Genomic DNA, 84,377 nt, shown 5'->3' on the forward strand with positions numbered 1-84,377 from the left:
GTCCCGCCCGTCCAAAAAGGACGGGCGGGACGCCCATCCCACAATAACAATTAAAATTGTAAGTTATTTAATTCACTCTCATCTAACGCCGATCGCCCACAACCGTTAATCGGAACCGATCGGGCGGCACAAAGGTGATTCCCCGGCGCGCCGGACGAATTGGCCGATCGAGATTCGATACAAACTCACGGGAAGACAGCACCGTTGCTAAAACGAGCTTCATTTCAAACATCGATAACGCCATCCCGATGCAGCTTCGACTTCCGCCTCCAAACGGGAAAAATTCAGAGGCGGAAAACTTGCGATCTAAAAAGCGATCGGGATTGAACCGGGCGGGATTTTCGTAGGTTTCAGGGCGACGGTGGGCCAAATAGACACAGGGGATTAAAATCGTTCCCCGTTGATATGTATAGCCTTCGAGTTCGATCGTGCGTTTCACCTTGCGCGGCTGCGAAATTAAGGCAATTGGATAAACTCGCAGCGCTTCCTTGCAGACTGCTGTTAAGTAGGGCGACTGCGAAAGCGCGATCGGATCGGGATTCTCGCCTAATTCATCCAATTCCTGCCGCAACCTAGCAAGGCATTCGGGAAACTGATGCAGCCAGTAAAACGCCCAAGTCAAGGCCGATCCAGTCGTTTCATGTCCCAATAACAACAGCGTCATCAACTGATCGCGCAATTCTCGATCGCCGATCGATTCGCCGGTGTCGTAGCGGGCCATCATCAACACTGACAGAATATCCGTGCGAGACGAATCGAGAGAATGCGATCGCCTCTCGGCAATTTCCGCATAAATCAGCGAGTCAATCTGGGCCATCTGCTGCAAAAACTGCCCCCACGGACTCCAAGATCCCAAATTTTGCTGCAAGGGTTCAAAGAAAAATTGTATAGAGTACAGTTCAGACGTAATCGCCTCTAAAAGGTTGCTGAGCAATTGTTTCAGGCGTTCGTAGCGCTCTCCCGGCACTAATCCAAAGACGACTTGCAAGATTACTTGCAGCGAAATTTCTGACATTTCTTCGCGGACTGCGATCGCATCTGGGGCTTTCCAGTCGATCGTCTGCTTTTTCGTCAAATCAACAATCAAATGCCCTTGACTCTGCAACTGTTCCCGATGCAGCGCGGGCATTAATAGCTGTCGCTGTCGCAGATGTCGCGGCCCTTCATTCATAATTAGGGATTCATTTCCCACCAGGGGGCGAAATACGTTGGTCACTTTGCCAAACTCAAAGGCATCGGCTAAGGTCGTAAACACCGCCTGAATCGCTTCTGGAGATCCCAGAAACACTACGGGGGGCGAAGCGGGCCCCAACACGCGGGCGGTAAATGTATCGCCGTATTTGGCCCAGGAGCGATCGAAAAATGCGATCGGGTCAGCTACCAGCGAAAGCGTTTGGAACAAAGCAGGAGAACGAGATCCGGTAGGCAGCGTCATTCGATTTTAGATTTTAGATTTTAGATTTTGGATTGACTTGCGCGAGATAAATTCGGGGGCGTGAGGATTTTAGATTTTAGATTTTGGATTGATTTGCGCGAGATAAATCACGTGGCGGGTAGCACCTTTGAAATTCGCTTGTCATTGCAAAACTGGCGATACACAATCTTTCTAGTGTATATCGATCGACCTTGCACCCTGAAATTTATCTGCGAGCGATCGACGGTAGGCTAGAAACCGGGTTTCTGAGCGTAAGTCCTGATTAACTTACCAAAAGGCGATCGAGTCAAAGCTCGATCGAGCGCCCATACCGGATGCCAGCACAAAAACCAACTCCCGCCCTCACCCTCCGCGCAACTGCGTCACCAAGTGAACTAATTCCGGTAAAATTAGCTTTTCGACAGCTAGTTTCACGCCATTGCTAGAGCCAGGAAGAGAAAAGACTAACTTGCCTTGATACACGCCTGCAACTGCGCGAGAGGCGATCGCCCTCGAACCAATTTCTTGATAGCTCAAAAACCGAAATATCTCCCCAAATCCTGGTAAAATCCTGTCTAGCAAACTTTCCATCACATCATAGGTCGTATCTCGGGGAGCGATGCCCGTGCCACCGTTAAAAATGATTGCATCCACATCTTCACGCTGGGAAAAAGCCTGCATTTGCAATACAATTTTGGCCGCATCATCTTTAACAACAGTGTAAGCTACCACAGAGTGACCCGAATCTTTTAGCAGCTTCTTGGTTAACAAGCCACTCTTGTCTGTTTCTGCCGATCGCGTGTCGCTAACAGTAATGATAGCACAATTTACGGTTATTTTAGATAAGTCGGGGTGAGGAATTTGCGTCATATAACAGATATTTAAGGAAAAAGAAAGAAGCAAGAACGAAGAGGAAATCAGGAAAAGGGAAGAGGGAAGAAGTCATCAGTTAGTTGTGATTTGTTCGTTGTTAGTTATTCATTATCAAATAACTAATAACCAATAACCCATGCCCCATGCCCCATGCCCCATGCCCTATTCCCCATCAATTATGCCTTGCTAAATCCTAAACCGTTGGCTTCCGAGTAGCGTTCCATGAAACGCATAAATCGATCCCATTCTGCGGAACTTTTCATTAAATAAAGAGCTTCCAAACCCGCAGGCTGACCGTTGATGAACTTAGCCTTAACCTCACGAGTGAGGAGTTCGCCTTCGTCGTCGATCATGTACATTCCAGTAATGTCTTCGGTACTGGTGCTGCTGAGAGCTTTGGGATTTTCAAAGATAAACGTGGCAGTGCCTTGCTCTCCGCTTTTAGAACGGGTTAGGCGCACTTCGGGCACAGCATCTTCGTCTATACCCCGAGAGAATTGAATTTTAGCCATAATCTGACAGTCGAACCTTAAGGATTGCTTAATTTCTTAATGTTTAATCATAAAACGATTCGGGTACTAGCAAATCAAGACTTGGGAGAGGGGAAGCGGGTGAGAGTGGGTGAGAGTGAGGCAATCGGAGACAAGGGGGAGGGGAGATGGGTTGGTTCTTCTGAGATATTGCACCATTCTCCATAATCATTTCAGGGCGGGATCTCCTGCCCAACCCCTACGCCCCACAATAAAATCTACTCTTTGTGGAACAGGCATCCTGCCTGTTCTTAAGAATGGTGCAAGATGTGAGTTATTTGTACCCCAAGTTCTCCTCTCCCTTGTCTCCCAATTCCCTTAGACGATGTAGGGAGAGTTAATGGCCTCGGCCCGCTTTGTGGCTACCAGAGTTTGGTAGATGAGGGCGGATATCTCGCCGCGGGTGATGTCGTGGGCGGGGGAAAGCTTTTCGCGCGCGGGATAGTTGACCACGATTTTGCGCTCTGTGGCGGTTGCTATCTCGTCGGTGGCAAAACTGGGAATCTGAGCTCGATCGACATAAACGCTCAAAGAATTGGGGTTGCCGCCGCCCAACTGCAAGCCGTTTACCAAAGATACGATCGCCTGAACTCTAGTCAAATTCTGCTCCGGGCGAAACGTGCTGTCTGGATATCCAGCCAAAAAGCCAGCTCGATTAGCTTGGTCGATCGCTCCCTTGGCCCAAAAATCCGCCCCCACATCCTTAAAAACCGTCACATCACGGCGCGGCACCAATTCAAACGCCTTCGCCAACATAGCCGCATACTGAGCTCTAGTTACAATCTCGTAAGGTTGAAAAGTGCCGTTGGGAAACCCGCTAACAATATTCATCTTTGCTAAGCGATCGATAAAATCCTTAGCCCAATGCGTGCTGATGTCGCTAAATTTTAGCCCTCCAGGAGTCGGAGTTGGCGTCACATTGCCCAAATCAAATAAACCTTTCACCCGCGAAGAATTGAGCTGATTTCCCACCGCATAAATCTTAACCCCAGTCGCATTTTGCAAGTCGAATTCGCCGTTATTCTGAAAGATATTGCCGCCCAAATCTTTAGCATTCCCCATATCTGGCAGCGACTTTTCCTCCGCAGTCAAACCGTATTCCGTATTTTTTTCAATGCGATTATTGCGTAAAATCGGCTGAGATTCTCCTGCTAAAACTATACCGGAGCGATTTTCCAAAATTTGGTTATCAGCAATCAAAGGAGCCGACTGAGCTTCCAGAGAAATGCCGAAATCCGTCTTTTGAAAAATATTGCGCCGTATTACTCCCTTAGCAGTTCCCGCCATAATCACCCCAGCCGCAGAGTTTGCCACAAATATGTTGTCGAGAATCGCAGGATTAGCGCTACCCGTGGCAAAAACGCCTCCGCGCTTACAAAGTGTGAAAGTGCAGTTAGCCACAGTCGGAGAAGTTGACTCAATCCAGACTCCCGTGCCGCGACTATCGAGATTCGTAACAGTTACTCCCCGCAATTGGGAATTACTTGCTAGCAGTATGGTGATATTTTGGCCCGCAGCGGTGGGACTGACAAATTTGCCGCTGCCTTGAATTAGAATGCCTCTACCTTTGTTAGTTTCATTGCCAATAACTTTTACTCCCGATGGAATTTCCAAGGGGAATTTTTCACCACTAGCAGCGCTGTAAGTTCCCGGTGCTAACTGAATCGTAGTTCCCGATGCAGCGCGACTGACGATCGCGCGGGCTATAGTTTTGAATGGAGCCGATTGAGTGCCGGCCGCGGAATCGCTGCCTGTTAGCGGGTTGACGTAAAGTGTTGTCATGTTTTTGTTGAAGAGATAATTGGCGATCGAGCTTTTGTGCAATTTTCATTGTCTGTGAACTTGACCCCGAATCTATATTCAGCTTTTATCAGGAAGACACCCACAGGGGATGACAACCATAGGGGAATTGCCCTACAAAGGACTATATTTCTCCTTACCAGAAACAGCAAATATCCGATTTATTAAAGAAGTCAGGTATCAGGATTTTCTATTAAACATCTCCAAAAAAGCAAGCTTTGAACAGGCAAGATGCCTGTTCCACAATAATTATTGGAGATGTCTATTTCATTCGCAGACAGTCGAGATTCCCTGGCCGAAAACCTTAACCGCTTCAGCCAAATCAGTTTCACCCATTAAAATGCAGCGTCTTAGCAAATCGATATCCAGCGTTTCCAATCCTGACAGTTGACTCTGAATTACTTGCTCGTAGCCATCTTCCCGAAGATGATACAGCCGCAGCGTGCCATCTTCCCAAAACCAGATTTCAGGCACGCCCAAAGCTCGATATTTTGGCAACTTGCTCAGTCCACCGCTAGTATAAACCACCTCGATCGACAAATCGGGAATCAACTTAGGTTCTCCCAAACAAAACGATTTGTCTGCTTGAGTAGAAGCTTCTGGCGTCTTCTCCTGCGTCATTGAACCAGAAGGGTAAAACTTAATACCTTGTTGCAGCAGAAAAGTAGTCACCAAGTAACCAATGATTTCCGAAAAATTTTCGTGTTGGAATCCCGGCATCAGAATCTCGATCGCCCCTGCAAAAAAAGACAACTTTATGCCAGGGGAATCTTCCGAAACCTTCTGGATTAACTTGAATTGCTCCCAAGTGCCGTTGAGCACCACTCGCCCATCGAGAGTTTCCCGATCGAGAACTTGTGTCATTGACCCGCACCATTATCTCCTATTGGCATTATAACGCATTGTGCGATCGCTCCTACAGAAGATCCGTGCAGCAATTGTAGCTTCAAAATCCGAACAGTTATCTCTAGTTCCCAGGCTCTTCCTAAGAACACATATCCCAAGGCTCTGCCTCGCCTTAACTCCCAGCCTATTTCACAATACAAGACGCATCCAAAACCACTAGAATTTCATTCTGAAAAACCGCACAACTTGTCATTGCTGAAGCTAATGCGGGAATTTTCCCTTGTTCGAGAGAAAGGCTCGCCTCCGGTATAGAATCAAATTGATTTAGCCAGCCATCATCCTTTATATACTGAAGACTCAAAGCATTGCGATCTATCATCCAAAAATCAACTCCATATTGATTGATAAAATTTTGCAATACAGCTCGATCGGGAGTGTATTGAGCGCGAATTAAATCGTTAAGTCGCTGCAGATATCTGCTGTAGTAGCCTTTCTGATACGGCACTGCATATTCTTTTGCCACCAGAACCGAACGCTGGCTAAAGGTTGGCAAATGATCCGTATCGGTCGCGATCGAAGCAATCAATATATCTTTAGGTTGTTGCTCAAAAAATTTGTACAAAGCTGGCATTTTACCTTCTACATACCCGACAGTGGGGAATTTTTTGACCAAGGCGGGATAAAGGACAACGGCGATAGCGATTGTCGCTGTCGTAATTAGTGCCACTAGATTTTTTAAATGAAATATTGTTGCTGTTTTTGATGCCCAATGACCGACTCCATCGATAATTAAAGTGAGGGCGATCGCAGTTATTAAAACAACAATAAATCGCAAGCTGTAAGCTGTATATCTACCTGGTTGATATAGCTTAAAAATGGTAGCGTGAGCCGCAAAAAACATCGCAGATGATGCTAAAAATAGCTGAAGCAAAAGCCAGATTTTGCTTTGAATCTGATTTGCTAAGGGAAAAGCCGATCGCAAAAACAGCAGCAGCGGAAATAACAGCCCGACACAGTGAGTTACAGGCGTAAACAGCGACTTGGGAAACATCCCGCTACCCCGCCCTGTCAACCAATAATCTTTGGGATTTGGGCGAAAAAAAGCATTTCTGCCGTTGGGGGCAAATTCGGCCATTTGCTTCGCTTCTGCTGCGGTATAAGTTGGGCCAAATTCAGAGTTATCTAAGGCATAGGGCAGCATTACTAAAAAGATTACTCCCAAACCTGTAGTGCAAAATAGGTAATTTGTTCGATCGCCCGACAAGCGCAAACCGCCTTTTTTCCAGCATAGCAGGCGCAAAACTAAAATTCCAGCAGCAACCAAGGCATAAGGAGGATAGAATAGTCCGATCAGCGCGATCGCCCCCAAACAAGGCAGCAACGAACTGCGCGACAAATAATATAAAAAAGCCAGAAATATCGGATAGATAAAAGCTCTTGGCGTTGTGGAAGCCAAATCATCAGTCATCCACATATGCTGATTTAACAGCAAAGATGCAATAAATCCAGTCATCGGCACTGGCAATATTTCTAGGCAAAGGCCAAAACAGTAATAGGTGGAGATTAAGCCGAGAAATAGTGGCAATATTTTGTGAAATAATAGCGGGTGAATGCCAACTGTTGCTGCTAATTTGTAGAGTGTGCTGTATCCTGCGGGGGCGACAGATTGAAAGTAATTAGCAATGAAATCGTTGGGGAATAATTCAGGATCGACAAATCGCATCATCCAGAAAACGTGCTGCCTCGCATCGTCTTGCACGATATACTCACCGCTAAAGGCTTGCTTGAGTCCTAAAATAGCATAGATGGCGGCAAATGTCAGGCTCAGAGTCAACCAAAATATTGTGTGCGATCGCGATGTGCGATCGACTGTAGCAGTCAGAAATTTGTGCAACCGAGCTATTAATACCATTTTAGATTTTAGATTTGAGATTTGAGAATTGGGAATGACTGATTTTGACAAGTAGGATTATATTATGCCAGGTCAATTACCCCTAATAAAAAGTGTTTGCCGTAAGGACTTTAGTCCTCACGACAAACCGCTTTATTTTCAACTTCGCCTTATTTTAGATTATTTTCCAGGCCGCACGCCCGCAATTTTAAGGCGAATCCGATACAGACTTGTACTTCCCGTAATATAAAGCGTTTTGCGATCGCTTTCTCCCCAAGCCAAATTAGTCGCCGTCTCAGGCACAGAAATCTTCCCCAAAAGCTTGCCATCCGGCGAGAAAATCCACACTCCCCCCGGCCCGGTGCTGTAAACATTCCCCTCTACATCAACTTTTAAACCGTCGGGTACTCCGCTTTGACTGGCATCTTTTAACTCCGCAAAAAGCTGCTGGTTAGTAACAGTTCCGTCCGGTTTTACATCGAAAACAGCAATATATCCCGCTTCCGAATTGTTGACATAAAGTTTTTGCTCGTCTGGTGAAAAGGCGATGCCATTCGGCAGCACCAAATCCTTAACCAGCAGAGTTAATTTTCCGTCGGGTGCCAGCCTGTAAACACCGTAAAAACCTAATTCTTCCTGCTCTTTACTAACACCGTAGGACGGATCGGTAAAATAAATACTACCGTCGGATTTAACAACCAAATCGTTCGGGCTGTTGAGCCGCTTGCCCTCGTATCTATCCGCCAAGGTGATAACTTTTCCGTCCTTTTCTGTACGGGAGACGCGGCGATTTTCGTGTTCGCCAGTAAGTAAGCGGTTTTCTTTGTCTAAAGTATTCCCGTTGGCTTTTCCCGAAGGGCGGCGAAATACCTCAACTTGCTGATTTGAGCCAAATTTATAGATAATATTGGCGGGAATATCGCTGAACAGCAAAAAGCCGTCTGGATGCCAAATCGGGCCTTCTATAAATTGGAAATTGCTAGCTAGTTTTTCTAGTTTGGCGCTGTCATCGAGAATACTTTGCATGGTATTTTTTGTGTTCTGGTTTTCCGTTTTAGCGGTCATTTTTGTTAAGTTTCCGCTAAGTATTTCGCTAGGACTGCTGACTGCTAAAGTTAATACCATCAACAACAAACTAATTGTAGCAATTTTGATTGTCATGTTTGCTCATAAATAAATTATTTCCTTCCCGCCATAAGATTAACTATCTCCTTCTTTACTTCTTCCTTTCTTCTTTCTTTTCTCCAAGAGCGCTATCGCGCCCCTTCGCTAACAAATCTAAAGCGGTTCGTAAACTCACTCTTTTGTCCAGCAAAAAAGATGATTGAGAGCGGTATTAAATTTAATAGTACCGTATGGAACAAAAAAATTAAGCTCTAAAATGCGAGCTTAATTATATTTAACTTAAAAGGTTTTACCTGTCAACTGTTAAGCTGGAAATAAAACAAATAGCGCCGCAATACCAAGAACTATCGCACCGATACCCATCACAAAAGACCAGAAGCGGTGATAACTGTTAACCACCGTACCGCTATCGCTTTCAAGCTGAATCAAATCCATCCAAGGTGCAACACCCCGGCGGAACCAACCCAAAGTCCTAACATCCATCCCAATCAAACTTTCAACCCGTTTCATGCCAAACATAAAATTACCAATTGGCCCAAAACGAGAAGCATAGCGCAGATAAATCATTCCCGTTCTGTCTTGCAATTTCAAATCAGAACCAAACGCATAGCCCGCATCGCCGCGACCAATTAATTCGCCTTGTAGTTGCGCCGGTTGACCCCGCAAAGGACTTGCGTAAGGGTCAGACATTAAGGTTAAAACATCCAAATGTTCGGCTTGTTTGTAATTCGGGAACATCACCAGAGTTTTGAGCAAAATTCCCGTCCCCAAACCGATTAAAGGACAAGCAACCATCATCATCGGGTTTACAGCATACAGCGCAATGCCGATCGCAAAACCCACCGCTAAGCCCAGAGTTTCTGCACTGTACAGCAGCAAATCGAACACAAAATTGCCGTACAATCTCCGCTTGCTCAAATCGTTGCCTTCGCCGACAATCCGGCCCATGTCAAACTCAATATCCAAGCCTAATTGTTCGGCATAAGTGCTCAAAGCGCGAACTCGTTTACCAGTCAGCGGGTGAGTAGAGTTCAACTCCATCCACCAACCCCACGGATTAAACATATCCCACAAAAACACTCGCCCAATCTTTTCTGGTTCCGAAGAAATCCTGTAAGCAGTGCCAGTAGATGTGGCAGCTTTGGCATCGTAAATGCCTAAAGCGCGAGTTCCTTCTAATAAGCTGCTGGGTTCTGTTGCTCTTTGTCCTTCTTCCAAAATACCGTAAGCAATTTTTACCAAAGCGCGGGATAAAGCATTGGGATTGCCCGTAGTTTCGGCAGCAAAATGGTCGGCAAAATATTCTCGCGTCCGCGACAAATATAGCAATAAATAAGTGCCGGCGATGTAAAACAAATAAGCAACAGCAGCTACCGTACCGGCCGCATCTTTAGCTTTTTCCCCACCACTTCTACCCATTCTTTGAGTTGTAGTGTAAATTAAATAAGTAATCTGCACCAAAGTCGAAGCTAAAGTCATTACTGCAAAGTCCCAGTGGACGATGTGACCGAGTTCGTGGGCGTAAACAGTGGCAATTTCCTCGTCGTCTAAATAGGTAAAAAGACCTTGACTGACGACTAACCGAGCGCTGTTGGGAAATGAACCGTAAGTAAAAGCAGTAGGGTTTTGGTCGTCGATAATTCCTAAACGCGGACAAGAGAGTTTTTTCTGCTTGCAAACCTTCTGAATAACTTTAGCTGTTTCGGGACTTAGGCTTTCAATTTCTGCTAGGGAAACCCAGCGAGTATGGTATAGCCAATTTTGGCTTAAGTCCATCAAGTAAGGTGATAGGAAAAAAGCAGCGATGTTAAAAATCAGAGTTATGGGAAGTGCGATCGCCAACCCGGCGACTGGATCGGGACTGCTGAGAATCAAAACAGAGGCTAAAGATAGCGCTAACACCATACCAAACAGCAGGCTGATGGTGACGCCGGAAGCTAAAACGAGATTTCCGCCAGTTTTCTGTATCAGTTTAACGCCGGCTTTGGCTGCTCGCCCTGCCTTGCGTAAAGGGGCATGAGATGACATAATAATCTCCAAAGGTTATTGACAAAAGGAAATGACCGTGGGATTTTATCTATACTTCACTGTTTTAACCTGTTAATGCGGATTGCTGTAAGGGGTCTCAACAAAAATATAGAATTTCCTCTAGAATTGTTAAGACTGAAAACCGCCCCCAAATTTATTTTTGCGGATTCAATTCCAAACTCAAAATTCAAAACCGAACAATCAAAACTATTTAAAAGTTACTGCCATGTCTATTATTGAAATTGCCCAAAAAACGCGCGGATCTGCTAGAAAATTGGCAGTTTTGTCCGCTGAGGCCAAAAATCAAGCTATTGAAGCTATTGCGAAAGCTTTAGAAGCTGCTGCGCCGGATATTGTGGGGGCGAATGCTGCTGACTGCAAGGCGGCTGAGGCTGATGGAATTGCGAAACCGCTGTACGATCGCCTAAAGTTGGATGAGAGCAAGTTGAAAAGTGCGATCGCGGGCGTGCGAGACGTTGCGAAACTCCCAGATCCGATCGGTGTCGTGCAAATCCACCGTGAATTGGATACAGGATTAATTCTGAAGCGCATCACCTGTCCTTTGGGCGTTTTAGGCATTATTTTTGAAGCGCGCCCAGAAGCTTTAATTCAGATAGTATCCTTGGCAATCAAATCAGGAAATGGCGTCATTCTCAAAGGTGGCAAAGAAGCAGTCCGTTCCTGCGAAATCTTGACCAAAGTGATACATCAAGCATTAGCAGAAACTGCGGTTAATCCAGAAGTCGTGCAGTTGCTAACCACGCGGGAAGAAACAATCGAACTGCTAAAAATGGATGAATATGTAGATTTGATTATTCCCAGAGGTTCTAATTCCTTCGTGCGGTTCGTGCAGGAAAATACGCGGATTCCCGTGTTAGGACACGCCGACGGAATTTGTCATTTGTACGCAGACAAAGCAGCGGATATTCAGAAAGCCGTAGAGATTTGTGTAGATGCAAAAACCCAGTATCCCGCCGCCTGCAATGCCATTGAAACCTTGTTAGTTCACAGGGCGATCGCCCCCAGATTCCTGCCCGCTATCGCCACAGCTTTGCAGCAGAAAAAAGTGGAATTGCGGGGAGACGAAAAAACTCGCGCCCTCCTCGAAAATATTGCCGAAGCCAATGAAACAGATTGGTCTACAGAATACAGCGATTTGATTTTGTCAATCAAAATAGTAGATTCTGTGGAAGAGGCAATTAATCACATCAATACTTACGGTTCCAGACACACCGATGTCATTGTAACCGAAGACAGCGAAGTCGCCGAAACTTTTTTAAATGGAGTCGATGCGGCCGGAGTTTATCACAATTGTTCGACTAGATTTGCCGACGGTTTCCGCTACGGCTTCGGTGCAGAAGTGGGGATTAGCACGCAGCAAATGCCGCCTCGCGGGCCTGTTGGTTTAGAGGGGTTGATTACCTATAAGTATCGAGTTGTTGGAGATGGCCATGTTGCCGCGAGTTATGTAGGGAAAGATGCTAAGGAATTTACCCATCGGGATTTGTAAATCCTCCATAGCCGATCAAACCCGACAATAAAAAAGCCTGTAGGGGCGGGTTTTACAAACAATATTTGATGTTCACGAACAATTTATATAAACCCGCCCCTAGACAGCCGATAATCCAAATTAACCTGATGTTCGATCGCAGGCGAAAAATGTAGATTTAGATTGGTCGTTGGGTGGGGGCGGGTTTATTATATTTTTGGTTGATAACATAGATGGTTGGTAAAACCCGCCCCTACGATATCCTGTAGATACTGAATCTTAACCAAAGTGTCGCTTCTCCTTCATCCATCCCAAAAAAAGCGATCGCCCTTCCTTCCCTCGCATTCAAACAAACTTAGCTACAATAAGCTATACTGTGCTCGGCGACTCCCCAACTCGAACAATTTGCCGTGGTTTATGTCTAACTCCTCCCTCCTCGCCCCCGGTTCAACTCTCGAAAAACGCTACCGCATCCTCCGCGAATTGGGCCGCGGTGGCTTCGGCCGCACTTACCTCGCCGAAGATATCAACCGCTACAACGAACATTGCGTGCTCAAAGAGTTTTCTCCGGTGGTGCACAGCCCGAAAGCCGCCGAATTGTTCGATCGCGAAGCGAGTATGCTTTACCACCTCCAACACCCGCAAATTCCCCGTTTTCGAGAACTCCTGCGAACCGATTTGGCTGGGAATCCATCTTTATTTTTAGTCCAAGATTATATCAAAGGTCAAACCTACGAAGAAATATTGATATCGCGCCAGCAGCAAGGTAAAAATTTTACCGAAGCTGAAGTTACTCAACTGCTATTTCAGCTTTTACCAGTTTTAGAATACATCCACTCGAAAAATTTAATTCATCGCGATATTTCCCCGGATAATATTATTCAGCATGATGCTGACAAACTACCATTTTTAATTGATTTCGGTTCTGTTAAACAAATCGCAGCCAATGCCGTACTTCAGTTTAACGGACAATCGGATACGGCGATCGGCAAACAGGGTTATTCCCCAGCCGAACAAATGCGACTGGGGAAAGTTTCTGCCGCTAGCGATTTGTATGCTTTAGCCGTGACGGCTTTGGTACTGCTAAGCGGCAAAAAGCCTCAAAAATTGTACGATATCAATAATAAAACTTGGGATTGGCGATCGCACGTCAGTGTCAGCCCAAATTTAGCCACGGTATTGGATCGGATGTTAGCAGAACAACCGGGCGATCGCTACCAATCTGCAAAAGCAGTCCGCGAAGCACTCAAAGATCCAAAACTCTCTCAAATTGGCAGTATAATTTCCCAAATGGTGACAATGAACTTTGTCGGCCGCCCTTTCAAAAACACCACTCAAACTGCTACCAGCAATCATACCCCTGTTCACCAAAATCCTCAACTGGTTAATAACAACCCCACATTCAAGTTAATTCCTTGGAAAACCCTAGGGAGTTTAAGTGTCATTTTGGTGCCGGGAATTTTAGCTTTTAGTGTAGTTAAATCTGGTTTTACGTTGCCAAAGTTGCCGGATTTACCTAAATTTTCTGCGCGCCAGCAACCTCCCGATACATCCTTAGAGGAAGCAGAAATAATTCGTCAAGAAAACATTGGGAAACGACGCAAAAATCTCAATATAAATCAAGATATATTCTATCAAAAAGTTGATGAATTATATTACAATAAATATCCCGAATTCCAAGGTCGTACCTTGACAGAAAAGCCAGAAGATGCTGAAATTAGGCGGAAATGGTATGAAGTTGCTGAGGATTTATTGGACAAGTTGGAGAAAGGAGGACGGTTGTGAAATTTAAGATAGAATAAGAGTGATTGAACCGCAGAGGGCGCAGAGGGCGCAGAGGGAAGAGGAAGAGGGCAAAGGGCAAAAAAAGAGAGGGAAGAGAAAGAGAACTTTATCTGGTTTAATACAAATTGGTATAGAACAACGCACTTTTAGTTTATTGCAAAATGGATTCTATTCAACTTACAGGAATTCGCTGTTACGGATATACGGGCTATCTGCCGGAAGAGCAAGTTTTGGGGCAGTGGTTTGAAGTGGATGTTACTCTCTGGCTGGATTTATCGCAAGCTGGAAAAAGTGATGATATTCAACATACTCTTGATTACCGCAGCGCAATTACTCTGATTCAAAAGCTAGTCAAAGAGTCGAAATTTTTATTAATCGAACGCCTAGCAGATACTATTGCTCAAGCGCTTTTAGAACTACCGTTAGTCGAAAAAGTTAAACTACAACTCTCGAAACCTGCTGCCCCCATCCCTGATTTCGGGGGTAGAATTACTCTAGAAATTACTAGAAGTCATTAGTCCTTAGTCCTTAGTCCTTAGTCCTTAGTCCTTAGTCATCAGTCTTTAATCTGCATTAGTTTGTCGCTAATGACTGATGACTGATGACTGATGACTATTGATTAATTACCACTTCAGCAAGTTAAATTCTTCCATGTCTACGGTATTGCGGTTGCGATAAATCGCCAAAACAATTGCCAAACCCACCGCAGCTTCAGCCGCGGCTACCGTAACTACAAACACGGTAAATACTTGGCCCTTAATTTGTACGGGGTCGAGATAATTGGAGAAACCCATCAAATTGAGATTGACAGCATTCAGCATCAACTCGATCGACATCAACACGCGCACTGCATTTCTGCTGGTAATCAAACCGTAAATGCCAATACAGAAAAGTGCGGCGGCTAATAACAGGAAATACTGGAGTTGCAGTTGCATAAATTTTGCGATTTTGTCTCAATCTAAAGTTACTACAAAACTAACACTATGGTGCGCTCAGCGCACCATAATATTACTTAGATTCTGGCGAAGACACATCTCCGGCCGAAACTAATTCGCGAGGTCTTTCCGGCAAACTAAAAGCTGGTGTTTCAGATAGCTTGTTGGACAATTCATCTGGCAAGAAATCGCGGCGCGCCAAGACAATGGCTCCTACCATTGCCATTAACAAAAATACTGATGCTAACTCGAAAGGCAGCAAAAAGTCGGTGAAGAAATGTTTGGCGATTGTGACGATCGAACTTTCGGCCGGTGCTCCTGTCGTCGCGACAATAGTCCAAGGAGTAGACACCACCATCGTACCCAAAAGCGCAAACAAGCCTACGCAAACTACTGCTGTTGCTACTTGACGCACCCAAGCGTTGGGAATTGTGCGGAAATCTTCGCGCTTGTTCACCAACATAATCGCAAACAAAATCAAGACGTTAACAGCGCCCACATAAATCAATACCTGTGCTGCTGCTACAAAGTCGGCATTCAGCAACAGGTACAAGCCGGCAATGCTGGTAAATACGCCGCACAGCAAAAAGGCTGAGTAAACGATATTTGAGAACAGCACTACTCCTAGTGCTCCTGCAATCATCATTACGGACAATATTCCAAATGAAACAATTTGAACCCCTTCAGCTAGATTCACAATTTTTTATCCTCAATTATTAGTGTTCTATTGTTCGTTTTTACTCATTAGTTAGCAGTCATTAATAATTGGTTATTTCACTAATGACTGATGACTGCTGACTAATGACTAATGACTTACTTTTCGATAATTTCCTCTGGACGCAGACCGGCGCGGCGATCGGTGTAGGAAACTTCATGGGGGTCGATCGCACCTTTCGGCAAATAAGCGAATTCCCGCATCGGTGTCACCATCGGGTCATCTGTAACCTTGTAGGGCAAACGTCCCAGGGCCACGTTGTCATAATTCAATTCGTGACGTTCGTAGGCGGCTAACTCGTATTCTTCTGTCATGGACAAACAATTAGTCGGACAATATTCTACGCAGTTGCCGCAGAAGATACACACTCCGAAATCGATACTGTAGTGCTTGAGTTGCTTCTTCTTAGTTTCTTTGTTAAATTCCCAATCCACTACAGGTAAGTTGATCGGACACACCCGAACGCAAACTTCGCAGGAGATGCACTTGTCAAATTCAAAGTGAATTCTGCCCCGAAAACGTTCGGAAGGAATTAATTTCTCGTAAGGATACTGCACCGTAATCGGGCGGCGTCTCATGTGGTCAAAAGTAACAGATAGCCCTTGACCGATATACTTAGCAGCTTGAAGAGTCTCTTTGGCGTATTCGCCTACTTGATTGAGGAATTTTAGCATCGTGTTCTCTCTCTGTACTTGAGTTTTTGGTAATTGCTAATTGATAATAGGTCATGAGAGTTAACAGCTACTCTAGGTTAGCTATTATCTGTTCTGTTACCTATTACGAATTAACCGCCAAAAGCAAAGGGAAAGGCAAGCTTCAAAGCTGCGGTCAACAGCAAATTAACTAAAGCAACGGGAAGTAAAAACTTCCATCCCAAATTTAGCAATTGGTCGATCCGAACTCGCGGCAGAGTCCAGCGGAGCAGAACAGCCAGAAACAAGAAAAAGTAGGCTTTCAGCATGGTCATTGTAATGCCCAGCAAGCCGGTAATTACCTGCAACCAAGGAGTCGTTTCGCTCAATCCTAGGGCATTTGTCAGGACTCCGACAGGAATCGGGGACTCCCAGCCGCCGAGGTACAAAACTGCTACTAACAGGCAAGAAAGGACGAGGTTAACGTAGGAAGCGATATAGTACAAAGCAAATTTCATGCCTGTGTACTCAGTCTGATATCCTGCTACCAATTCTTCTTCTGCTTCTGGAAGGTCAAAGGGTAAACGTTCGCATTCTGCTAGTGCTGCGATCCAGAAAATCAGGAAACCTGCTGGTTGCCGCCAGATATTCCAGCCGAGAATGCCGTAGCCGGCTTGCTGGTGTACGATGTCGATCGTACTGAGGCTATTGGACATCATTACAACTGCCAATACTGCCAAAGCTAGGGGAATTTCGTAGCTGAGGGATTGAGCGGCGGCTCTGAGTCCTCCGAGGAGGGCGTATTTGTTGTTTGAAGCATAGCCGGACATCAGCAAGCCGATCGGCTGAATGCTAGAAAGAGCAATCCACAGAAATATTGCTGTCCCCATATCGGCGATCAGCATATGCTCTCCGAAGGGCACGATTAAGTAGGAGAGAAAAACTGGAATCACCACAATTACCGGGCCTAGGGTAAATAGCAGCGCGTCAGCTTTTGCCGGTACAATGTCTTCTTTGAAGACCAACTTCAGACCATCAGCAACGGGTGCTAGCACTCCCAGAGGGCCGATAAATTCCGGGCCTATCCGCTGTTGAGCGGCGGCGGAAATTTTCCGTTCCAGCCAGACGCTAGTCAGTACCCCGAAGACGGCAGCGACAATCATCAGCAACATTGGCAGCGGTAGCCAAAGCAGTTGGGCGATGTCCGCCGGTAAGCCCAAATTCATCAGGGCTTCTACAAAACTTCCTTGTAAGTCAATTCCTGGGTTCATTTTTCCAGCTTTTGAGCGCTCAGCATATAATTTTTCACCCGTCCTTTGTAGGAGTAGGCTTAGAAATCGGGGTCTTTGTAAAGATTTTTAATGCTTTACCGCCTAATAGTATATCGCCCGACAGGCTCCAAGAACGCACAGACAGGGTGAAGTTCTAATTATATGAGCCGGCAGCGTAGCTAATGGGTAGGTAACTTATACGATTTGAGATTGTAGGGTGCGTCATTTGTGGATGTAGCACGAAAAACTAAGGTTTTCTCCGATGACGCACCTTATACCATTTATAAAAAAGCTTGCTTAAGACAAAAATATTGGGCGGAGTGAAACGGAGGGTTGCTTCCACGGGCCCTTCAAAAGAACAGGTGCGTCGCTATGAGATTGTCGATCTTTTTTGAGGATTGAAGGCTGGCGACGCACCCTACGGCTACCGCTTATACGATTTTAGGAAGTAGGGTGCGTCAGGGAGAATATTCTTCGTCTGTTGTGAAAAAAATCCGCCCTGACGCACCCTACAATAACTGACTACCCAAATAGCCCAAACAAAAAGGGCAGAGAATTAATTCTCTGCCCTTTTTAGTGCTTTAAAGTGGCTTTCAAATGGCTTAAACCATTGATTTTACGTCACTTCTTTTATGGAACTGGGCAGAATCGAACTGCCGTCCAAAGCGGGTATTTACCTTCCGATCGTTCACAGGTTTATCCCCTCTAATCCTCGGGGCGGGAACCATCTTTATCCCAAATGGGGGGATTTTCTAGTGATTGCTTTCCTAGCTAGCCGACTAGAAACGTTTAGCTAGGGCATCCGTTGGGGGTTGTTATGCTACCTTTAACGGAGTGAGGTGGCATACACTCTAAACCAAGCTCAAGAAGTTTTTAGGCTACAGCTACGGCTTTGCGAGCGAAAGGAACGATGTTGTTCGCATTTACTATTTTTTTTGAGCCGATATTAACGAGAGTAGACTCCCTCTCGACCTGCATCACGGAGCAGCTTTCGCCACCCTGTCGAAACCATTACAGCCCCTCGTGCGTTCTCTAATTATAGACAATATTTCGTGTTGCGTCAACTAGATTTTAGATTTGGGATTTTAGATTTTCGATTTTGGCACAAAGCTGAGTCGGGAATATTTACATCTTGCACCATTTTTTTGAACAGGCAAGATGCCTGTTCCACAAGAGTTGAGTTTTCCTGTGGGGAGTAGGGGTTGGGCATCTTGCCCGCCCAGGTTTATTGACGCAAGATGCCTGTTCCACAAGAGTTGAGTTTTCCTGTGGGGATTAGGGGTTGGGCATCTTGCCCGCCCAGGTTTATTGACAAGGGTGCAGGATGTCAGCGCTGCCAAGTTTAATGCAAGTTCTCGTCCCAGACGCCGATGTAAATCCGATCGCGCTCATTGCGTTCGATCGTCCCTTCCAGCGAACCTTTCCTAAACGTAAAGCGATTACTCCGGCGCTGCTGCACGTCGCGCAAGCCCTGCAAAATCTCTCGGCTGGCGCCGCCCACCATCCCATTTAAGGCGGTTCGCACTACCAAATCGTCCACCGACTGGGCAAAAGAACCCTCTGTTTGTACTAGCTCGCTTGAATCGCGATCGTAAATGTAGCCCAGAGTAATCCGATTTGGCAATATTTCGTAAAGTGCGGTGCGAGTATTTGGCCAATAGCCCCGCGCTTGAGAGTCAGTGGGTTCTCCCAATTCGGCTAAAATCTGACTTTCCGGCGTACCAACCGCATACCCAGGGATTGTGGGAGTCTTCTGATAATTGGTTCCCGGTTGTTCGCTGGGTGCGGGCGATCGATCGGGCGGCAACTCTTTGTCAACAAGTTTTTCCGTTGGTGTGGGTTCGACAGATTCGGGAGAAGGCTCTGGTGTTGGCGTCTGTAGGGGCGGTGCCCCCGTGCCCGCCCCCGCTGGGGTTGGAGTCTCAGCAGCAGGCGGAGTTTCAGCAGCCTGCGGAGTTTCTCTGGGAGTTGGTGGTGGCGTTGGTGTCGGCGCGGGAATTGGTGCGGGGTTTGAGCGCGCGTCTGGATCAGCAGGGGCCGAAGTGCGATCGTCCTGGGCCACAGGTGCGGGTTCCGAAGACGGCCGGTTGAAGAAAACTCTAGCAATACCGACCAAACCTGCCACAATAAGTGCGATCGCCACGAACCCCAAAATCCACCAAACCTTGCGGCTGCCTTGCCCAGAAGACACCACAGCAGGCGCTGTTCTCGAACCCACAGGCGACTGAGGCCCGTGTCCCGGCATCACCGCCACTGTCGGCCCGGTGCTCGGCGACGCTGCACCATGAGGCTGCCCATGCAGCAGCGACAGCCACTCATCCACGCTAGCAGGGCGATTTTGAGCTTCTACCGTCATCCCCCGCATCACCCCAGAACTGACAGCGGCACTTAGCTGAGGCTGCAAGTCGCGGGGTGAAGGCATCGGCTGGCTGGTGCGTAAAATTGCAGCCACCGGCACCTGTGCTGTCAATAAAGTGTAAAGCGTCGCCGCCATACCGTAAACATCTGTTGCGGGCGTATATTTTCCTTGGGCAAAATACTGTTCAGGGGGCGCGTAGCCGTCGGACACCATATTAGTGTGACTTTGGGTTGCACCAGGAGTAAACTCGCGGGCAATGCCAAAGTCAATCAGCACGACTTCCTGAGTACCTTGGCGCAAAAGAATGTTTTGCGGCTTGACATCTCGGTGCAGCAAACCCTTTTGATGAACAACTTTTAAAGCAGCGCCAATTTGAGTTATGTAGAGAATTGCAAGATTTTCTGGCAGCGGATTATTTGAACCGACTACATCGCCCAAATTCTGACCGGCTATGTAGTCCATCACCATGTAAGGCTGCCCGTCTTCCACAAAGAAATCGCTGACGCGCACAATATTGGGATGGACGCAGGAAGCCAACCGCCTCGCTTCGTCTTGAAACTTGCGATCGAACTCAGCAAAATTGGGTTGCTGCCGCAGAGATTCGTTGAGGGTTTTTATGACTACAGGCTGTCCTAAATAGCGGTGATTTGCCCTGAAAGTTATTCCAAAGCCGCCGCGGCCCAATTCTTGTTCGAGGGTGTACTTTCCACCCTGTAAAGTTTTGCCGATTAGCGCATCCATAGGTTCAGGCGATCGCGTACCAGAGAATATGGCTGATTATGGCACGTATGGTGGGCTAAGTTACCAGTCTAAAGGGCGATCGCTCTACCCCTGTATTAGTTAACCTGTTAGAAACACTACTCATAATGCGTCCACATCCGCAAAATTTTTACCGTGTTCTCGGACTCAATCACCTCGTACACCAGACGATGCTGAATGTTGATTCGCCGTGAATATGCACCTTCCAAATCTCCCACCAATTTCTCATAGGGTGGCGGATTCTCAAAGGGATTGGTTTGAAGGATGTTGAGTAACTCTTGCGCTTTGTCTCGTAAATTGCTAGAAGCGAGCTTTTTGGCATCTTTCTGTGCCTGTTTAGTATATACCAGATTCCAATTCACCACTCCAACTCCCTAGCGCACTCCTCGATCGGCGTTGCCAGTCCTTCCCGAATCGATTCCCGCATCCCTGGCACTGAGAGAAGATACAGTGTCTCCTGCACAGATGCTGAGTCAGCTTCAGAAAATAACACTGCATTGCTACTCTGTGCTGCAATAACAAGGGGTGGCTCCGCCATCTTACTCATTGTCATGAATACAAGAACAACAACAGGCATGATGTAGGCTGCTGCTGTACCTATTACTGGGGCGATTGCTGCTGAAACAGAACTCACAAGAGTTTTTTGTAGTACCTGTGACGAAGAAAATAGCTGTTTGTGTTCATCAGCGTATTTTTCATCGCCGCTTAAGAATTTTTCCATTTCATCCCGGACTTTTTCAATAAATAGATTTCTCGCTTGTTCGGCTCCAAATGGGAATGTGTTCTCTGGCATTGCATTCAGCCACTGTTTTGCTGCCTCTTCGTAAGAGTTAGTGGAATCCACTAGCTGCTTGATCCTTATTTGTTGGTATCTAGGCAGCGTTGCGAGCCACTCTTCATTATCAACCTGAAATAAATGTTCTAATTTATTTTCCATATCTACAACATTTCCCTAACGTACTCAACAGAGACCGCATGAGTAGTCTGATGGAGGGTATGCGGATCTACTCCAGCCAATGAAATACCACCTCCACCACCTGGAGCATATGACCCAATGAGGATAGCAACCATGAATGTAGTGTATGCACAGAATATAGGGCTTCCAGATTGACCGGGGCGAGCCTGAGTGTTCAGTACGACTTGCTTGGTTTTGACTATTCCATTTTTAATTAATATTTTTGCGCCGATCTCAGTTCGTTGATGAGTGAGTACCAATCTTCCATGATCTGCGTGAGGATAACCAAAAATATCAACAACACTGCCAAAATTGAGAATATCTGTGCTACCTATCGATATATTAGAGAACGCATCAATATCAGCAGACAAAATACACAAATCTGTGAAAGGGTCAATAGCTTCAATGCGAACCGGAATCATCTGAACTTGAGAATCAGAAGTATCTTGATAGTCATTGATGCTCGAATTATAAGGTTTTACAACCACGACTAGATTCTGCTCATCTTTATTAGTAACATGGGCAGCCGTAACAAACTTTCCGGGACTATTTAGTAGAGTTGCTGTACCAAGCAGCGATACCCCATTTGCTCCGCTTCGTCCGACCGCAAATACCACGTTTGCGAGAGATGAGTATGACATTTGACTTCTTACGATTAAAGTATGAACTTGCCATATAACTATTAATTATACCAGAAGTGCGGTATAATAACACTCTCATTGATAGATCATACCGCACTTTCGCCAAAGTTATGTTTCTAAGTTGAGTAGATCGTACCGGAACTTCAACATTATACTTTAGACGTTCTGGGGAATGACAGTATTCACATAAATAGCTCGCTCTTTCTCGAACCGTCTGTCTCGTCGGCTCACTCATTGACATCTTGAGCCGCCATCCTTGCATTGATATGGGTAAAGATGCGATCTAATTCCCCAATGGCATCGAGTTCGGCTGCCTCTTCTGCCATTAGTCGATCGTCCTTCTTCTTCTCTAACAAATTTTCCATACGCTGTGGCAGCGATTCACTAAATTTGAACAACTTCCACCGATCGACTTTTTCAATGCAAATCTCATGGATTAACGAAGAGAGTTTGTTGAGAATTGAAACCATTGTAGGCTCCGAGCTTCGGGTTTTAGGTAGTGAGTAGATTATAGCTTTTACAGTTCTAGATGCACCATATCCAAATTCCGGGGCAACCACGGGGGGATTGCCCCTACTTTCACACCATATAGGTCGGCTCACACCGCAGTATAATGGACTATCGAAACGCTGTTCTCGGAACCCTGGCGAGTTGGTAAGCCCCCCGACTGTCCAACAATTGATATTGATTTGGCTGCAATCCTAATTCCACAAATTTCTCTGGATATCCCAGCAACAAAATAGAGGGAGAAGTTGGGTTTTTAGACTCCTTAATGTAGTCGATCGCCCTTCTGACAGCTCGGTAGTAAGTCACCGGCTCTTGGGTATAAAAAACCAGACTGGGTTTCCAGAAACCAACCATAATAAACTCTTCTCCGGGCAGTTTTTGTTGAACTGCCACCTGTGCTAACTGTCTCAGAGGTAACTGGCGGTTGATATCAACCAAATTGTAGGCCGGAGTAAGACCAAATATGATAAATGCTACTAACCCGATGAAGTTAGCAACCAAAATCCAGCGCTGTTGCCGCTTCCAGAGTAAAAGTCCGATCGCCACCGCTGTAATTATCCAAATCGTACCGCCTACAATCAGCAATCCCGACTGCTGAATTGCTTGGGGAAAATTGGGCATTGCCGGGTCGTCTCCCAGCCAGTTGTAGCAGTAGAAAGTTGCTCCGGCTATAATTAATAAAAATACGACATTGAAAATGTATGTAGCTAACAGCCCTCGCGGTAAAGAATTCGGTTTTTTTTCTAACTTTATCCGCCTGTTTTCAGGTTCGTTGCCTGCAATAATATCGCTCCACAGCAGCGTTACCAAAATCGCAGCGGCGGGGATTAAAGGCAATACATAACTGGGCAATTTTGTCACGGCGATCGTAAAAAAGCCAAAGATGCAGACGAACCAAAATAGGGCAAATAAACTCAACTGAGCCGATCGCGGTTGACGACGCCAGTAACTGCGCTGCCAAAAACGGGTGCGGGCGATCGCCACCGGCAAATAAATCGACCAAGGTGCAAAACCAACTAGCACTACAAAAAAGTAAAAATACCAAGGCGCGGAGTGCTTGTTGACTACTCCAGTAAAACGCTGGAAATTGTGATAGCCAAAAAAGCTGTCAATATAAGTTTGACCGTTGTCTAAAATAACCAAAATGTACCAAGGCAGGGCGATCGCCAGAATAATTAAAATTCCAGACACCGGACGCATTTCGCGCCAAAGTTGCCGGAAATTTCCCAAATAAAGCCCGAAGCAGCCAACAATCAGCGCTGGCAAGACAATTCCCACAGGCCCCTTAGCCAGAATTGCTAAGGCAATTAGTACGTAAAAAGTCAGATACCACTTATTGGGAAATCGCGAAGCGGGAACAGTGGAAAATTCTGCTTTTGCTCTCTGTTCTTCTAGAGTGTAACCGAGAAAAAATGCGAATAGTGCGGAACACATACAACTAACTAATAGCATATCTGAAACGCCAGTCCGTCCCCAGGCAATAGTTTGGGGATTTAAAGCTATTAGGGCCGCACCAATCCAAGGAGTAGAAAGAAAAATAGGAATACTAGGAGAGGGGGAGAGTGGGGGAGTGGGAGAGTGGGAGAACGAGGGAGGAAAGACAGTTACATTCATCCGTGTATCCATGTCCGAATCCGTGTCGTGCCCTTCTTCCTTCCTCCTGACATCCGTTACATCCGTTACATCCGTTACAGAATCCGTTGCCGAACTTCCTTCTTCCTTCGATTTCGAGAGGGTATAAAATCCGAGGCAAGTCAGACCGATCGCGCACAAAGCCGAGGGAAGACGCACGGCCCATTCGTTAACACCCAGCGTGCGGTAAGCCACAGCCATCAGCCAGTAAATCAACGGCGGCTTGTCAAACCTCGTTTCGCCGTTGAAATAAGGAGTGATCCAATCCCCTGTCAGCGTCATTTGACGGGCGGCTTCGGCAAACAAGGGTTCGGTTTCGTCAACTAAACCGATGTTGCCGAGATTCCACAAGAAACCTACCCAGGCGATCGCGCACAGCCATAACAGCGACAGCAGCTTTGGTGCGATCCTCTTCGAGGGCTTTCCTTCGGATCGCTTCGCTAACGCTAACGGGCGCTTCCTAAACTCTGACAAATTTTTAATAACTTCCTTCACGCAAACTTCCTGCGATTTTAGATTTTAAATTTTAGCTCGCATAGAGAGTCTACCGAAAGATTCGCATTCTCGAAACTCCCAAGTCGATCGAATCTGGTTAAACTCAGATGTTACACCATTCTCAACAAGGCTTTTATGAACAGGCTTTCCGGCCTGTTCCACAATATATAAATTTTCTTGTGGAACAGGCCGGAAAGCCTGTTGCTGACAATGGTGCAAGATATCAGTTAAACAGAGATGTTGCACCATTCTCAACAAGCCTTTCAGGGGCTGGCTCTCCTGCCCAACCCCTACTCCCCACAATAAAATTCACTCTTTGTGGAACAGGCCGGAAAGCCTGTTCTTGAGAATGGTGCCACTATGTGAGGTTAAACTCACATAGCCGCACCATTCTCAACAAGACCGGATCGACCGGCTTTCTCGACCCAAATTTCCGCACCTGCAGCTAAGCGTTCACGGCTGCAAAATTAATTGCCATTCTCCGGCTGTGCTGTTCCAAGCCGGCGAGGGTGTCTCCCCGGCGACGAAAGGCCCCCAGTAGCGACGAGAACCATCCTGAGCAAAAACCACTAAAATGTCTCCCCGTTTGACTTGTAACTTTCCCTCCGGCAGCGATAGCATCAGTCCCTTGCCGCCACCTTCCCCCGGCGCAAAATCCCAGTGCGCCGGTTTGCCGTAGGATTCCTTGGCTTGCCGTTTCGACAGCAGGGCCACTCGCACTGGGTGTTCGCTGCGGTTGCTGACGCGCAAACGGCCGGAGGCTTTAGCATCTACAGGGATTGAGGAAAGCAATTCCTCCTCTGGATCTGGGGGGGTTGGTGTTGAGTCGGGTTTGGGCTCGCTAGCGGTGTCTGCTGAATCTGTCGCAACTGGGGAAATGGGGGGTATGGGGGGGTGTGCGGTGGCTTGTGAGGGCCAATCGCTCGACTGATTTGAACCGTTGGAGATAGTGATTTCAAAACGTCCTAGAAACATTCCTGTAATTAGGACGATCGACACTCCAATTACGAGCTGGTAAATTTTAAGATTCATAAATTTTAGGCTTAAAGGATAGACTGCACCCGCAATGAGTCTTAACTATTTTTAATGTAAAACCAGGGGCTGCTGTGACACAAGATACAGTTACACTTAATGACTTAACCGTTCTCTGCTATAATTCGCCAATCGCTTAATACCATCTTAGATGTTAAATTTTATATTTTAGATGGCGACATACTGACCGCGGTAAGAATTTGGATTTAGCCTGGAGGGGCATTTGTTGACTCATCGGTATAGCTTTTAATAGCAGTTGAAAAAAAAAGTGCTACTCTATGCCCGTACTCCAAAACCCAATATTCATCAGTAATTCCGCATCTCAAATCTCCAATCTCGAATCTCCAATGGTATAACTTTTTTTATGCAGAATACCCGAATTAACAGATTGATTGATGTTCTGGGCGAGCGATTCCGAGGCTGGCTGAGCAATCCTTGGCGGCGGATTTCGCTACTGCTAATTAGCCTGCTGTTCGGCACTTTTTTGGGAACTGCTATTTCGACAATCACCGGACAATCAGCAGATTGGGATATTATCGCGGCCGGGCTGTTGGTGTTGTTGACGGAGTTCGCCAACTGGTTGGTTTACGCCAGCCCGCGGCCTGTAGCCCGTTCTTTTTGGGTGGATATGCTCAATGCTCTGAAAGTTGGCGTGACTTACAATTTATTTGTGGAGGCTTTCAAACTTGGCTCTTAAAAGGAGGGGAAATATTTGTCGGTTGTAGATAGTAATTGTACAAAACCCGCCCCCGCTAGCGAGAGTTTTTAGGATATGGATCGATCGACTGTAACCCCTGTTGAAATTTTACATCGATGGCAAGCCGGCGATCGCCCAAAAGCTCCCGACTTCGAGCACCTGGCTTTTTGGGAACTTGCGGATGATTTGCGATCCTCTTCGAGGGCTTCGCGAACGCGCGCTTTTGGGATTACTCCTGACAGTGTAGCCGATGTTGTCCGCTGCAAAACCGATTTATTCTTTTCTCTTCTTGACGAACTGCATACTTTCCCCCTAAAGTCAACTGTTTTTCTCGAAACTTTGTGGAATCTGTGGCTGCCGCTGGCAATGCAATTATCGACTGCAAAACAAAGTTTAAACCGTCCTTTAATTCAAGGAATTTTAGGAGTGCAAGGAACGGGAAAAACTACTTTATGCCAAGTTTTAAGCCTGATTCTGGGAAAATTGGGATATTCTACTGTCAGCCTTTCTTTAGACGATCTTTACAAGACTTATGCCGATCGCCAACAACTCCAAAAAGCAGACCCGCGTTTAATTTGGCGCGGCCCTCCGGGCACTCACGATATTGACTTGGGAATCGCAGTTTTAGACAAGTTGCGCGGTTCTCTAACTCACAACTTAGCAGCAGTTGACAATCCCAAATGGGATGCCCTCAAACCGGATATAATTAATAAAAATATAGAAATTCCCAGGTTTGACAAATCAGCCTATGGAGGTGCAGGAGATAGAAGTCAACCCGAAATTATTTCCGGTGCCGATATTGTACTTTTTGAAGGTTGGTTTGTCGGCGTGAATCCGGTGGTTGATGCCAAATTAAACGAGTTTTTGGCGGGTGCACCGTTTCCGATTTCCACAGACGGCGACTGTCAGTTTGCGCGCGATATGAATGCGAAGCTGCACGACTATCTGCCGCTGTGGAACCGATTAGATCGGTTGATGGTTTTGTATCCCCAAGATTATCGCATTTCTCAAGTCTGGCGCAATCAGGCGGAACGAGAAATGATGGCGGCGGGGAAGTCGGGAATGTCAGAAGCTGAAATTAATCGGTTTGTTGAATATTTCTGGAAAGCGCTGCATCCAGAGTTATTTATTAAGTCGATGGTTGAGGAGGGCGATCGCGTGGATTTAGTAATTGAAATTTTGGGCGATCGCACTGTCGGCAAAATTTGTCGGGCGATCGACTTAAAATTAAGCGATTAGGGAGAGTTAAAATTAACGCTTTAAGGACACAAAAATGTTGTGTCCCTACCCTATTGCAGCTTTTAAGGACACAACCTTGTTCCGTCCCTACTGTATTGCAGCTTATCGTACAGTCACTTGCAGGACTTATATAAAAAGTGGTTTGACGCGCGAATTATAGGGGGAAGGCGCGTCATAAGCACCCTACAATACAGAGGTTGTCCGTCGAGGATGGAGAATTTCTAAATTAACTGCCGGGAGTACCAAGATCGATCGCTTTCTGCATCAAATCGTCGGTAACTTCGCCCGGTGTACCTGTGGGCTTAATTTCCTGAGCCATCGAACGAAAATCAGCGGGATTGCCGCTTTTATCTGCAGGCTTTGCGATATCTTTAGCAGCGGGAATAGGAAATTTAGGTGCAGTTGCAGCGGCGGCAGCTTGAGCGCCGGCACCCGTGCGATCGATGTCACTAACGCTGAATTCTTTTGAAGCTTCGTAGTCTGCTGATACATCAACGGTCGGCAACTTTTGTTCTCCAGCTTCCGCGCTTTCAGTGATTTGCTGAGCGTCAAAGCTCTCAATGTTATTTTGTTCTGTATTTATTTCCGACATAGCCGACTCCTTGCTAGTTTTATTTAACAATTCACTTTCTCAATCCTTACTTAAATCCCAGGCTTTTTCATCTACCCGCAGATGTATCGTTGGCTTCTATCTTAAGGATGATTTCTTCTAGGGTGGTGCCTTAAAATTACACCACTTTCCGAAAAGAATGCAGCTTTAGGCAATATCCAAACCCATACATACTAAGCCATTCCCCATTGTTTAATCTAAAATCTAAAATGTAAAATCTAAAATCGTATTACCTCTCGGGGATGGTGACGGGCACTTACAAATGTTGATATTTATATATTCTGGAAGCATTTTTAAGGAATTTGATTTATGAACTCACCCGCCGCCACCAATCCTCACTCTCTCTCCAACGACACTCAAAACATCGTTCAGACAATCAACGGGTTGGGTACAGATGAAAAGCTGGCGCTGCTCTACTTTGTTTATGAAAAAATGGGAGATTCAATTACACCAGCCGCTCCCGCCGCCGCCGAACCAGAATTAGCTCCCATGCTGCTGGATGATTTTTACAAGCTTTCGGCCGATCAACAACTGAATATCATGCGAGGTATTGTCAACCGCGACGACACGCCTTATTCTCACGCTTACGGAGCTTTAACTGCTAACAATCAGTTGGTAGTTTGGTATGCTTGGGCGATTGGTATGGGTGAAACAATTGTCGATATCCCCGACGGATATGAGGCAACTGAGGCTGTCAATGGCGTGTTGGGTCAAATTGAAGGTCTTGATTTTGAACAGCAAATTTCGGTGCTGCGCGACGTAGCCAATAATATGGGCTACACCGATGTTAAACCAATTTCTACTCAGGCAGAAGTAGGGAAAACTTCTAGTCTTTAGATAAGAGTCTGCTGTTGCAACCTATCCTACACAAACTCTCCTCCTAGCAGAGAGGGACTCAAGAATAAAGGAATTACCCAAAACCTCTATATGTAGGGTGCGTCTCGGCGCACCCTACCGCTATAATTAGTAGGTAACACCTTTTTTTGCTCTTAGGAATGAGAATTAAATAACTTCCACTCTTGAAAGTGGGACGGGCGGGACGCCCATCCCACAATAACAATTAAAATTGTAAGTTATTTAATTCGCGATCCTTAGTCAGGAAGTAAGTTTTTTAGGATAAACTTTTCGCGGGAATTCCATCCGAAAAGTCGAACCTTTTTTGGGTTGACTTTCGGCCATAATTGTACCGTCGATCATCTTGACTAAAGAGGCACAAATAGCTAGTCCTAAACCAGTGCCTGGATATTGGCGAGTTGTGGTTTGGTCGCCTTGGTGGAACTTGTCGAAAATGTGGGGAAGATCGGTTTCACAGATGCCGATTCCTGTATCCCGAACGGTGATAATTAGCCGATCGCAATTTAATTCCCGCACCTCAATATAGATGCTGCCCTCATGTGTGAATTTAACCGCGTTGGAAACGAGATTAGCCAAAATTTGCCGCAGGCGCAACTTGTCATTAACTATAAACTGATGCTGCAAGCACACGCTGACGGACAATGCCACATTCTTATCGGTGGCTTGATTTCCGAATTCCAAGGCGACATCCATTACTAAATGCGCTAAATCAAATTTTTCAATTTTTAATTCTGTGCGGCCACTCTCGATTTTGGAGAGGTCGAGGATATCGTTAATCAGCAGTAGTAGATTTTTGCCGTTATGTAAAATGCGCCCCACCATTTCTGTTTGCTGGGCGGTCAGCATTTGTTTGTGCTGGCGCAGCAGCAATTGGGAAAAGCCGATAATCGAATTCATGGGAGTTCGCAATTCGTGGGACATGATGCCCAAAAATTGCGATTTTAACTTGGCTGCTTCTAGCAGTTTCAATTTTTGCTGTTGAATGCGTCGCCCCTGATTTTCCAGTTCTTCCTGCTGGCGAATTAGCAGCTCGTTTTGCAAGTCTAAAAGCTGTTCTTGCTTTTTTAATTTTTCGAGCGCCAGTGCGTTGTTAATTGCCATCGCCGCTTGTTTTCCCATCACCGCCAGCAGTTGCTGAGTATGCCCGTCAATCGCCATGCTGTCTTTCCCGTTGCCGATGGCGAGCACACCCAAACGCCCGCTTTGCGCCGACTCGATCGCCGCTGCACAAGCCGCCGCCGGCAGCAAGCCTTTGCGGCACTCCGACCGCCACAGTACAGACTCTCCCGTCGCAAATGCTTTCCACAGCAACTTGTTTTGCACGTGCGGGGTTTTGCCCCCACCAAAGTTTTCCGTGCCCCCGACAGCGCTGAGTTTGAGGCCGCTGCAATCGGACTCCAGGAGAGCAACTAGGCAAAATTCCGCTCCTGCGATCGCCTCTACAGTCGCATCCGCAATGCCTTGCAACAACTGGCACAAGCTACCCGCCCGCTGGCTCAATATATTTGTAAACTGCTCTATCACCTGTAACTCCTGCCCAGCCTTTATTACCGTCCGGGCTTCGCACAATTTTTCTACTTGGAAATTAGCTTCCGATCGCGCTTGATGCCGCCAAAACTCTGGTTCTGCTTCGGGATCGGGTTGAGTTTGTTCGATCGGCTCCATATCTGTGTAGGTTCCCACCCACTCCAAAACTTCCTGACTGTCGGGGTTAGCAGGCTCTCCTTTTGCCACGTTCCAGCGGTAAGTGCCCTCTCGCGTCTGCAGACGAAATATAATTTCGTAGCTTGGCGGCGGGAACTTAGAACTGTGCGATCTCGCCAATAGACGAGGGCGGTCTTCTGGGTGGACGCGCGCCAGATAGCCGAAACCCAAAGCTGCTGCTGCTGGTAGCCCGGTGTACTCCTCCCAGCGCTGACTGAAATAAGTCGCCCAGCCGTCAGCATTTGTTTTCCAAACTATGTGAGGAATTGCCGACCACAGGCGATCGTCCTGAGTTTCGCTGTCGCCAACTTGCGGTTGGGGGGATGTTATTTCAGATACTTTGTCTAAGATTTCCGAGTCGGAAAACTCCGAGGGAAAAGACTTATTGCCGTGATACTGAGTCATAACAGGTTATATAAATAATAAGCATTGGACTAGAGCCCTAACACCGGCTAAAGACTCGTGCTGCTAGCTTTATTGATTTTGAGAACCCAAGTGCATCAAAATTTTTTATACTTTAAATCTATCGGGGTAGTGGTATCTTTACCTCTATCAACGGGCGGACAATCAGATAATTCAGTTAAAATGTTGAAACATTGAGAGCTTACCTGTCCCGATGAAGGCTCGTGCAGGCATCGCCGCAAAATAACTTAAAAATTAACTTGCATTCTTGGCGACTCCATGAGTATGCTTAAAAATGATGTGCGACCTGTAAAACCCTAAATCAGGACACATTCTCAAATTTACTCAGTTTAGCTGAGTCAGTTGACGATATTTTAAAACTTTAGCGGACTATTGGAAGAAAGATGAGTAAAATTCGCGTTGCTTTGGTAGAAGACCATGACCTGACAAGAGTTGGCATCCGCACAGCTTTACAACAGCGGGACACGATAGAAGTTGTCGGCGATGCAGCTAACGCTACAGAGGGATTGAAACTGCTTCAGTCTTCAAAACCTGACGTGGCAATTGTAGACATTGGGTTGCCGGATTTTGATGGTATTGAACTTACACAAAAGTTCAAGAAATCGGTAGCGGAGTCCGATCCTGATACAAAAATTTTGATTCTGACTTTTCAGGACAATGAAGAAGAAGTTCTGGCAGCTTTTGCCGCCGGAGCTGACTCTTACTGCATGAAAGATATTAGCTTCGATCAGTTATTAGATGTAGTAAAAGTAACTCACGAAGGTAACTCTTGGATCGATCCGGCGATCGCCCGTATCGTCCTCAAACAAGCTCGCACTCAGGAACCAGCGCCGGAAGAACCGAAGGCTGAGGGCAAAAGAGTCACCATTAAGGCTGCCGAACCAGAGTTTAGTCACATCATTGAGACTTACCCTTTAACCGAGCGGGAATTAGAGGTTTTGGAACTGATCGTACAGGGTTACAGCAATGCTGCAATCGCCGAAAAGCTTTATATTACCGTCGGTACAGTCAAGACTCACGTCCGCAATATTTTGAACAAGTTGTGCGCTGATGACCGCACTCAGGCAGCCGTTCTCGCCCTGCGTTCTGGCTTGGTTGGATGAAGCCCGATCGTCAGGCAAAATCAAGTTAAAAGTAGGGTGCGCTGGGCGCACCTTACGGCCAATCGATTTGAGATTTTAGATTTTAGATTAAAGAATTGAAGCATTGACTTGCGCGAGATAAATTCGGGGGTTCCTTTATCGGATACACGTTTTTTATTTCTGGGTCCTGAGTCTGCTTTTGGAATGAATCACGGGGCGGGTATCCTGGAGGCTTTCGGTCACTGATTAAGGGTGTGCAGTGCACACCGAATGACTAATTGTTATCAAAAAATTAGGGCAGGCAGTGTGTACCAGCCGAGCAATTGTTTCTTGTTAAAAAAAAGATCGAGTTTAAATCCGCATCTATCCCAGTACAGATATTTTTTTCAAAATTTTAAAAAGTAAATATACCTTAAGATAGATGCTAAAAAACTATGATATTACTAATACTTATTGTTGAGCGATCGCCAGTGAGATAAATTTCGATCGCACTGCCAATACTGCGCGATTTCACTTCATAAAAGGCAGAGACAGAGACTAGATTACGATACTTTTAGGAAGAGTTAAGCCTTAAATAAATTATATCCGTAGAGTGATGCTGAGTTCGCTTAAATTTGTAAAATTAAAAGTATCAACTGCTACTGAAAAATTTTAGAAAGAGGTATTATGGCTGCCCCAATTGAATTCAAGTTATTTGCTCCCTACAACAAAGGAGCTGCCGTGATTGGCTCTTTTTCTAATTGGGAAGATATTCCGATGGAAAAGGACGAAGAAGGTTTTTTTCGCACGCGAGTTGAGTTGGAGGATGGCGTTTATCAATACAAATTCCGCGTTCAGTCGAAAAGCTGGTTTCTGGAACCCGATCAGTGGGTAGATGTGGTCGATCCCTACGCGACTGATATCGACGATCCTACTCAAAACGGCATTGTTCGGATCAAAGATGGCTCGCGCATTGTCGATACCTACGTCTGGAAACACGATGACAAACCGCTACCAGCCGATCGGGAATTAGTGATTTACGAAATGCACGTTGCCGACTTTTCCGGTGGCGAAGACGATCCCCTAGCCCGCGGCAAGTACAAGCACGTCGTCGAAAAACTCGATTACCTAGTCGAACTCGGCGTCAACGCGATCGAACTCATGCCCCTCAAAGAATACCCAGGCGACTACAGTTGGGGCTACAACCCTCGCTACTTCTTCGCTACCGAGTCCAGCTACGGAACCACAGAAGAACTCAAAAACCTGATAGACGAGTGTCACGGGCGGGGGATTCGCGTCATCATCGACGGTATTTACAACCACTCGGAATCATCGAGCCCCCTCACTCAAATCGATCACGATTATTGGTATCACCACGAACCCCGCGATCCAGATAACAATTGGGGCCCGGAATTTAACTACGAATTTTACGACGAAAATTTAGGAACTTTCCCGGCGCGCAGATTTGCTGGCGATACAGTCCGCTATTGGGTTCAAGAATATCATCTCGACGGCATTCGTTTCGACGCGGCGCGACAAATAGCTAACTACGATTTCATGCACTGGGTAGTTCAAGAAGCCAAAAATGTCGCCGGCCCCAAACCGTTTTATACCGTTGCCGAATACATTCCCGACGATCCCAGCATCACTAATCTAGAGGGGCCGATGGACGGCTGCTGGCACGACAGTTTCTATCACTCGATAATTCCACAACTGTGCGGGGACAATTTTGATTTAGAACGCCTCAAAGAGGTAATCGACTGCAAGCGGCAAGGTTACTTGGGTGCTACGAATGTAGTCAATTATTTGAGTAATCACGATCACGATCGCATTTTTGCCGAATTTGGCGATCGGGGAATTTTGGATGAAGCCGCCTTCAAGCGGGCAAAGTTGGGAACCGTGCTGTTAATGACAGCAGTTGGCGTGCCGCTGATTTGGATGGGCGAAGAATTTGGCGAATACAAAGGCAAAACTATTGAGCAATCTAAAATTGACTGGACGCTGCTAGGAAATGACCTGAATAAAGGTTTGTGGGAATACTACAAAGGCTTGATTCACCTGCGTAAAAATAACCAAGCACTTTACACAGAAAACATCGAGTTTTTCCACGAAGATCCCGACTCGAAAGTTTTTGCTTACACTCGCTGGAACGATGAAGGTTCGAGAGTTGTAGTAGTGGCGAATATGTCGGAAAATTATCTAGCAGGTTACAGCGTTCCCCACTTTCCGGCAAACGGAACTTGGCACGAATGGACTGGGAATTATGATGTTGAATCTGGCGATGACAATATTATGATTGACTTGCCGGAATACGAAGCAAAAGTGTTTGTTTGGCAGTAAGGCAACGGAGGACAAAGGCTTTCGCCGTTTCCCTAGCCCAAAATAATCATTATGTAGGAAAGGGCACTGCCTTTCGTCGTGTCAACTTAATCTATCAGTCCGCCAGTCCTCCCACCCGGCAGTCCGCCAGGGACTGAAGTCCCTGTCTAATAGCTGAAGTCCTCGCTATGAGGACTAATGAGTTTTTCAGTCCTCTTCAGAGGACTTCGGCTTTGAGGCAGGGGTTTCAACCCCTGCCGGACTGCCGGAGTGCGGGTTTAACGCTAAGTTGACACCTATGGGCATGGCGCCGTGTCCTACTCCCCGCGCCGGAAACGGCGAAAGCGTTTGTCCCTATCAGATATCGCTCAAAAGAGAAGCTTTTGTTTGTTCCCCGATTGATTTTCTAAGCACAATTGGGTGATGGCCGCCGCCGGTATTGGTTTGCTAAAGAAGTAACCCTGACCCATATCGCACTTATGCGATCGCAAAAACGCCAACTGTTCTGCTGTTTCCACTCCCTCAGCAATCACCTGTAAATTCAGGCCCTGTCCCAAGGCGATCGCCAGTTTCACAATAGTAGCACCGCTGCTGCCAGTCACCAAATCGGCCACGAAAGATTTGTCTATTTTTAAATTATTGAGGGGAAAGTTTTTCAGAGACCACAGCGAAGAATAACCGGTGCCAAAATCGTCCAGAGAAATGTTAATTCCCATGTCCTGCAACTGCTGCAATACCGACACCGTAAAGCTCACATCTGTCATGGCAATGCTCTCGGTAATTTCTATTTCTAAATATTCGGGATTTAACTTGGTTTCTGATAAAATTTCAGCGATGGTTTGTACCGTGTGAGGTTGCAGAAACTGGCGGGCTGATAAATTCACTGCTATCCGCATCGGCGGCAATCCCAGTAACTGCCACGCTCGATTTTGCAAGCAAGCAGTCCGCATCACCCATTCGTCAATTTGGCAGATTAATCCTGTTTCCTCAGCTAAGGGAATAAATCGATCGGGAGGAATCAAACCGCGTTCGGGATGCTGCCAGCGAATCAGAGCTTCCATGCCCACTATTTTGCCAGTATTTAAGTTTATTTGCGGTTGATAGTGCAGGACAAATTCTGAATTTTTTAGAGCTTTGTAAAGATGATTTTCTAAGTTAAGATCCTCGGAGACTTTACTGCCGATCGCCTGCGTGTAAAACTGATAATTATTGCGACCTTTCTGTTTAGCTTTGTACATCGCAGCATCAGCATTTTTCAGCAAAGTTTCTGCATCTTCTCCGTCGTAAGGAGCCAAAGCAATTCCCAAGCTAGCCTTAATATAAAGTTCCAAACCCTCAAAATCAAAAGGAGTGCTTAAACTCTGGATAATTAGCTGGCAAATCTTAGTTGCTTCCTCTGGGGTGTTGATATTGTACAGCAGCACAGTAAATTCATCTCCGCCCCAACGAGCCATCGAATCCCCCACGCGCAAACAGTTAGTCAAACGCCGAGATACACTTTGCAGCAACAAATCGCCCACTGGATGACCGAGAGTATCGTTAACATTTTTAAATCTATCTAAATCTAGAAAGATTACCGCCAGCATTTCTCCATTTTGGTGAGCGCTAGCTAAAGCCAAAGACAGCCTTTCATTAAACAGTAATCTATTAGGTAAACCCGTTAATGGGTCGTGAGAAGCTTGATGTCGGATCATCGCCTCGACGCGCCTCTGCATTACAGCCATGTACAGGTGAGTTCCTAAAGATTGTGCTAGCTTCTGTTCTTCGCTAGTCCACTTTTGAGCTTCGCCTGTTTTGATTTCTTTCCAAGCTGCAAAGGATTGTCGGGGACGATCGTTCCGGGCGTCCGAACTGCAACGGCCCGCCCACAAAATTTCGGTTTGTATAGGGCTGCGAAAAACGGTGAGACAGCCGATGCACTGTTGGCGATATTGCAGCGGTACTGCCAAAAATGATCGAATGGAAGCTGCGACTAAATTGGCAGATACAGATTTGAGTTGAGGTTCTTTAGAAATATCGGAAATCGCGTACAAGTGCGGTACGAGAAAACTGGAAATATTGCTGTCAATTGAGCTGTAATGCTGGGAATATAGATTTTCAAAAATACCTAATTGGCTTGTATGATTAGCTGTTTGTGCTGGATCGTCTTGATTTGCCCTCCCCATAATCTGCTGCCAAAATGGGCTGAGTTCAAGGTCGATGTTTGTAGGCTGCTGGCCACAGGTATAAAGCAAAGCGGGTCGATCGCCAAACTCGGCTGCAATGTAGAGTCGCCCTCCTGAACCACGCAAATGCTTGACAGTTTGTTCGAGAACTGCTTTCCGAATTTCGTTGAGTTCCAGAGGAGAATGCAGCAAACTGGTAATTTGGTTGATAACGGCTTCGTCACGCGCTTGCTGTCTAGCTTGACTCAGCAGAAAAGATTGGGCGATCGCAATTGAAAGTTGATCCACAAGCAACTGCACCATTTTCAATTCTCGATCGCTAAACCGTTTCGGTTGGCTATGGTGAGACACCAACAGCCCCCAAAGGTGATTTTGATGCAAAATCGGCACTGTCAGAGAAGAACGTGCCCCCATAGCCTTCAGATATTCAGCGTGACAGGGGTCTACAGGACGATAGCTAATATCTTCAACTGCTAAAGTTTGGCCGGTGTCGGGACAATCTAACCTATTAATTGTTTGATGCTTCAATTCCACATCTACAATCACTCGCTGCCGCGCTTTGAGAAACATTTCCCGAGCACTATGGGGAATGTCGCCTGGTGGAAAGCGCAAACCCAGCATCGATGGCAACTTGTCGCCGTTGATGGACTCAGCAATTACCTCACCGCTACCGTCTGCCTCAAAGCGATAAACTTTTACTCGATCGCTCTCTAAAAAGCTGCGGATTTCTCGCGCAGTTGTCGTCAAAATCTCTTGCAGTTCTAAAGAGTTGCGGATGCGATTGGTAATTCGATTGAGTAAAATCTCTTGTTCTAAAGTCGATCGTGACATTTGTGTAACTTTGGTGCGAGTCATGCCTTTTGATCTCCCGGGCTGTTGACAGCATTTTTGCGAGCCACAGTCTTAACTTGCCCTGTATTATACAATACAATACTTTCGCGCCGTCTAGGGGCTTGACCCTACCCCAGAGCGCGAAACTCGGTTTCTGGGGATATTTCTGGTTTTTAGACAAATTCGGGTGATAAACCGGGTTTTTCACAGCACTTACAAGGCAAGGCAAGAGCGATCGGACAATTAGTGAGGACGAAAGTTCGATCGAGTTGAATCAGGACTCAAGTCCTCACTACAAAGCAATTGCAGAGCTACCAGACAAAAGGTATATAGAAACCGGGTTGATCAACCAGTATTCTGCCCTGGGGAGGGAGAATACTGGTTGATCAACCCGGCTAGTAAGTATTTATACCTTAAAAGGTCTCATTAAGCCGACTCCCAAATTCCCCGAATTCTGTCCGGCAAAAAGCCAGCTATTTCCTGAATTCGCTCCTGGGACAGCTCATCCTTTGTTGCCGAAAATACAGCCGCGATCGCAGTTTCCGGTTTTACTCCCGAAGGAAGTGCGCCTTCTAGTTCCACCCTCCGTGCAAACAAATTGCCATCGATCCCCGCAGGTGCAGGCGGGCCGGTCAAAGGCTGACGTATCCGGCTAAGCAATCCCACCAGCGGATTGGTATCTTTCCAGAGGTCTGCTATTTCTTGTTGCAGGGTTTTGTCATCCGTAGGCAAAACTTCTTTGTGCAATTCAGATTCCACGTGCTCGATGGCGTCTTTTGTCATCACATCGCGCATGACCCGGTACACTACTTCGGTAATGTCGCGGGCATCAAAAATATCCTCCAAGTGACCTTTTACCATCACTTTTTCCAAAAACGGCATATCCTTTGAAGCGATAGGAACAGCCGATCCTTCCTGGTGGAGCGACTTCGGAGGATTCGTCTCCATTTTGTGTAACAGTTTGCGACCTTTTTCTGTTAACTCAGCTTGTTGAAATGCCACTAAAGGCGGCAATAATTCAGCTCCTCCATAAGGCTCGCCACTAAACTGAGCTTTGATAAATTCCCTTTGGTTGAGGTAGTCTAAATGACCGAGCAATTCCGCTTCCGCCACCGTGTGACCCACATATTCTTCCGCTGCGTTCCTAATTTCTGACTCTCCCCTGCCGTTGCCACTGCCAATCTTTTTGAGCAAAATGTAAGTCAGGTCGTCTCTGATTGGAATTGTCATTAAAACCTCCTAGGTTAATATCCGGTAAAGCTCAGGTAAAAAATGATTTTTTTTACTGGCTTAAATTGTGATTATTACTACTTAAAAACATTGAAGTCTAAAGTAGAGTAATCAAGTATCTCTCAGCAGGTGTAAGTTATTCAAATAAAGTAACGGTTAGAATATTCCTTTAGGTAGATCCAGGTAGGGAAACCCATGTTTAATGTGGTTAATATCCTAAGAAGCTGTCGCCACTCTTCAATGCTATTAAGCGAGAATGCTTTATTGGTAAGAGTTTTCGTATTTATTGCGTATTTTTACCATGGCTGACGCACCAAGAGAGCCTCAGTTGGTAATTGGCGCTGGGAGAGGTAGAATTAAGCAGATGCTATGGAATGAATCAACTGCGGTCGTTTTGCCCGCAGCTTGTAGCGATATTGTATCGGGTTAGACCAAAAACTGGTCATGGGAGAGCTACAAATACGAGCCAATCTGTGTCAAGTGCCGCAGCGCCACTTGAAGAATGCCTCGGTAACAAATTTTTTGATCGTTTCGATCGGCATTTATGAACTACCCTCATTGGAACAATAAATTGGAATCCTCGTCTTTCACTAGCGCTCAACCCCCGGTTGAGAAGCGTCCTTTAGTGTTGGCTGTAGACGACAATCAGGACAACTTAGAACTGCTGACACAAATACTGGATTTATTCGGCTGCGAGTGCGTGGGAGCCGTTGACGGGTACGCAGCTCTTTCTGCAGCAGTCGATCGACAACCCGACCTAATCGTACTCGACATTTGCCTGCCGGATATAGACGGTATGGAAGTAGTAAAGCGCGTCCAAGAAAACCCCGCTATCAGACATATTCCGATTGTTGCTATCACAGCACTAGCAAAACCAGAAGACCGCGCTCGAATTCTCCAAGCAGGCTGCGTGGAATACCTTTCCAAACCTTTTAACATCAAAGATTTAGAAACAGTTATCCGCCAGCACCTCAACTCTCCAATGCTTTTGGTTGAGTTTTAGATTTATAGTTAGAATCACGAACTTGAGGTGCAGAGTCCAAAATTGCGATCGTTCCAGTGCGGCCTGTCTCCAAGGTCGCATCGCGGAGCAAATCAGTAACTCCCACGCCCAAAACCTTTTGGATTAATTCTTTCAGTGGCAATTCCAGAACTGATTCTAATTGTGTCCGCACCTGCAAAGCCAAATCTTCCTGACCGTTCTGAGCCAGCAGTTTTTCGGGTTGAGTAAGCCCATTTTCCACAACTATTATCAATTTGTTATCCAAAAGATTGCACAGCGCCTGACTCGTTGGGTGTCCGAGTTGAGAGCGGTACAAAGCTTGAATTCCCTGCGAAAGAGTCCGTTCTAATTTACCGCGAGTAGGTTCTAAGGTTTCCCCTGTCATATTTTTTATTGAAACCATGATAGATAAAAAATACTGTTAGCAGCAGTTAACAGTTACAGTAAACTTAACTACTGCTAACAGTCAACTGCTAACTGTTAGAAATAAAGTCGCTTTAGCCGACAGTAACTTGATTAGTTTCCACCCCAGTTGCACCCTTAACGCCTTTAGCAATTGTCACCAATTTGTTGACAATTTCCTGACTGGGAACTGTACCTTTGAGAACCACAGTAGTGCCAAGTTGAGCCACATAAACAGTCTCAATATCCGCAACATCGGGATTTGCATCGAAAGCCTGAGCTACCCGTTTAGCTAAACCGCTTTGATCGTATTCTCCGTTCAAGCCCATGCGTTCCGGCGGGATTGTCTGAGCGCTCGCAGCAGGTTGAGCTTGAGCTTGAGATTGAGCTACAGGTGCTTGATAAGCAGGAGCGTCAACAGTTTCTTGATTTTCTTTTTTTTCTAAACCAAACAATCTTTTTAGCCAGCCCATAAAGTTTGTCCTCCGACAAATTTGTGTTAATTGACGTGTTAATTGACGTATTAATTCGCGATTGGCACGTCACCCTGTAATTGTTATTCTCAATACCAGGAATTACGATCGCACTCTTGGATGCAGAAACCGAGTTTTTTTACAAAAAAGTATCGTTACAGCCATCCACCTAGGTAGAAAAACCCAGTTTGTTGAGTTGGGTGCGCCCATCCTAAATATAATTTACAGTTGTACAACTTCGCATATCATCTGCCTGCAGACATAATTCTCCGGCTCTCAAACAAATACTTGCGCTGACCATTCCGGCAAATCAAACTTAAACCCTTCTTCCCCAACTTCTACTATTTTGTTAGACATCCACTCGTGCCAAGTTCCCGCCGGAAACTTAGGAATGCAGTAATCAGATAGATAAGTATCCGAAAAATTAGCGACAACTACTGCTCGCGTTCCCTCATCGCTCCAACGATAGTAAGCCAGCACTTTGGCTTCGGGATTTTCGTGGATAAATTCAATGTTTTCGGTATACAGTGCCGGAACTTTTTCCCGCAGCCGAATCACGTGTTTGTAGTATTCCAACAACTCATGATTGGGCTGATTTTTCAACAAATACCATTGCAGTTTATGGGGCTGGTTGGGAGTTTGCCGAGAGGATTGTCCAAACTCTTCGCCCATCCACAGCATCGGTATTCCTACTGCTGTGACTAACAAAACCGGGCGTTGCTGATTTATGGTATGAAAGGCTAAATATCCAAGTCATAGAAACCAGTATCTACAAAGCTTCGGGATTTTCAACTTATTTTTTTTCCTACCCTGATTAAGCAACGCCCTGAATTTTAATGCGGAAATAACGTTTGTCATCTTTTTATCTTTTTCTAAGGGAATTTCTGCCCATTGGGAAAAGGAGCCGAGCAGTGTAGCTGCTTTGTTGTTGGAAGCAAAGAGTTTGAATTCAATTGCAGCGGCCATGAATAGCTTGTTTGGAGAACTTAAGCTGTTCGACATTTAAAGGACGATTGTAGGGTGCGGAGCGTACATAAGCGTTTCCCTTGTAACTGTAAGTGTTCGCGAATGACGCACCTTACCTGGTTCGTTAGTCGTTTAAATGCTCCACAGCTTATAAGTGTGATTAGTATTGATTTTTACAATTTGGCAGATTGGTCGCCATCGTTGTTAAGAGTTAACCCTGTAACTCTTATGTTGTAACCTGTACAGTGGGCAGCCGGAGGATTTAGTAGTAGACACTACGCACCAGCACGCGGAGGCCAGATTTAAATCAAAAATGTAGTTAAAGTAACTAAAAATTATTAAGCGCTGTTTATGAAAAGTAATTTAACTTTTGATAACTAGATAAATCGTGGTGAACATTTAAAATTTGTAACTAAAGAAACATTTTTTGCCCTACAGGAATAATACCGTAGAAAGATGTAATTTTATGCGGAAACAGCGAGGATGAGCGTGTAATTGTAAGGCAAGGGAAACCCGAACCATGAATCCTTTATTCAACTGGGTTTTCCCGCGACTTTAAGCCAAGTTTGAGCCGAGAATAGCAATGATTATTTTTGCTTATGTCTTGGTATCACTTGTTTTATAGTTTTTAACTGGCAAACTTTGTAGAACCTTTCATCAGCTTTAACGACTGCTGCTACCTCAGTAATTGGTAATTGATGAAAATCTCATTCGTCCCTATTACCCGTTAGATATTCCGAGCAGTGGCTCTAAGGCTCTAAAAGTTTAATGTGGGATGTTGGCGAATTACCGTTACTGTAAAACTCTGGAGTGTTAAAAATGCTAAAACAAATGTGTTGGTTGCCCAGATTGGGACGCAATGGAGAAAAGATATTGCACTTACGCACCGATGCCCGTCAAGGGTGGCGGCCTTATACAGCTTTTCCGCAGTTCGCTGTATCCGACTACCGGGAACCGGGCGGTTCTAAGGGATGGGCAACATATCAGAAGCTGAGAACTCAAGGGTGGAATTTAATATCGACCGCAGAAGGGCAGCAGTCGATTTTTGGCGAACAGAAAAGTGCTTAAAAAACCCGAAACCGCAGCAATAAAAGAAGAGGTAAAATCCTCTTCTTTTTATTATTTTTGGGGTGCTGCTGAATTCAAGTATGATTTTGCCTGATGAAGTAATTCTAAGTCAGCGGTGGGGCCACCACGGAGGGATTGCCCCTACAAATTTCATACCCCAATTAAGCAACGCCATTTTTGGATACAGAAACTGGGTTTTTAACCATCCTACTTGGTAGAAGGGGTAAGGTGTGCAGTGCTCACCTTACATAATTTTGAGATGTTTGCCAGTTGCAAGTAAATTAGGCGATCGCCCTTTCTCTCTCTCCTGTAATTGCTACGTTATGGAGCACCGGCTGGTGAGTTTTCAAGTTAAACCGGTATCCGTGGGGGAGGATGTGCAACTTGGCCCCGCAAATCGCCAAAGCCTCATCCTTCAACAGTCCCTCCAGATTGTCGTGGAGTTGTTCAGACGAGTCGATGACAGTTACAGAGTTTTCGCCAATGACTTCCAACTCGTCACCGTGGACTAAAATAGCTGTATTTTCGTCAATACCAAATCCCAACACGGCAGGTTGCAGCAAGAGTGCGGAAACTAAGCGTCCCAGACGACCTCGCTGGGCGAAATGTTGGTCGATGACAACTCCTGGAAGGAAACCCATTCCCGGCCCCATTGCTACCACATCAACGCGGGGATTTGTCTCCGAGTCTCCTTCAATAATCATCACGTCTGGCATCATCGCCGCGCCGGCACTGGTGCCACCAATGATAATACCTTCAGAGAAGCGTTTGTGCATAGCTGCGTCGAGTATGGTGTCTTTCAAGCAGCTAATAATCCGCGCTTGCTCTCCGCCGGTAAAGAATATGCCGGTGGCTTGTTCGATCGCTTCTAAATAATCTGGATTGTTGGCATCTTCCGGTTTCTGGGTGTCAACAACTCGCACATCTTCAGCGCCAAGTCGCTCAAACACTCGGATGTAATTATCTCCTACTTCTCCCGGCAGGCTAGTGGCAGCAGTCATGATCACAATGTGGGCTTTAGTGCCTCCGGCGCACCGCAAGAATTCCCGCAGAATTTTGCAGTCCCCCTCTTTGTCTTCCGCGCCACCGATAATTAGCAACTTCCCCTGAACTTCGTTGCTCGCCATATTATCTCTACTTTTAATTTATTTAATTTCACTAAAACACAAACTTATTTTTTCCGAAAACTGCCAAAAGGTATATATAGATACAAAAAAAGCTCAGACTTTTACCACTTTAGAACGCACACAGCAAGGGTGATATGGAAGTTTACTCATCTTCGACGATCGACAAAACAAACTTACCCCCCCTAACAGGAGATAGGAGGGGTCAAGAAATGAGCTTAAACTACAGGGCCCACGCGCGCGCGGTGATCGATCCGGTTTCTGATCCGATGCTTCGCTAATCCTCCTCTGATTGCTCGTAGAAATCCGGTTGATGAGCGTAAGTCCTTAATTAGTCCGATCGCTCGTTAGTGGGATCGCTCGATCAAATTGCTCAATATGGTACTCGCCCGTTCTAAAGGCAGGTGTCTGGGTTTGCCGTTCCAGACAATCTGATATTCGTTGCTGTTTTGACCATCGCCGTAGCCAGAAATTAGCTTCCGGTGAAATGCTTCCTCAGCTAAGTGGTGAACTTTGTCCCTGAGAGCAGTTTGTGCGATTTTCATAATTTGCTGCCTCTTAAATTTTCTTTCACTGTCATAAACAATTATAAGTACACAGTGTACCTCTCAAAAGTTATAGCTTTTTTTGAGAGGGGGGAAAGAAGTAGTCATTAGTCATAAGTGCTTAGTCATAAGTGCTTAGTTATCAATGCTTAGTTATCAATGCTTAGTCATCTATACTTAGTCAGATGTTAAAGGAAGAAGGAATACTTTCCTACTCTCACCCACTCCCCCTCTCCCCATCTCTCCCACTCCCCCTCTCTGGCAATACTGAAGGCAGAATTGGTCGGAGTATTTGTCTGACTGCTGGAATATCTATGCCCCCAGGTAGTATCCCCTGCACCAACTATAAAGTTACCGTAAAAAATTAGCTCAAAGGAGGTTAGAAAATGCTGCAAGAAAAAAGCACAGAAACAGCGCGCGTCAATGCTCGAAAAACCGATATTTTCGATGTGTTCAACTTCAAACACTATATCGGGCCCAACCCTTATTTAGACACCGCGGCTTTAGTTTTTGATTTAGCGGTAACGGGCGCGAGCGAACCTTTGCCGATCGCACATTACCAGAAAATTATTGGCGATCGCTACCCGCAACTGCTGCACGAAACTTTCTCGAACCATGCCCAACTGTTCGGTCGTACCGCCTCAGAAGTAGCAAAACTCGACATGGGTTTGCACTTCCAACACTGGAACATCAGGCCATTTTCTTACTTTAACAGAATCAGCATAGAAGCACTTCACGCCCGCACCGCCAGAGCCGTAGTTTACGCAGTTTGGGATTGGTTTGAAGCCATTAATCAAAATCAAGACTTTCCCTTAGAAGCACAAATGGGCGCGCTGCAAAATATGTTCCGGCAGTCAGTTTACGGAGGGCCGACAGTTTATTCGTTAATGCGATCGGCATCCCAAAAAGGCATTCCCGCATTTTATTTGTGGGATGAAGGACTAATGCAATATGGGTACGGTAAAAAACTGGTTCGTGGCTCTGCAACTACTTTTGATTCTGACAGCCATTTAGACTCAGATTTTACCACGCGCAAAGACGATTGTAAAGCTTTTCTCGCTACATTAGGATTTCCTGTTCCCCAAGGCGATATCGTCTCCACAGAAAACGGAGCTCTGGCAGTTGCTAGAGAAATTGGCTACCCAGTTGCTATCAAACCAGTAGTCGGTCATAAAGGAATTGGCGTCACAGCAGATGTCCGAGATGGTGAGGAATTGCAGGCAGCTTTTAAAAGAGCAGTTAAGGCAATTCCCGAAACAGATCCGGTGCGAGTAATTGTGGAAAACAGCATCAAAGGATCGGATTTTAGGCTGCTGTGCGTTGACGGCAAATTTGTTTCGGCAACTGAACGCCGGCCCGCTTCGGTAACAGGTGATGGCGACTCAACAATTCGCGAATTGATCCGCCGTGAAAACCGCAAACCAGAACGTTTGGATACGCCTACTTCGGCGATGAGCAAAATTCAGTCCGACGAAGCGATGGAAATGTATCTGGAAGAACAAGGGCTGTCATTAGATAGTGTACTAAGTCGCGATCGCACTGTGTCTCTACGCAAAGTCGCTAATCTTTCCGCAGGCGGCGTCAGCATCGATGCTACCCGCAATATTCACCCGGATAACATTGTTTTGGCTCAAGATATCGCCCTACATTTTCGGTTAACTTGTTTGGGAATTGATGTGGTAACAGAAACTCTCGCCAAATCTTGGAAAACCGGGAATTTTGGGATTATCGAGATCAATGCCGCGCCGGGAATTTTTATGCACCTTAACCCTGCTGTCGGCGAAGGAGTCGATGTACCTTCGCATATTATCGAAACTTTCTTTGAATCGGGAAAATCAGCCCGCATCCCGATTATTACTTTCAACACAATTTCGGTACACGACTTACAAGAAACCATCGACCATATTCTGTTGCAGCATCCCGATTGGACAATCGGTGCTGTTTGTCGCGGTGGACTTTTTGTTAACCGTTCTGAAAAAGTTTTGAATAAGAATTACCATCTGAACTTGCAAAGTTTGCTGCGGAATCCCAAGCTCGATTTGTTAATTGCTGAATATCCCGAAGATATTTTGGAAGCTGAGGGAATGTTTTATCGGGGCAGCAATATGGTGGTGCTGGACAATCCGGGGGAAACTGAGATGATGTTGGTCAGAGAAAGCACTGATGACGATACTGTTGTGATGAGGGAAGGAAATAGTATTTCTATTCGCCGCCAAGGATTGATCGAACAGTATACTCTGGGGGATGATGAACCGTTTACACGGGTTTATTTGAAGGAAATAGGGACTGTTTTGTAAGCGGTTCCACCTTTAAGTTGGCTTTGTGGGGCGGGTATTGAGTACCCGCCCCACCAGATCAAGGCTTTTTCTTGTTCCCGGGTTCTTCCGGGGCAGGAACTTGGGAGCGCCGAGATGGGAACTGACTTCGTTACACTTAGTTACAATTGGTTTTAATTCCTCAGTAAGCTGTTCTCCATTTAAATTGTGTGTCAAAAATCACTCAAATTATTGTGGGATGGGCACGCGAGCCCGTCCCGAATATGCAATTTAAACGCGCAACAGCTTAGTGGATGCACTATTCGGAAGAAACCGGGTTTCTTCCCAACTTTCTCGTTACCAAAGTAATAATTTCGTAGAAATTGGGTTTCTCAAGGTAAGTTCTATTTCTGCGATCGTAAGTTTTTAGACAATCTTGTTTGTCGGCTGTCGATCGTGCTATCAAGGACTTTTACAAGTCTTTAAAAAATAGCACTCCGGTGGCAGAAGGTGTGGAAATATGAATTTTGCGAGCAATTGGTTTAATTCGCTGACCGAAAGTTTACAGTCGCACCGTCGCTACATTCCAGCAGCGCTGACTCTTTGCACAGGTACGAGTTTGTCCTTGGCAGCCGCAGCCGTTGTGTGGCATTCGGAAAACCAACGAATGCAAGCTGAATTTCATCAGCAAGCCGATCGCCTGAATGTGACTTTGCAGCAAAGCATTAACAAAAATTTAGAAGTTCTGTACTCACTGGAAGCATTCTACAGGGCGTCTACTGAAGTTAGCCGACAAGATTTTAAGCAATTCGCTCAACCTGCACTTGCCCGAAATACTGCTATACATTCTGTTAACTGGATTCGGCGCGTGCCTGCTGCCCAAAAAGCAGCTTACGAAAAGACAATTCGAGCCGAAGGTTTTCCGGCTTTTCAAATTTACGAACGAACTCCTGACAAAAAGCAGGTCAAAGCAAAAGTGCGATCGGAATACTTTCCTATTATTTACAGAGAAGCATTAGAAGAAGATAACAAAGTGATCGGTTTTGATGTTGCCTCCAGCCCCGATCGCAAAACAGCTTTAGAGAAGTCGGCGAATACCGGCAACATAGCTGCTTCCGGGCGGATTAGATTAGTCAGCAACAATCAACCAGGATTGCAAGTATTTCTACCAGTACCCCGCCCCACAAATTCTCCAGATAATTCGGTCAACGGCCGCCAAAACCTCATGGGAGTGATTGCGGGTCTGTTTCAGATCACGAGTATGGTCGATTCCTCTTTAGAATCGCTAAATTTAGACAAGATTAATTTTTACCTCTATGACAACTCTGCTATAGAGAAAGAACGCTTTCTGGTGCGCTACGACTCACAAGCTAAGCAGTTGATAGATAACCCAAAACACGAAAAGCCAGAGTTAGCTAATCTGCGGGGAAAAATCTGTAAAAATCCTAGTGCTTGCACTCGCCTATTTAACGTAGCAGACCGCCAGTGGAGGCTGCTAGTTTTGCCTGGAAAGGGGTACAACAGTCTGAGGACGCATCAGGGTTCGCTGGCCATTGGGGCGATCGGGCTATTGATGACTGGCAGCTTGACGATTTACCTGTTGATGTCTCTAGAACGTACTGCAAAAGTAGAACAGCAAGTGTACGATCGTACAATTCAACTAAAACAGCGCACCGCTGAACTAGAAACAGCACTAAAAAATTTGCAGGAAGCTCAATTTAAACTAATCCAAACTGAAAAAATGTCCAGCCTGGGGCAGTTGGTGGCTGGAGTTGCCCACGAAATTAACAATCCTGTCAACTTCATCTCTGGCAACCTAATCCATACAGGCGCATATACTAGAGACTTGCTGGAACTTGTGGAAATATACCAGCAGCAATATCCCAACCCAACGCCCGAAGTGCAAGCGAAACTAAAAGATATTGATTTGGAGTTTATCAGTGAAGACTTGCCTAAAATCCTAAAATCTATGAATATGGGAGCTGAACGGATCAGCCAGATCGTGCTTTCTCTGCGTAATTTTTCGCGCTTGGATGAAGCTGAAAAGAAGTCGGTTAACATTCACCAAGGCATTGACAGCACCTTGATGATTTTGGATAGTCGGCTGAAACCCCAACCTGGTTTTCCGGGCATTAAACTTATCAAAGAATACGGAAATTTGCCATTGGTGGAGTGCTGGGCGGGACAATTGAATCAGGTATTTATGAATATTTTGAGCAATGCTATTGATGTTTTATCTGATCCAGAAAATCAAAAAAAGCTCGAAAACAACGCCTCGAATTCTGCCTTTTTACCTACTATTCGGATTCGCACTGAACTTTTAAGTTCTAATTGTGTATGCGTGCGAATTGCTGACAATGGAACGGGCATGACGGAGAATGTCAAAAAACGTTTGTTTGATCCGTTTTTTACTACCAAGCCTGTAGGCCAAGGTACTGGCTTGGGATTGTCTATCTGCTATCAAATAGTGGACAAACATCAAGGTTCGCTCAGGTGCGTGTCGGCTCCGGGGGAAGGAACTGAATTCTGGATTGAGGTGCCGGTGCGACAACAGTCTAAGCAATCTATTTCTAAGGTTTTACCTGCAGTAGGTGTCAATCGATTTTAGATTTTAGATTTTAGATTTTAGATTGACTTGCGCGAGATAGATTCGGGGGGGCAAGTTTCATCGGATACAGGTTTTTTATTTCTTCATTAATTAATCTGGGGGCTTGTATCCTGGATGCTTTCGGTCAATTGGAATTAGCGGAACAAATCTCGCTTCTAGCGGAGTCTTGCTGGGAGCATCTCAATGAAAGCAGCCCAGCTATAAATTGGAGACAGGAGGCAGGAGATAGGAGGCAGGAGGGGGCAGGGGGCAGGGGGCAGGGGGCAGGAGGGGGCAGGGGGCAGAAGGCAGGAGGCAGGAGGAAAGAGGCAGAAGGAAGGAGCCAGAAGAAGTGTTTTTACAAATATGAGATGCTCCCTAATTCCTGTTTATAAAACGTAAAATCTCCGCATTTTACTTGGGAAAGTTTCGGATTTAGCACTCTACTTTCAACGGTTAACTGTCAACTGTTAATTGTCAACTGTCAACTGTTATAGTTATTAGCAAACCTGTGCTAAGTTCAGTGGAATATTGCCGAAAAAAATATCTGGGGTTTTACCCGTCGTAACAATTTATAATTGTAGCCAGGCCAGATTACCAATTATTAACTACGATGTCTTTACAATCTATTAGCATACCGCCCACAACGGATCGCAAACCTGTCGCTTTGATGGTCGCTTTACATGGATGGGGTGCTAATGCTCGGGATTTGACTTCCTTAGCACCCTTTTTCAATTTGCCGGATTATCAGTTTGTGTTTCCCTATGCCCCCTTTCCCCATCCCCAGGTAACGAGTGGCAAAGCGTGGTATAACCTTCAAACCAAAGACGCTCAGGGATTGGTAGAAAGCCGGCAATTGCTGAGGGAATTTTTGCTGTCTTTGGAAAGCACCACGGGCGTGCCTTTGTCTCGCACGATTTTAGGCGGTTTTTCTCAAGGCGGAGCGATGACTCTAGATGTGGGATTGACTTTGCCCCTAGCTGGTTTAATTTGTCTGAGCGGTTATTTACACCAGATTTCGCCAGTTGCGGGGAGTGTTTTGCCACCTGTTTTAATCGTACACGGTACTCAAGATACTATTGTGCCTGTTAGTGCTGCTGTGCGATCGCGCGAGAGTTTGACGGCTTGGGGAGCTCCGGTGCAGTATCGAGAATTTAACATGGGACACGAGATTCTGCCGGAAGTTATAGAGGTAATGCGAAGTTTTGTTGTAGAAACTGTGTCGAAATCTGATTAAAGGTTTAGTATATAGTATGGCGGAAGTCTCGGGCAGGGGAAAAAAATGAAAACTTTAACCAAAGCATCGCGCGATATAGCTGTACTTACTTCTCAGGACGTGGCAGAATTGGCTGTCCGTTTGGAAGTTGACGATTATACAGATCCTTTTGAGGGATTGAATGATTGGCATTTGTTGCGATCGCTTGCCTTTCAGCGGCCGGAGCTAGTTGAACCTTATCTCCACCTTCTGGATATGGAAGCCTACGACGAAGCATAGACTGAAAAATCTAGCTCAAAATTTTCGACGGAATTGAGGAAGAAGTTAGCAGCATATTTTGTTGCAGATTAAACAGATGAATGAGGGATTTTAGTCTGTTTTTATCTTAATTTCTTTCTTGATTCTTTTTTATGGAAAAATGACACCAGTTTCAAAAAAGAATGTGAATGTAGGCCAGCTCTCAACCCTGGTATTCATCAGTCATTCCCAATTTAAAATCTAAAATCTAAAATCTAAAATCTAAAATGGTATGACATGAAAGGCAGACGAATTTTAATCGGCGTTAGTGGCGGGATTGCGACTTATAAAGTTTGCGAAGTAGTTTCAACTTTAGCGAAAGCTGGAGCGGAAGTTAAAGCTATTCTTACTGATGCGGCAGGGGAGTTTGTAACGCCTTTGACTTTTGCTACTCTGTGCCGCCATCCTGCTTTTACTGACAAAGATTTTTGGCAACCAAGTCACGGGCGCCCCCTGCATATTCAACTGGGAGAATGGGCGGAAGTTTTTGTGATTGCTCCCCTGACGGCTAATACTTTGGCTAAGTTGGCGGGGGGTTTTGCTGATAATTTGCTGACTAATACTGTCTTAGCTTCTACTTGCCCAATTTTGCTGGCACCGGCGATGAATACGGATATGTGGGAACAGCCGGCGGTGCAGCGGAATTGGCGGGAAGTGTTGAGTTATCGGCGCTATCATGCTGCGAATCCGGGGGCGGGTATGCTGGCGTGCGATCGCGCGGGTGTCGGCCGCATGGCAGAACCTGGTGAGATTTTGCCTCATATTGAGTCGCTGTTGTATGCGAAGGGCGATCGAGATTTAGCGGGCCTTCGGGTGTTGATCAGTGCGGGAGGAACGCGGGAACACCTCGATCCGGTGCGGTTTATCGGCAATCCTTCCAGCGGCAAAATGGGTATAGCTTTGGCGCAAGCTGCACAACACCGGGGCGCGACAGTGACGCTGGTACACAGTATAACTGGCGAATTGCCGCTCTCAGGTGTGCGGGCGATCGCAGTGACGAGTGCAGAAGAAATGCGACAGGCGATGCTGGAATGCTTTCACGATGCAGATTTGACAGTGATGGCGGCGGCGGTAGCGGATGTGAAGCCGGCTGAGTACAGTAGTGAGAAATTGCCGAAGCGATCGCTCCCGAATTGTTTGCCTTTGGCACCGGTAGCGGATATTGTGGCAGAGTTGGGAAAATTGAAACAGCCGCACCAAAAATTAATCGGGTTTGCAGCACAAACTGGGGATATTGTCAAGCCGGCTTTGGAGAAATTGCGGGCGAAGAAACTGGATGTAATTGCCGCAAACCCGATCGATCGAATAGGTGCAGGTTTTGGCAGCAATACCAATCAAGCAATATTAATTAATGCCGCCGGCAAGCAAGTAGAAATAGCACCTTGCAGCAAGCTAGAAATGGCTCATCGGTTGTTTGATTTTGTGATGAAAGGGTGAGGGGGCGATTTACTCATTAACTGGGATTAATCACTACTGGTTCGGGCGATAATTCTGATTCCCCCAAATCCGTTGATTCCGAGTCAGCCGACAACTCAGTATCTGCGACAGTAATTTCTAGTTTAAATCCTAATGCTTCGAGCAATTCTACCAAACTATAGATTTCCGAACCTGCACTTTCAGTCAGCATATTGTCGAGTTTTTCCCATTGAAGTTTAGCTGACTCTGATAAATTGTTGAACTTTAGCCGAGAATCTACAACATCTTTGAGTACCATTTGGAGCAATTTAGGTTCATCGCTGGCTTCTGTCAATGTCACCTCGATATAACCTGCTGCTTCTTCGGCATTTCTCAGAGATTCGATCAGAAATTCTTGGTAACTCCTACTCGTTGGTGCTTTCACGTCTTTCATAGTCTCTCCAATATTGAATAGCTTTGCCAATATCTCGCTCTTTCCTTTCTCTTATCTCCACCTATTAGCAGAAGTACAATTGTCAGCCCGACTTGTCCAAAGTAAAGCCGATATCTAGGGCCAAAGTCAATTTTGAGTTCAAAAACTCCTTCTCCGACGGACTTACAATCTCCTAGATTACCAGTCATGACTCGCTTAAGCCTTAACTGAATCCTATTTTTGCCTGTGGTATCCCGGAGCGAGTTATACCAATCTTCAAAAGGATTTGTCCCATCTGCTCTCAGGTAGTTGCGAATTTCCCTGGGTCGTACTTCCATGATTTTATCCTACTTGATTAACAATTTCTATCGTAAGGGCGATCGACAGTGCATTCAACAAGCAAATCATACTTAAGACAGAGGTATTCGATCGACAAAATAGTAAACCTTGTTTGAGGGAACAAACTTTAAATCAAACAGGGCATTGTGAATGAATTTTAAATCGATCGCAAAAACCAATCTACTATTCGGCAGCCTAATAATTAGCCTCGGATTGCAAGCACTTCCAGCCACAGCACAAGCAGTCACCGACGCGCAAGTTTCCGCCCTTGTAGAAGCGCTGCGACAAGCCGCCCCGCCACAAGCCGCAAATGACGGAATGTACAGTCAGTGGCAAGTTTTACCCAATAATATTTCCCGCTGGGCAAAATTCTGTACCAAACAAGATTTAACACCGCAACAATTTGAGGCTGACGCGACAAAAGCCAAATCAATTGTTACCTGTATCGTGGGCGATTTGCTGCGCGACGAATACAAAGCTAGCAGCAACAATGAAACAGCCGCTGTACGCCGCGCCGCTTGCTGGTGGATGACTGGGGAATCCGCAGCTTGTAAAAGTGGCGCCACTGCTACTTATGCCGATAAAGTTGTCAGCGTTTACCAGCAGCAGCGGGCTAAAAAGTAAAGTTTGTGCTGGCGGAATTTATATTTTTTTACCGCAGATGGACGCAGATGGTTTTGTGCTGATGGACAGATAATAGGAAGTTGATATCAAATTCAATTATCCTATAAGCGCCAAAGATTCTTGAGAACATTAATCAGCTCTTTCTGCCGTCGAGCGATTACTTCTGGCGTCCATTCCTGTTCCCGCAGCACTTGGGTAGTAAGCACACAGGGTGAAACGCCCGTTTTAGTAGTGAAATACTTCTGCTTTTTCACATCAAAATCATAATTTTTTGCCTGAGTGTTTTTCGCACCAGATAGTAAAACTAAGTTGCCAAGACGATGTACATATTGATCGCGATCTTCCTGACTAGGAAACCACTTCATCCACTCACTATTAGCCCCTGGATTTTGGGGAAGTACGTGCTCGACAGTAATTTTGGAGAAGTTGTAAGATGCTTCACCTTCTGACAGAGCAGCATCTAAGCGCAGCAAAACATAAAGACGAATTTTTTGGATTAGGTAAAGGTCACTATCGAGGACTCTAAGGATATTGTTTGACTCTTCAGGAGTAAACTGGAGCGGTGAATTGGAATTGAATAAATCTTCCTCTTGTTCAATAGCAGTAAGCAATCTGCTGTAACGTTCAATCCGTTTATTAATATTGGCGCGGACAATCATTAAACCTGCCGCAAGGCGGTCTAAATCTGTAAAAAAACGCACCAAATTATCGGAGTTATTACGGTTACGCGATAGGTAGAAAATGGCAGGCGGTATCCAGTCAACATTCTCAATTTTGTTTAACCATTTAAATAGTTGATTAATTTCCTCGGCACGCCGCTCGCTTTCATAGGTTGAGTTGTGAATTTCCGAAAAAGCCTTAGCATAAGGAGCTAAAATTTCATCAATGAATTGCTGAGACCCTGCCGCAGGATTGATGTTTTCCTGAAACTCTTTAAGGATACTCTTGCTAAGTTTTTTCTTTTCTTTAATCATCCGAATATGAGAAAACAAGTCTTTGAATAACTCGCGTCCCAGCTCCTCCTCGGTATCTTCCCACTTTTTAGTATATTTTTCTTGTTGGCTTTCGGGTATTTTTCCGATAATGTCCGCTTTCAAGATATCAGTTATCGAGAGATCCAATCCCCTGTTGTTCAACACAGAAAATATCCGATAAGCAGAGTCAAAGTCAGGCGTAGAAACCACTACCAAGAAGCACTGGGTAATGATGAACTGGGCAAGACGTATACGGTGGGATTCAGCGATAGTCTGCAAACGTTGCAAGAATAAATGTGCATTTTCTTTAATAAGCTTCTGAGTATCCATCAGCTCAGCATTGTTTAATTTTTGGAGCTTGTTAATACCACCTTCATTTTGAATATATTCCTTGAAAAATTCTGCATCTCGCTCGCGCAAAGTCAGACGGTAACGATTATCTATACCCGCGATTAAGCTGCCTCTTTGGTATAGATAAGTGGTCAAGTCATTGGCGTGTTGTGTTGGCAATGATTCCCTGAGAGCAGCTAGTAGTATGGTGAGAGTTGTTAGACGTTGCTGACCATCTACAATTTCAGCGGCTGGCTGCTCCGATTTGATCAAAACAATGCTGCCTAGAAAGTAGGGGTTGAGTTCATCAATCGTCTCGTTACCATCTCCCAAGAATGTTAACAGGTCTTCGAGCAGTTCCCCAGCTTGCTCATTTGTCCAAGCATAGGGACGCTGGTAGAGGGGAATGGTAAACATAAAGTCATCGCTAAAGATTTTCCTAATGGGGTGTTCCTCACCCTTGATGCTGACACGGTTCATGCTTGGTTCCTGTGTTAGGTGTGGTTGGTAATTGCTTCCCGAAAGTCAATTTTCCTTGCTGCTAGAATACCATGCTCAAGCTTGGAAAGGCGAACTCTCAACTTAGCTTGTGCAGGCTGGTTTCATTCGTCCCGCTGTAGGCTTCAATCTGCGGCTGAATTACCCATTTTCCCCCTGACTTCTCATCAACTTTTGCACGCTGGCTAAAGCTCGATTTAATTCATAATTTTTTCTTTCTGAATTCTGCAAAAAAGCCTGCTGTTCTTCCTCAATCATTAACACATCCTGCCGCACCAAACCATCTAATAACTTTTGAGCCGCGCCGAAACAACAATCTTTGATAAACCTGCGAAACCAAACAGGCAATTTGTGCAGCCGCCAAAACGCATTTAATGAGGTAAAATGAATTAAATAAGCGCGAGTTGCTGTTTCGCTCACCGGACAAACCAAGCAGTAAATCTTAAAGTCGCTCCCCAAAGTGGAAACCCAGTGCGGGTAAACATAACTCACCTCCAGCGGTTCCGGGTGCAGTCGGCGCAAAGATTTAAAAAATAACTGAGAAATTGACCAAATTTTATCTATTTTGTAATAACTTTGTGCCTGATAGCGAGCAGTTACTTGATGCTCGTTTTCTTCTAAAGTATCTAACACTGGATTTGCCCAAGCTTGCCAATCATCGTGCAAGTGTCCGTGGTACATATCCATCAAATTTTCAATTAAAAATGAATAGTGTGCCTGACAGTCGATGACTGAAACTGTGACAATATAATTGAGATGTTCCCACTCTGGCAAATCCAGTAAATCTATTTTTTCGGCTTGGGTTTCGTCGCCGGGAAACAGCCAGATAAAACCGTTTTTTTCCTGGACAGGATAGGAGCGAATTTTGCAGTTAGGTAGCTTTTGATTTTCTGCTAAATAATCGACTTCGGCGCATTCTCCCCTTGCATTTAACCGCCATCCGTGGTAAGCACATTCGATTAAATCGCCTTTAACTTGACCGTGGCTGAGTTTAACTTGTCGGTGCGGACATCTATCTTCTAAAGCGTTGATTTTGCCTGCACTGTCGCGGAAAAGTACGATCGCCCGATTCCAGATTTTCGCAGTGACGGGCTGAGTTTGTACCTCGGTGCTGCGGGCGATGGCATACCAGCGATCGAGATTAATGCCCAACTGGCGGATGTGAGTTTTTTCCCCTTTTCCAGCTACCGATTTTATCGCGTTGTTTTGCATTACAAATATTCCCAAATTACGCCCATAAAACAACCCAATTTTACAAAATAACAGCCCGGAAAGCAACGACCGTAAATTTTTCTAAATCTCCGTTCTGACAAATACCTATCGTTAGCTAAATGCTTCAACCACCCAGGCGACAATCGAAATTTTAATAGTCTTAAAGCATGGCGAAATCCGTAGGTGGAACAGTCGGGATTAAAATCTCTCGCTGCACCTAATATGTAGCCTATTGTAGCAGGTGTCTCGACTTCCGATATATTATCTATAAAGACGATTTTTCCGTGCGGATTTAACAATTGTTTAATTGCATGGAGGGCGGCGGGAAGGTTGGGCAGGTGGTGAAAAGTTGCAGAACTAACTATTAAATCAAATTGGCGATCGAGCGCTAATTGACTGGCATCCATTTGGATATATTCGATATTGGGGGCTGAGCGTTTTTGACGGGCTATATCTAGCATTTTTGCTGACAAATCGACGGCGACCACATTATCGTAATACTGGGCTAATTCAAAAGCAAGAATTCCCGAACCGCAGCCAATATCTAATACTGAACCTTTGCTGACAGATAGGTTGTTAGTAAAGAAATCGTTCTGGTTTTGCAACGAGGCCACGAAATCATATTCTGTTGCAAAAGCATCAAACGTTACAGATTTATTGCGAAGTTTGCAGTTACTATTTAGCATTTATTATTGCTTTATACTCATTCAATAATATTTTAACCGCATATCCACCCCGCTTAACGCAGATATTTTTTTTGTTCGCAAGCTCTGCCTTTTCCCCTCAGCTAAACCACACCCACAAACCGTAACTCATCTTAGAAAAAGAATGCAACTTTAGGAAACCTCTAAACCCTTAGATAATCAGTCATTCCCATTTTTTCAAATATAAAATCTAAAATCTAAAATCTAAAATCTAAAATCGTATGACAGGGGGCGGGTTTCACCGAGGATACCAGCCGATGATTGACGATTTATAAAGCCCGCCCCACTGCAAACCTTAGATTTTTAACACGCCTTCGGGATTCACCGTCAAGAGCGATCGCCTCTGCAAACCCTCCTGAGATAAAATAGCATTAGCTGCCAACAAACCGCTGCTAACCGCCCTTTCCATTAAACCGCACGGAAACGGCATTTTCACCCAATCTCCCGCAAACAACAGATTCGGAACAGCACAGCAAGTTTCTGGTCTTTCTGCATAACTACCGGGCGGATATCCAGAGAAATTCTTTTGATTTACCAATTCCCGGTGCAGCATATTTGCCTCTTTTAATTCCGGTACAATTTCGTACAATTCTTGCTCAAAAGTCGCCAGCAAAACTTCCTGATTCGGAAATTCCTTCTCCTTGTAACAATAAGCGTGCAGTTCCACTACACTACCGCCCGTTTTCTGATTCCACTCTATGAACTGATCCTGAATTCGGTGGTAAAGCGTGATGCTGTCAGTCAGTTTGTAGCCGGAAAGCGAACTGAAATTGCTGTGTTCCCAGGGAAATTCGCGATCGAACCAAAAACGCCCAACCGCAAACGGATCGGCTATTTTCAAGCTCTCGATCCGACTCTGCACCTGCGGATTTACCTCACCGCTAGCCAAACTAAACAAATGCTGCATCCCCGGAACATCGGCCGCCAAAACATAGTAATCAGCCTTCAATGTTTCTCCCAAATTTTGCGGCTGCGATTGCTTAACCGCTGCTACTAACTGTATTTCATCTGCTTTTTCATCTACTACCTTAAATCGAGGCAAATCCCGCTGAGCAGGCCCGCTCACAACTCGCCCTTCGGCATCAAAAACTGCCCCGTGACAAGGACAGTGAAATTGACCGTCGTTTTGTTTCTGAACTGTGCAGCCTTGGTGAGTGCAGCTCAGAGAAATTGCCTCTTTTCCCGACGGTGCGGCGGCAAATACGCTGTCCCCAGCGCCGAAATATTCGGTAGAGTTGCTGTCAGTTAACAGCGCGTTTCGCTTCACCCAAAAAGGTATTTTACTTTGCACGTCTCCCGACTGGTAACTCAGAGAATCAATCTGACCGTTTTCCCAGCGAATCTCACTGACTGCGACATCTGTTAATACTTTGCCGCCTTTGCTTTCAATGGCTCTGGCAATAGGCTGCACCAAACTCGTGCCCATATCTTGCCGCGTACCGTTGAAGGCCAAACCCTCTGGATTTCCGAAAAAGTAAAAGTGGAAAAATTGCATTAATTCTCCCGCGCTCAATTCGTCTGGAGCGTTGAGGCTGGACTTGGCAAAAGGCAGAAAATACAAGTCATAAAGCCCGCGCGGAAATTCACCTTTTACCCAGTCGGCAACTGATATATTGTCGAGGCGATCGAAAGTTTTTTGAGTTTGAAAACCGCCGATTTCCCGAAATACTTGCCAGTGAGCGGGTTTTGTAAGATTGATTCCCCACTTGAGCCGATTGGGAGAAGATATCCCCAAGTCAACTATATTCCAGGGAAAAGCTGAATGGTTGGGACGGAAAACTTCGGGTTTGTATTTGCCGTCTCTAAACAGAACGGCGTAGGATTCTAAAGATATAAAGTTATCGGTAATTTCTAGTTCTTCAACCACACTTTTGAGGTTGTAGTATTGCGGAAAAAAACCGTGGAAACCGTGTTCCATCATAAAAGTTTCGTTCCCGACTTGTATCGGCCAACTAGCAATTTTACCGCCGAGTTGGGGCGATTTGTCGAGCAATGTTACGGCGAAACCTCGCTGGGATAGCTCGTAAGCACAGGCGAGCCCTGCTAAGCCTGCGCCTACAACTGCAACGGTTTTGCGGTTATTCAGCATTCGCGGCAAGTCAAGAGAATCTTGCACAAAAACGGCGGGCTCTGGCTTGGAAAACCGAGAGTAGCCCAGCAGCCCGCCTGCGGCACCGACTCCGAGGAATTTGAGGGCGGTTCTTCGAGAAACTGGTTGGGATAGCGGTGAATTGGTTGATTGACTCATCAGCGGTACGCGGTAACGGGCTTTAAACACAAATACGCCATAAGGCATATATCATAGACCGAAATCAGGATATGTGAAGAAATACTAATACACATCCCCCAATCGGATCGCGATCCTCTTCGAGGGCTGCGCTAACGCACTTGATATGGTTCGATCGCACACAATGTATAGCAGAAGCAAGAAGGCTTTAGTTATTTAGGAGAAAAGAAGAAAAAAGCGATCGCCCGCCTAGCGTAAAATTCTCTAAATAATTAAGTGTTTTTATTTATCTTGCTCAACTATTAGCAACCGCCGCCAATGATGTTAAAAAACTATGAGGTTTTCCGGCAAAATCTTATGCGAAAAGCAGTCTTGGCGAATTGTACGAAATAACCTGGCAGATATCCGAGGCAAAACAATTAACCAGCCGAGCTTTAACTAAGTTTGGGCGAAAAAACCTAACTATTTTAAAAGAAGTAAATACAGAGAATATATCTACTGAGGTAACTCAATATATCGGCGATCGATGCAGAGTATTCCTCACTTAATACCAAGACAAAACTCGATTCAACCTGAGAAGTGCGGATGTGTCGCAAAAATTCAAAGACGCCCGTATAGCTAATGCCGGTTAAACTCACATCTTGCACCATTCTTAAGAACGGGCTCTTCGGCCCGTTCCACAAAAGATGAATTTTTTGTGGAACAGGCATCTTGCCTGTTCATAAAAGGATTATTGAAAATAGTGCAACATCTCAGTTTTTTGCGTAAGTCCTGTTTATGCAAAACCCCTGCATAATTTACAAACTTTTACATAAATGGTCAATTTCCTGGCGTGGGGCCTCTGTTGCTGCTGGTATCCACACCCTACGGTAGATATTTGGGGTTGCTCTTGAATGCTATAATCGTGCGGCGATCGCCAGCACAGTCAATCGATTTTAGATTTTAGATTTTAGATTTTAGATTAAAGAATTGAATGAAGCATTGACCCCACGGATAAATTCGGGGGGGAAGTTTCTCGGATACAGGTTTTTTATTTCTGGACGGATGAATCCGGGGGCTTGTATCCTGGATGCTTTCAGTCAAAATTTTCACCCACATCCAAACTTTTGCCAACTGCTGCCGCCAACGGCGCCCTTAACCGCCCCAAAACCATGCACTACCAATCCCAGCAGCAACGCCAAAAACACACGACTCAGAAAAAAATTAAAAAAGCTATTTTTTACTGTGTGATAGCAATATTTTTCTGCCTGAGCACGGCGAACCTCGCTACAATTGCCCAAAACACAGGCCAGGGCGGGCTGGGCGGGCAAGAAATGAGAAATTTGCTCGATCGGGGAAACCTCACCGAAGCCGTAACCAGAATCGAAGAAAACTGGGAAGAAGAGTATCAAAACTACTTTGAACAAGACTTTGAAACCCGTGCTAAAACCGCCGAAGCAATATCAAAAACTCTCTCCCGTCTAGCAGTTCAAACCAAGAAAAAACCAGCTTTAATTTACGCTATCCCCCGCACCGACCAACTAGAATTAATCTTAATATTGCCCGATCGCCCGCCCATTCTCCGCAGCATCCCCGAAGCCAAACAAGAGAAACTGCTCTCAGTAGTCCAAGAATTCCGCAGCGAAATCACCAACCCCGTAAAAATTAACACCACCAGCTATCTAGAACCAGCCCAACAACTCTACAAATGGATAGTTGCACCCCTAGAAACAGATTTGCAAACAGCAAAAATTGAAACCTTGCTGTTCTGCGTCGGCGCAGGTTTGCGAACCGTACCCCTAGCAGCAATGCACGACGGAAAGCAATTTCTGATCCAAAAATACAGCCTCGCCCGCATCCCAGCCTTCAAACTCACAGACAGCAATTACACCGACCTCAGAAACGTGCAAGTCCTAGCAATGGGAGCATCAGATTTCGCAGAAGAGGCGAACAAAGAACCGCTACCAGCAGTGCCGTTAGAACTAGGCGCGATCGCCCGACAGTGGCCCGGTCAATCCTTTCTCAACCAAGACTTCACCCTAGTAAACTTGCAATCCCAGCGACTGCAACAAAAATACGGAATCATCCACCTTGCCACCCACGCAGAATTCCGCCCAGGAACCCCAAATAACTCCTACATTCAATTTTGGGACACCCAACTCGGTCTCGATCAAATGAGAGATTTAAAATGGAACAATCCGCCCCTCGAACTATTAGTATTAAGCGCCTGTAGAACCGCCTTGGGAGACAAAGAAGCAGAACTCGGATTTGCCGGTTTAGCGCTGCAATCGGGAGCAAAATCAGCCCTCGCCAGCTTGTGGTACGTCAGCGATGCGGGGACTCTCGCCTTGATGACAGAGTTTTACCAGCAGTTAAAAATCCGCAGGCCAAACGACCCTCCAATCATTAAAGCTGAAGCTCTCAGAAAAGCACAAATTGCCGCGATCGAAGGCAAAGTGACGATCGAAGGCGGTCAACTGCGAAGTGCGCGAGGCGACATTCCCTTGCCCCCGTCCATCCCCAAACTCGACAGCAAAGATTTATCCCATCCGTATTATTGGGCAGCTTTCAGCATGATCGGCAGTCCTTGGTGAATTCTGATTGAAAATGGCTAAGTTAAAATAATGTTATCCTTCCTCTAATGCAACCATTCTCCGATCGCATATGACCGAAGCCGCCACGATCAACACTCAACTCATCGATACCCTCACTCAAATTATCCTCGCCCTCACCGAGGAAGAGCGCCACATCCTCATCCATAAACTTCTAATTCCAAATCAAACTTCAGACACTACAAAGGCAGATCGAGAAACTCTTAAGCAGGAAATAGCGATCGGTGTAGAACAGCTTCAGACAGGACAATATACAGAGTACGATGACAATTCTCTGCCGAATCTTCTCCTCACTATCAAACAACGCGGACAACAACGCCTAAAACAGGAGTAAGTGCCCTTGAATCGCTATCGCCTTTCCCAGCAAGCGGAAAAAGATTTAGAAGATATATGGATTTATCTGGCACAGCAGGACGAACTTGGCGCCGATCTCCAAATGGTGCGATTGCTAGATCGCTTTCCCATGCTTGCCCAATTTCCGAATATGGGGCGACAGCGAAATGAACTCCTCACAGGATTGAGAAGTTTTCCTGTCAAACCTTACATTGTTTTCTATATAATTCTCCCAGAGAGAGTCGAGATTGTGAGAGTCCTGCATCAATCGCGGGATATAGAAGGACAATTTTAGCGATCGAGCCAAATGCCGACTTCTCGATCGCCTATATATCTTTCTGAACGTAACTCTTGACCGATCGAGGTGATAAACTGTACAAAATATAGTAATTCAATGCCTGTAGCTGCCAAAAAACCACCTACCGCAAACCTTTCAGCAACATAGCGGGGGTCTTCAAGGGGAAAGAAAGATGAAAAAATTAGAATTTTTGCTACAGAAAGAAGGCGATCGCGCCTGGTTGCCCCTAGAAACCTCCGACGTGGAAATTCTAGAAGGTAAATACCGCGTTGTTGCTCGCATTCAGCACCCCAACACCGACATCGAAATTCGCGTTACCCATACCTCCTTCGACCAAGGGGCGCAGCGGAAAGTCCAAAGCCGATCGGCCCGCACCAACCCCGAAGGATTAGTCGTGATCATTCCCTACACCAGGCTCAAACCCGGACTGTGGGAACTCTCCTGCTTGCCAGATCCCAAATCAACACCACTAAAACCTTGGCAGTACGGCGTTCAGTTGGAAGTATTGCCCGCAGAATCGGAAACCTCCGAACCCCTACCGCCGATCGACCAAACCGAACCGGCAACTTCCCCTCCAGCCCCACAAATCGCTTCCCCGGTCGATCGCGCAGCCCCACAAATCGCTTCCCCGGTCGATCCCCCCGCACCAACCCAAATCCCAGCAGCCGATTCAGCACCGCAGCAGACCAAAATCTACCAATTTCCTATTCCCCAAACCCCCGAACCAAAACCGGGCGTCCAACTCGAACTCCTCCTCGATCGAGAAACCTTCGTCACCCAACTCGGTCGCCCCTTAATCATTTCCGGCAAAATCGACATTCCCCAAAACCCGCAACACCCCCAACAAAGCAGAAAAACAGCAACTCTCATCCCCGAATCCGAAGCCCTAGAACTCCAACAACTCATCGGTTCAGCACAACTGCAAATTTACCTGCGCGATCCCCAAACCTCAAAAATTCTCGCAGAAATCCAGCAGCCGATGCCAGAACAAGTTCCCCCCTGCATCTTTGCCTGCGTCACCTACATCCCAACCGAGTGTAAAAGCCGCCTAATTTTAGGAGAAGCAATTCTTAGCAGCGGCGGCGTCACCCTAGCCACCAAACTATTCACAATTACAGCTCGTTTAGAGCACCTTCTAGAGGAAATTAAAGACAATTTCATCGAAGAAAAGCATCAAGCCGAACCCTCCCCAACAGCCTCAAAACCGTCTGGAAGCGCCAAAAATATATCCTTCCTCAAGCTAGTAGAAAAATCCTTAGACCCTCCCTCCCCTGCTGAAGTCCCAACCACTGAAGCCCTACCCCCTCTACTGGCTTCGCGTCACACCCCAAGTGCAGGCGGTCTAGAATTGCCCGCATTCGGTAACAAACTCCCCGACAGCAGCCGATCGCAATTGCTGTCGGAAATCTCCGATTCGCCTCAAACTGCCCCAGAGTCGATCGACCCACAAACCAAACCCTCAGACATCTCAAATCCCACTCAAACAGCCGAAATCGGAGCGATCGACCAAAAACCCGAAAACAGCCCAGAATTAGAAACAACCGCCCCAGAAACCGCGCCAGCACCCACAAAACAGGCATTTCAAACCTTAAACGTCGAAAGTCGATTTTGGTCGCGACTGAGTTCCCTAGCCAGCAACGGTGAATCCCCCGACTGGCTCAAAGCAACCACCCTGTCACCAAATCCAACAGCCGCCGCCAATAGCAGCGACGAAATTGCCGTTGTGGAAGAAGAAAGCAGCCCAACCCAGCAGCAACCCGAAACCAGCGAAACAAATTCCGATCCCAAATCTACTAGCCCAGAAGCCAGAGAATTTGTCGTTTTTGACGAACCCCCGCAGCCGAAACAAGTTGCTCAAAAAACCAGAACAGTCGCCACAGAAGACACTCCCCCAACTCCCTACGTTTTGCCAGAAGACGAGTTAGTACCGATGCCGATTTTGGAATTGCCGCGCCCCGAAATCATCGCGGGCCAGGCTGTAAAAGTGCAAGTGCAACTCCCGGAATTAATGCCCCGGATTTATGTGAAAGTTTGGGTGTACGATCGACAAACATACCTGATTCTCGACGGGCCGCGCTGGATTACCGAATTTAAAGCTAACGGGTTGGGAAATGTGCGAGCAAGTGTCGAGTTAGAGATTCCCTACGGCTGCATGGAAGTCGAATTTGAGGCGATCGCCGTCGAAATGCAAACTCAGCGGGAAAGCCACAAAGTAAGCGTTCACCGCCAAGTTTTACCCCCAGCCGGGCCAACTTTACCCCTCGAAGGGTAAGCCAAAATCCGCGTGCATCCCCGTTCATCCGCTGACATCTGCGGTTAAAAAATCCTACTTACTTGCCCGCCAACTGCCGAAACTTCTTCTTAAACTTATTCTTATACACGTAGATCGATCGCTGTAAATCCTCAACTTGCAGCGACATCTCGGCAGCCAAACCCGTGCGGTTCCAAACATCCTCCTCACACTTGCGGCGGCAAAAATTCATCGGTTCCGAGTAAACTTTCCCAGTAGATAAAGTCGGCTTCGGCCCGCACCAGTGAATCACCGTCGCCTGAGTGCGATCGCCCGCAGGCCCGCTTGACTCAACCGGAAACCGCTTTCTCAGCAAATCCTGGTCAAAATCCGGCACCAACAACTGCATATCCACATTCTGCACCCGCAGTCGATTTTCTTGTGCCGCCCGGAAAATCATAAAGTTCAAAAAACCCATTTCTCCGTACTTAAATATCTTCGGATTTGCTGCCGTAAAATCTAAAATTTCTACGTATTCTTCCAAGCTAAAAACGCCGCGCTTAGCAAAGAAAGTACCCGTGCAGAAATAGTTCGATCGCGATTCCGACCAACGAAAATTCGGGAAATGCTTCTCAACGCCCGGAATGTCAAAGAAAAATTCCGAAATCTCCGCATCCGGGTAATCGTAACAAGGCTTGTCTACAATAAAATCAAACTCTTGAAAGTTAGCCAATTTGAGAACATCGCCCCAGACGATCGTATCGGCATCCAAAACCATAAAATTTGACCAAGGACTTTCCCAGAAAGCAATCATTTTAGTTTTGCCCCAACCAAAACTTCTTTTCCTGAGAACTTCTTCAGAAACAGTTGTGCGATTGATAACCCGCACCCCATAGGCTTTTTCCAAAGCACTCACAGAAAACGTACCGTCAATCAACAGACAAATCGGCACATCTCCCAGGAAATAGCGGATGCTAGCACAGCAACCCTTAGCAAACAGATAATCTTGGTCGCAGCAGGCAATAATAATACCAAAATCTTCCATAAAACCTCACTTTTTTACTAATACCAGTTACCCAAAATAATGCAAGTGTATGCCGATGTTTCCAACTTGTATGTCATCAGTTATTTCCAATTCTTTAATCGAAAATCGAAAATCGAAAATGGTATAACTTGCCCACCCACAGCGTTTCGGTTTTTTGTTCTGACAGCAGCTCTATTTTTGAGTTTGGCATTTTAGCCAGCTTAGCACTAAACTCCTGCGATCGTCCGTAGGTAAAAACATCGTTCAAACCGCTAGGAATCTTGGGCATAGTTGGTCTGTCAAGCAAGTGAGCTCTCCCTGCGCCAACAGCGGGTCAATCGATTTTAGATTTTAGATTTTAGATTTTAGATTTGAAGCATTGACTTGCGCGAGATAAATTCGGGGCGCAAGTTTCATCGGATACAGGTTTTTTATTTCTGGACGGATGAATCACGTGGCGGGTATCCTGGATGCGGGAATTGTCAAGCACTACCAGTTCAGTCGTACTCAAACAACAAAAAAGTTGTGTTAAAATAGCCGGAAATTAAACCCGCCGACGGTTAGTCTCAAAAAAGGCGATCGTCCTGGCAAGTCCCGACGGCAGCGGGCCTCAAACAAACAAAATTGGTCAAGCCTGAACTTTGGTTTGGATCGGGTCAATCTACCAGCCTTTAAGTCTCAGTTCCCCACTCATGGCGGGAAAATAGCCCCTGCCGGGTCGCGAGGTTTAAACTTAGGTTAAAAACCTTGACATTATAGGAGATAAAGCTGTATAAGGGATGCGACAAGCAGCCACAATCCTACCTATAACTGTCTGTTAAGTCGGGCGTAACCGAGGACTCTGGGCAGTTGTCAGTTACAGGCAGATTGTGGTTGAACCCGTAGAACCAGTTATCGATCGCCCGCAGAGCAATTCAAGCAAGTCGGGCGATCGAGAGATGAAATTAGCACGTGATGGTATAATCTACTGTAATGTAATGTGGGCTTGACCTGAATTGATGCCTGGGGGTATAAGGGCTGGGCCCCTACGTTCAAGCAGAAGTAGACACGCCTACTGTGAATCAACAGTTATGGATAGGTTCTATTTTGGCAGTTATTGTCAACAGGCAAGCAACCACAAAAATTAGCAGTTGGGAATTGCTGCTCGTCGAGTTGAATAGAGTGTGAAGGTGTGAGGAAAATGAACAGAACTTTTTGGAATTTACTGCTAGTATCCCCGGCAATTCTGGGGCTATCATCAGTCATGAGTGCCACTGCGATCGCCGCAGAAGCGACCGCAACCCCTGAAGCCAACCAACTAGCTAAAGCTCAGTCATCTGAGTCAAAAATTGCAGAAATAGTTGGAGAAATAGTTGCAGAACCAGTTGCAGCAGCCCCTGCTGCCCCAGAAAACCTGGCTTTAAACAGCAGCCTCGAAGCGGCCAAAACCCCGGTCGTTAAGGAAGCAGACGCTGAAAAAATCGCCTCAATCGAACCAGAAACCAGCGCGGCAGCACTGCAAACAGCACTGCAAACAACAGGGAGCGACATCGAGTTAGCAGCCCCAATCGCTCCGGCCAGCGCAGCAGCGACTGAACCCCTAGCAGCAGCAGGCACTGCCGAACCCTCGCCCCAAGCATCCGACTTGGCAGAGCAAATCAGCCAGACAGAAGTTGCTGGGAAAATTGAAGTGCCAGCAGTCGCCAGCACCCCAGCTACTAAGGTAGAAATTGCTCAGACAGTACCCGGAGGAATGGGCGGCCCCATCGTCCCTGTTGCTCCCCAAGCACTGCCGGCCCAACCGTCGGGAACCATGTCCCAGGTGACATCAGTCACTCAGCTCTCCGACGTGCGGCCGACAGATTGGGCATTCCAAGCCCTGCAATCCCTAGTCGAACGCTACAGTTGTATCGTAGGTTATCCCGACGGCACCTTCCGCGGCAACCGCGCCCTGACTCGCTACGAATTTGCAGCCGGCGTCAACGCTTGCTTAGACCAGATAACCCAACTAATTGGGTCAACAGGTAACTTAGTTACCCGAGACGACTTAGCCATCCTGCAACGCCTGCAAGAAGAATTTGCAGCCGAACTCGCTACCCTGCGCGGACGAGTAGACGGCCTAGAAGCTCGCACCGCAGAACTCGAAGCCAACCAGTTCTCCACCACCACCAAATTGAATGGAGAAGCCATTTTTGCAGTCAGCGACACCTTCGTCGGAGATGATCTCAGCCTTGAGGACGACGACACTGTCACCAACTTCGGCTACCGGGTGCGCTTGAACTTAAACACCAGCTTCACCGGTCGAGACTTGCTCAGAACCCGCTTGCAAGCAGTCAACACCGCCCGCTACGATAGAGCCACCGCTACCGGTACAAACATGGCTCGCTTGGCTTTTGACGGCGATGATGGCAGCCAATTCACACTAGACGAAGTGTACTATCGGTTCCCGGTCGGTCGCGCTACAGTCTTTGTCGGTCCTAAAGGACTTGACCTCGATGAAATTGCAGACCAGGCTTCTACCTTTGGTAACTCTACGAGTTCCGGTTCACTTTCCAGATTTGGAGTTCGCAACCCGGCAGTATTCCGCGGCCCGCAGGGAGCAGGCGCAAGTGTGAGTTTCAACTTGGGCAGCCTCCGAGCTACCGCAGGCTATCTAGCCTCCGACGGCGATGCTCCCAACCCAGCAGACGGCAGGGGCGTTTTCGACGGTTCTTTCAGCGCTCTGGGTCAGATCGGCTTTTTCAGCAGACCGTTTGACTTGGGCTTGACTTACACCCGGAAATACAATCGGGCAGGCGATGTTAGCCTCATGGGCGGCGTCGGCAGTTCTTTGGCTAACCGGCCCTTCGATCAATCACCCACCGCATCAGATAACTATGGCGTGCAAGTTAACTTCAAACCCAGCCGTCGCTTTCAGATTGGCGGTTGGTACGGTTATACGAAGGCTGAACAACTGCGGGGCGGCAACAATGACGCGACGATCCAAAATGGTGCTATCACTTTGGCCCTGGCAGATTTTGGGCGGCAAGGCAACCTCCTCGGCTTCGTCTTCGGTGTACCGCCAAAAGTTACCGAGAGTGATGTCGCCAGAAACCGCGACACCTCTTATCACTTAGAGGGTTTCTATCGCTTCCAAGTCAATGACTTTATCTCAGTGACACCGGGCGTTTACGTGATTCTGAATCCCGAACACAACAACAACAACGACGATATCTGGGTCGGACTCCTCCGTACAACCTTTAGTTTCTAAGGCTTCTAGACATCTAGTTACAGCTAAAAGCGGCAGGCGACTGCCGCTTTTATTTATTGGTCATGAGGCGATTTTAGATTTTAGATTTTAGATTTTCAACAGTCAACAGTCATCAGTCAACAGTTCACCAATTATGAATTTTGGCGGCAAATCCCGAATACGGAGGTGTAGCCGTGCAGAAAGGTGCTACCACCGACGGGGCCGATTTCGCCGTTGCAGAAAAAGCCGCCCAGGGGGATGTTTTTGAGGTATCGGCCAAAAAGTCGGGAGTCAAAGTTCGATTCGCCGTAAAGCCCTTCACCGCGCCCCAGACAAGAGAACATCAAGGCGCCGACGCTGGATGTACCACTGTACTCGGCGGCCCGCTGATAGCGATCGAGCAGCATTTCTAGGTCTTCTGCAGAGGTGCGCGCGTCCCGCAGGTGAAATTGGATGCGCTGTCCGGGACGGACTCGATCGCCGATCGCAATTGCCCCCACTTTCGGATCTACTCCCAACAGATTGCGGATTAAAAAATCTCCCGGCTCTAATTTCAGCTTGAATTCATCGCTGACTAAGCCTACAAATAACGAGTGCTGGGCTAATTCTCGGTCTTCTTCGCTCAAAGTTTGAACTAACTCTCGCAAAGCCTCTAAGGGCGATCGTTCGATGCCCCCGCTGCCGATATCATCGGTTTGTTCTTCGAGTTTCAGCAAAATATTGCGATCTCCTTCCGTCACCCGATAAGGATGCCCGATCGGCCTGCAGCCTTGAGCGACGATCGTTTCCAAAACTATATTGCCGCTCAAAGCTACCCCAACCGTCCCTTCTCGGTAAAGCTGATAGTCGCAAAACAGCGCCGCGCCCCTGCCCGCACCGTCCCCCCCAGCGAGTCCCCCTACCTTCGCCGCGCCCGGATAGGCATAATCGAGCCCTTGTAGCAAATCGTTAATTTTTGCGGAAAAGGGGTCAGCCAAGATGATGAACTGCGGTTCTTCCTGGGCCGGCACGCCCAAGAGATCCACCCAAGTATCCGGGGGACTGTCTAAGTCGGGCAGTTCTTCTGAACCGACATGAAAAGTTCTGACATTCACTCCCGGCAAGCGCGCCAGACTGAGGCTGACTGCGGGAGATCCCTCGACTTCTTCGGTGAGGCCCCCCCGGTTCGTGCCGATGACTCCTCCCCCGCCACATCCCAGGATCGCGGGTACTGGCAGCATTTCTCGGAGTAAAGGCATCAGCCGAGAATACTCGCTGGCAAAGGCAGACGAGATAAATATCAGCGCTAAATCAGCCGGGCCTTCTAGGTCGCGATCGGCTTGTTCTATAACTTCTTTGAGGGCAGATTCCAAAGAGGGACGGGTTGATAAAGCGCTGACCCATTGCATTTGGTTTTGGGTGTACATAAGGCGAACTTCTCTATAAAACTATCTCTATACATTAGGCTAACCGGAACTGGCCGCTGGGGGGACGGTATTCTTGGGCGATCGATTCCCCCTCGATCGCCGTTCTTGTGTTAACATAAGTTAACATGAGTGTCCCATTAATCTGTTAACTGTTAAATCCCGTGTTCAGCTAAATCTTAAAAGATAAAGCTCAATACAGTTTGACACACCAACCTCGTGTAATGTTTTCATCAAAAGTAAGGTTGGCTCGACCTACATTGATGCCTGTGGACTAGAATCCGCCTACGGGCTAGTAAAGCAGGGAGTAGAGACGGCTACTGCGATCGCAGTTATGGATGGTTTCTCTCTGGGCTGCTGCAACCGCACCGCATCTCAAGCTATTATTAGCTGGGGTCGCCAGACCGAAACAGCAAATCCAACCCAAACTAACATCCCAAAAGAAAACCTTTCTTACTTAATAAGGTCAACGACCCAGGTCTAAAGACACGCTCGCTTCGAGCCTTTGACTTAAACCACAGTTGACCAGCCGTATACTTTAGAGGTCTACGTTTTTTGAGTTATGACACCAAGTGGCTGCTTAGCTAGTCCCTTGCTCTGTCGTTAACGGTTAAACATCTTTATTTGGGTTAAGGACGTGCCGTTAGCCGAACAAGCTCACTAAACAAAGGCGCGTGCTAAAATTACCTAGAAATAGGTCGGGGACAACCATATTCTCCTACACATTCATACCAACAAGTTTTATGACAACAACACCCGCAGGCAACATCCAAGAGAAAATTGAAGAAGAACTAGAAAGCGCTCGTACCGTCTGTGACCTCAAGGGCGCAACTTCCGGGGAATGCGCGGCGGCGTGGGACGCAGTTGAAGAACTGCAAGCAGAAGCTTCCCACCAAAAGCAAGTCAAACCTAAGAATTCTTTTGAAAAATTTTGCGACGACAATCCTGACGCTGCTGAGTGCCGCATCTACGAGGAATAAACGAGCCATTTAGCTCTATGCCGAACCTCCCGCGCCGAAATCTAACTTTTGGCGCGGGAGAATTTTATTTTAGGGGTTGAGCCTTGAAATAATGGTGAGATTTGCCCTCTATCCCAATACGGTTCAAATCCGCCAGCTTCCCCCTCGCCCCCCAAGGGGGACAAGAATTTGCTCTTGCGTCCCCCAAAAGGGGCGAGGATGGGAAGGAGATATCTCAAGAATAAACAGTTTTAACTCAAGCGTATTGCCGTCTATCGTGTCTCAAGTACCTTTCAAAGCGCGCCAAGTACCTTAGAAAATGTAGCAGTAACTAAAACATTAAGACCGTGTTCTGGTTGCTGATTTTTTAGCATTTTTGTAGTAAAATTTGTGACAAATAAGTGAGTATATTTTCCCAAAGATGTTGAGTCTTTTATTGGCAGCCACCGGGCCTTGGTTTCAACCGCTAGTGTGGATGGATTACCGTTTGTCTGTGTTATTAACAATTTCGATCCCGCTGGTAGTGCTGATTTGGGCTGTTGTGGCAAAAGCTGAGGCGATCGTCCGTTTGTCGATTATTTATTGGCGGGTGGCGAGTTTGCTGGCAATTACACTTTACCTGATGATGGCTGCGCTGCCTGTGAGCTTTGTATCGTCGGTGATTGGGAGGGCCTTAATTCCTGCGAGTCTGTGGTTTTGGGAGGATTTAAACGAAGAAATTGCCGATCGACCGCAGTCGCCCCTGAAACTGGCTTTTACAGCTTGGCGGTGGGCGATTACTGTTTACAGCGGTTTGGGCGCTCTTGCTCAACTTCCCTTCTTAAGCTGTGCTTTTAAATCGCAAATTGAGGTAATTGACGAACCTTTTTGCCGCATTTGGTTAGACCCACCTTGGCTCTATAAACAAATGTTTCACCCTACTACAACCCCTCAATTTTTGGGATTGTTGGGTCTGATTGGTTTAGCTATCTATGTAATTTTCTTGTCATACTTTGTGCTAATTAGACTAGGAAAACAGGGGAGGTCAGCTACCGGAAATTAAGTTTAGTTTTAGTTAGTATTTCCCTCCTAAATGGCAGCTAAATTATTCCACCAAAATCTCATAAATCCCAAATAAAAACAGCCGGGGCGCATCTAGGATAAAATCAAACTAACAGCCGGGTGGCTGACGTGACCCGCCCAAAAACGGATACAAGCCGTGGACTCCAGTCGTGGATATCTAACAATTTTAGACTAAGGTTCCAGCTTCCAGATTCATCTGTCGAGAAAATCTAAAATCTAAAATCTAAAATCGACTGACAGTAATGTTATTGGGAAAGACTGTGATGGATAGCAAACAAGCCTACTTACAGTGCTTAGACAGGCTGATTTGGGCGATCGATCGCCTGGAAGCAAAAGTCGAACCAAGTGAACTCGCTCGGATTGCCGAACTGATTGTTCAGCCGATGATGGGGCCCTGGCGGTTTTTTCACACTCCCGAACATATTTTTGATGTGGGGGGAGATGAAGATGCGATCGAGGTTTTGGCAGCTTTATTTCACGATACCGTCTACCTACAAGTCGATCGCAGCATTAACTTTAACGTCAGCTACTACATCACTCCTGTTGCAAAAGAGGTTAACCAACACCTACAAATTCGGGATAAATCTGAACTGCCTGCGGATGCTACCTTCGAGATGGTAATGCTGGTATTCAATTTTGTACCGGGCGAAGTCCTCAATCCTTTGGCTGGACAAAACGAATTTCTCAGCGCTGTCGTAGCAGCAAAAGCTCTAGAACCATTTCTCAAACGCGAGCAATTGCTTCAAATTGCCGGCTGCATTGAAGCAACAATTCCGTTTCGCGCCGCCGATGCGGGAGTAACGGTAAGCCAGCGTCTTTATGAGCGCTTGCAAGCAATAAATAGCCTGTTTAACCTCAGTTTAACGGACGAGGAAATGCGGGAAACGGTCAAAAAAGCTGTGCGAATCTCTAACCGGGATGTGATGAGTTTTGCTCACCATAGTTCAGCCCATTTTTTGGCAAATACCTGGAATTTACTGCCGGAAACCAATCACAATCTCATATGCTGGGGTTTTTACACGGTTCGCGACTACCGAGTTGCTTTGGTGAAGATGGAAGGTTTTCTGAATTATCTCAAGCCAGAAATAATTTTCCGACAGTTTGAGGGATATCCAGACGATCGCACCTATCAGCGCTGGGAAACTACTGCTAAGTACAATCTCGAAATTGCGAAGCTTTATTTGGGGTGCAAACTGGCTGCCCTAGCCCTGCTAGAAGCTCTTTCTTCGGATTTGGGGATTGAGGTTTCTCTGGCGATGATGATGGGAGGAATTCCGGCTCAAGTTCCTAACTGCGTGCGCCTGGAAAGCTTTTTTCCAGAAATAGAGAAACCTTATAGACCTAAAATTAGTTTAGAAGCGGAAGTATTGAATTTATTAGAAAATGGGCGGGCTAAAAGCACTTCTAATACCGATTTGGAGAGTTCGCCCCTGACAACGTTTGTGGTAAAAATTGTTGGCTTTGACGAAATGCGCTATCAGTGCGATCGAGCTAAGGAATTTTTTCGAGAAAATCTCAACGCCGACGAGTTTATTTCCGACTTTAACCCGATAGTTACAGAAATTGTCATAGATTCCATTCTCAAGTTGTTTGACAGCCGGAAATCTACTATCTACCGATACTATGATATCACTTCTAAGTTAAAGTCGCAACCCCAAACCAATTTTCCCGATCGCCCTTTTCGATCCCATGGTTAACTAGCTTTAAATACAGTATTTTTGCCTCCTCTATAGAAAAGACCCTTACTCAGCTTATATAAGAGTAGAGCGATTACACCGTGACAGGATTGATTGCCTCGCTTTCCCTACGTCAATCTGCCTATCCATCCCGACACCAACAGCCCTACAGGTATGGTGTGGGGCTTCCGGCAAAGATGCTAAAAGTTGATCGAAAATGGAAATTCGCTGCTGTTTGTCTTTGACAATTATTTTATACAAAAGGGATTTGATAGCGGGCTGTCACTCATTTGAGCTACCCCAGATAAGCGTCACTATAAAAAGCGACTGTTAAAGCACTTCCCCCCACAGCTACAACTGGGGAATAGCAAGTTCAAACAACTTGCAAACCACTAATCCCCAATCAAACAATGCAAACCACAAACCCTATTTACGCTCAATTGCCTCTTTGCTCTTCACTGCCCACACTGAAACGAAATAATAGCACCACTGCCAATCAAAACGTCCGCTATCTCCAACAATCCTTAGTTGAAAACGGATATCCCGTCACAACTGATGGATTCTTCGGCCCAAAAACCGAAGAAGCAGTCATCAGATTTCAAAAGGAAAATCAGATTGCTGTTGATGGCATTGTTGGCCCTCAAACTTGGAGTCTATTAGGCGCTTGTTATACAGGTGAACCCGGATGTTAAATCCAAGTTATCTAATCCTAGGCGCACGGGTAGCAAGAAACTGGGTTTTTTCACAGCAATACTTCTTTTACGCCCCCAGAAACGCTAAAAAACCTGGTGGTTGAGCGAAGCCGAAACCTTGTTTATGCCCGTCAAAAGTGCATCCAGGACTATTAATTAACATCTTTTCCGCACTTCTCTACTTTTAAACAACTTGCAAACAACCAATGGAGAATCAAACCATGCAAACCACAAACGCAATTCGTACTGAATTACCTTCCTGCCGTTATTTTCCTTTACTCAAACGCAACGATGGCGTCACCCAAAATGAGGACGTTCGCTACCTTCAGCGACTCTTGAACGCCAAGGGATTTTCTTTAAATACTGATGGAGGATTCGGCCCGAAAACCCAACAAGCCGTTATCAATTTTCAAAACCAACAACAAATCGTTGCTGATGGCATTGTCGGCCCTAAAACTTGGAATAAATTGGGTGTTTGTACAACTATATTTTAAAGTTTGTGCAACCATGTGTTAAACAGAGTAGGGCGTGCAGTGTGCGCCCTATTTTTCTGTCGAAGTTTCCACCCCACACCACCCCTCCGGGGCTCCGTACATTCGATACTTGCGAGAGCGTTTGAAATACAGCATTGCTACCCGATCGTCTGGATTGATTTGTAAAATATTCTGAAATACTTTTTGGGCGGCAACAAATTTTTGCTCGTAGTAAAAATTGAGGGCTTCTTGAAAAACCTCCGCCGTTTGCTGCTTGAGTACAATGCTTTCCTCTGTTTCTGTATCGTAAATTTCAAACACCGACACAGCATTTGTCTTTCCTTTCACCGTTACTCGATCGACAAATCTGTACTTATATTTTTCTGGATCGTCGAGGCGATCGATAATTGCACCGCTAACTAGAATGCCCGCGCCGTAAACCTTAGTCAATCCTTCCAAACGAGACGCGAGATTCACCGCATCAGCAATCACCGTACTTTCCATCCGTTCTCGTTCGCCGATGGTACCCAACATCAAATTGCCCGCGTGCAAACCGACGCCGATCGCGATCGGAAACAAGCCACTTTTTTCTCGCTGCTGGTTATAGAGATTTACTTCTTTCTGCATATCAATTGCTGCTCGCACACCATCTTCAGGGGATGTAGGAAACAGTGCCATTACTGCATCACCAATGTATTTGTCAATAAACCCGTTATTTTTCCTAATTGCAGGGCTAACCCTTCCCAAGTAAGTATTAATAAATGTAAAATTTTCATCCGGTGTCATATTTTCGGAAAGCGCAGTAAACGAGCGAATATCAGCAAACAGCACTGTCATATCTCTTTCCTGATGTTCGCCTAATTTTACTTCAATAATACTCGGCTTTTCCAGCAAGTTTAGAAAATCGTGCGGCACAAACCTGCCGTAGGCTGCATTCAGTTTTGCTAGGCGAATTTGCGTATTAATTCTCGCCAACAATTCCTTTTTTATAAAAGGTTTAGTTACATAATCATTTGCTTCTAAGTTAAAAGCTTCTACCAAGTCAGTAGTTTGATTTTTAGCCGTCAGCATCAGAATCGGCATTTCTAAAGGCGAGTATTTTTTGCGAACTTCTCGACACACTTCATAACCAGTCATCTGCGGCATCATTACGTCGAGTAAAATTAAGTCGGGCTTAAATCCTGATTCAATCAGATTTAAAGCTTCTAAGCCGTTGCTCGCTTGAGTTATCTCATAGTTTGCTAGAGAAAGACTGTTGATGATGACCTGAATATTAATGGGTTCATCATCGACTACCAAAACTTTTAGTTTTTCACTTTCTAGCAAATCGCTATTGTCTGATAGCTGAGAATTTATTATAGAGGATTTGCCCGCGAATTCAGGAGTGATTAAAATGGGAGAACCCTCGGTTAAACGCGGCTGTATGCTATTAAAATCTGGCTGACTCTCAGATACGGGCAAAGTAAAGATGAATTGGGAACCGACGCCTACAGTTGAAGATACCCCAATTTTCCCTCCGTGCAATTCAACTAATTGCTTGGCAACAGTTAACCCTAAACCCGTGCCGCCATATTCTCTAGCAGTAGAACCGTCAGCTTGTTCAAAGGATTCAAAAATTCGGTCTAATTTATCTTCGGGGATGCCAATGCCAGTATCAGATACAGTAATGGCTAATTGGGAATTAGACGGTGATTGTGCGTTGCCCGTTACCAATTCTGCTGAAATTTCAACTCTGCCGCTTTCGGTAAATTTAATTGCATTGCCGATTAAGTTGTAAAGTATTTGCTGCAAGCGATTCTCGTCTGCTGCTATTGGCGGCAATTCAGGAGCGACTGAGTTAATCAACTGCAAGTTTTTTTTGCCTACTAATGGCTGAGACAAAGTGAGAATTACAGAGACTATTTCTCGAATACCGACTGACTTAATTTGCAGTTCTATCGTTTTGTGTTTTAGCTGAGAAAAGTCCAGAAGATCGTTAATTAAAGAAGACAATCTTTTGCCCGATGATGAAATTAAAGCTAAGTTAAAATTTGTTGGTTCTGGCAGTTGTCCGGTAGCACCGTCTATTAAAGATTCTGCAATCCCAATAATGCCGTTGAGCGGAGTGCGGAGTTCGTGGGAAGTATTGGCTAAAAATTCGTCTTTCAGTTTGTCGAGTCGCTGCAATTCGGTATTTTTAGTTTCTAAGGCAGTAAAAGATGCTTGCAGTTGTTGTGCCATGCTGTTAAAAGCAGCGGCAAGTACGCCCAATTCGTCGGAGCGATCGAGCTTGACAGTTTGGTCAAATTGTCCTTCAGATAAAGCTATTGCTGCATTTTTTAATTTTATAAGAGGTTTGATAATCCAGCGAGAAGTGAGAATTCCTAACACACTTGCCATGCCCAAAGCTGCCAGACATAGCAACACTGTAGTTCGGTTGCCCGCATGAATTTGTTCCATAAAGTCGGCTTCGGGAACGACAACGACAATCAGCAAATCTAAACCCTTGTCGTCTTGAAATGGCAGGACTTTTAAAAATTTCTGCTGACCGTTGATTTCAACATTTATTTGCTGCGATTTTGTAATTTGGTGCAAGTTTTGAAAGTGACTTTCTAAATATTTAGCTGTAGTTTGCGTTACTGCGTCGCTGCTTTCTGTAACTTTAAACAGTTCTTTTTGACCGTTTTGGGTGCGGAAAGGTTTTTCGGCTGTGGAAGTTGCCAGCAGCGTGCCGTTTCTTTCGATAATAAAAGTTTGACCAGATTTACCTATTTTGAGGCTGTTTAAAAATTGACCGATACTGTCGAGACGCAAAGCAGCAATTAATACTCCTTCTAGCTGTTTCTGGCTGTTGTAAACTGGTTGCAGCGCGCTGAGGAGTAAGGTGGGTTCTAGGAAGGATATATAAACTGAACTCCAAGTTGGTTTGGCTTCTAGAGCCGCATAGGCGTAGGAAGGGTGCTGTCGGATGTCGAAGTTTTTAACGGAGGCGGCTACTGTCGTGCGATCGCCCGTATCATTAGTATTGTAAGAATAAAAATTAAAATTTGTAGAAGGCCCCGATGCGTTAATCAATAAAGTGCCATTAGACATCTTTTCGCCAGTGCGATATTCTCCATCTTGATTAGCGATCGATGTAAAATTGATATAAGGATATAATTGCACTTGTCGCCATAGATACTTTTCCCAAGCTGACAAGTCTTTCATGTTCACAAAACCGAGTTTCACCGCATCCAGCTTGCTTTGATTGATTTGGTGCGGAGTTTGCAGATAAGTTCTCAAATTTTGCTCGATGCGATTGCTCACCTCGCCCATCAACTGATCCGCAAGGTCATTCACTGCTCTTTGAGAGTTCCTAAATGATAAGTATCCTACAATACCCACCGCTGCAAATACTTGCAAGACAAACGGAACTATGAGTACAGTTTGCAGCGTTGCTTTTCTTGAAAGTTTTGCCACTAAGTGCTTGAGAGAAAGAGTGGACATAACATTAGTTTAGGTTGAAAAACCCAGTTAATACTTGGAGCTAGTTCTTACCGCTGGTAAGTATTATAAACCATTTTGTACTTAAACACAACTTACACAAGGAAGACGCGATCTCGGTTCTACAATCTTTCATCTTATACCAAATTATTAAAAGTCAAAGCGAACCGTAGAGACACGGCATTTCCGTGTGCTCGTCCCCGCGCCGGACAAGGCATTTCCCTGTCCTTACCGATGTTCACATACAATATATCTGTATCACTACTTTTCATCCAAAGCTTCTATCCCCGACTATCCTTGTGGCACTCCAGACATTCCATTCTTTAGAGAGCGCTGAGAGTAAATTGCTGCTAAGGAATGAGAATTAAATAACTTCCACTCTTGAAAGTGGGATGGGCGTCTCGCCCGTCCTTTTTGGACGGGCGGGACGCCCATCCCACAATAACAATTAAAATTGTAAGTTATTTAATTCGCGATCCTAACTTATCTTGAGGCTTTCTTTCGCAAATCTTATTGAATAATTTTTGCGTCTAAGTAAAATTTTTCTAGAAATAAAGCTCCAGACATTTTTGAAATTCACCAGCAGTTGCCTGTTTTAGTTGAATGCTTGGTTCTGTTTCTGCATCATACAGAATATTCCAGGTTTATGAATTATACCGCGCTCTCACGGGGTTTATTTACAGTTCTCGCATCTTAACTGATTCTATTGATCGAAACCCGGTTTATCCGTACTAAATATACATAAAATATGCTGTAAAATATTGAACAAGTAGGTTTTGCTGACGGAAAATATTGCAACTTTTTTTTACACAATTTATATTATGTGCGCTTACTTCCGGCTGTTAAAAAAGGTTTAATTAAGAATAAAATATTGGCTCGCTGCCCCTGAAATTAGCCACAAAATTAAGCTATATTATAGCAGATTTCAGGAAAGTGATATTTGCTATGGCTGACTCTATTGCTCGTCGCTTGGAACAATACACGGTAAAACGATCGCACGAAGTTTTAATCGTCAAGGCCGAAATTGACGGCGAATTCGATGAAATTGCTATTTTTAAAGGCTTTTCTAGCTCCCTGACGCGATCGACCGCGAGCGATCCAGAGGTTCCTGTTTTGCCGGAGGAAGCAAAAATCATCAGTATCGATCGCGTGGAGAGTCCCTACAATCCAAATAACCCCCGCTATCTTCAGCAGGGGTTATCTTGGGAAACAATGCAATCTCTATTGTCCGAGGCGGGAGTTTAGGGCGGACACGAGTAAATTTGGGCGGGCACGGGGGCACCGCCCCTACTGAGAAATCTCGCTTTTACCTGAGTCTTGATCCCCTCGCATCCCCCTTAATAAGGGGAGTAGGGGTTGACTTTGAGTAGGATCTTGTTCCCCCCTTACTAAGGGGGGTTAGGGGGGATCGAGGCCTTACCGTCAGACAGCAGACTGATACTAGGTTTGACGTGTTTTTTGACACCAATGGGGCAGTGCCGTGTTCCTATTCTATATCTTGTACTTCACCCAAGGGAGAAATGCTAGAGCGTGCCGCCGGCAGCTTGGAAACGAGCTCTCGCGCGTTTGATTGCTTGCTTAGCTTGAATTTGCTCTTGCAAAGTGCCGGTAGTAGCCTTTTGCAAACGAGCTTCTGCTTCGGTGTAAGCAGTACGAGCAGCTTCTTTATCAATGGTTTCGCCTTTTTCAGCGCCGTTGACAAGAATAGTAACTTTGTTTTCTTGGATTTCTGCAAAGCCGCCCATCAGAGCAATAGACACCCATTCCTTGCCGGGACGGACGCGCATCACTCCGGTATCCAAAGCTGTCAACATTGGAGCGTGACCGCTCAAGATACCCAGTTGGCCTGTGGTGCTCGGCAGAATTACTTCTTCAGCATTAGAATCCCAAACAGTTTTGTCTGGGGCCACTACGCGCACAGTTAATGTCATAAATTGTCAGTTGTCGGTTGTCAGTTGTCAGTTGTCAGTTGTCAGTTGTCAGTTGTCAGTTATCAGTTGTCAGTTGTCAGTTGTCAGTTGTCAGTTGTTACCAATAACCAATAACTAATAACAAATAACTAATAACTACTGACTCATGACTCATGACTACTGACTACTGACTCATGACTAAAATTACTTGGCGTCAGCTTTCATTTTTTCAGCTTTGGCGATCGCCTCGTTAATATCGCCCACCAAATAGAAAGCTTGTTCCGGTAATTCGTCAAGTTCGCCAGCCAAAATCATTTGGAAGCCCTTAATGGTGTCTGCCAACTTGACGTACTTGCCGGGGGAACCGGTGAACACTTCAGCCACAAAGAACGGTTGAGACAAGAAGCGTTCAATTTTGCGAGCGCGAGAAACTGTCAAGCGGTCATCTTCCGACAGCTCATCCAAGCCCAAAATTGCAATAATGTCTTGCAATTCCTTGTAGCGTTGCAGAGTAGACTGCACCTGACGAGCAACACCATAGTGTTCTTCGCCGACAACGCTAACTTGCAACATCGTAGACGTAGAATCCAGCGGGTCAACCGCAGGATAAATCCCCTTCGCAGCCAAACCGCGAGACAACACAGTTGTAGCGTCCAAGTGAGCAAAAGTCGTAGCCGGTGCGGGGTCAGTCAAGTCATCCGCAGGTACGTACACAGCTTGAACTGAAGTAATCGAACCTTCGGTAGTCGAGGTAATCCGTTCTTGCAAGTCGCCCATGTCTGTACCGAGAGTCGGCTGATATCCCACAGCCGAAGGCATCCGACCCAACAGAGCCGATACCTCAGAGCCCGCTTGCACGAACCGGAAGATATTGTCAATGAACAGCAGCACGTCTTGCTTGCTGACATCACGGAAGTATTCGGCCATCGCCAGAGCCGACAGGCCCACGCGCATCCGAGCACCAGGCGGCTCGTTCATTTGACCGTAAACCAGAGCAATTTTTGACTTGCTGCGGTCTTCTTCGTTAATAACCCCCGACTCGATCATTTCTTTGTAGAGGTCATTACCTTCGCGGGTGCGCTCGCCCACACCACCGAACACGGACACGCCGCCGTGAGCCTTGGCGATGTTGTTCACGAGTTCCATCATAATCACGGTTTTGCCGACGCCTGCGCCACCGAACAAACCGATTTTGCCGCCGCGACGGTAGGGGGCCAGCAGGTCAATCACCTTGATCCCGGTTTCAAACACCGAAGGCTTGGTTTCCAGTTCGGTGAAAGCCGGCGGGTTGCGGTGGATGGGCATACTTTCGGAAGTATTGACCGGGCCGAGGTTGTCTACGGGTTGACCGATGACGTTAAAAATCCGGCCGAGAGTTGGGATTCCGACTGGAACTTGGATCGATTCCCCGGTATCTACTACTTCCATGCCACGCACCAAGCCGTCGGTGGTACTCATGGAAACTGCACGCACTTGGCTGTCTCCGAGCAGTTGTTGAACTTCGCAGGTAACAGCAATGTCTTGACCTGCTTCGTTTTTGCCGGAAATCGTGAGAGCGTTATAGATTTGGGGCAGTTTGCCGCCTGGGAATTTTACGTCTACAACCGGCCCAATGATTTGGGTGATGTAGCCTACGTTCGTTTTTTCTGCGGTGGATACCATGAATAGTGCCTTTGTTAGGATGCTATTTTTCCCGTTATGGAAAAAGTCTTAACATTTAGAAATGCTATTCCTCAGATTACCACTGAACAGACGCACTATTTAGATTTGTATGGGTCTGGTTAAGAGTCATTTTTATGGTTACTGCCCTCGCTTTTTTTTCCTGCGAGCCGCAGCCAAAGCCCCGATCCCCAGGATAGTCCCGAATACTGTGACTGGTTCGGGGACTGGTTCGGGGGCTGGTTCGGGGACTGGTTGGGGGACTGGTTGGGGGACTGGTTGGGGGGCTAACTGAGCCAACACGGTGAAGTCGTTGAAGTCTAGCTTGGTTCCTGGTTCGGCATCGTCGAAGGAGATTTTTGTGCCATTAGCCAGTTCGGCCATTGTGAGGGATGAAAATTGCTCTGGGCCTTTACCGCCGTTGATGTTTGCAAAGGAGCCACTGGAGTTGTTGGGGAGCACAAAGTTACCTAACACAGCAAGCTGACATCCCGCCACCAGACATTCATCTCTTCGGAACTGGGTGCCAGCGGCCCGCCATTGGGAGCTGTTCATGAAGGTGCTTGACGAGACGTATTGCGCGAGAGGGTTGCCACTGCCGGTGTCGCTCCACAGCAGCAGGGCATAAATTTGATCCTTCAAAAATCTGAAGTTTTGGGTGATGGAGCCGTTTTCGGAGGTGACTGCGTTGCCGAAGGTTCCTTTCCAGTTGTTGGCAGAGCCGTTATCTGAGGGTGTAGTCTCGTAAAACAGTCTGGCGATGTTGGTGTAGCCATTGTTTTGTGGCTCAGCAGCTTTGGCTGCTACCCACAAGCTGGACTGGTAAGAGTTGTGAGATTCTAGGAATGTGAACTCTACATTGGTATCTTGATCGAACTGGATGCCGTCGGTGCCAAACATGAAAGCTCGGACGGGCAGGCAGATGCTGAGCAACATTGTGGTTGCCAAGCTGGCGACTGTAAAAGATGTTTTTTTGACTAGCGTTAAGGTAGTCATAACCCTGATTCCTCCTGTATTGTTAGGTAGTTAGGCCCAAAATGCCCTAAATGCCATGTTGCCGTGACGCGAATAGACGATCGCGAGCCTGCGATATTTAGGACGATCGTCAAACCTGAAGAAGAGGCTCCACACCAGTGAATATACATACATATCTCACTTAAGGGTGTTTTGCAGTAAATGAGTGCTTCTTCTAAGAGTTTTCACTGACACTAGATTGGCACAGTTTAATCTGTAACAGCAAGATTTTCATCCGGCCTAGACTTCCAAGCTACTACATTTACTTGGTTTCGGTAACGGTCTAAAGTTGAGTGCAAGACTTGCCTATATTGGCTTTCATCAAAAATACATAAAAATTTTACTCGATCTTTATGAAGTTTTGGTAAAGTTCCTCCATAAAATATAAAGTTTTTGAGAGAAAGTCGGCTGTTCGGTTAGTTGCTCCTGAAAGCGGGCTGCAAGCTGCTCGCCCGATGCAGAAAGAAGCGGGAGCGCCGGCGAGTAGGGATTTGAGCGAGTTTTTTGCTACTTTAAGCAAGATGTATAACAGGCGAGCGATACTTACGTAGTTTTGACTAAAATTCCGAGTTTTTTAAACCCCTAAACCTCGCGTTATGTGCCATATTTTCCGCCACAGTCCCGAACAAATTAACCCGGTTGTTTAAGGTAATTGTGGTAAGGAAGCAGTGAAAGTCAAAAAAAGAAACCAAGTTTGATTTACCTCGCATGATTCCTAGTAAAAAAAAAATATGTAAATCATACTAAGGCTCGCGAATTAAATAACTTACAATTTTAATTGTTATGGTGGGATGGGCGTCCCGCCCGTCTTTTTTGGACGGGCGGGACGCCCATCCCACTTTCAAGAGTGGAAGTTATTTAAT

General features: G+C 46.0%; 71 protein-coding genes and 1 other RNA gene. 27 read left to right on the forward strand and 45 right to left on the reverse strand.

Annotated features, from left to right (window positions below):
* Positions 1-82 precede the first annotated feature (82 nt).
* The 8 genes from QT987_RS13385 to QT987_RS13420 form a co-directional block, all read right to left on the reverse strand.
* Positions 83-1,435 (reverse strand): cytochrome P450, encoded by a 1,353-nt coding sequence (locus QT987_RS13385; protein ID WP_333240565.1) that lies wholly within the window; start codon positions 1,433-1,435, stop codon positions 83-85.
* A gap of 342 nt (positions 1,436-1,777) precedes the next feature.
* Positions 1,778-2,284, reverse strand: a complete 507-nt coding sequence (locus tag QT987_RS13390; RefSeq protein ID WP_333240568.1) for a MogA/MoaB family molybdenum cofactor biosynthesis protein — start codon at positions 2,282-2,284, stop codon at positions 1,778-1,780.
* A 179-nt stretch (positions 2,285-2,463) separates the two neighbouring features.
* Positions 2,464-2,799, reverse strand: a complete 336-nt coding sequence (psb28, locus tag QT987_RS13395; protein ID WP_333240570.1) for a photosystem II reaction center protein Psb28 — start codon at positions 2,797-2,799, stop codon at positions 2,464-2,466.
* 336 nt (positions 2,800-3,135) lie between these two features.
* On the reverse strand, positions 3,136-4,599 hold the full coding sequence (locus QT987_RS13400) for a DUF1565 domain-containing protein (protein WP_333240573.1): 1,464 nt from the start codon (positions 4,597-4,599) through the stop codon (positions 3,136-3,138).
* A gap of 285 nt (positions 4,600-4,884) precedes the next feature.
* Complete coding sequence (locus tag QT987_RS13405; protein WP_333240575.1) at positions 4,885-5,481, reverse strand: Uma2 family endonuclease; 597 nt, start codon at positions 5,479-5,481, stop codon at positions 4,885-4,887.
* A gap of 166 nt (positions 5,482-5,647) precedes the next feature.
* A complete protein-coding gene (locus QT987_RS13410; protein WP_333240577.1) occupies positions 5,648-7,375 on the reverse strand; it encodes a hypothetical protein in 1,728 nt (575 codons plus the stop codon).
* A 159-nt stretch (positions 7,376-7,534) separates the two neighbouring features.
* A complete protein-coding gene (locus tag QT987_RS13415; protein WP_333240580.1) occupies positions 7,535-8,515 on the reverse strand; it encodes an SMP-30/gluconolactonase/LRE family protein in 981 nt (326 codons plus the stop codon).
* 267 nt (positions 8,516-8,782) lie between these two features.
* Positions 8,783-10,507 carry a zinc metalloprotease HtpX gene (locus QT987_RS13420; protein ID WP_333240582.1) on the reverse strand — a complete coding sequence of 575 codons (1,725 nt, stop codon included), beginning with the start codon at positions 10,505-10,507 and terminating at the stop codon, positions 8,783-8,785.
* 226 nt (positions 10,508-10,733) lie between these two features.
* On the opposite strand from QT987_RS13420, the gene QT987_RS13425 reads away from it, so the two are divergent.
* From QT987_RS13425 to folB, 3 genes are all read left to right on the forward strand, one after another.
* Complete coding sequence (locus tag QT987_RS13425) at positions 10,734-12,017, forward strand: glutamate-5-semialdehyde dehydrogenase (RefSeq protein WP_333240585.1); 1,284 nt, start codon at positions 10,734-10,736, stop codon at positions 12,015-12,017.
* Between the two features lie 396 nt (positions 12,018-12,413).
* Positions 12,414-13,781, forward strand: coding sequence for a serine/threonine-protein kinase (locus QT987_RS13430; RefSeq protein ID WP_333240587.1), 1,368 nt, complete (start codon positions 12,414-12,416; stop codon positions 13,779-13,781).
* Between the two features lie 161 nt (positions 13,782-13,942).
* Positions 13,943-14,299, forward strand: coding sequence for a dihydroneopterin aldolase (gene folB, locus QT987_RS13435; protein ID WP_333082878.1), 357 nt, complete (start codon positions 13,943-13,945; stop codon positions 14,297-14,299).
* Positions 14,300-14,404: 105 nt separating this feature from the next.
* On the opposite strand, the gene nuoK is transcribed toward folB, so the two are convergent.
* The 13 genes from nuoK to QT987_RS13500 all read right to left on the reverse strand — a co-directional run bounded on the left by nuoK (position 14,405) and on the right by QT987_RS13500 (position 25,714).
* Complete coding sequence (gene nuoK, locus QT987_RS13440) at positions 14,405-14,710, reverse strand: NADH-quinone oxidoreductase subunit NuoK (RefSeq protein ID WP_228042566.1); 306 nt, start codon at positions 14,708-14,710, stop codon at positions 14,405-14,407.
* Positions 14,711-14,789: 79 nt separating this feature from the next.
* A complete protein-coding gene (locus tag QT987_RS13445; RefSeq protein ID WP_333057044.1) occupies positions 14,790-15,413 on the reverse strand; it encodes an NADH-quinone oxidoreductase subunit J in 624 nt (207 codons plus the stop codon).
* Between the two features lie 116 nt (positions 15,414-15,529).
* Entirely contained in the window at positions 15,530-16,105 is a 576-nt protein-coding gene (gene ndhI, locus QT987_RS13450; RefSeq protein ID WP_193975265.1) for an NAD(P)H-quinone oxidoreductase subunit I, read from the reverse strand.
* 110 nt (positions 16,106-16,215) lie between these two features.
* On the reverse strand, positions 16,216-17,334 hold the full coding sequence (gene nuoH, locus QT987_RS13455; RefSeq protein ID WP_333203108.1) for an NADH-quinone oxidoreductase subunit NuoH: 1,119 nt from the start codon (positions 17,332-17,334) through the stop codon (positions 16,216-16,218).
* Between the two features lie 630 nt (positions 17,335-17,964).
* Positions 17,965-18,355: a transfer-messenger RNA gene (ssrA, locus tag QT987_RS13460) on the reverse strand.
* Positions 18,356-18,676: 321 nt separating this feature from the next.
* Entirely contained in the window at positions 18,677-20,434 is a 1,758-nt protein-coding gene (locus QT987_RS13465; protein ID WP_333240590.1) for a protein kinase domain-containing protein, read from the reverse strand.
* Positions 20,435-20,550: 116 nt separating this feature from the next.
* The gene (locus tag QT987_RS13470) at positions 20,551-20,817 is read right to left on the reverse strand and encodes a Txe/YoeB family addiction module toxin (protein ID WP_333240594.1); all 267 of its coding nucleotides are present in this window, start codon (positions 20,815-20,817) and stop codon (positions 20,551-20,553) included.
* On the reverse strand, positions 20,811-21,389 hold the full coding sequence (locus QT987_RS13475; protein WP_333240596.1) for a hypothetical protein: 579 nt from the start codon (positions 21,387-21,389) through the stop codon (positions 20,811-20,813). Before QT987_RS13475 ends, QT987_RS13470 begins: the two co-directional genes overlap by 7 nt.
* 2 nt (positions 21,390-21,391) lie before the next feature.
* Complete coding sequence (locus QT987_RS13480; RefSeq protein WP_333147328.1) at positions 21,392-22,048, reverse strand: serine protease; 657 nt, start codon at positions 22,046-22,048, stop codon at positions 21,392-21,394.
* 227 nt (positions 22,049-22,275) lie between these two features.
* Positions 22,276-22,518 (reverse strand): hypothetical protein, encoded by a 243-nt coding sequence (locus tag QT987_RS13485; protein ID WP_333240598.1) that lies wholly within the window; start codon positions 22,516-22,518, stop codon positions 22,276-22,278.
* Positions 22,519-22,666: 148 nt separating this feature from the next.
* Positions 22,667-24,682, reverse strand: coding sequence for an ArnT family glycosyltransferase (locus QT987_RS13490; protein WP_445299711.1), 2,016 nt, complete (start codon positions 24,680-24,682; stop codon positions 22,667-22,669).
* A 24-nt stretch (positions 24,683-24,706) separates the two neighbouring features.
* Positions 24,707-24,931: a hypothetical protein gene (locus QT987_RS13495; RefSeq protein WP_333240602.1), complete on the reverse strand. Its 225-nt coding sequence runs from the start codon at positions 24,929-24,931 to the stop codon at positions 24,707-24,709.
* Between the two features lie 204 nt (positions 24,932-25,135).
* Positions 25,136-25,714 (reverse strand): hypothetical protein, encoded by a 579-nt coding sequence (locus QT987_RS13500; protein WP_333240605.1) that lies wholly within the window; start codon positions 25,712-25,714, stop codon positions 25,136-25,138.
* A gap of 364 nt (positions 25,715-26,078) precedes the next feature.
* Here QT987_RS13500 and QT987_RS13505 point away from each other — a divergent pair, with 364 nt between their 5' ends.
* The gene (locus QT987_RS13505) at positions 26,079-26,411 is read left to right on the forward strand and encodes a DUF565 domain-containing protein (RefSeq protein ID WP_333240607.1); all 333 of its coding nucleotides are present in this window, start codon (positions 26,079-26,081) and stop codon (positions 26,409-26,411) included.
* A 75-nt stretch (positions 26,412-26,486) separates the two neighbouring features.
* A complete protein-coding gene (locus QT987_RS13510) occupies positions 26,487-27,650 on the forward strand; it encodes a glycerate kinase (RefSeq protein WP_333240611.1) in 1,164 nt (387 codons plus the stop codon).
* Positions 27,651-27,876: 226 nt separating this feature from the next.
* Here QT987_RS13510 and QT987_RS13515 read toward each other — a convergent pair whose 3' ends face one another.
* Positions 27,877-28,272: a hypothetical protein gene (locus tag QT987_RS13515; RefSeq protein ID WP_333240614.1), complete on the reverse strand. Its 396-nt coding sequence runs from the start codon at positions 28,270-28,272 to the stop codon at positions 27,877-27,879.
* Between the two features lie 297 nt (positions 28,273-28,569).
* Between QT987_RS13515 and QT987_RS13520 the strand changes: the two genes are divergently transcribed.
* Entirely contained in the window at positions 28,570-29,097 is a 528-nt protein-coding gene (locus QT987_RS13520; protein ID WP_333240619.1) for an orange carotenoid protein N-terminal domain-containing protein, read from the forward strand.
* A gap of 258 nt (positions 29,098-29,355) precedes the next feature.
* On the opposite strand, the gene QT987_RS13525 is transcribed toward QT987_RS13520, so the two are convergent.
* Positions 29,356-31,224: a PAS domain-containing sensor histidine kinase gene (locus QT987_RS13525; protein WP_333240623.1), complete on the reverse strand. Its 1,869-nt coding sequence runs from the start codon at positions 31,222-31,224 to the stop codon at positions 29,356-29,358.
* A 401-nt stretch (positions 31,225-31,625) separates the two neighbouring features.
* Between QT987_RS13525 and QT987_RS13530 the strand changes: the two genes are divergently transcribed.
* Both QT987_RS13530 and QT987_RS13535 read left to right on the forward strand, forming a co-directional pair.
* Entirely contained in the window at positions 31,626-32,345 is a 720-nt protein-coding gene (locus QT987_RS13530; RefSeq protein WP_333057024.1) for a response regulator transcription factor, read from the forward strand.
* 645 nt (positions 32,346-32,990) lie between these two features.
* Positions 32,991-34,643 (forward strand): alpha-amylase family glycosyl hydrolase, encoded by a 1,653-nt coding sequence (locus QT987_RS13535; protein ID WP_333057023.1) that lies wholly within the window; start codon positions 32,991-32,993, stop codon positions 34,641-34,643.
* Between the two features lie 347 nt (positions 34,644-34,990).
* On the opposite strand, the gene QT987_RS13540 is transcribed toward QT987_RS13535, so the two are convergent.
* The gene (locus tag QT987_RS13540) at positions 34,991-37,642 is read right to left on the reverse strand and encodes an EAL domain-containing protein (RefSeq protein WP_333240626.1); all 2,652 of its coding nucleotides are present in this window, start codon (positions 37,640-37,642) and stop codon (positions 34,991-34,993) included.
* 402 nt (positions 37,643-38,044) lie between these two features.
* A complete protein-coding gene (locus QT987_RS13545) occupies positions 38,045-38,848 on the reverse strand; it encodes a DUF2267 domain-containing protein (RefSeq protein WP_333240630.1) in 804 nt (267 codons plus the stop codon).
* 544 nt (positions 38,849-39,392) lie between these two features.
* Between QT987_RS13545 and QT987_RS13550 the strand changes: the two genes are divergently transcribed.
* Positions 39,393-39,851: a response regulator gene (locus QT987_RS13550; RefSeq protein WP_333240635.1), complete on the forward strand. Its 459-nt coding sequence runs from the start codon at positions 39,393-39,395 to the stop codon at positions 39,849-39,851.
* On the opposite strand, the gene QT987_RS13555 is transcribed toward QT987_RS13550, so the two are convergent.
* The 3 genes from QT987_RS13555 to QT987_RS13565 all read right to left on the reverse strand — a co-directional run bounded on the left by QT987_RS13555 (position 39,820) and on the right by QT987_RS13565 (position 41,434).
* The gene (locus QT987_RS13555) at positions 39,820-40,236 is read right to left on the reverse strand and encodes a DUF2294 domain-containing protein (RefSeq protein ID WP_333232978.1); all 417 of its coding nucleotides are present in this window, start codon (positions 40,234-40,236) and stop codon (positions 39,820-39,822) included. The genes QT987_RS13550 and QT987_RS13555 overlap by 32 nt on opposite strands.
* 112 nt (positions 40,237-40,348) lie before the next feature.
* On the reverse strand, positions 40,349-40,726 hold the full coding sequence (locus tag QT987_RS13560) for a BON domain-containing protein (RefSeq protein ID WP_333240642.1): 378 nt from the start codon (positions 40,724-40,726) through the stop codon (positions 40,349-40,351).
* 276 nt (positions 40,727-41,002) lie between these two features.
* The gene (locus tag QT987_RS13565; RefSeq protein WP_333240646.1) at positions 41,003-41,434 is read right to left on the reverse strand and encodes an alpha amylase C-terminal domain-containing protein; all 432 of its coding nucleotides are present in this window, start codon (positions 41,432-41,434) and stop codon (positions 41,003-41,005) included.
* A gap of 1,077 nt (positions 41,435-42,511) precedes the next feature.
* Between QT987_RS13565 and QT987_RS13570 the strand changes: the two genes are divergently transcribed.
* The gene (locus QT987_RS13570; RefSeq protein WP_333145102.1) at positions 42,512-42,760 is read left to right on the forward strand and encodes a hypothetical protein; all 249 of its coding nucleotides are present in this window, start codon (positions 42,512-42,514) and stop codon (positions 42,758-42,760) included.
* A gap of 281 nt (positions 42,761-43,041) precedes the next feature.
* Here QT987_RS13570 and QT987_RS13575 read toward each other — a convergent pair whose 3' ends face one another.
* Both QT987_RS13575 and QT987_RS13580 read right to left on the reverse strand, forming a co-directional pair.
* Positions 43,042-43,887, reverse strand: coding sequence for a cyanophycinase (locus QT987_RS13575; RefSeq protein WP_333240652.1), 846 nt, complete (start codon positions 43,885-43,887; stop codon positions 43,042-43,044).
* Between the two features lie 344 nt (positions 43,888-44,231).
* Positions 44,232-44,429, reverse strand: a complete 198-nt coding sequence (locus QT987_RS13580; RefSeq protein WP_006632734.1) for a hypothetical protein — start codon at positions 44,427-44,429, stop codon at positions 44,232-44,234.
* Positions 44,430-44,815: 386 nt separating this feature from the next.
* On the opposite strand from QT987_RS13580, the gene QT987_RS13585 reads away from it, so the two are divergent.
* From QT987_RS13585 to coaBC, 5 genes are all read left to right on the forward strand, one after another.
* Positions 44,816-46,726, forward strand: coding sequence for an ATP-binding protein (locus QT987_RS13585; protein ID WP_333240657.1), 1,911 nt, complete (start codon positions 44,816-44,818; stop codon positions 46,724-46,726).
* Between the two features lie 478 nt (positions 46,727-47,204).
* The gene (locus tag QT987_RS13590) at positions 47,205-49,292 is read left to right on the forward strand and encodes a CHASE domain-containing protein (protein ID WP_333240662.1); all 2,088 of its coding nucleotides are present in this window, start codon (positions 47,205-47,207) and stop codon (positions 49,290-49,292) included.
* 592 nt (positions 49,293-49,884) lie between these two features.
* Positions 49,885-50,508: an alpha/beta hydrolase gene (locus tag QT987_RS13595; RefSeq protein ID WP_333240665.1), complete on the forward strand. Its 624-nt coding sequence runs from the start codon at positions 49,885-49,887 to the stop codon at positions 50,506-50,508.
* Positions 50,509-50,553: 45 nt separating this feature from the next.
* Entirely contained in the window at positions 50,554-50,766 is a 213-nt protein-coding gene (gene isiD / locus QT987_RS13600; RefSeq protein ID WP_006632739.1) for a protein IsiD, read from the forward strand.
* 255 nt (positions 50,767-51,021) lie between these two features.
* Complete coding sequence (gene coaBC, locus QT987_RS13605) at positions 51,022-52,221, forward strand: bifunctional phosphopantothenoylcysteine decarboxylase/phosphopantothenate--cysteine ligase CoaBC (RefSeq protein WP_333240668.1); 1,200 nt, start codon at positions 51,022-51,024, stop codon at positions 52,219-52,221.
* 16 nt (positions 52,222-52,237) lie between these two features.
* On the opposite strand, the gene QT987_RS13610 is transcribed toward coaBC, so the two are convergent.
* Together QT987_RS13610 and QT987_RS13615 are read right to left on the reverse strand one after the other, a co-directional pair.
* The gene (locus QT987_RS13610; RefSeq protein WP_333240674.1) at positions 52,238-52,633 is read right to left on the reverse strand and encodes a transcriptional regulator; all 396 of its coding nucleotides are present in this window, start codon (positions 52,631-52,633) and stop codon (positions 52,238-52,240) included.
* Complete coding sequence (locus QT987_RS13615; protein WP_333240678.1) at positions 52,630-52,950, reverse strand: type II toxin-antitoxin system RelE/ParE family toxin; 321 nt, start codon at positions 52,948-52,950, stop codon at positions 52,630-52,632. Before QT987_RS13615 ends, QT987_RS13610 begins: the two co-directional genes overlap by 4 nt.
* A 151-nt stretch (positions 52,951-53,101) precedes the next feature.
* On the opposite strand from QT987_RS13615, the gene QT987_RS13620 reads away from it, so the two are divergent.
* Positions 53,102-53,575 (forward strand): hypothetical protein, encoded by a 474-nt coding sequence (locus QT987_RS13620; protein ID WP_333240684.1) that lies wholly within the window; start codon positions 53,102-53,104, stop codon positions 53,573-53,575.
* A 101-nt stretch (positions 53,576-53,676) separates the two neighbouring features.
* On the opposite strand, the gene QT987_RS13625 is transcribed toward QT987_RS13620, so the two are convergent.
* From QT987_RS13625 to QT987_RS13645, 5 genes are all read right to left on the reverse strand, one after another.
* Positions 53,677-55,359, reverse strand: coding sequence for a DUF262 domain-containing HNH endonuclease family protein (locus QT987_RS13625; RefSeq protein ID WP_333240689.1), 1,683 nt, complete (start codon positions 55,357-55,359; stop codon positions 53,677-53,679).
* A gap of 159 nt (positions 55,360-55,518) precedes the next feature.
* On the reverse strand, positions 55,519-56,589 hold the full coding sequence (locus QT987_RS13630) for an aromatic ring-hydroxylating dioxygenase subunit alpha (protein ID WP_333240691.1): 1,071 nt from the start codon (positions 56,587-56,589) through the stop codon (positions 55,519-55,521).
* Positions 56,589-57,275: a class I SAM-dependent methyltransferase gene (locus QT987_RS13635; protein WP_333240695.1), complete on the reverse strand. Its 687-nt coding sequence runs from the start codon at positions 57,273-57,275 to the stop codon at positions 56,589-56,591. The genes QT987_RS13630 and QT987_RS13635 overlap by 1 nt, the downstream gene beginning before the upstream one ends.
* A 313-nt stretch (positions 57,276-57,588) precedes the next feature.
* The gene (locus tag QT987_RS13640) at positions 57,589-59,589 is read right to left on the reverse strand and encodes an FAD-dependent oxidoreductase (RefSeq protein WP_445299618.1); all 2,001 of its coding nucleotides are present in this window, start codon (positions 59,587-59,589) and stop codon (positions 57,589-57,591) included.
* A gap of 398 nt (positions 59,590-59,987) precedes the next feature.
* A complete protein-coding gene (locus tag QT987_RS13645) occupies positions 59,988-60,230 on the reverse strand; it encodes a hypothetical protein (RefSeq protein ID WP_333240699.1) in 243 nt (80 codons plus the stop codon).
* A gap of 396 nt (positions 60,231-60,626) precedes the next feature.
* On the opposite strand from QT987_RS13645, the gene QT987_RS13650 reads away from it, so the two are divergent.
* The 4 genes from QT987_RS13650 to QT987_RS13665 all read left to right on the forward strand — a co-directional run bounded on the left by QT987_RS13650 (position 60,627) and on the right by QT987_RS13665 (position 65,014).
* Positions 60,627-62,093 (forward strand): CHAT domain-containing protein, encoded by a 1,467-nt coding sequence (locus QT987_RS13650; protein ID WP_333240704.1) that lies wholly within the window; start codon positions 60,627-60,629, stop codon positions 62,091-62,093.
* A gap of 70 nt (positions 62,094-62,163) precedes the next feature.
* Positions 62,164-62,445: a hypothetical protein gene (locus QT987_RS13655; protein WP_333240708.1), complete on the forward strand. Its 282-nt coding sequence runs from the start codon at positions 62,164-62,166 to the stop codon at positions 62,443-62,445.
* A gap of 6 nt (positions 62,446-62,451) precedes the next feature.
* Positions 62,452-62,739, forward strand: coding sequence for a type II toxin-antitoxin system RelE/ParE family toxin (locus QT987_RS13660; protein WP_333240713.1), 288 nt, complete (start codon positions 62,452-62,454; stop codon positions 62,737-62,739).
* 175 nt (positions 62,740-62,914) lie between these two features.
* The gene (locus QT987_RS13665) at positions 62,915-65,014 is read left to right on the forward strand and encodes a hypothetical protein (protein ID WP_333240716.1); all 2,100 of its coding nucleotides are present in this window, start codon (positions 62,915-62,917) and stop codon (positions 65,012-65,014) included.
* A gap of 58 nt (positions 65,015-65,072) precedes the next feature.
* Here the strand turns inward: QT987_RS13665 and QT987_RS13670 are convergent, their stop codons facing one another.
* Positions 65,073-66,017, reverse strand: coding sequence for a hypothetical protein (locus QT987_RS13670; protein ID WP_333240718.1), 945 nt, complete (start codon positions 66,015-66,017; stop codon positions 65,073-65,075).
* 94 nt (positions 66,018-66,111) lie between these two features.
* A complete protein-coding gene (locus QT987_RS13675; protein WP_333240722.1) occupies positions 66,112-66,285 on the reverse strand; it encodes a hypothetical protein in 174 nt (57 codons plus the stop codon).
* Between the two features lie 891 nt (positions 66,286-67,176).
* Here QT987_RS13675 and QT987_RS13680 point away from each other — a divergent pair.
* A complete protein-coding gene (locus QT987_RS13680; protein ID WP_333240725.1) occupies positions 67,177-69,225 on the forward strand; it encodes an iron uptake porin in 2,049 nt (682 codons plus the stop codon).
* A gap of 131 nt (positions 69,226-69,356) precedes the next feature.
* Here QT987_RS13680 and QT987_RS13685 read toward each other — a convergent pair whose 3' ends face one another.
* Positions 69,357-70,592, reverse strand: coding sequence for an FIST N-terminal domain-containing protein (locus QT987_RS13685; protein WP_333240727.1), 1,236 nt, complete (start codon positions 70,590-70,592; stop codon positions 69,357-69,359).
* A gap of 758 nt (positions 70,593-71,350) precedes the next feature.
* On the opposite strand from QT987_RS13685, the gene QT987_RS13690 reads away from it, so the two are divergent.
* The 5 genes from QT987_RS13690 to QT987_RS13710 all read left to right on the forward strand — a co-directional run bounded on the left by QT987_RS13690 (position 71,351) and on the right by QT987_RS13710 (position 75,490).
* Complete coding sequence (locus QT987_RS13690; RefSeq protein ID WP_190662788.1) at positions 71,351-71,587, forward strand: Calvin cycle protein CP12; 237 nt, start codon at positions 71,351-71,353, stop codon at positions 71,585-71,587.
* 400 nt (positions 71,588-71,987) lie between these two features.
* The gene (locus QT987_RS13695) at positions 71,988-72,608 is read left to right on the forward strand and encodes a DUF3177 family protein (RefSeq protein ID WP_333240730.1); all 621 of its coding nucleotides are present in this window, start codon (positions 71,988-71,990) and stop codon (positions 72,606-72,608) included.
* Between the two features lie 262 nt (positions 72,609-72,870).
* A complete protein-coding gene (locus QT987_RS13700; RefSeq protein ID WP_333240733.1) occupies positions 72,871-74,325 on the forward strand; it encodes a hypothetical protein in 1,455 nt (484 codons plus the stop codon).
* Positions 74,326-74,714: 389 nt separating this feature from the next.
* Entirely contained in the window at positions 74,715-74,996 is a 282-nt protein-coding gene (locus tag QT987_RS13705) for a peptidoglycan-binding domain-containing protein (protein WP_333240737.1), read from the forward strand.
* A gap of 221 nt (positions 74,997-75,217) precedes the next feature.
* A complete protein-coding gene (locus QT987_RS13710) occupies positions 75,218-75,490 on the forward strand; it encodes a peptidoglycan-binding domain-containing protein (RefSeq protein WP_333240741.1) in 273 nt (90 codons plus the stop codon).
* Between the two features lie 48 nt (positions 75,491-75,538).
* Here QT987_RS13710 and QT987_RS13715 read toward each other — a convergent pair whose 3' ends face one another.
* Complete coding sequence (locus tag QT987_RS13715; RefSeq protein WP_333240744.1) at positions 75,539-78,934, reverse strand: ATP-binding protein; 3,396 nt, start codon at positions 78,932-78,934, stop codon at positions 75,539-75,541.
* A gap of 942 nt (positions 78,935-79,876) precedes the next feature.
* Between QT987_RS13715 and QT987_RS13720 the strand changes: the two genes are divergently transcribed.
* Positions 79,877-80,176, forward strand: a complete 300-nt coding sequence (locus tag QT987_RS13720) for a DUF7734 family protein (RefSeq protein ID WP_333240746.1) — start codon at positions 79,877-79,879, stop codon at positions 80,174-80,176.
* 278 nt (positions 80,177-80,454) lie between these two features.
* Here the strand turns inward: QT987_RS13720 and atpC are convergent, their stop codons facing one another.
* The 4 genes from atpC to QT987_RS13740 form a co-directional block, all read right to left on the reverse strand.
* Positions 80,455-80,862: an ATP synthase F1 subunit epsilon gene (gene atpC / locus QT987_RS13725; protein WP_333058306.1), complete on the reverse strand. Its 408-nt coding sequence runs from the start codon at positions 80,860-80,862 to the stop codon at positions 80,455-80,457.
* A gap of 183 nt (positions 80,863-81,045) precedes the next feature.
* Positions 81,046-82,503 carry a F0F1 ATP synthase subunit beta gene (atpD, locus tag QT987_RS13730; protein WP_333240747.1) on the reverse strand — a complete coding sequence of 486 codons (1,458 nt, stop codon included), beginning with the start codon at positions 82,501-82,503 and terminating at the stop codon, positions 81,046-81,048.
* Positions 82,504-82,641: 138 nt separating this feature from the next.
* Positions 82,642-83,496 carry a PEP-CTERM sorting domain-containing protein gene (locus QT987_RS13735; RefSeq protein WP_333240749.1) on the reverse strand — a complete coding sequence of 285 codons (855 nt, stop codon included), beginning with the start codon at positions 83,494-83,496 and terminating at the stop codon, positions 82,642-82,644.
* A complete protein-coding gene (locus QT987_RS13740) occupies positions 83,493-83,645 on the reverse strand; it encodes a hypothetical protein (protein WP_333234142.1) in 153 nt (50 codons plus the stop codon). Before QT987_RS13740 ends, QT987_RS13735 begins: the two co-directional genes overlap by 4 nt.
* Between the last annotated feature and the right edge of the window lie 732 nt (positions 83,646-84,377).

Origin of the sequence: Microcoleus sp. SVA1B4 (genome assembly GCF_036700545.1) — a bacterium.
Classification (GTDB): Bacteria; Cyanobacteriota; Cyanobacteriia; order Cyanobacteriales; family Microcoleaceae; genus Microcoleus.

What these genes read in the sequence shown, in the direction of transcription:
- QT987_RS13495 (WP_333240602.1), bottom strand. Translation starts at nt 24,931, where the DNA reads ATGGTGCAACATCTCTGTTTAACTGATATCTTGCACCATTGTCAGCAA.
- QT987_RS13740 (WP_333234142.1), bottom strand. Translation starts at nt 83,645, where the DNA reads ATGTATATTCACTGGTGTGGAGCCTCTTCTTCAGGTTTGACGATCGTC.
- QT987_RS13410 (WP_333240577.1), bottom strand. Translation starts at nt 7,375, where the DNA reads ATGGTATTAATAGCTCGGTTGCACAAATTTCTGACTGCTACAGTCGAT.
- QT987_RS13465 (WP_333240590.1), bottom strand. Translation starts at nt 20,434, where the DNA reads ATGGATGCGCTAATCGGCAAAACTTTACAGGGTGGAAAGTACACCCTC.
- atpC (WP_333058306.1), bottom strand. Translation starts at nt 80,862, where the DNA reads ATGACATTAACTGTGCGCGTAGTGGCCCCAGACAAAACTGTTTGGGAT.
- QT987_RS13620 (WP_333240684.1), top strand. Translation starts at nt 53,102, where the DNA reads ATGAATTTTAAATCGATCGCAAAAACCAATCTACTATTCGGCAGCCTA.
- QT987_RS13665 (WP_333240716.1), top strand. Translation starts at nt 62,915, where the DNA reads ATGAAAAAATTAGAATTTTTGCTACAGAAAGAAGGCGATCGCGCCTGG.
- QT987_RS13585 (WP_333240657.1), top strand. Translation starts at nt 44,816, where the DNA reads ATGCTGCAAGAAAAAAGCACAGAAACAGCGCGCGTCAATGCTCGAAAA.
- QT987_RS13425 (WP_333240585.1), top strand. Translation starts at nt 10,734, where the DNA reads ATGTCTATTATTGAAATTGCCCAAAAAACGCGCGGATCTGCTAGAAAA.
- QT987_RS13475 (WP_333240596.1), bottom strand. Translation starts at nt 21,389, where the DNA reads ATGGAAAATAAATTAGAACATTTATTTCAGGTTGATAATGAAGAGTGG.
- QT987_RS13705 (WP_333240737.1), top strand. Translation starts at nt 74,715, where the DNA reads ATGCAAACCACAAACCCTATTTACGCTCAATTGCCTCTTTGCTCTTCA.
- QT987_RS13630 (WP_333240691.1), bottom strand. Translation starts at nt 56,589, where the DNA reads ATGCAAAACAACGCGATAAAATCGGTAGCTGGAAAAGGGGAAAAAACT.
- QT987_RS13670 (WP_333240718.1), bottom strand. Translation starts at nt 66,017, where the DNA reads ATGGAAGATTTTGGTATTATTATTGCCTGCTGCGACCAAGATTATCTG.
- QT987_RS13520 (WP_333240619.1), top strand. Translation starts at nt 28,570, where the DNA reads ATGAACTCACCCGCCGCCACCAATCCTCACTCTCTCTCCAACGACACT.
- QT987_RS13540 (WP_333240626.1), bottom strand. Translation starts at nt 37,642, where the DNA reads ATGACTCGCACCAAAGTTACACAAATGTCACGATCGACTTTAGAACAA.
- QT987_RS13400 (WP_333240573.1), bottom strand. Translation starts at nt 4,599, where the DNA reads ATGACAACACTTTACGTCAACCCGCTAACAGGCAGCGATTCCGCGGCC.
- QT987_RS13570 (WP_333145102.1), top strand. Translation starts at nt 42,512, where the DNA reads ATGCTAAAACAAATGTGTTGGTTGCCCAGATTGGGACGCAATGGAGAA.
- QT987_RS13700 (WP_333240733.1), top strand. Translation starts at nt 72,871, where the DNA reads ATGTTATTGGGAAAGACTGTGATGGATAGCAAACAAGCCTACTTACAG.
- QT987_RS13580 (WP_006632734.1), bottom strand. Translation starts at nt 44,429, where the DNA reads ATGAAAATCGCACAAACTGCTCTCAGGGACAAAGTTCACCACTTAGCT.
- psb28 (WP_333240570.1), bottom strand. Translation starts at nt 2,799, where the DNA reads ATGGCTAAAATTCAATTCTCTCGGGGTATAGACGAAGATGCTGTGCCC.
- QT987_RS13635 (WP_333240695.1), bottom strand. Translation starts at nt 57,275, where the DNA reads ATGCTAAATAGTAACTGCAAACTTCGCAATAAATCTGTAACGTTTGAT.
- QT987_RS13625 (WP_333240689.1), bottom strand. Translation starts at nt 55,359, where the DNA reads ATGAACCGTGTCAGCATCAAGGGTGAGGAACACCCCATTAGGAAAATC.
- QT987_RS13505 (WP_333240607.1), top strand. Translation starts at nt 26,079, where the DNA reads ATGCAGAATACCCGAATTAACAGATTGATTGATGTTCTGGGCGAGCGA.
- QT987_RS13640 (WP_445299618.1), bottom strand. Translation starts at nt 59,589, where the DNA reads ATGCCTTATGGCGTATTTGTGTTTAAAGCCCGTTACCGCGTACCGCTG.
- QT987_RS13715 (WP_333240744.1), bottom strand. Translation starts at nt 78,934, where the DNA reads ATGTCCACTCTTTCTCTCAAGCACTTAGTGGCAAAACTTTCAAGAAAA.
- QT987_RS13645 (WP_333240699.1), bottom strand. Translation starts at nt 60,230, where the DNA reads ATGCCTGTTCCACAAAAAATTCATCTTTTGTGGAACGGGCCGAAGAGC.
- isiD (WP_006632739.1), top strand. Translation starts at nt 50,554, where the DNA reads ATGAAAACTTTAACCAAAGCATCGCGCGATATAGCTGTACTTACTTCT.
- QT987_RS13415 (WP_333240580.1), bottom strand. Translation starts at nt 8,515, where the DNA reads ATGACAATCAAAATTGCTACAATTAGTTTGTTGTTGATGGTATTAACT.
- QT987_RS13735 (WP_333240749.1), bottom strand. Translation starts at nt 83,496, where the DNA reads ATGACTACCTTAACGCTAGTCAAAAAAACATCTTTTACAGTCGCCAGC.
- nuoH (WP_333203108.1), bottom strand. Translation starts at nt 17,334, where the DNA reads ATGAACCCAGGAATTGACTTACAAGGAAGTTTTGTAGAAGCCCTGATG.
- QT987_RS13595 (WP_333240665.1), top strand. Translation starts at nt 49,885, where the DNA reads ATGTCTTTACAATCTATTAGCATACCGCCCACAACGGATCGCAAACCT.
- QT987_RS13685 (WP_333240727.1), bottom strand. Translation starts at nt 70,592, where the DNA reads ATGCAATGGGTCAGCGCTTTATCAACCCGTCCCTCTTTGGAATCTGCC.
- QT987_RS13385 (WP_333240565.1), bottom strand. Translation starts at nt 1,435, where the DNA reads ATGACGCTGCCTACCGGATCTCGTTCTCCTGCTTTGTTCCAAACGCTT.
- QT987_RS13680 (WP_333240725.1), top strand. Translation starts at nt 67,177, where the DNA reads ATGAACAGAACTTTTTGGAATTTACTGCTAGTATCCCCGGCAATTCTG.
- coaBC (WP_333240668.1), top strand. Translation starts at nt 51,022, where the DNA reads ATGAAAGGCAGACGAATTTTAATCGGCGTTAGTGGCGGGATTGCGACT.
- QT987_RS13535 (WP_333057023.1), top strand. Translation starts at nt 32,991, where the DNA reads ATGGCTGCCCCAATTGAATTCAAGTTATTTGCTCCCTACAACAAAGGA.
- atpD (WP_333240747.1), bottom strand. Translation starts at nt 82,503, where the DNA reads ATGGTATCCACCGCAGAAAAAACGAACGTAGGCTACATCACCCAAATC.
- QT987_RS13675 (WP_333240722.1), bottom strand. Translation starts at nt 66,285, where the DNA reads ATGCCCAAGATTCCTAGCGGTTTGAACGATGTTTTTACCTACGGACGA.
- QT987_RS13530 (WP_333057024.1), top strand. Translation starts at nt 31,626, where the DNA reads ATGAGTAAAATTCGCGTTGCTTTGGTAGAAGACCATGACCTGACAAGA.
- QT987_RS13610 (WP_333240674.1), bottom strand. Translation starts at nt 52,633, where the DNA reads ATGAAAGACGTGAAAGCACCAACGAGTAGGAGTTACCAAGAATTTCTG.
- QT987_RS13555 (WP_333232978.1), bottom strand. Translation starts at nt 40,236, where the DNA reads ATGACAGGGGAAACCTTAGAACCTACTCGCGGTAAATTAGAACGGACT.
- folB (WP_333082878.1), top strand. Translation starts at nt 13,943, where the DNA reads ATGGATTCTATTCAACTTACAGGAATTCGCTGTTACGGATATACGGGC.
- QT987_RS13615 (WP_333240678.1), bottom strand. Translation starts at nt 52,950, where the DNA reads ATGGAAGTACGACCCAGGGAAATTCGCAACTACCTGAGAGCAGATGGG.
- QT987_RS13545 (WP_333240630.1), bottom strand. Translation starts at nt 38,848, where the DNA reads ATGACAATTCCAATCAGAGACGACCTGACTTACATTTTGCTCAAAAAG.
- QT987_RS13590 (WP_333240662.1), top strand. Translation starts at nt 47,205, where the DNA reads ATGAATTTTGCGAGCAATTGGTTTAATTCGCTGACCGAAAGTTTACAG.
- QT987_RS13560 (WP_333240642.1), bottom strand. Translation starts at nt 40,726, where the DNA reads ATGGGCTGGCTAAAAAGATTGTTTGGTTTAGAAAAAAAAGAAAATCAA.
- QT987_RS13510 (WP_333240611.1), top strand. Translation starts at nt 26,487, where the DNA reads ATGGATCGATCGACTGTAACCCCTGTTGAAATTTTACATCGATGGCAA.
- QT987_RS13720 (WP_333240746.1), top strand. Translation starts at nt 79,877, where the DNA reads ATGGCTGACTCTATTGCTCGTCGCTTGGAACAATACACGGTAAAACGA.
- QT987_RS13485 (WP_333240598.1), bottom strand. Translation starts at nt 22,518, where the DNA reads ATGGTTTCAATTCTCAACAAACTCTCTTCGTTAATCCATGAGATTTGC.
- QT987_RS13695 (WP_333240730.1), top strand. Translation starts at nt 71,988, where the DNA reads ATGTTGAGTCTTTTATTGGCAGCCACCGGGCCTTGGTTTCAACCGCTA.
- QT987_RS13550 (WP_333240635.1), top strand. Translation starts at nt 39,393, where the DNA reads ATGAACTACCCTCATTGGAACAATAAATTGGAATCCTCGTCTTTCACT.
- QT987_RS13690 (WP_190662788.1), top strand. Translation starts at nt 71,351, where the DNA reads ATGACAACAACACCCGCAGGCAACATCCAAGAGAAAATTGAAGAAGAA.
- QT987_RS13500 (WP_333240605.1), bottom strand. Translation starts at nt 25,714, where the DNA reads ATGAATCTTAAAATTTACCAGCTCGTAATTGGAGTGTCGATCGTCCTA.
- QT987_RS13655 (WP_333240708.1), top strand. Translation starts at nt 62,164, where the DNA reads ATGACCGAAGCCGCCACGATCAACACTCAACTCATCGATACCCTCACT.
- QT987_RS13405 (WP_333240575.1), bottom strand. Translation starts at nt 5,481, where the DNA reads ATGACACAAGTTCTCGATCGGGAAACTCTCGATGGGCGAGTGGTGCTC.
- QT987_RS13480 (WP_333147328.1), bottom strand. Translation starts at nt 22,048, where the DNA reads ATGTCATACTCATCTCTCGCAAACGTGGTATTTGCGGTCGGACGAAGC.
- QT987_RS13525 (WP_333240623.1), bottom strand. Translation starts at nt 31,224, where the DNA reads ATGACTCAGTATCACGGCAATAAGTCTTTTCCCTCGGAGTTTTCCGAC.
- QT987_RS13390 (WP_333240568.1), bottom strand. Translation starts at nt 2,284, where the DNA reads ATGACGCAAATTCCTCACCCCGACTTATCTAAAATAACCGTAAATTGT.
- QT987_RS13420 (WP_333240582.1), bottom strand. Translation starts at nt 10,507, where the DNA reads ATGTCATCTCATGCCCCTTTACGCAAGGCAGGGCGAGCAGCCAAAGCC.
- ndhI (WP_193975265.1), bottom strand. Translation starts at nt 16,105, where the DNA reads ATGCTAAAATTCCTCAATCAAGTAGGCGAATACGCCAAAGAGACTCTT.
- QT987_RS13710 (WP_333240741.1), top strand. Translation starts at nt 75,218, where the DNA reads ATGCAAACCACAAACGCAATTCGTACTGAATTACCTTCCTGCCGTTAT.
- QT987_RS13575 (WP_333240652.1), bottom strand. Translation starts at nt 43,887, where the DNA reads ATGGCGAGCAACGAAGTTCAGGGGAAGTTGCTAATTATCGGTGGCGCG.
- QT987_RS13430 (WP_333240587.1), top strand. Translation starts at nt 12,414, where the DNA reads ATGTCTAACTCCTCCCTCCTCGCCCCCGGTTCAACTCTCGAAAAACGC.